The sequence below is a fragment of the Rhizobium sp. BK289 genome (genome assembly GCF_014193575.1).
Lineage (GTDB): Bacteria > Pseudomonadota > Alphaproteobacteria > Rhizobiales > Rhizobiaceae > Rhizobium > Rhizobium tropici_C.
Genome location: NZ_JACHZO010000013.1, coordinates 57,223 through 171,077, shown reverse-complemented (window position 1 = coordinate 171,077; position 113,855 = coordinate 57,223). Strand labels below are relative to the sequence as shown.

Genomic DNA, 113,855 nt, shown 5'->3' with positions numbered 1-113,855 from the left:
GGGGAGATACTTGATCGAGCGGAGGCCCATCCGCTGTGGGCTGATCGGGATAAGATAAAATCCGATTATGCTGCTCGCGGTTTGACCTACGGCACGGGCATAGCCTTGTCGATGCAGGCCTATGGAACTTCCGGTGACGGAATGGTTGCGGCGGTTTTGATTGATCCTGATGGCAGTTTGATGGTTCAATCCGACGCGGTCGACATGGGAAATGGTTCGGCGACGACATTGGGGGTGGTTATCGGGCCAATACTTGGCGCCAACGCGTCGGCCGTCGACATGGGTGGTTATCGTTTGTTCGGTCAAACCGGGCTGACTACTAAAGGCAATGGAAGCGATTGGAATAATCCGCACTGGACAGCCAAAGGTGTTGGTTCCTCTTCTGCCTGTCTGACTGGCCTCCATCAGGTCCACACCGTCCAGCAGACGGCACTTGCCCTGATGCAGGCAAGTGTCTTGCCTGCCGCCGCGTCGATCTGGGGAAGACAGGAACTTGGCCTTGACGATGTCAGATGGGCTGATGGACGGTTGACTTTGGTCAAAGGTGGTGCCGAACCCATTGCATGGGCGGATCTTGCAAAGCTCATTTACGCCAAAGGATTGCCAAAAGGGGCGCTCGGTCATGCGTTCATTCAGGGAAGCTGGGTCGAGGCAGATTTCGCAGGACCAAGCGGAACCATGCACCTGCAGCTCGACGGCCTGTCCTTCTACCTGCCGAATGTGAAGGATCCGACATTTGTTGGCCGAACGAATACGATGCCGCCACCCGCGATCGCCCAGCGTTATTCCCGTTATGTCTGGGCGCCCTGCGCAAACGTCATCGGGCTGACGGTCGACAAAAGCAGCGGTTCAGTAAAGATCGAGAACATCCTTTCCGTCCTTAATGCCGGCAGATTGTTCGTGCCACAGCTTGTTTCCGGACAAAGTCAGGGCGGGATTGCAATGGCAATCGGCTACGCGTTGATGGAAGACATGCCGAACGGCATGGCAGGGCCTGCCGACGGAACCTGGAACCTGAACCGCTATCATGTCCCCCGTTGGAGCGATGTGCCATTGAACACGGCTTACGAACCCGGCAAGCGCGCGCAGGAATTGGTGACGTTGCCGGAAAGCGCAGGGGACCGCGGAGCAGGCCGCGGTATTGCCGAGGCGGTGATGTGCTCTGTCGCGCCGGCGATTTCCAACGCCCTGCATGATGCATTGGGGCGGCGTTATACGTCGCTGCCTATAACGCCGGCGAAAATTTTGGAGGGACTGCAGGCATGACGATTTCCTTCAAAGTCAACGGCATCACCCATGAGGTGGAATCCGACCGCGCAGACGATCGATTGATCGACTTTCTGCACGATGATCTCGGTCTATCCGGCACCAAATTCTGTTGCGGGATTGGCGTCTGCCGGGCCTGTACGGTTGCTTCCGTTCGAGCTCCCAATGAAACGGCCACGCCGGTCATCAGCTGTTCAACGGCATTGGCGATGGTTGATGGTACGGAGATCACCACGATCGAAGGCGTTACGCCCAGCGATGGACTGCTGCCCATTCAGGAGGCATTTCTTCGAGAGTTCTCGTTTCAATGCGGCTACTGCGCTCCCGGCTTCGTCGTGGCATCACAGATATTTCTGGATGGCTTGCGGCAATTGGGAAGCCTGCCAAGCGACCTCGATGCGGCAATCGAACAGGCTGTCGGGTCCCATATCTGTCGCTGTACCGGCTATGTTCGCTACTACGATGCCATCCGCAAAACAGCCGAAGCGATGTTTGCGAAGGAAGGATCGCAGAATGGCTAGCTCTCTCTTCCTGCGCAAAGGTCTGTTCTTCTTGCTGCTGCTTTCAGGGGAACAATTATTTGCAGGCCAGTCACTGGCGGATCAAGTCGATATGGGTTCGACGAGAGAGCTATATGGCGCGGAATGCCGCAAGCAGGTGGGTGACATCCCCGAATTCGCCTGCAGTGACGGAGTTCCCGTGCCGATTACAGTCGATGGGAAGAGCGTGCCGGCGACGAAGAGTATGGTATGCGATCGGCCCGCCTTGCTTCCGAATGGCTCGGGTTCTGACGGGCAATGTGTGCCCAATTCCCGCATCCTGTCCTTATCGACGGAGACAATGCAGATCGCCGTCATGTGTCGGCAAAAGATCATTCGGCCGGCGGATAAAATGGAGTTCGATGAAATCGATATTGTCGCTCATAACCCCAAGACCGGTGCGACGTGCTGGTTTCAGGCGGAAGGAAAGCCCAGTCAACCCGTCAGCGGCGAGAAAGTACCGTCTCCGACATCCCAGCCTTCGAGCCCATTTTGGAATGCACCGGAGATCACATTCAAAGACGGCTGCGGAACCTGTCACGACAATGACCCCTTCATGTTCTCACCGTTTGTTGGGCAGGTCTGGAACCGCATGCCAGTCAACCCATTCGGGCCGTACTACCATGTGGATCTTCCTTCACCTCATCGAGTTGGCTTCAGCGGTTGGCCAACCCGGACCCTCAACCCGACCGATAATACGTGCCTCGGCTGTCACCGAATTGGCATTGCCGAAACGTGCCGGCAATTGACGGATGAGATGACTGGGCGATTTCCTGAAGGAGCCGACGATTGGGCACGTCGCTTTCCGGGCTCACATGCGATGCCACCTGATATTGGCATCACGCAGACCAGCTGGAATTCGATCTATAAATCCTCCGTGGATCAGATCAGATCGTGCTGCCAGAAACCTGACCAGCCGGCATGTCGCATAACTGCAATTCCGGCCTATCCGCCACCGAACTGATGATAGCGCTAGGCGGGCGTGATTGATAGCGCGCTCAAGAGCGCGCTATCGATATTCGTGATTCCACGTGACAAGAAGTGTAGGAAACCTTTTGTGGCAAAGTTATTCGACCGCTTTTCCCCGCGGCGCGAAGCGCACGTCCAGCGATCATTCTTTGTTCATTCAAAACTTTCGGATCATGATCGGTGGGCTGGTCGGATCCGGATCGCCATCGAAGAAAAGATAGATCGCCGCGATCTTACCGTCCTTGGCGATGATGAAATCCGTGCCTGCATATGCAGGTCGTTCGCCGGGCGCACCGGCCACCCATTTCACGCGGCCGGCCCGCTCATGCAGAACGTCCGCCGCGGCGATTGTGGTGTACGCAAATGTCGGATGCATGGCGCGAATGACTCCGGCGATGCGGACGATCTCGTCGCGACCACGATAGATCCCGTGCGGTTCCACGAATATGGCGTCTTCGTGAAGGATTTCCTCCGCCACGTTCCGGCGGAGGGCGTCGTCGCCCTCCCCAAAAATGCCCTGTAGATTCCGATCGAGCAGCGTTGCAATGTCTGCCATGATCATTCTCCCTGATATGACGGGTCAGATCTGGACGTGGCCACCGTCGACGAAGAGTTCGATACCATTGATGAAGCTGGCATCGTCGGAGGCAAGGAAGAGGACAGCCTTGGCAATCTCTTCCGGTTGCCCGATGCGGCCGGCAGGAATAAGGCTCGCAAGATAATTCTTCGTGTTCTCCGCATTCTCACCGCTGCCGAAGAGTTCGTTGAGGCCGGCGGTTTCAGTCACGCCAGGACTAATTGCATTGACGCGAATACGGCGATCCTTCAGATCGAGGATCCAGTTGCGGGCGAAGTTACGCACGGCAGCCTTGGTTGCCGAGTAGACGCTGAAGGCAGGCGTGCCTGAAGTGCTCGTCGTCGACGAGGTGAGGACGATCGAACCACCATCACGCAGGAGCGGGAGCGCCTTTTGAACGGTGAACAAGGTGCCCTTCACGTTGGTATCGAAGGTCTTCTGGTAGTGTTCTTCGGTAATCGCGCCGAGAGATAGCATCTCGCCGCCGCCGGCATTCGCGAAAACCACATCGATGTGCGAGTGCTTCTGTTGAACTGCGTCATATAGACGATCGATATCGACGAGCTTGCTCATGTCGGCCTGCACGCCCGTGATACGGCCTCCGATCTCCTGGATGGCGGCATCGAGCGCTTCCTTGCGGCGGCCTGTGATGAACACGGATGCACCTTCCATCGAGAAGGCCTTTGCCGTCGCAAGGCCAATACCGCTCGTGCCACCCGTTACGATGACGACTTTGTTTTCAAATTTCTTGCTCACTGTCATGCTCCTTTGTTGCGGCCCACACGCCGTTGAAAGGAACATGACAGCAGAACGATGCTGCAAACAGACGGCAAATTTGGTACTCATCGTTCCAAATGGAGAACGATGATGAGATCTGACTTGAATGATCTGGTCTATTTCGCCGAGGTTGTCGCTCATGGCGGGTTCGCAGCCGCGGGGCGTGCTTTGCGCGAGCCAAAATCGAAGCTTAGCCGGCGGGTGGCCGGACTTGAGGAACGTCTCGGCGTGCGCCTGATCGAACGGTCGAGCCGCCGCTTCCGGGTAACCGATGTAGGTCAATCCTTCTACGAACGTTGCAAGGCAATGCTGGCGGAAGCCGAGCGCGCCGAAGCGCTTGTCGCGGAAGCACAATCAGAGCCGCATGGTCTGATCCGGATGAGTTGTCCGACAGGGCTGGTCGAACCGATTTCCCCCCTCCTGACGCAATTCCTGACGCAGCACCCAAAGGTGCGGCTGCAGCTCGTCGCGATCGACCGCCCCGTCAATCTCATCGACGAGCGGATCGACGTCGCATTGCGCGTCCGAACGTCGTTGGATGGCGATGCCTCGCTAACGATGCGCTCGTTAGGCAACTCGATCCGCATCCTGGTCGCAAGTCCGCAAATTGCCGGACGCATCGGAGACATTGAAGCTTTGGCGAGCGAACCTACTCTCTCGACCACGGATGATCAGGGCGAGGTAAACTGGTTTCTCGAGAAGGATGATGGCCGAACCCATACGCTCAGGCACGAGCCGAGAATGGGCTGTGCAGACTTTACGGCCGTGAGGGCAGCCGCGCTAGCTGGTCTGGGCGTGGCTCTTCTCCCCGATCACACATGCAGACAGGCTCTGGAAGAGGGAAAGCTCGTACGGGTCCTTCCCGCCTGGCATGGCATGAAGGGTCTCGTTCACCTGGTATTCACCACCCGCCGCGGTCTTCCTCCAGCCGTTCGCAGGTTCATCGACTGCCTGGCCAATGGCTTTCCCAAGGATGCGCTTATCTGATGCTCTGAGCCAGTAACCATAGGGCTCTCGAAATTGTCGCCAGCGCCTCCAAAGATGAGGGCACGGCAACGTTTGCCATGCCAGGGGCGACGCGAAGGTCCATGCAACATTCCCTCGCATTCCAGCCAGATCTGGTGAGGGTGAAGCAATCCTCAAGACTCGGTGAGAGCATCGTTACAATGCCGACGCACCAAGTTGACGACCGTAAGCAACGGTGCTTCTGCCAATCACGATACGCTCCTTCTCATACTGCTTCAGAGCCTGCTGGAGATCCGAATGTCGTTGCAGCTGAAGGCGCAAGGCCCGGACATCCGCCGCGGCCTTTGCAACACCCATGGCCGTATGCGGACGAGCCACGAATGCCGCATCGCCTATCAGAGCCACGGCACTTCCGACCATGCGTTGGGATTCGTAGTCCCATATCGCTTGGATCCAGGGATTTGCCTCAGCCGCGACTGCGAGCGCGAACGGCTTCGGGAGCATATCATCGGCGTCAGCACGAAGGCGTGCCCTGTCCTCTCTTGATAATTCACCTTTCGGCAATGAGAAGAGATAGGATCGGCCCGACGTACCCGTAAACAGTTTAGGCAGTTCCCTTTGGTCGACGAAACGATACCAAACCCAATTGTAGCGGCGATTTCCTTCGGAAATCTCTCCTCCTGGACCGGGTACCAAATAGCCGAGCACATGGTTTCCTGGAACGACGTAGAAGGCGAAGTTTCCGATGAGCGTTCTGGCGGCCTGGGGCAGGTCGTCTTCCGGGATGAGACCGCGCCAGGCGACATATCCGGCGTACCTGCTTACGGCGTCCGTGTTGATGGTTGTGCGAACGGTCGAGCTGACGCCATCCGCACCAATGACGAGATCCGCGCTCTCGACAGACGCGTCATCAAACTCAAGGAGAGAGCCGCCGGCTTCTTCGCGGACAGCCGTGACCGGCTTTCCAAGAACGTAAATCCCGGGATCGAGCCGTTCGGCCAGCGTCTTGTAGAGCAGATCCCAGGAAATCTGGGTTTGCGGCATATGGGCTCGCCGCGCGATCGCCCCAGATCGTTCATACCAAATGCGGTCGCGAGAAACCACGCCGAACGTTGCCAGGTGTTCGACGCCGATCTCACGAAGAATATGAAATACCTCGCTCTGCGGCACCAACCCTGCTCCTCTGCCGGCAAACCCGGAAGAAGATCGTTCGTAGATTTTCACGTCGTGCCCATCGCGAGCAAGAAGGATTCCGGCAAAAAGGCCCGCCAGGGAGCCTCCCACGATACGAATGCGCATCGGTCTCATTTCGCCCGCCCTCCATTGACCGATTGGATCTTGGGCCGGCTGCGTCCCAAGCTGCGGATTGCGAGTGCGACCAGCCCAAGCGCCCCGCCCAGGATACTCACGCCAGCCCACCCTTGGTAGGACCAGGCAGCGGAAGCCAGCGCGGCACCGGCAGCGCCGCCGAGAAACATCGCAGTCATGAAGATGGTATTGATACGGCTGCGTGCGTCCGGATCGAGCGCGTAGACAATGTGCTGGTTCGAGACCAACGCGCTCTGGATGCCAAAATCCAAAACGACGACCCCGATTACCAATACAACGAGCGAGCTCCAGAAGCCGAACATCAACCAGGCTGCAATGGTGAGGAAGGTTCCGAGCCAGACGACGAAATGCGGCCCCTTGCGATCAGCAACTTTTCCCGCCAGCGGTGCAGCGAAAACTCCAACAGCTCCCACTATACCAAACAGGCCGGCAATATCCGCACCTAGGTTGAACTTTGGAGTTGCCAGGTAAAGTGCCAGCACCGTCCAGAAGGCAGTGAACGAACCAAAGAGCGCAGCTTGCACCAGTGCGGCCGTGCGAAGTTCGCCCTCACGCTTCCACAGATGCACAAGAGAGCGTAATGCATTGCGATATGCCATCCGAGAGGCGGGAGCATGAGCGGGAAGCGTAAGGTACATCAAGCCGGAGGCAAGGAAAGCCATCGGCACTCCAAGCCAGAACATCTCACGCCAGCCGAAATGCTGCCCCACAAAGCCCGACAATGTCCGGCTGAACAAGATACCAGACAGAACACCTGCCATCACCGTTCCGATGGTCGTTCCACGCTTCTCCGGCGTGGCAAGTGAGGCTGCAAACGGTACGATCTGTTGTGCCACGGTTGAACTTGCTCCGACAACCAGTGATGCAAGTACCAATGCAAACGCAGTCGGGGAAAGTGCCGCAAGCACCAATGCCACAGCCAGTACGAGAAACTGCCCGATAATGAGTTTCCGGCGGTGGACAATATCGCCCAGTGGCAAGAGAAACAGCAGACCGAGAGCATAGCCCAGCTGCGTTGCGGTGGGTATGAAACCAGTCATGGGATCATTGCCGAACTCGGTTTCGATGATCCCGATCATCGGCTGGTTGTAATAGATGTTCGCGACGGCAATACCGCTCGCGGCAGCCATAGCGAAAAGCGTAGCCTTTCCAAGCTCTGCTTTGGTTCTGGGAGTATGTTTGGCGTTGATATCCATGGCATTCACCTGCTTTAGGTTAGGTTTGCGAGATATCTAGCTTTCTTAAGTTGGATCGATTCAGCAGTCTTGGACGTTCTGCCTTCATACCGAAATTCGATAAGTGAACACCGATGATATCCTGGCCTTTACGATGGTGATTAGGTCAGGAAGACCGGCTATAGCCGGAAGACAATCAGGGTTTGGGTGATGGCGGCTGCCCAAAAAGCGAGCCGCTCTAGGAGCAAGAAGCGCATGGGATCAGACGTCTCCATCAGACAACCCGACCCATGCCCGTAGCCCTGAGAAGCGAAGGTTTTCCCGTTTGCTTCGATCTCTATTTCCGTTCGTTTTGATCAGAGTGTCACGATCGCCGCTCTTATCTTGTCCGGCGTTAGCGGCATGTGGGTGAACCGGACCCCCGTCGCATCGGCAAGCGCGTTGGCAAGAGCGGCGGACGTTGGGCCCTGCCCGCACTCGGCCACCCCAAGAAAGGGTTGCCCCGGCTGCTCGATCACTGTGACGTCGATTGTCCTGGGTACCTCAATGAAGCGGAGGATCGGATAGGCGCTCCAATCAAAACTGGTTCGAATGGTCCCATCGTTCATCGCTGCCTCGTGGATACACCAGCTAAGCGATTGAATGATCGCGCCTTCGACTTGGTTTTGAACTCCATTTGGCGAGACAACCTCACCACAATCCGTAGCGGCATGGACACGCTGCACTGTAATCAATCCGGTATCCCGCTCGACCGTTATCTCCATGCAGACGGCACAATATGCTCCGAGATTCTTGTAGCGCGCGAACGCCATTCCAAAACCCTGCAGCGGCCGAGCCTTTTGTCGCTTTCTCCAACCGAATCCGTCGGCGGCAGTCTGGATCACCTGTCTGGCGCGCCCGTCCTCCATATGATTCAGCCGAATATCAAGCGGATCGATGCTACCAGCCAAAGCCAGTTCATCGAGCATGCTCTCGATCGAGAATACATTCAAATGTGCGCCGAGCGACCGCAATGCCGATACCCGAATGGGCATGTCCTTGATGAAGTGATAGATGACATGCATGTTCGGAAAGGCGTAGAGCGGGTTCGAATTTCGACTTCCATCACCTTCCGGCATCGGAATCGGCTTTCCTTCGGGAGGCTGGAAGGAAGGTTGGATCTCGTTGCCGATCAAAACTCCGCCGGCGCCGACCGGTCTGTTATTGTGAGGATTGCTCCACACACCGTAATTCCAGCGAACGATCCTGTTGTTGGCGTCGATCGCAGCATCAACCTCGGTGACCATCCCGGGTCCGAGTGGCTCCCAGCCGAACTCCTGTTCGCGCATCCATTGGAGGCGAACTGGCCTTCCCGGCACCGCCATGGCAAGCATGGCGGCTTCGGCGGCCACGTCGTCGGCACCGTTTTGTCCGTAGCACCCCGCCCCCTCCGCATGGATTGCCCGAATCTTTTCGATTGGCCGTCCGAGCAGCTCTGCCGCAACCCGTCGCACATCGAATGTGCCCTGGCTGTGAGTCCATATCGTCAGCATGTCATCCTTCAGCCATGCGACCGCACACGAAGGCCCTATCGAGCCGTGGCTGATCCAATGCCTTGAATATCTCTGCCTAACTGACTTTTCAGGAACCGCTACGGCTCCGTCGGTATCGAGAATGACGATATCTCTCCAGGGAAGGGCTTTCAGCGTGTCGTCCACGCTGCCGTGCGGGAAAGGGGCGTGGGCCAGCTCATATGGCGCGGATTGAAGGGCGCGCATCAGTTTGATGGCATCCCATTCCCTCTCCGCAAGCACAGCCGCAAAATCACCGTTTCTGACGAATTTGAACAGGCCGGGCATGCGCTCGATTTCTTCGTCCGGGGGCAGCTTCAACCTGGTCCCTTCGCTCGGCCCCCGGACAACCCGCGCATGCAACATTCCCGGAAGTCGCATGTCGTGGATAAAGGCGGTCCCGCCCGTCGTCTTCGCTGGGATATCTACGCGCGGCAGATTGTGCCCCATCGTACGAAACTGTGACTTAACACGCAGCGGCGCATTGGCGACGGCTTCGACATGCAACGAAAGCGAACCAGCAATCCGGCCGTAGCCGATGGCTTTGCCATCCTGCGATCTTATCGTGCCGATGCCGGTCGTGCTGAGGTTGCCGACATCCGTTCCTAGCACTTCTGCCGCCTGTCGCAGCAGTAGCATGCGAACATTCGCGGCGGCATTCCTTAGCGCCGTGCCGCCATCCTGCATTGAATGGCTGCCAGCGGTGAGCCCCTCGTCAGGGGTGCGGACTGTATCAACCGTCACCAAAGTCACTCTATGCGGTGGGAGATCAAGTTCCTCCGCAGCGACCTGAATCAAAGCTGTTTTGATGCCCTGGCCGAGCTCGGCCTTTCCTGAAAAGACCGTTGCGTTACCCCACTCGTCGAGTTGTATCCATGCATCGAGATAGGGTGACGATTTGAGACTGCCGGGCAGGTCTGGTGCGATGATGGCAGGACCCGGTCCTCCCTCCCCGCCCCCGGCCAGTTGGGCCAGCGCCGGGCGCGTCAGTGAAAAGGCGACTGAGATGCCACTGGCCGCCAGGAAGGAGCGGCGTGTTAAATTCGCGCTCATGGTCATCGTCCTTCCGTGCCCATGTTTTCGCTCGCGCGTCTGACCGCGCGCAGAATGCGGGAATGTGTTCCACATCGACAGAGATTGGGCTGCAGATGCGTACGGATTTCGTCATCCGTAGGGGTCGGGTTCTGCTCGAGCAAGGCTTGCGCTCGCATAATCATTCCTGCGATGCAGTAACCGCATTGCGCGGCCTGCTCGTCTTGAAAGGCCTTTTGAATGATGCTCGGATTGTCGATGGTCCCCAATCCTTCCAGAGTTCGCACCCGCCGCTCGCCGATAGCGCCCACCGGGGTCAAGCACGAAAAGACCGCCCTGTTTTCAATGTGAACCGTGCAAGCGCCGCACTGGCCAAGTCCGCATCCGTACTTCGCGCCATTGAGTTCAAGCTCATCGCGCAAGACATACAGAAGCGGCGTATCCGGATCGGAGTCGATGTCGCATTTCTTGCCATTCACGACCATGGAAATCGTCATTTTTGGTTCTCCTTGCGGATATCGCGAACGGTTCGCTCGAGCCCCGGCCAGGGTTCTTTCGAGGTGAAGCGGGACCGCGCGTAGCCGAGTAGATCCGCAATCTGTCCGTCCGTGAGGTTGTCAGCGAAAGAAGGCATGTATGGTGCGTTGCTAGCCACCGGCGCTTCGATGCCTTGCAGAACGGCCTGGATTGCGTTGCGTGGATCCTCCGAGTTCAGATCGGAGGTCGCCGATAGAAGCGGCCGCCCCCGAACGGCCATCGGGCTGGCAGGCTCATGGCAGCCGGCACACGCCCCTTGAAACAGCGTGGCCGCCTCGCTGTTCGTGACAGCCGCGGTCGCGGCCGGCTGGGCTTCGTGACCGGCCGCCGAATTTCGCGGCTCATCGCCGCTCGGGTGCATCATCGAGTCGATATAGACCGCGATCGCGCGGACATCCGAACTGTTCAGGCGCGAAAGCCCTTCCGTGACGGGTCCCATCGGACCGGCCGCCGTGCTGTGCGCGCTGTTTGTCCCGGTGGTGAGATATCCGATCAATGTGTCGACAGTCCAACGGTCAGCCGAGGGGTTACTTGGATCCAGGGGAGGCGCGTTCCATCCCTCAGCAATTCCGCCTTGGAATTCCCTTCCCCATTCCTCGCCACCCAATAGGTTGCGCGGCGTATGACAGGCTCCGCAATGAGCAAGCCCGTCTACGAGGTACTTTCCGCGGTTCCATTCGGCCGTCTGCGAGGTATCCTCCGGTTCGACGGATCCGTGCAGGAAAAGCAGCTTCCAACCCGCTAACAATTGGCGAATGCCCAGTCCCGGCAACAACTCATTTGGCGGAGCTGCCTTGGAGATGGCCTCCCGGGTCATCAGGAATGCGTAGATCGCATCCAGATCATCGTCGCTGACCTTGATGAAATGCTCATAGGGCAATGCAGGATACAGATGGCTGCCATCGCGCCCCACACCGTGCTTCACAGCACGCCTGAAGGCCTCCGGCGACCAATTGCCTATGCCCGTCTCCTCATCCGGTGTGATGTTGTTGGAGTAAAGGACTCCGAAAGGTGTGGCGAGCGGACGCGACCCCGCGAAAGCCGGACCATTGTCGGCGGTGTGACAGACGATGCAGTCCCCCGCGGTCGCGAGCTGTTCTCCCTTTTTGATAATCTCCGGCGAGAATGATTTTCTATCCGGGCGCGCAATCTTTGGTATCTCGGGCTCGTATACAATCCAGGCCGCGATCGCCAGACCGACCGCGCCAAGCACGCCAAGACCTCCGATACCCGCCCAGAGATGTCGCTTCGTCAGCTGCATTTGTCCACCTTTCGCGTGCTCGCAAGCAGCTACTTGATGGGCCGATATCGTGCCGAATTCTTGTGTACGCTTACTGCCAATTGAACGAAATGCTCTTATTTTCTTCCCGTTTGCCTGCGAAATAGCAGACGATATGCAGCCTTTTCTTCTCAGCGAAGAACCTCGGGCTGAATATGAGCTTTGCAATTTGCGAGCAGTCGTCGAGGGGCGCGGCAACCTCCGGGCAAGCAAGCTCCAGAGGCAGGATGGAATGGAAAGCCGTTAGCGAAAACCATATACATTGGTATAGTTGAGCATCGAGACGAGTACCCTTAAAAAGCCTTGCTGCACAACCCGACGCGGGAGACGCGTATGTCTGAAAAACCCAATGTCGTCATCGTCGACGACGAACAGCTCGTTCGGAATGGCATAGCGAGCCTATTGCGATCGGTTGGATATGAGGTCCAGGCGTTTGAAAGCGTTCAAGAGCTTCAGGACGGCCGGACGCTGTCGGATGCCAATTGTTTGATTCTCGACGTTCGGCTTCCCTTCACGAGCGGCTTGGAATTTCAGCGTAAACTCGTGGACAATGAGATCAGAGTCCCCATCATTTTCATTACGGGCCATGGTGATATACCTATGACGGTCTCGGCAATGAAGGCTGGAGCCATAGACTTCCTCCCGAAACCGTTCAGAGAGCAGGATCTCCTCGATGCCGTGGCTTCCGCAGTGGAACGCAGCAGGCAGCAAACGGCGTCCGGGTTTCGCGAGCAGGACATCCGCGCAAGATATCAAGCGCTTTCCGCACGCGAGCGCGAAATAATGATCATGGCGACGGCGGGGCTCCTGAATAAGCAGATAGCTGGCAAACTTGGCTTGAGCGAGATCACCGTGAAGATTCACCGAGGGAAAGTGAATCGCAAAATGATGGCTCGAACGTTTGCCGACCTGGTCCGCATGGCTGAAGTCCTCGCTCTCCAGGCGAAAGCTGGATGAGTGGCATCTTGGCCTGCAGGCTTGCTGCGACGCAACATGTTGAATTTCCGGAATATACCAGCGTATAATTCTCTCTTGGCCGGAAAGGCGGTAGGAGAAGCGATCACCAGCCCGAGGCAATCGGAGATCGGCTCCCCCCAAAGTGTCAATTCGCCCCGAAATCTCCATCGTAGACGACGAAGCAACTGTACGGCAGGCTGTTGGTAACCTTCTGCGCTCCTTTGGTTTTAACGTGAAATCATATGCCTCAGCGGAAGAGTTCCTCTCGGCAACCGACGCGGCATCTTCGGCATGCATCCTTGCCGATGTGAGAATGGGTGGCATGAGCGGCATTGATCTATTTAACCTTCTCCGGAGTCGTGACATCCAGACTCCGGTCATATTCCTAACCGCTTCATCGTACGACCTGGTCCGAGCGCAAGTTGGCCCGGACGTGCCCTTGCTTCAAAAACCATTCGACGGCGAGAAGCTGGTTTCGATGATAAACGAAGCTGCTCCGGGTGTCGGCGACCTCTGAAGAAGCAAGCGATCAGCTGGACCCTTCGATATCGGTAAAATTGGATGGCCCACCCACGTGGCGATTCCCACGTTTTCGCGCGGCAGGTTATCGGCAGCCGCCCTTCCAGCGCATGGAAAGCGTCGTTGTGCGCGGCCTGTATTGACGGCCTGAGTTTCGCCAATCTCCCAGGATTCCAGCGCCATGCGGCAAACAAGAATTCGCCCTCGACCGGTTTGGAGCTCTGGGCTTCGAACGGGCCATACCGGTCTTCGTTTGAAGTCAGCAGGCAGGCTTTCCGCCTTTCCATGACGATTCCGGGACTGCGCACATGGGGATGTCGCGGCTGACATCACCGGCCATTCGCGTATCGGTACTCTCTGCATCCGCCTTGCCGGCATTAGGTGGAAGCAGTCATCAATTACACAGCAGCCGATGGCTGATCGAACACCGACGATCGGCGCCGACCGAGATTGACCTTGGAAGCAGCCTTGACGCGGCGCCAAGCGCTGGGTGTCGTTCCGGTCACCCGCTTGAAGACCCGCGAAAGATGGGCTTGGTCAGCCAGCCCGCAATTTAAAGCTATCTCGCAGAGTGAAAGGTCGGTATTCAGAATTTGATCTTTGGCTGTTTCGATCCGGCGCTCCATCACATACGCATGAGGGGAGCGGCCGAAACTGGTCTTGAAGGCCACGGAGAAGTAGCTCGTGCTAAGTTTTGCGACGGCTGCCAGGTCAGCCAGCGAGATTCCACTGTCGATACGATCCGAAATGAATGCCCGCAGTTTTACGACCTGCCACGCTGCAAGCCCGCCGCTGACATGCACTCTGCCATGTTCAGCGGGCTTTTGCGCAGGCTGGAGCAAGATCGATGCCCTTTTAACGAGGTCAATCGCAGAGACCTCGTCGTCATCAATGCAATCAAGTGCTTTCAGCAGCAATCGAGAAATCTCCGAGGATTTCTCAGCGGTCAGGCTAGAAGGATTAATTCCCAAAATCGGAACTTCAAGGGCGGCACTATCGGACTGCATAACCAATCTCCTGCGGCATCTTCTTCTCGATGACGCGATAATGGCCTGACCCGACTTCTGAACGGAATCGTACTTATATTTAGCTTGCTCGAAACTCCGGTTTGTGGGCGACATACCTCGGTATATGCCAGCCTCCGCAATCTCAACAATTCCGCTAGACCGTCGTTCGCACTGGTATCCCTCCAATATACGGCTCAATCTACGGTGACGAGTGGATGATCCAGTCGGGCGTATCTAAGGCGTATGCGAGTGGACACTGCTCGCTTTGGCGTTTTGCACGCCGGGTACCATCCCGTAGTGTGATTCTAAAAGATTAACATATGTCTATAGTTGTAGCGGCGAGCTCTGGCAGAGTGTCTCGTCAGGGCGCAAAGGAATACTGCGAAACTCATCGGCGAGCCGTAAAGGCTACTGATGAACTAGATTAATTTCCAGCTTTGAGCCAGTGGCTTCGGCATAGCGTCGCAAGGTATTCAATGAGGGTGAGACGCCGCCGCCTTCCAGTCGGGCGATGGCCGATTGCGTGGTGCCGATGCGGCGAGCAAGCTCCGCCTGGGAAAGGTTTGCCTTTGTTCGCGCTTTGATTAGAGCTTCGACAAGCTGAAATTCTGCATCCGCCTTCTCGTACTCCTGCCGGAATTCGGGATTGCTCATCAGCTTCTTTTTCAGTTCGGCAATCTTGGTCATGGTTTCACCTCGTTCATCCGCTCTCTGGCTATCGCTAGCGCGCCCGGTGGAGTCTTCTGCGACTTCTTCACGAAAACATGCAGTACGATGACTCGACGGCCTGTAACGGTCACGTAGATACCACGGGCGATCCCCTCGGCGGCTTTGGCGCGCAGTTCCCAAAGCTTGCCTTCCAGATGCTTCACATGCGGTTCACGCAATTGTTCAAGGCCGACATTCTCGACCGCTTCCATGAGGCGGATCAACCGCGCCTGAAAGCCGGGAGGCAATGCCTCGATCTCAGCATCAGCGGCATCGTGTGTTTCGACCGTCCATCTCATAGGTGCTATATAGCGGATATGCTATAGTCAATCAAGCCGTGCAGCAAACAACTGATGTTGTTAGCTTAGCATCAGCCGTCACGGGAATCTTGTGGCACTTGCTCCATAATGCCGCAATAATGCGCGCCGGCACCTATTCGGCTGACCAGCTTTCCGCGCCCGCATTTTGCGGGTTTGGTGCGCACCTGTGTGACGCAAGAGCGGCATGGCAGTTGATTATAAATTGAAATCAATTGCTTATGTGAATAGGAGTTGGAAAACATACTATAATGCTCACACTTGCGCCTCGAACACACGATCGGCCGATTCACACGGAGATATTTGATGTTGCAGTTAGACTCCGCATGGTTGAGCGGATGCGAACGCAAGACCTTGTGGAGATCCGACGTCTTCAAGCTTTATTCTCTCACGGATAGGCAGACCGGTGAAAAATGGGAAGCACTGACAACGTCCAATGGAGTATGGAGCAGTGCGTCTTTGCTCGAGGACGAGTTTGCCAGTTACAAGATTGAGCGCGCGGCCTGGATGGATATTCCTTTCGACCTGATCCGCACCGGAGATGAAACCGTACTTTTATACGAGGATGCCAGTGTCGCTCCGCTCGCTGAAAGCGGCTCTGCCATGACCGTCAAAGCATTCCTCGATTTTGCGGTTTCGGCTGCCAGGGCGCTGATCGCCGCTCACGGCGATGGCTATATCCACGCTCCCTTGCATCCACTCAATCTCGCAACGGACGAAACAGGGGCCGTTCGGCTCCGGGCCTTGGGAACACGCTTCCAAATCCGCGATCGTGCCTCGGTCACGACGGAGAACAAAGCCTTCATCGAAGACTTGCGCTATCATGCGCCCGAACAGCTTCGTTCGATGGATCCCGCCAGCGATCACAGGAGCGACCTCTACTCCCTAGGTGTCATATTTTATAGGCTTCTTGTCGGCCAATTCCCATTTAGAGGTGGCAGTACGGCGGAGTGGCGGCACGCTCACCTTGCCGTGGAACCCTATGACAGCGGCCAACTTCGCAGAGACATCCCACCCATCTTGGGCCGTATGTTGAGCCATCTTCTGGTCAAGGATCCCGCACAACGATATCAAACTGCGGCATCGGTCTATGCCGATCTATCCAGGTGTCGAGATGAGCTGGTCTCGCGCGGAGAGATCTCGGAATTTGAACTCGGCACCGCAGATGTTCCCTTGGGCCAGGCTTACGCTCACGCGCTCTTCGGCAGGAGTCGCGAGGAGGCCGATCTCCTCGGTGTGGTCGAGCAGTTCGAGGATAGCCGCGAGGGTACCGTAGTGTTTGTCTCGGGCACAGCGGGGATCGGGAAGAGCGCCCTTGTCAATTCGATACGAAAGCGCACCGCCGTTCCGATCATCTTCGCTTATGGGAAAAGCGATCAACAACAAAGGGACATCCCCTACTCTCCGATGGTGCAGATGCTTCGCTCCATCGTCGAGCAGGCAATGCAGAGCCCGGAACCGGCGCTGTCCGAGTTGCGACACGCGCTCTTGAATCGCCTTGACACACACGCAAGGCTGATTGTCGATCTGGTCCCCACGATGGAGCTTATCGTGGGAGCGCACCCGCCGATGTCCGACGTGCCACCACATCTGGCGCAAATTCGTCTTCAAAAGGCATTGGTTCAGACATTGGCGGTTCTTGCCTCCCGCATCGCTCCACTGGCACTTTTCATGGATGATCTTCAGTGGGCTGATCAGCCAACGATCGCAGTTTTGAAGCTTCTCGTCATCGAGAAGGTGGAGAACGTACTGCTCCTGGCAGCCTACCGGGAGGAAGAGAGTACCTCTTTGCTTTCTCCAGGAGGATTTGTAACACATGTCCGCAACTCCACTATTCCGTACAAAGAAATAGCAATCGTACCGATTTCGAAAGTCGCTGCGGGCCAACTGATCGCCAGCGGCCTGAACGCGTATCCCTCGGAAATTGCGTCGTTAACGGATCTGCTTTATGCCAAGACAGCTGGAAACCCGTTTTTTCTTCGCCAATTGCTTCAGGCTCTCATCGAAGAACGGGTGATCGATTTTTCCATTTCCAACCGGTCGCCGCGCTGGAACGCGGATGATGTAAAGCGTTACCCTGCCAGTGACAATGTAGTCGAGTTCATGCTCAGACGATTGGGGCAAATGGACCCCGAGAGCCGTGAAATCCTTCGCTTCATGGCCTGCATTGGGCCTCGGTCGCCCGAGCGCTTGCTGTGCGCCGTCGCCGCCGTGGACCTCGAAAGGCTGCATGATCTCTCGCAGCAACTTGTAGATTCCGGCCTTGTTGACAGAATTGACGGCTATTACCGCTTCTCCCACGACCGCGTTCAGGAAGCGGCTTACGCACTCTTCTCCAATGATGAGCGCGCCGCCGCCCATGCCGGCGTCGCCGAGCAAATGATAGACCTGAACGGGGTCGAGACAAGTGACGCCGCCTTCGCCGCGGCGAGCCAGATAGAACGGTGTGATCCGACCGAGCTGTCAAAGAGCCAGCGCAAGCGCTTCGTTGAGGTCCTTTTGGCAGCGATGGTCCATGCCAGACGATCAGCAGCCAATGGTCAGGCTGCGCATTATGGAGAGACTGCCTATAGGCTTACTGACGAAAGCTGGTGGACGGGCGCCTATCACTTGATCTACCGCTCTCGTTTGCTGTGGTGCGAATGTCTGCTGACGACCGCAGACTTGAAGAATGCAGCCATTCAGCTCGACGATCTTATAGGCCGTACCAACTCGGCACTGGACCGCTCGTCGGTTTACAGGCTTTATGCAAATCTGCGAACCCTGCGATCGGATTACGAGGGAGCTATAGACGCCGCTCTCCTTGGACTCGACCTTCTTGGAGTGAATCTGAAGCGGGGGGCAACCCGCGAAGAATTGGACAAGGCCTACCAAGACGTCAAACGGTCGCTCGGCGACAGAGAGATCTCATCACTCAGGCATCTTCCGGAGATGACGGATCCCCGCATCAAATGCGCAATGGGACTTCTGACAACCCTTATTTCCTCGATTTTCACGAGGGATGGGCTTCGGTTCCTGCATATGGCGAAAATGGTAGAGCTTACGCTCCAATACGGGACCACCTCCGAATCGGCCTACGGCCTGAGTTGGTTCGGGGTGATGATTGCCTCTCTATACGACGATTATCGCGATGGATTTGCCTACGGCCAAGCGGCTCTGGCGCTGGTCGAGCAGCACGGCTACGAAGAGCAGCACACCGCTACCCTGGTGGCAGTTGACCAGATCAGCCCATGGACGCAGCCCATGAGCTATTCACTGCAGCGAATACACGATGCAATCAGAATTGGGCACGCTGCCGGCGACGTGGGAATGACCTGCTATGCTCGCAATCACCTCGTCTCCGACCTCATCATCATGGGTCACCATCTGGCCGGAATCGCGAAGGAGGCCATCGGAGCCATCACACTTACTCGCCAGTTGAACTACAAAGATATCGAGTATCTGGTAACAAGTCAGCTCAACCTGGTTCGGACCCTATCGGGATGGGACGATGGCTCGCTGCCCGAGGTCGACTGGACCTTCGGAGGCGAGAAAATCGTTGCGACATCCACGGTCTTCTGGGTCCAGCTCTACAAGGGCGTGGCATATTTCTACGACGGGGCGTATCGCGAGGCGACCGGTGCGCTACGGGAAGCGGCGGAGCTTATACCTTTGCTGGCCGCGCACATTGATACGGCCTACTGCAGCCTTTTTCTCGCACTGTCCTTGGCTAAGGCCGAAGATGCATACAGCCCCGGATCCGAGGTGGATCAGACACTCCAGTATTTGCGCGGGCGCTTTGCTACATGGGCTGAGCTCAATCCGGAAACATTCCAGAACAAGCTTCTGCTGATCGAGGCCGAGCTTGCCAGGCTCAACGGTGATCACGATCTGGCGACCGCGCTATTCGAACGATCCGTGCTTGCAGCCGAGGCCTCCCGATTCGTTCATGAACAGGCATTGGCATATGAGCTTGCCGGCAATCATAATCGCCAGCTGGGGCGGGTCCTGAGCACCAGGTTTTACATTCAAGCCGCGCTGGAAGCATACCAGCGCTGGGGTGCCGACCGGAAAGCTGGCCGCCTGCGAGAGGAATTCGCCGATATACTAGACAGCAATGGCGAGCGGAGTGCCTCATATCAGATTCCCCTCGATCAGGAGGCTGTCGTGGCGGCGTCACAGGCGCTGTCCGAAGAGGTATTCCTGGACCGCTTGATCGAAACACTTATGAAGAGCATGCTGGTTCACGCAGGCGCCAACCGTGCACTCCTGGTGTCGATGAACGACGGTGAGCTCAGCGTGGAGGCGATCGCCTGGATCGAAGGGGAGGATGTTGTCGTCAATACAACCGGCCTCCCTCTCGAAGGCACCATTCCCTATTCGATTATCGACGCCGTAATGAGTACCCGCCAACCGCTCGTGCTGGCAGATGCCAGACTGGATGGCCAGGAATTCCATGGCCCATATTTCAACAGTCGCCCGACCCGGTCCGTACTCTGCGTTCCGCTTCTGAAGCGTGGTAGCCTCGTCGGTTTCATTTACCTGCAGAACGATCTTGTTGCGGGAGTGTTCACGGAAGGCAAGATCGCACTTCTCAAGCTTCTCGCAACCCAGGCAGCGATCTCCCTCGAGAACGCCCGGCTTTACGCCAACCTGGTCGAGGAGAACGAGTTGCGCGTGAGGAGCGAGACGCAACTTGGCGACGCCCGCGCAGAGTTGGAAAGGAAGGCGAAGCTTACCGCACTGGGGAGTATGGCAGCATCGATCACCCACGAGATCGGGCAGCCATTGGCCGCCATATCGGCCTCCGCATCTGCATCCCTTCGTTGGCTGAGGCGCCCCGAACCCGATATCGGTGAAGCCGTGATCGGTCTCGAAGGGATCAAGGAGGGCATGGAGCGAGTGGGCGAAATCATTCGCTCACTTCGAGCACTTTCGAAACAGGCACCGCAAGCAGCAGAGCCAATCGACGTGGACTCGCTGATCGAACAAGTTATCCTGATCGCCAGATCAGAGATCGAGACCAGTCAGACCCGTGTCGTCACACGACTGGGCATGAGCAACCAGACGGTCATTGCCGACGCGACCCAAATCAAACAGGTTATCCTCAACCTGCTGACCAACGCGATCGAAGCGATGGGAGCCACGCCGCCTCAGGACCGCCAGCTTGTCATCTCGACCGAACCCGTTGATGGCGGCGGCGTCAGAGTCACGGTTCGGGATTTCGGACCTGGTATCTCAGACGCCCTCCATGCAAAGGTTTTCGATCCGATGTTCACGACAAAAGAATCGGGAATGGGTATGGGTCTCGCAATATGCCGATCAATTGTTGAGGCTCACGGGGGTAACCTCACGGTCGAGCCAGCAAATCCGGGTACTGTTTTCAGCTTTTCGATCGGTCTGGCACCCAGGGGATGAGAGCGACAGAGTCCGAAATGGTGGCCAGAACGTCCTCGACAGCAGAGGCGATGTAGCAATCGCTGCACAGGTCAGTATCTCAGGTGGCGAGCTATCATAGCAACACCGAGCAGGAGAACGGGCGCGATCTCGACCGGTCAACGCTCGCCGACTGGGTCGGTCGGGCAGCTTTCAATGTGGACAAAGACGCAGTTCGAGATGGCACAATTTAATTCTGCTGCAACCAGCGGCAGTTTGTCGACCTTTAACATTGCTATGCTTTTGATTGCTTCATGACAATCTCTCTGATTTGGCCCCTGTTCATTGCATTCTTCGTGCTGGCGCTAATCAGCCCATTTCTTCCGCTGTTCCTTATGTGGAGGTCGGTCGCTCTTTCGGTTCTCGCCCTTGTATCATTCCGTTTGCTTCGTGGACCTGTTCATTGGACCGACCAGGACGTTGGCTATTCCATCGGAATTGCTCTCCTAACGTGGTTCCTCTCGATTGTATTCCTGGCTTTGGCCCTGCGGCTCTGTATCGCTGCTTATTATGATAGGTTGAGATCAGAAATCATGCTCGGCGAGAATACGCGCTGGATCGACAGGGTTTTGCTTGCGGTCACCGGTGCTGTTGTCGGCCTTGTGTTGACGATCAGCATGGCCTCACTCCTCGGCGGCAGCTCAGGCGGGCGCATGTTGGATTTGGGTATTGGCCTAACCGCCAGCGCAGTCATGATCTTTATGCTCATCCGCCGGGCCAGTGGCCTCGCGATCCCGGTCACGGTTCTGTCTATCGTCGTTGCGACAATTTCGTTCGTTGGTTCTGGGCAAACGCGCCGCATCATTGAGGGGGCGGAAACACTTGCAGATGGACGACCGTGGTGTCTCGTCGTGCCGAAATGGCGTTACCACGAACCCGCTGTCTCTGACCTTGGTTTTTTCTCCCTCCCAAAGGGAAGTCTATTACCGCATCTCGTATTGTTCGTCCGCGATGGAGCCGAGGAAACGAAAGCGCATTGGTCGATCCGACAGCAGCGCTTCGTAAACGGTGCAATAATCATCGATGCGACCTGCAATCCTACTGCAGACACCCGAAGATAGCCCCTTGAGACGGACGCGCTCGCTGCAGATCGGGCGGCTACGCAGTTTAGGCGTCAACCTCGCAGAGCAAGTGGCGGTTAGCGCATAGCAGCCAGCTTCATAAAGGCTGCCGGTCCTAAACATCGAACAAAGGACTGCTCTCCAAGCGCGAGTGGAACACCATCTTAACCGAAATGCTTAGTGCGAACGGCAGCCAATCCGAGTGCGAAAAGGGCAAGGGACCACCGTTTTCGACTGGCTTATTGAAATCATCCAAATTCATGGTGACAGCGGTGACGAGGCCGAAGATAATGTCGAACTCGTTCTGGAGTGACGTCCCCTTGCCGCTGATATTTGGATGGGGATCTCCACGGGCAGCGATTTTTGGGGCGTCGTAGTGCCCTGACGAACCGATAAACTTGGATGCCCCGGTTACCGCTCATCGATCTCGTCATGAATCTGCAACTATGCTCTCTTAACCGGAAGCATGCTTAAAAACAGCGTCGGAACAAGGGGGGAGCCAAATCCTATGCGTCAGCCTCGTATCGCTATCATTCTCGACGAGAACACCAGCACGGGCGGAACCCGTTATGAAGCGGCCAAGGGATATTTTCGGGGTGTGAGCAAAGCGGGAGGTCTTCCCTTCGGCGTGCCGTATATTCCTGAAGTCGTCGGCATCGTTTTGAACGAGTTCGATGGCCTGGTCTGCGTCGGCGGACGGTTTGCCTATCCTGACGATTGGTACATCACCGGGGAGGTCTCGAAAGCGCCGCCATCGGAACGTCTCGATATCGAAAGGGCAATCGTCGAGGGTTTCCTGGAGAAAGATAAACCCATTCTCGGCATTTGTGCCGGCATGCAGATGCTCGCATGCCTCAACGGCTGTCGCCTCACACCCGACCTACGCTCGTCCTTCCCGACTGCAAATGAACACGACCAACGAGACCACCTTCATGCGGTCGAAATTGTCCCAGAATCCCGCTTGGCGAAGATCGTTGGCGAGCGCCGTTTCGAGGTAAACACCTTCCATCGAGAGGCTATCGCGCAATTGTCACCAGCCGTTCTTGCGAGCGCCTACGCTGAGGACGGCATCGTCGAGGCCATTGAAGTCGTCTCCAGCTCGTTTGCGATCGGCTTGCAATGGCACCAGGAGTTATTTGCTGACGTGGACCACCCAGGTAATGCCGTGTTTCGCGGCCTTGTGGAAGCCGCGGCATAATCTGAAGCACCACTGATCTCGAATTGAGATACCGTCTGCAGGTCTCCGCAACCGCTGAGGGGTTTTTCAAGCCGTGCTTGGTTATGAGATTGGATCTCAGCACGCTGCGAGCATGATTCGATCGGCCGGAGATGATGCGCTTGTGGCATGTCCTGCAAGCGCACCGGTAAACCATCATTATCAAGGAATGTGAACTGGTCAGGCAACCGGATCTGCCTTAGCTTAGCGTCGCTCGACGCCGCGGCTCCGCCCTTCGGGAAATCTGCTCATTATACGCACGCACCAGTTAAACATTTCATTGGAGAATTGTCATGAACCTGGAACTCGACGGTAAATTAGCTCTCGTCACCGGCAGCACCGCCGGCATCGGCTATGCAATCGCAGCTACTCTCATTCGCGAAGGCGCCCATGTCATCGTCAACGGACGCACCCAGGATGCTGTCGATCGCGCGGTCGCGGAACTTTCCGCAATCGGAAGCGGCCGCGTTGAAGGATTTGCCGGCAATCTTGGAACCGAAGATGTCGCTGCTGCGGTCGCGAAACGCTTTCCTGATGTCGAAATCCTGGTCAACAACCTCGGAATCTTCGAACCGAAGCCTTTCGAAGAAATTCCCGATACCGACTGGCGGCACTTCTTCGATGTCAATGTGCTTTCAGGTGTTCGTCTCGCCCGCCTTTATCTGCCCTCGATGCGCCAGCGGAACTGGGGCCGCATCATCTTCATATCAAGCGAAAGCGGCGTGCATATTCCCGCCGAGATGGTGCATTACGGTGTGACCAAGGCGGCCCAGATTGCCGTAGCGCGCGGTATTGCCGAATCCGTTGCCGGCACCGCGATCACGGTCAATAGCGTGCTGCCCGGTCCAACGAAGTCGCGCGGCGTCGTGGATTTTGTCGCAGCCTTGTCCGGATCCGAAGGAAAGACCTTCGCGGAATTCGAGACCGAATTCTTCGAGAAAATCCGACCAACGTCCCTGATCAAACGCTTCACGCAGCCTGAGGAAGTCGCGACGATGGTCGCCTATGTGGCAAGCCCGCTGTCTTCGGCCACCAATGGCGCCGCGCTCCGGGTCGATGGCGGTGTGGTCAAGAGCGCGTTCTGACGGCGGTGCCTTCGCCGATCGACGGCAAGGCAGTGATCACCTGATGCTCTCCTTCGTCCAATGCCATGACCGCAGCCTGTATCGGGCTCCGTAATCGGGAACCGCTGCTATCTGGTGGTCGTTAGGAGGGCAAGTGAACTCGGCGGTCTGGCCGCGAATGCATTCGCGGCCAGACCGCCATGACAGGAGACTTGATATGCCCAGCAATGCCGACCGCGACCCACTCCACCATACCCAGAAGATGCAGAAGGCCTTCGCCGATCTGCGCAAGCACCTGCGCGAGGACATTGAAAAAGTCGACGAGCCGCAACTAAAAGCCATGTTCGAGACCTCGGCTGAGGTTTTGAGCGGCCTGGAGAAGGCCTTCCACGACTACGAAGAAAAGAATGAAAGCGCTTGGCGAGTCTAGACTGAAGTCACGCCACCTCGGAAATCGCCAAACCGGCGCTGTCGGACTCCCGTGGACGGGGGCGCATAGCCTCCGCATGGCCAAAAAAGGCCTTTCCCGCTAAGAAATCCCGCCAATGAGCGGTACGAACATCACAGCTTGGAGATCCAACTCTTCATAGCTGCTCGCGCTTCGCCGGATGATCTTGCGGAGTATCTGGCCCCGCTCGTCGCCCACGGGAATGACAAGCCGCCCGCCGATCGCAAGCTGCTCCTTGAGGGCTTCCGGCACGAGAGGGCCGCTGGCTGCCACCAGAATGGCGTCGAACGGTGCTTGCTCGGGCAACCCTCGGGCTCCGTCGCCGGCAAGTATCTCGACATTGCCATAACCGAGATCGGCCATGCGATGTCTTGCCGATACGGCCAAGGTTTCGTGGCGCTCGATGGCATAGACATGCTCCGCGATCTGGCCGATCACCGCGGCCGCGTAGCCGGAGCCGGCTCCCACCTCGAGCACGCGATCGCCGGGGTGCACCTCCGCCGCTTCGATCATCAAAGCCACGACATACGGCTGGGAAATGGTCTGCCCCTCCTCTATGGAGAGAGGGGTATCCTCATAGGCGAATTCAGCCATGCTCTCGGCAACGAAGCGCTCTCTCGGCACGGCGCGCATCGCCCTTAGGATGTGTTTATCGCGCACACCGCGGCGCTCAATATCCACCTCGACCATATGATCGCGCATGCGCCGGTAGTCGGCCATCCTGGCCTCCCGTTCTGCTCGCCTTTTGTTGTCGGTGGGCGGGTTGAATCGGGTGATGGCGCGCGACGGTCAAATCGCGGTAGGTGGCGATGCAACACGAAGATCATCTTCCATCATGCACGATCTTCTCCATTGCCCCTGCGGCCACCATCCTGCGCCGCCTCTCGTTGTTCGGCTTCACCCGGTATCAGCACACCTTGCGTCACCGCGGGAAAGCTTCAGCATCGATCGACGTAGCGGTTCCCGTCGCGGTCGCGGTAGTAGCAGCGGCCCGGTTGTCCCGCGACATTGCCGATCAACGCGCCGGATACGCCGCCGACGGCAGCACCAACCGCAGCGCCGCGAATATTGCCCGTTGCAGCGCCGCCGACGACCGCACCCGTGGCGGCGCCGATGCCGGCGCCTTGTTCCGTCGACGTGCAAGCCACCAACAACAATCCTGCACATCCGATGGCGATGAACCTGTTCATTTGAATTTCCTTCCCATTTCGCCTTAGAGGACTGGTCTACTCCTTATGCCGTCATGGCCGTGCAACAGGGCGGGTATTGGCTCCGGCCGGCCGGCCCGGCACAGTGGATTCATCAAACCACGTCACCGGCCGGAAGTTCCGACCGAGTTGAAGGGGGGCGCCATCGGACTTGATATTTCAATGGATATTCAGGCAGGTGCCATGCTTATCCAGGTTGCTTCAGATACCTCACCGAAGTACCCGCGTCGCATCTCGAACTGGCGGATGGGCTACATGTACATGCGTTGCATGCAGCGGATTCATTGCGGACCCGCATCAATCGGATCATTGACGCGTTAGGAATAGAGCGATGAAAGAGTGGTTCCGGAAGACGTGATTCTTTACTTCGAAATGTCGAATTTCCGGCGAAAGCTGTCATACATATTCTCAAACATCCACGACTTCAGTGACATGCCGTCAGGAAACCGATCGAGATTTGCGAAGGTCACGGCCATAAGCTCCTGTACGAGATCCTCCGCATCGGCCGGATTTTTACAGAGCGCCTGCGCTAACGATCGAAACGTAGGCCCTAGCTCCTCGATTTCAGCCTTCAATCGACGATGTCGGGAAATATTCGTCACGATATTCTCTCTCACTGACTCATGCGATTGTTCCATCGGTTTTCATCGGGACGCATTCGCGCCAGCCCCATATTTTTTTAACGGGTATGATCCTCGGCTTGTTCCTAGGTGGCGAAAAAATGGAAGGATCAGCACCACTTGCAAGGGTGCGCGGACCTAGGCAGGTCACGAGCCTGCAGGACTGTGGGAGGCAAGAACCCTAAACAGCATCTGCTATCGATAATGACTGTTTTCGTGCCACTTATGACATCGAAACGATCCATCGACGGCGAGGCTGCCCGGCAAGCTTCGACAGCTTCCGCGAGCCTTCCGTACAGATAAACCCAAGGTTTGCGAGCGCCACAACCTGCTGCACGCCGATGTCCTTTATGGCGACACGGCACGTTTCATTTGGGATGAGGGTGACCGCCAACGGTTCTGCCAAGATGGCTTTCCTTGCCCTGCGCCGCATCGGAAGACAATCCACCTTCCATGCTGCGCAGCAACTCCAATGCCCTTCGCTTCTCCTCGGAGTCGCCTCGACTGAAGTGGGCTAAGGCCGTCAACGTGGTGAGGTGATGAAGCTTGTCAAAATCCACCACGCCCCCTCGATAGAGCTTGATCAGCTCTGAAGCGAAAGCCTCGCGGCTAACTTCGTTCAGATCGAACCATGGCTGGGCTATTACGACATCGAAGATCTTTTGGAGGTCGTCGATCTCTTCAGGCTGGAGTACTCCCTCCACGAGGTGATGGTAGTTGCGCATTGCCGCCTCTGGGAAGATTCGCAGTCGCGTCCATTGCCAGGCGCAACCGGAATGAATGCGAAACGACCTTGCCTGTATATCAAACCGAGGCACTACGCGAAAGTCGCAAGGGGAAGCGAATAAGCGTGTGGAACAGAACCGAGCGCAGCAGTTTCGCGAGAGTATGGTGGTGCCTTTGCGACAAGGGCCGGCGGAGTTTTTCCCTCCCACTCCACCGGGATACATGACATAGTCAATGGCCAGATGCAGCTGGAGCATTTTTCGATGCCGCGAGAAGCCGTCTGGACGCTGATTTTGTTTGTTCTCCTCATAGTGAGCGCCGCGGTCGGCTCGATATTGCGCACCAGATTGCCGGCGCCGCACCGTGGTACCGAGACGATAGATTTCCTTCGCGTCGTGACGGCCTTGCTCGTGACGTTTGCCGCCCTTGTCATGAGCCTGCTTCTGGCATCGGAACTGACCGCATTCACGACGGCATCCCACGATCGCAACCGCTATGCCGCCGATCTGGCGGAAATGGACGTCTGCCTCAAAAACTACGGCGCCGCATTGGATGGTGAGAGGCAGCTCCTGCGCAGCTATACCGCCGCCGTCATCGCCAGCACATGGCCGGGAGAGCCGCTTCCGCCGGGAATGACGTATCCGGACGTATCAAAATTGCCTTTGATCGGTGAAGCACCCAGTCTGGGGGCACTTCTGAACACCATAGGGCTCGGCATTGCCCGCCAGCAGCCAAATGATCCCCTGCATCAGATCCTTGTGGCCCGTTGCAATCAGCTCTTCGGCAACCTCATGGTCGCGCGGTGGACCGTCATAGAAGATGCGCACGGCTCGCTTTCGGCGCCGTTTCTCGATGTCCTGATCTTCTGGCTTATGCTGGTATTTCTGAGTTTCGGTCTTCAGGCCCCCAGAAATCCGCTGGCGGGCTCCATTGTCGCCGTCGCCATCGTCTCGGTGGCGAGCGTCATGTTTGTCATCCTGGATCTCGATCTTCCCTATGGCGGCCTTTTTGGGATTCCGAGCACGTCCATGCGGCATGCGCTCGCCGATATGCTGGCGCCATAGCGATCTATTGACGGCTAATGCCATAATGATCGACGGCACAGCACAGCTCGCCGAAGGAAATCGCTGCTGCTTACGCGGTCTGCCTGGGCCGCCAGCGCAGCAGATGGGCCTCCAGCGCATAGGCAAGGCGATTGAGGGTGAAGCCCACGAGACCCAGCACGAGAACGCCGACCATGACGAGCGCCATGTCGAACCGCTCGCGGCCGGCAATGACGAGACCGCCGACGCCCGGGCCGACCGCCAGGAAATATTCTGCCTTCTCATAGTTGAAGAACAGCAGCAGCGGCGACCCAGAATAGGTGTATGTGGTGGCATCGACGACAAGATTGGCATTACCCTTCAGCCGCTCGATAACGGCATCGGGTTGAGCAGCAATAGTTGTTGGAACTGACGGCGATTGATCGACATAGGCTTCGCTCCGATGATTTAGGCGGCGGGGCACAGCGTCCCGTTGCAAAAATGATCGTTGTGAATGCCTGAAATCCAAAGGCAGTTTTTCTAGCAGTTGACGAAAGCAATGCTTCGCGCCATGCGGCAAATTGTAGAAAAGACGAAAATTCCGATTGCCGATGCCGAATGACCCCGCCTGAAACGGCCGGCGATGGCTTTTTGCTGGAAGCGTTTGGTTCGCTTGCCAAACGTCTTTCCTGGCCAACAAATGTACAGATTGTAAAAATTTCGAATTCCCCGATAACGACAGAAACTCCAGACATTAGTAATTTATTAATTATAGTCCTCGTCGGAACTATATTTAGAGACGAGGAAAAACACGGCACGTGTTCAGTACAGCCGTCGCGGCTATGTTTGTGTATCATCGTAAAAGTGGAGAGTTCTATGAATATGCCGCTCAGATATACGAATTTGTATTCGAAAAATTCCGAACGACGCACCGTTCTTGTTGCTGGCGGCGCCGGTTTTCTAGGATCTCATCTCTGTGAGTGGCTATTGCGGGATGGCTGTCAAGTCATCTGTGCCGACGACTTCTCGACCGGACGCACGGAGAATTTGCGGCATCTGCTCCGCTACGACGCCTTCAGCTTCGTTCGTCACGATGTCGTCAATCCCATCGATCTGCCGGTCGACGAGATCTATAATCTGGCCTGCCCCGCCTCACCTGTGCACTATCAGGCGGACCCGATCCATACGATGAAGACGTGCGTTTTCGGGTCGTTGAACCTGCTTGAACTGGCGGCCCGTCACCAGGCTCGCATATTCCAGGCTTCCACCTCGGAAATCTACGGAGACCCGCAGGTGCATCCCCAGCCGGAGCGCTATTGGGGCCATGTCAATTCGTTTGGCCCGCGCTCCTGCTATGACGAGGGAAAGCGCTCGGCCGAAACGCTTTTCTATGACTTTCATATGAGACATGGCGTGGACATCCGGATCGCACGCATCTTCAATACCTATGGGCCTCGCATGCGTCCGGACGATGGCCGCGTCGTTTCCAATTTCATCGTCCAGGCACTCAAGGGGCAGGATATTACCGTCTACGGCGACGGATCGCAGACGCGCTCGTTCTGCTATGTCGACGATCTTATCGAGGGCTTCGTTCGGCTGATGGGCAACCCGGCCGCGCTTCATTCGCCGATCAATCTGGGCAATCCGGCGGAATTCAGCGTCCGCGAGCTTGCCGAACAGGTCATCGCGCTGACGGGCTCGCCATCGAAACTTGTCTACAAGCCGCTGCCAATCGACGACCCTCGCCAGCGCCGCCCCGACATCACGATTGCAAAACGGGACTTGGGATGGGAGCCCACAGTCGCTCTCTCTGAAGGTCTGAAGTCGACGGTCGCCTATTTCGAACGGCAGCTTCATCGGCAAGGCAGCGAACTCGTAGAGGTCATCTGATGTCTACGCGCACCATCCTCGTCGCGGGCGGTGCCGGCTTCATCGGCAGCCACACGGCAAAGCTTCTGCACAGAGAGGGTTACGAACCGGTCGTCTACGACAATCTTTCCACGGGCCATCTTGAATCGGTCCGCTGGGGACCATTTGTAGAGGGTGATATTCTCGACACGCCTCGCCTGGTCGAGGCCATCAAGACATACCAGCCCGAAGCGATCATCCATTTCGCAGCGTCCGCCTATGTCGGTGAATCGGTCGAAGAGCCGGCGAAATACTACGCCAACAACGTCAACGGCACGCATTCGCTTCTGGAAGCCTGCCGCACCACCGGTACCGACAAGCTCATCTTTTCATCGAGCTGCGCCGTCTATGGCATACCGGAGCAACTGCCGATCCGCGAATGTGAGCCGCAGCGTCCCATAAATCCCTATGGCCGCACAAAGCTCATCGCCGAACACATGCTGGCCGATTATGCGGCGGCCTACGGGCTTCGCTATGTCGCGTTGCGCTATTTCAATGCGGCGGGAGCCGACCCCGAGCAGGAGCTCGGCGAATGGCACACTCCGGAGACGCACTTGATCCCCCGCGCGCTGCTCGCGGCGACAGGCTCCATCGACTGTCTCGAGGTCTATGGCGACGATTACGATACGCCGGACGGCACCTGTGTGCGCGATTACATCCACGTCATGGATCTGGCTCGCGGCCACGCTCTCGCCGTCAAATATCTGATGGCGGGCGGCGCCAATCTCGCCATCAATCTCGGAACCGGCCGCGGCACGTCGATCAGGGAGGTCCTGGACGCCATCGGGCTTGCCTCGAAACGCTCCGTGCCGGTTGCGATGCGCCCGCGCCGGTCGGGTGATCCGCCGGCGCTCTATGCGGCGTCGGATCTTGCCGCCGAAAAACTCGGCTTCCAACCCCTGTACTCCGATATCGGAACCATCATCCGAACGGCAGCTCCATTCTTCGGATTGGAGACGCAATCATGAGGATGCCCAAGATAAACAGATCCGCCGCACAGGACGAGCCACTGATGGTTCCCATCCTCTCTGGCTATCGGCGTACGGAATATATCGCCTGTGCCACGATATGGTTTGCGGCACTCGTTTATCTTTGGTGGTGGTGGCTCCTGCCGGCTCACCATGTCGATCCGCTCGGATCCATTCTGATCACCACCGTTCTGGCATGGACAACCCTTCTTCCGGTCTATTTCGTCGCCGTATTCTATCGTGCGCGGAAGCCAAACGGGCCGTTACGCCTGCCGGCAGGCAGCCGGGTGGCGATGGTTGTGACAAAGGCACCGTCGGAACCGTTCGATGTCGTTGCCCGCACCCTGGAAGCCATGCTGGCACAGGAGGTGCCGCACGATACCTGGCTGGCCGACGAGGATCCCTCACCTGCGACGATCGGCTGGTGCCGCAGGCATGGCGTTCAATTGTCCACCCGCGAGGGGCGGGAGGATTATCACCGCAAGACATGGCCGCGCCGCACACGCTGCAAGGAAGGAAATCTCGCCTTCTTCTATGACCATTACGGCTATGAACGTTATGACTTTGTCGTCCAGCTCGATGCCGATCACGTGCCGAGCCAGGACTATCTTTACCAGATGCTGCGCCCGTTCGCCGATCCTGCGATCGGTTACGTATCCGCGCCCAGCATCTGCGACAGCAATGCTCGCGAGAGCTGGTCCGCGCGTGGACGCCTTTATGCCGAAGCAAGCATGCATGGATCGCTGCAGGCCGGCTTCAACAACGGCCTGGCGCCGCTCTGCATCGGCTCACACTATGCCGTCCGCACTGCAGCTCTGAAAGATATCGGCGGCCTCGGGCCTGAACTCGCCGAGGATCATTCGACGACGCTCATGATGAATGCACATGGTTGGCGCGGCGTTCATGCCATCGATGCCATTGCCCATGGTGATGGTCCACGTACCTTTACCGATCTCATCACGCAGGAATTCCAGTGGTCGCGCAGCCTGATGATGATCTTGCTGCAGTATTCGCCCAAATTGCTTCCCTGCCTCCCCCCTCGGCTGAGGCTGCAATTCCTGTTCTCGCAGCTCTGGTACCCGCTGTTTTCGCTGTTCATGGCGCTGATGTTCGCGCTGCCGATATTAGCACTCGCGGGAGGACGGAACTTTGTCAATGTGTCCTATCCCGATTTCCTGCTGCATTTCCTGCCGCAATCGTTCCTGCTGATCGCGTTTGCCTATCGCTGGCGCCGTACCGGCACGTTCAGGCCGGTGGATGCCAAGATTCTCAGCTGGGAAGTCACGCTGTTTCTGTTTGCGCGCTGGCCATGGGCGCTTGCCGGCACAATTGCAGCAATACGGGATTGGACGACCGGATCTTTCGTCGATTTCCGCGTCACCCCGAAAGGCACGTCCAATGTCGATCCACTGCCCTTCCGCGTGCTTGCGCCTTATGCACTTCTGTCTCTCGTCTCCATCGTACCTGTCCTGATGGTTCGCGATGCGGGAGAAACGAGCGGCTTCTATATCTTCGCAACCATGAATGCGGCGATCTACACGCTGCTGCTATCGGTGATCATTCTGAAGCATGCGCAGGAGAATACCATCTCCATGAGCAGCCGCTTCTATCGTCCCGCCGTTGCAAGCGCAATGCTCGTTCTCGTCGCCCTGCCGGGGCTTGCAGCCAGGGAGCGCGGTGCCGAAGGAGTACTGTCGCTGACGTGGAGCACGAGCGGCTATGCCCTTTTCGTGGAGCGCTCGTCGGTGGCGGGGGCGGGCGTCAGCGGACGCAAGCTGCATCGGATCATGTTCGATCCGCATTGGCATGATGCCAACGCAATGACGGAAGTTCCCAGCAGGAGGGGCGCATAGGCGCAACAAACCATGAAGATAGCTGTTGTCGGAACGGGATATGTGGGTTTGGTCAGCGGCGCCTGCTTCGCCGAGTGGGGCCACACCGTCGTTTGCGTGGACAAGGATCCGCCCAAAATTGCCGGTCTCCGCCAGGGCAGAATGCCGATTTACGAGCCGCACCTCGACGAAATGGTCGAACGAAACTGTGCGTCGGGACGGCTTGATTTCACCTGCAACCTCGCTCGGGCGGTCAAGGAAGCGGCTATCGTCTTTATCGCCGTCGGCACTCCGCCTCGCACCGATCGGGGGGAACCCGATCTTTCCAGCCTCTACCGCACGGCGAGCGACCTTGCGCCGTTGATAGCCGACGACACGGTTGTCGTCGTCAAATCGACCGTGCCCGTCGGCACCGGCGACATGGTGCAGAAGATCATCGGGGCGACACGCAAGCCGGGCACGTTTTCCGTGGCCTCCAACCCGGAATTCCTGTGCGAAGGCGTTGCGGTACGCAATTCGCTCGCGCCGGACCGTGTCGTAATCGGGGTAGACGACGAGCGTGCCTATAAGCGCCTGCTGGAACTCTACGCCGACCCGATGGATCTCCAGGACATACCGCTTGTGGTGACGGCGCGGCGAACTGCGGAATTGATCAAATATGCGGCCAACGCATTTCTGGCGACGAAGATAACCTTCATCAACGAGCTTGCCGATCTTTGTGAACGTCTGGGCAGCGATGTCGAGGAACTGGCACTCGGGATAGGATTGGACAAGCGCATAGGCACGACCTTCCTGACGGCAGGTCCCGGCTTCGGCGGATCCTGTTTTCCAGGGGATACGCTCGCTCTTCTGCGAACCGCACAGGACCATGGGGTCGCGCTGCGCGTCATCGAAGAAACCGTTGCGGCGAATGACGCCCGCAAGCGGCGCATGGCGCTCAGGGTCGTCGAAGCGCTTGGCGGCAATATGGACGGCCTGACCGTCGCCGTTCTCGGCCTCACATGCAGGCCCGACACGGACGACATGCGCGAAGCCCCCTCGGTCCCGCTGATCGAAGCGCTCCAGCGCTTTGGCGGCCATATTCGAGCTTATGATCCAATGGGCATCGAGAATGCCGCGAAGATCCTCGATGACGTGGTGTTTTGCGACGATCCTTATGACTGCGCGCGCAATGCCGATGCAGCGGTCGTCATGACGGAATGGGCAATCATCAAGAACCTCGATCTGATCCAGCTCAAGGCGAATATGCGCCAGCCCATCCTGGTGGATCTCAGAAACGCCTTTCGCAGGGACGCCGCCGCACAGCTCGGATTCCGTATTTCGACCATCGGAAATTCGGCCAGCACAAAGGGCGATGTCCGAAGCATGGCGAGACAGAGGAACAAATCCCTAGGGACCGCCAAGGTCATACCAATTGCTATGGGGGAGAAAGACAATGGCATCATCATATAACAAGCCGAGCCCTCTGGTCCGCGCAAGCGCGGCGACGCTTGCCGCCGTCATCATCCTCGGATCTGTCGCGTCAAGCAGCGCGGCGGCCGCGGGCAAGGACCTCAAATTGCCGGTCGACGCTCGCCCCATGACGGCGTTCGAACTTTACCAACTCTATCGCGACAAGAGCTGGCAATGGCCGGATGGCGCCGGGCAGATGCAGGACGCAAATCGTCGTTTCGCTGCCTGGGTCGACGGCAAGGAAGGCAAATCCTGGGCCGAAGGCCGTTGGAGCGTAAGCGATGCCGGCCGCATGTGCTTTGAAGCGACCTGGTACGCGGCGAATGGCAAATTCCCGGCCAAGACCTGCTTTCTGCACCGCATTCTCAATGAAACCGTATACCAGAAGCGCGAGCCCGGTGGGACATGGTTCATATTTCGCCATGCCGCGGCCAAAGACGCCGACGAGGCGAAAAAGCTGATCGCCAGCGATCTGGTTACTGAACGACTGAGCATCGTGAAAGCCACCTTGAACACGAGCAAGGCCGAACTGAAGAAGGAGGCAGTCCAATGAAAACGGCATTCAAGTTTACCGCAGCCGTCGTTTGCTTCGCAGGTTTGTCCGGAGCGATCTACGCCGCCAACAATGGTCTCGAAACGGCAGGCGGCAGTCAGAACATGTTCCATGACAAGAGGCCGATCATCACACCGCAATCGCTGCCATCGGGCGCATACGATCCGAACGGCGATTTCTCGAATGACCCCAATCCCAAGATCGAGCATCTTTTCCTTCCCTGGGAAGATGTGGATCTGGCAACACTTGGGGTCGCCGACAGCTATGCGCGCCAGCGCGGCCGCTCGCTGCTGATCACAGTCGAGCCCTGGTCCTGGGCACGCAACTGGCGCGTCACGCCGGACGATCTTTTCCAGGGGATCGTGGATGGGCACTACGATGCGAACATGGCATCGATATGCTCGGCCGCCGCCAAGCTAAAGCAGCCCGTTACCATTCGCTGGGCCCAGGAAATGGATGAAAAGAACGGGCAGTTCACCTGGGCCTACTGGAACCCGGCGCAATATGTGAAGGCGTATAAGCACGCCATCGATGTCTGCCGCCGCCATCTTCCGTCCGCCAAATACATGTGGTCGCCGATGGGCAAGGAAGGGCTTGAAGCCTATTATCCGGGAGATCAATATGTCGATGTCGTAGGCCTCTCGGTCTTCGGCTACCAGCCTTTCGACCAGCGCATGCTTGGACGCGACTCGACCTTCGTCGAGGCGACCAAACCAGGCTATGACCGCGTCAAAGCTTTCGGAAAGCCGATCGTGATCGCGGAGCTGGGCTACCAGGGAAATGAAGCCTATGTCCATGCCTGGGCCGAGGAAGCCGCCAAACCGCATGACGAGTTCAAGAATATCGTTGGAGTGGTGTATTTCGACGATCGCGAGACCTACCCGTGGCCTCATGGTCTTGGACGGCCGGACTGGCGTGTTGTCAGCCCTCTGTTGAACTGAAACAACAACAAGAATGGAGGCGAAGATGTCTCTTGCAAGGTTCTTTATATCAGGTGTAGCCCTATCGATGTTGCTGTTGGGTGGATCGGCACATGCTGCGAGCCGGCAGCATGCCGATTGGATAATCGAGCGCTCTGCCATTCAGGCAACATCGATAAGCGCCTCGGACGTGCGGAGCCTTTACGGCGGCCGGTCGTGGATTTGGAAAGATGGTGCCGGCTATTTTTCAGCCAAGCAAGGCAGCTTCATGGCCTGGTCGCATACCGGCGCCGAGAAAACTTATGCCAAAGGCACCTGGTATGCGACCTTCAACGGCAAGCTATGCATGAAGGCGCGTTGGCAGAGCAAGAAATACGACGTGGAAAAGACGTCCTGCTTTCTGCATCGTGAGAAAGACGGCGTCATCTACCAGAAGCGTCTACCGGACGGAAAGTGGTATGTATTTCGTCACGATCCGCCGAGGCATGACGACGAGGCAATGAAACTGCGCAAAGGCAACTATGTCAGCCGGCACTTACCTAGCTAACCGGATGCGGAGAAGATGTCGAGCACGCGGGATCAATCGACTATGACGACACCATCGATTGAGACATTCGGGACCGTTCTGGCAATGGGATCAATTGCCAGAAGGTTTCAACCGTTCAACGATTGTAGCAATGAGAGGTGCGTCCAAAGCCGCTCGGCGTGCAGATATAGGGTGCGCCCTTGAAATACTCGTCGGCCGAAACCGTTGTCCGCTTGCGGATCTGACCGGTCCCATAAAAGTACATATTGCTTTCGCTTTTCTTCATGTACAGGTCGATGGTCTTGTATTTATATTTATCCAAGGTTGCGGAAACCGCATTTTCTACAGGATAGGCAAGAAAAAGGATGCACAAGCAAACAGAAGTCAAGCTTGAAACAAGGCGGGAAAGATAAAACTTCGGCTCAATTGGGTTTACTACCATTTGCTTACTTCCATGTCCTCTATGTTTCGTTTCTACATCCATTCAAATTATTTCGATCTCTCGATAAAACTCTTGAAACTATTAGAGAATAATGCTTAAGTAACTGTTACGAGTATTGAAGTAAGGTTTGCGGCAATGCGACCCTCTCGGGTATCAGTTTTGCGTTCCTTGCGATGGCCGCCGGAGATCATCACCCGGGCAGTTTGGCCTTCCGCCAAGCTGCTCGCCGCGCTGTCGAACAGAACTTTCCGTCTCATCAAAGATGAGGACGCAACCTGTCGTGCGTTTATCCCTCTCTCTTCCTGTTACAATACGGAAACAGATTCGTTCCGGCATGAAAAGTTGGAAATCAGGCTGGATCTCACGAGAAGGCGGCTAATCCACAAACAAATGTGGTTTTAATATGATCAACTGGTGTTGGGGCCAGCTGCAGAATTTTCAAGGGGCGCGCTGCAGCCGCGGCAAGTACAACACGCCATGTAGTGTCGAGGGATCGCTACAATGATGTGGGGCAAAGCAGATATTTCGTTTGAACAGCCCAAGGCCGTCGAGCGCCGGCGCTGGCCCCGCTCACCTCAGGCACCGCTTTACAGCGAGCTTCCCGAAACAACGGAGCTGGCGTCGCTGCCGTTTTCGACGGAGGAGTTGCGCCCCGATCGACAATTTGCAGCCTGGCAGGAGCGCATGGCTCCGCTGGTCGATATGCGGCTGCAGAACCAAGCAAAAGCGTGCGAGCCGTTCGCGGTTAAGCAGGTCGTATGGAACCTCGAAGGAGTCTTGCTCATTCAGCAGGACACTCCGGCATTCAGTTTCGAACGCTCCCCCGAAAAGGTGCGCTTCAGCTCGATAGATCATTGGCAGATCACCTTCCTGCGCACTGGAAAGACATGGACGAGCGTTAACGGCAAGGTTGTCGAAAACGAGCCCGGCATGATGGAAATCCGAATGCTGGGCTGCCCCTTTTACGGACGAACCTCGCCGGCGCAATCCACGACGCTGATCCTGCCATGCGATCTGTTTGCCGCCTATGGCGGACTGCCGAGCGCCAGCAGCAATATTGTCCTTGGAGGCCCGCGCGTCTCGTTACTTTCGAGCTACATGGATTTCCTCGAAGTCAATCTCCTTCGCTTGACCAGAGATGATCTTCCAGGCGTCAGGAACCAGCTTCGCGAGATGGTGTTCCATACAATCTCCCCCTTGGTCCACAGCGAAATCGACGGCGAAATATCGCAAAGCGGTTTGATGACCCGGGCAAGGCATTTCATTCAGAACAACCTGGGCTCCGCAGAATTGACGCCGGAAACCCTGAGCCGCGAATTGGCGATCTCGCGGACGCGCCTTTACGAGCTGTTTCAGACCTCGAGCGGAGTGCTCAACTATATAAGAAGAAGACGGCTTCTGGCCGCGCGCGCCGCACTCAACGATCCCGCCGATGGCCGGAAAATCGGCGAAATCGCCAGCCAGTTCTGTTTCGAGTCCGCCGCCAACTTCTGCCGGGCTTTCACCCATGAGTTCGGCTACAACCCAAGCGAAGTGCGCAGGCATTCGCGCGATTTCAAGACGGAAGCGCCGTCGCGCACGGCTATGGTCTCAAGCTTCGATAACTGGCTCGGTACGCTTGGTCTTTGACGATAAAGACCGACAGCGACGTCGCAATGTCCTGCCTTGCAAGGCCAGGAGCCTGTTTGATATCGTCGCCAAGCGTGATATGTTCCGTATTTGTTCGACCCGCTGCGATTTATGGCGGCGTTGAACGCCGGAGTATGATGTCGAAAACTGCGTGCGGTTTTCAGACGACATCATCCACACAACGTCATTTCAGCGCGGCCTGATCCCAGCGCGGATTACCGAGACGATAATGAACGATATGAGCTCGACGCCGGTCCGCAAAATCATCCATGTGGACATGGATGCGTTCTACGCGTCGGTCGAACAGCGTGACAATCCCGAACTGCGCGGCAAGCCGCTTGCGGTCGGCGGGTCCGCGGCGCGCGGCGTTGTGGCGGCGGCAAGCTATGAGGCCCGCGCCTTCGGCGTTCGTTCGGCCATGCCATCGGTGACGGCGAAGCGCAAATGCCCGGATCTGATTTTCGTGCCGCCGCGCTTCGACGTCTACAAGGCCGTGTCGCAGCAGATCCGCGAGATCTTCGCCGAATATACGCCGCTGATCGAGCCGCTCTCGCTCGACGAGGCGTATCTCGACGTCACCGAAAACCTCAAGGGCATGGAGATTGCCACCGAAGTCGCGCTGGAAATCCGGGCCAGGATCAAGCAGGTCACCGGGCTCAATGCTTCCGCCGGCATCTCCTACAACAAGTTTCTCGCCAAGATGGCAAGCGATCTGAACAAGCCCAACGGCCAGGCGGTGATCACGCCGAAGAACGGGCCAGCCTTTGTCGAGGCGCTGCCCGTCGGCAAATTCCACGGCGTGGGGCCGGCGACCGCCGAACGCATGCGCAAATACGGCATCGAAACCGGGCTCGATCTGAAAGCGAAGTCCCTCGCCTTCCTGCAGGAGCATTTCGGAAAGTCCGGATCGTATTTCTACGGGATCGCCCGGGGCATCGACGAACGCCAGGTGAGGCCCGACCGGATCCGCAAATCCGTCGGCGCAGAGGATACGTTTCCCGAGGATATCGACGATCTCGATCTGGCTACGGCGGAATTGCGGCCGCTTGCAGAGAAGGTCTGGCACTACTGCGAGGCAAGCGGCATCAGCGGCAAGACGGTAACCGTGAAGATCAAATACTCTGATTTCACGCAGGCCACGCGCAGCCGGACCATCCCTGTTCCGGTCGCGGGCTTGAGCGAGATCCTCGAAGCGGCATCTGCACTTCTGGCGACCGTCCATCCGTTCAGGCGGCCGGTTCGGCTGCTCGGCGTCACGCTTTCATCGCTGACGAACGAAGAAACCGACGATAGCCGCGCACAGCCCCAGCTCGATCTCGGCATTTAATTGCCGGTCACGGTGGAGACACGGTGAACCCAGGCCTTGCCTTGGTCCATGCGTGCCGAATCTGTAGAAATATGACTAAATTCCTCTTGTTTTTGACCGGCCGGCAAGGCTATACCGCCGCGGATGTTTTCAACCGTCCCTCTCTGGCCGCAAACGATCAGGATATTTTTCGTGACCATTTTGAAATCGCTTTTGGCCGTCTCGGCTCTTTGCATGGCGCTTGGCCTTGCCGTACCGGCGGCATCTGCCGCATCCACCAGCTATCCGTTGACACTCGATAATTGCGGAACCAAGGTCACTTTCCAGAAAGCGCCGGAACGGGCGATCGGGCTTGGCCAGAACAGTGCCGAAATTCTTCTTTTGCTTGGTCTGCAGGATAAAATGGCCGGCACCGCCTTCTGGCCCAACAAGGTTCTGCCGCAGCTTGCGGAAGCCAATTCCAAGGTCAAGCTGCTGACGGTCGAGTTTCCGACCTTTGAATCGATCCTCTCGGAAAATCCTGATTTCGTTGCAGCCGCACTACCGACCCTGATGGGACCGAGCAGCAAGGTGGCAAAGCGCGAGGACTTCGAGAAGCTCAATATTCCCACCTATGTTTCCCCCAGTGTCTGCCCAGCCCAGGGCGCCTCTCAGGACAAATACGGCAATGCCGCCCGTAGCCAGATCTGGAACATGAGCGCGCTTTACCAGGAAATCGATGAGCTCTCGCAGATTTTCGATGTCCGCGACAAGGGCCAGGCGCTGATCGAGGATTTCAAAAAGCGGGAAGCGGCACTGCGCGCGAATGCGCTGAAGGACGGTAAGAAGCTCTCCTATGTCTTCTGGTTCTCCAGCCCGTCGTCATCTGCAGATGCCTATGTCGGCGGAAAAAACAGCCCTTCAGCTTATATCGCCGACCTGCTTGGCGGCCGCAATGCCATTACTACCGAAGCGGAATGGCCGACACTGGGCTGGGAGAGCATCATAGCCGCCAATCCGGACGTCATTGTCGTCGCCAGCCTCGACCGCAATCGCTGGGAGCTCGACAAGCCGGAAGCCAAGATCAAGTTTCTCACCACCGACCCGGCCGTCAGCCAGCTTCCCGCGGTCAAGAACAAGGCCATCGTCGTCATGGACGGTCAAGCCATGAACCCGACCATCCGCACGATCTATGGCGCCGAGCAGGTGGCCCAGCAGCTCAAGGCCCTTGGTCTGCTGAAGTGATCGACGCGTACCGCAACCTGCGGCAAGTGGCTGCCCTCGGCCTGTTGCTGCTGGCCTCCCTTGCAGCGATCGGCCTAATCATCGGTATCAGCGTCGGTATCGGCGACCTGCCGATACCGCTGTCGACGACGTTTTACGCCATCACCAACAGGCTGGGCTGGACAGGCGTCGAGCTCAACCGCATCCACGAAACGGTCATCTGGGATTATCGCCTCAGCCGGGCATTGGTGGCGGCTTTCTGCGGAGCGGGCCTGGCGCTGTCGGGCGCAATCATGCAATCGCTGCTCCGAAATCCCCTTGCCGAACCCTATGTGCTCGGCATCTCGGCGGGTGCTTCGACGGGGGCCGTCGCAGTCGTCATCCTGGGCGTCGGCGCCGGTGCGGTTTCACTGTCGGCAGGCGCCTTTGCCGGCGCATTCGCCGCCTTTTTCTTCGTCGCTCTCCTTTCCAATGGCACACGAGGCGGCACGGACCGCACCATCCTTGCCGGCGTCGCCGCCTCCCAGCTGTTCAACGCCGCGACGTCCTATATCGTAACGACATCGGGGAACGCCCAACAGGCACGTGATGTCATGTTCTGGCTGCTCGGGAGTTTCGGCGGCGTCCGCTGGCCGGAATTCATGCTGGTATCGACGATCGTCGGCTTCGGGCTTGCCGCCTGCCTGCTCTACGCGCGGATCCTGGATGCCTTCACCTTTGGCGACGAGGCAGCCTCGTCGCTTGGCGTCAATGTCGGGCGGGCGCGGATGGGGCTCTTTGCGCTGACCGCGATGATGACGGCAACCATCGTCAGCATGGTCGGCTCGATCGGCTTTGTCGGTCTCGTCGTACCGCACACGGCGCGCTTCGTCGTCGGGCCGCTTCACATCCGCCTGCTGCCGGCTTGCGCCATCATCGGAGCGATGTTCATGGTACTGGCGGATATCGCCTCACGCGCCCTCATCCCACAGCAGGTCCTGCCGATCGGGGTGGTTACGGCGCTTGTCGGCGTCCCGTTCTTTGCAATCATCCTCTATCGGTTCCAACGCGCGTCATGAGCATCAAGGCTGACAACATCATCTGGAAAATCGGCGGAAAGACCGTGCTCGACGGCGTCTCCTTCGAAGCGCCTGCGGGAAAAATGCTCGGCCTGCTCGGGCCGAATGGCTCGGGGAAAACGTCGCTCTTGCGTCTGCTGGCCGGATTGAAGAAGCCGAATTCCGGCCGCATCACGCTTGAAGGGCGCGACCTTGACAAGATGCCTCGCCGGGCGATCGCACGGCGTGTCGCCTTTGTAGAGCAGCACAGCACGACCAATGCCAATCTCCAGGTCATCGACGTCGTAAAGCTCGGCCGATTTCCGCATCGGTCGATGTTCTCAGGCTGGACCTCGGCCGATGACGAAAGCGTGGAAAGCGCCCTTGAGCGCGCCGGGATGAAGGAAAAGCGCAACGACCGTTGGCAGAGCCTGTCGGGCGGAGAGAAACAGCGCACCCATATTGCCCGCGCCCTGGCGCAGGCACCGAAGGAGCTCATCCTCGACGAGCCGACCAACCATCTCGACATCCAGCATCAGATCAGCCTGATGCGGTTGGTTTCCGGCCTGCCGGTCACCAGCATCATCGCCCTTCACGATCTCAACCACGCCGCCATGTTCTGCGACCAGCTGATCATCATGCAGCAGGGCCGGATCGTCGCCTCCGGCACCCCGGAAACTGTGCTGACCGAAGACCTCCTGCGGGACGTCTTCGCCGTGGAAGCCCGGGTCGAGATCTCGCCTCATCACGAGCGGCCGCATATCCATTATCTGCGATAGGTCACTTGAGCCGGCCGCCTGTCTCTCGAATGCGGGCGGCAAAGCGATCGAAGCCGTCTTAGCCGGTAAGCGGGAATCCGGACCGTGACATCCTTTTTCGTTACCGGCAAAAGACGGCTTACTTTCACACCGGGCTTGCGAGACGTCGCGAATATGGAGAACTATATTCCGCACCAATGACCCATGCCAAAGTGAAGAACATCGGGAGGAACAAATGACGGATAGGCTCAAGGGCAAGATTGCCATCATTTCAGGCGGGGCCACCGGCATGGGCGGAGCGGCCTCGCGCTTGTTTGCGGCAGAAGGTGCGAAGGTCGCGATCATCGATCGAAATGCCGCAGCGGCGGCGGAGACGGTGCAGGCCATTCAAGAAGCCGGTGGCATTGCCGATTATTGGGTCGCTGACGTTTCGGACGAAGCAGCCGTCAATGCGGCCGTCGAAGGTATCGAAGAGCGTTTCGGCGCCGTGACCGTACTCTTCAATCATGCCGGCACCATCGTCATCAAGCCGTTCCTCGAGACAACATTGGAGGAATGGGAATGGTTGCATGGCGTCAATGTGCGCTCCATGTTTCTGACGACCAAGGCAGTGCTGCCGGGCATGATCGCAGCCGGCGGCGGCTCCATCGTCTGTACATCATCGATCTCGGCGGTTGCGGCAACACCGATGGAAGTGCTTTACGATACGACGAAAGGCGCCGTGCACATGTTCGCCCGCGCCATTGCCGTCGAGTTTCGCGATCGCAATATTCGTTGCAATGCCGTTTGCCCCGGCTTCATCCGCACGCCGCACGGCTTGCGCGAGGTGGCTGCGCTGCAAGCTCTTGGTGTTGATGTTTCGGACGCAGCAATCGCCGCGCAGCAAGGCCGGATCGGAGAGCCGGAAGATGTTGCGCGCGCCGCCCTCTACCTTGCCTCTGACGAGTCCAATTTCGTCAATGGCATCCATCTTTTCGTCGACAATGGATTTACCGCAATCTGAACCTCTGACAGCTCGGCAACTGCGTCTCATTGCCATCCGGCATGGTCTGCATGCTTTCTTGACATCGGCTCATTATACAATATATAATATTGTATATTAATATGAATAGAGAACAGCGCCATGGACGCCGTACAAATCAATGATCGACTGACAGTATCGGCCCAACCGGAAACGGCCGCCTTTGCTGGCTTTGCGGAGCGCGGCTTCGTGGCGGTCATCAATGCTCGTCCGGAGGGTGAAGAGCAGGGTCAACCCGGCAATGCCGCCGAGGCCGCCGCCGCTCGCGCTGCCGGTCTCGGTTATACCTTCCTGCCGGTTACCAACTCCACCATTACCGACGCGGATATCGATGCCTTTCAGAAAACGTTGAAAGATGCGAAAGGGCCGGTCCTTGCTCATTGCAAGAGCGGCACTCGCGCGCTGGCGCTCTATGCAATCGGCGAGGTGCTCGACGGGCGGATGAAGCGCGAAGACGTGGTGACCTTCGGCAAGGGTCATGGGTTTGACCTGACGGGCGCGGCCAATTGGCTCGCTCGAAAAGAGCGGAAAATACCCCATGTCAAGGGCTTCTACGACGCGCGCACCGGCAGCATCCAGTATGTCGTCAGCGACCCGGCAACTCGGGCTTGCGCCATCATCGATCCTGTCTTGGATTTCGACGAAAAATCCGGCGCCACTGCCACCCTCAATGCTGATGCGATCCTGGATTACGTGCACGCCGAAAATCTCGCCGTTGAATGGATTCTCGACACCCATCCCCATGCCGATCATTTCACGGCAGCCTCCTACCTGAAGGAGAAGACCGGCGCATCGACCGCGATAGGCTCACGTGTGGTTGACGTCCAGAAGCTCTGGAAAGATATCTACAATCAGCCGGACATGGCTGCCGACGGCTCGCAATGGGATCGGATATTTGCCGATGGTGACACGTTCAAGATCGGCAATCTCGAGGGTCGCGTCATATTCTCGCCCGGCCATACGCTTGCTTCAGTCACCTATGTCATCGGCGACGCAGCCTTCATTCACGACACGATATTCATGCCTGATTCGGGTACGGCGCGGACCGATTTCCCGGGCGGCAGTGCCAAGGCTTTGTGGAATTCCATTCAGAACATCCTGGCGCTTCCCAATGAAACGCGCCTGTTCACCGGCCACGATTATCAACCTGGCGGTCGAAACCCGAAATGGGAGAGCACGGTCGACGAGCAGAAGCGGTCCAATGCGCATCTCGCTGGCATGACGGAAGACCGATTTGTGGCGCTACGCGAAGCGCGCGACCGGACACTGCCCATGCCGAAGCTGATCCTCCACGCACTTCAGGTGAATGTGCAGGGTGGTCGTTTGCCGGAGCCTGAGGACAACGGCCGCCGTTATCTCAAATTCCCGCTCGACGCATTGCAGGGGGCTGCATGGTAACGGAAATCGAAAAATCGGTTCTCTCCGCCATGTCGCTCGAGGATATGGCGAGGCGGTCGGCCGAGGTCGCATCCCTCCTGCGGACATTGGCGCATCCCATGCGACTGATGCTTGCATGCAGCTTGGCCGAAGGCGAATATTCAGTCAGCGAATTGGAGGAAAAGCTCGACATCCATCAGCCTAATCTGTCGCAACAGCTTGGGGTGTTGCGCGAAGCGGGTGTCGTCGAAACCCGTCGAGAGGCCAAGCAGATCTTCTACCGATTGACGGAGGAAAAAGCCGCGCAGCTTATCGAAGCGCTCTATTCGATCTTCTGCCTGCCGGAGGAAAGGTCATGACCGGGCATTTATCGGCCGTCTTCGCCGCCATTTGCCAGCGGAACGAATAATCCGAGTTTCACGTCGCGCAGGACCACATTCGTATGCATGCGGCGGATCTGGGGATTCTCCGCCATGATCAAGGCGGCGATATCGTCATAATGCTCGACATCCCTGGCTGTGACGATCGCAATGAGGTCGACGGCGCCGGTGACATAATAGACCTGCTGGATGTGATCCTGTTTCTCCGCCCACATTCGGAACTTGGCAAGCGCATCATAGTTGTCCCGTTCGATCTCCATGCCGACGATGAAGACCATCGAAGTTCCGGTCGCCTTACGGTCCACGACCGCAATTTCGGCCTTGATGATACCATCCTCGCGCAACCTTTTCAGGCGTCGCTGCACGGCGGACGTCGAAAGACCGACCTCGTCGGCGATGGCTTCGGCGGTGAGCTGACAGTTGCGTTGGACGATATCGAGGATATCGCGATCGAAGCGATCCAGATTTTCCATCCCATTCCTCTGGTCGGGTGATGAAATTGCGTGGCGACATCCTCATTCTATCACAAAAGATGCATTTGAAATAGATTTTTGCTTTTTTTATGCAGAACGATCGGAAATTGCGCGCAAATTCCGCTTACCTTCGCGATATTCTCCGCAAATTGTCTTTTATCGGAATTATGCATGGCAGAGCCCTCCTCCCAGGCACTTTGTGTGGAAGATCTTCACAAGAGCTTTGGTTCACACGAAGTCCTCAAGGGCATTTCAACCTCGGCTAGGCAAGGGGATGTCATTGCCGTCATCGGCTCGTCCGGTTCCGGCAAGAGCACGTTTCTGCGGTGTATAAATCTGCTCGAAATGCCCGACCGTGGACGCATCGTCGTCAATGGCGAGGAAATCGCCTTGAAGCAGGCACGGCAAGGACGGACGCAGCCGAAAAGTTGGCGACAGATCGAGCGGATCCGCAGGGGCCTCGGCATGGTATTCCAGAGTTTCAATCTCTGGGCGCACATGACTGTTTTCGAAAACGTCATCGAAGCTCCGGTGCATGTTCTGGGCTTCCCTCGCCGCGAAGCGATCGAAAAGGCGGAGGCTCTTCTCGATAAAGTCGGGCTTTACGACAAGCGCGATGCCTATCCGGCCTTTCTTTCCGGAGGTCAGCAGCAAAGAGCGGCAATCGCCCGCGCACTCTGCATAGACCCGGCGGTGATGCTCTTCGACGAACCGACATCGGCGCTCGACCCGGAACTGGTGGGTGAAGTGCTCAAGGTCATCCGCGATCTCGCCGAAGAAGGCCGGACCATGCTGCTGGTCACGCATGAGATGCGGTTTGCCCGCGACGTCTCGAGCCACGTTCTTTTTCTTCATCAGGGACGGATCGAGGAAGAGGGGGCGCCTGAGCAGGTCTTCGATGCTCCGCTCAGCGCTCGCTGCCGCGAATTCACCGGCATGCTTTCGCCCTGATCTTCACGTCCCCGCAGAACCAACAACACCAGGAGAACCCCGCACATGAAACTGCTTCCCATGCTGCTTGCCGGCGTAACACTTGCCCTTTCCGCCTTCACGGCGCAGGCCGAAGTCCGCTTCGGCATCATGAACGAGTCCTATCCGCCCTTCTTCGCCAAGGATGCCTCCGGCAAATGGCAGGGCTGGGAGATCGACATGATGGACGCCGTCTGCGAGCAGATGAAAGAGAAGTGCTCGATCGTCGAGCTTTCCTGGGACGGTCTCATTCCGGCACTTCAGAGCAAGAAGTTCGACGTGATCTGGTCATCGATGTCGAATACGGCGGAGCGTTCGAAAGTCATCGATTTCACCGACAAATATTACAATACGCCCAGCACGCTGATCGGCCCGAAGGACCAGAAGCCCGGCGCGACGGCAGACGATGTCAAGGGCAAGACCATCGGCATCCAGGTGTCGACCATTCAGTCGGAATATTACAAGAGATACTTTGCCAAGGTCGCGGACGAAAAGACCTACCAGACGCTCGATGAAGCGTTTCAGGATCTTGCAGCCGGCCGCATCGACTATGTCTTCGGCGATTCGCTTGCGCTTGATGCCTTCCTGAAAAGCGATGGCGGCAAGGATTGCTGCGCCAAGATGGGCGACGTCGCCGACGACAAGGAAATCCTTGGAGCCGGCGTTTCCGGCGGCTTGCGCAAGGAAGACACCGCACTCAAGGCAAAGCTCAATGCGGCCATCGCCGCGGTGCGCGCCAACGGCAAATATGACGAAATCACCAGGAAGTATTTCAGCTCCGACATCTACGGCGCCAAGTAAACGATCGTAGCGATGGCGACCTCCCAACAAGGCATTCTCGACCTGCTCTCCCCCTATCCGCCCGGATGGGGTGGAGTGCTGCTGACGGGCGCCGCCTCCACGGTCGCCATCTCCGCCGGCGCGTTTCTGATAGGCCTTCTTCTTGGTATCGGCGGCGCACTGGGCAAGCTTTCCGGCATCAGGCCACTCAGCCTTTTGCTGGAACTTTACACCACCGCCATCCGCGCGGTCCCCGAGCTGATCCTGATCGTCGGGCTCTATTATGCCGGAATGGACGGTCTCAACCGGCTCCTTGCGGTGCTCAATTTCCCCGCCTTCGAATTGAATGGCTTTGCGGTCGCCATCGCCGTGCTCGGCTTCGTGCAGGGTGCCTACATGACGGAGGTGCTGCGCGGTGCGATCCTTGCCATTCCCGTCGGCCAGGTCGAGGCGGCAAAGGCTTTCGGCATGGGACCGCGTCTGCGTTTCCGCCGCATCATCCTGCCCGCCCTGCTGCCGAACGCGCTACCGGGACTTGCCAATCTTTGGATGTCGGTCACCAAGGACAGCGCTCTCGTCGCGGTCGTCGGCTACCAGGAGCTCGCTCTCGCCACGCGTCTCGCCGGCGCGAGTACCAAGCATTACTTCATCTTTTTCCTGGCCTCCGCCCTCATTTATCTCGCCCTCACGCTCGTCTCGAATGCGGTGTTCAAGCTGATTGAGCGTCGGGTGCGGCGTGGCCAGCCGAAGCTTGCGTGAGGAGCGTTGACATGACCTTCGCATGGATCAATGCCTACTGGCCGCTTCTGTTGACCGGAGCCTGGCAAACGCTGTCGCTGCTTGCTATTTCCGTTGTCTTCGGCTTCATCATCGCAATCGGCCTCGCCTTCGCGCAGATCAGCAGCAATCGCCTTCTCCGGTATGTCGCCAGCGCTTATTGCACCTTCTTCCGGGGTACGCCGCTGCTGATCCAGCTCTGGCTGCTCTATTATGGCGTCGGCTCTCTTTTGCCTGTCATCCCCGGCATTCGCCAGAGCCTGCTTTGGCCGGTCCTGCGCGAAGGCTTTTTCTTCGCCGCCGTCAGCTTTACGCTGAACTATGCGGCTTACGAAGCGGAGGTGCTGCGCGGCGCATTGCTTGCCGTCCCGAAAGGCGAGCTGGAGGCCGGCCGCGCATTCGGCATGCGGCCCTTCACGCTGACACGGCGCATCTGGCTGCCACGCGCCATTCGCATCGCATTGCCGACGATCGGCGGCGAAATCGTCATGCAGCTGAAAGCGACGCCGCTGGCCTTCACCGTCACGGTGATGGATCTCTACGCCGTTGCCACCAAGGTGCGTCAGGACACGCTGCTCGTCTACGAGCCGCTGATGGTCGTGACCATCTTCTATCTCATCATCACAGCCATGATCGCGCGAGCCTTCCGCTTCCTGGAGGCGCAGGTTCCCGTGCGGCGCTAACCGGGGGCACGAAGGAGGGGCCGCACCTCTCCGCATGCCCGACCTTTCTGGAGATCCATTCATGAGCAAATTCCTGATCCTCGACGGCGGCATGAGCCGCGAACTCCTTCGTCTCGGCGCCGAGTTGAAGCAGCCGGAATGGTCGGCACTGGCGCTGATCAATTCGCCCGAGATAGTCCGACAGGTCCACGACGAATTCATCGCCGCCGGCTCGGACGTCATAACCACCAACAGCTACGCGCTCGTGCCATTCCATATCGGTGAAGAGCGGTTCCGGGCCGACGGTGCCGCTCTGATTGCGCGTGCGGGACAATTGGCGCGCGACGCCGCCGACGCCTGCAAGGACCGTAAGATCCTGGTTGCCGGCTCCCTGCCGCCGATCTTCGGTTCCTACGAGCCTGAGAATTTCGATCCGTCTCGAGTCCAGGATTATCTCAAGGTTCTGGTGGAAAATCTCGATCCTTACGTCGATGTCTGGCTCGGCGAAACCCTCAGCCTGATCGCCGAAGGAGAAGCCGTTCGCACCGCCGTTGCCGAAACCGGCAAGCCTTTCTGGATCTCCTTCACCCTAGCGGATGACGCCGCTCAGCGGAACGGCGCCTCTCCCGCGCTCCGTTCCGGGGAAAGGGTGGAGGATGCGGCTCGATGGGCCGCTTCGTCCGGTGCGGAAGCGCTTCTGTTCAATTGCAGCAAGCCGGAAGTCATGCGCGCGGCGGTCGATACGGCGGGAGAGGTCTTCAGGAGCAGCGGTTCTACCCTGCAGATCGGCGTCTATGCCAATGCCTTCGAAGGAGAGCAGGGCGAATCCGCCGCCAATGAGGGCCTTCATGCCACGCGTGACGATCTGAACGACGACGCCTATTCGCGTTTCGCCTGTTCATGGGTCGATGCCGGCGCAACGATGGTCGGCGGCTGCTGCGGGATTGGCGCGGGACATATTCACCAGCTGAGGCGATCCCTCACGCATGCCGTTGAGGCGGCAGGCAATTCCTGACATATATGCACGCAGGCGACTTGCCGGCTGGATATCGCGTCATGAATGGATCAACACCGGAAAAACGCAGGATGCGCGCACCCGCGGGCTCCGTTACCGGGCTTTGCTCGGCATCCGCGACCATGTTTGCAGTCGGGATGGCGTTCCTCGGCTATTGGGGCGTGTATGAACAGGGACCCTGGCATATCTCCGATTATTTCGTGGTGGTTTTGGCCATCATCGGATTTGCAGCGCTTGGCTGCGTGCCCTTGATCGTGACGACTCCCGTGGCGGAAGAAGAAGCGGAAAAAGTGGTCGAGGCCAGGCGCGCCTTGGCGCTGGGAATAGCCTTTATCTGGCTATCCGTCTGCATAGCGGTATTCGCCTGAGCAATTGTGGCGCCATAACGACGCGACGGCGCAAGGAGCCTGTCTCCAGTGCCGTCGCAAAGCCGGGGCAATCTTACTTTTTCACACTCAAGGCGGCGATCCGATCGACCGCTGCCGAAAAGCCTTGCAGCGAGATTTGAAAACCGAGCGCATTGCCACCGTCGGCAACGACCTTGAGATTCAGGCGTGAGCCGTTGCGCAATTTGGCAAGCGTCGCGGCGTCGAGCGGAAGCAAGGCAATGCAGCCATTGGGCAGGCAGGTGCGAAAGCGCACCGGCTTCAACGGCGGCTGGTCATCGATATTCGGTGTCACGCCGGAGTCGAGAACGATGCCGAACGGCAGCAGAAGCGTCGCAAGCCCGCTGCCGTCGGGACGCATCTGTAATTCGACGGCAAGCAGCCGCTGACCATTCTGTTGAGTTTGATCCTGCGAAATCGTGCATACCGGCGCCTTGTCGCTTTGGCTGCATGCGACGCGCCAGTCCTGATAGGCCTCCTGCAGGCTTGAAGCACCGTTTGGCAGCGCCGATTGGGCAAAGGCCGTGGGCGCAAGCGTCAAAATCGCGCTCGCGCAGACAAGGGTGAGCATCGCCCGAAACATGCGACCGATCGTACGGAATGAAATGAACGTCGAAACTGGCAAAGGATAAGGTCTTTCTGCTTGGAGCAAAATATTTCCGCGGCCGGCACCGCAGGGCATCAGGGGTATGGGTCATGCCGATGAGCCATGATCGCGAAATCCATGCTTTCGCGATCATGACTGCGGATAGTTACGTGCACACCCACTCGCGGACTGCGCAGGAAGAGCCGGAGCGCTCGCATGCCTTCAGCGCGAGATCTTCGGCTTCCTTGCGCGTCGGTGCCGAATTCGCGCTCCATGGCGTCGCCCGTTCGCGTTTTTCCTTGCCGATGGCAAGCGCCCCGCAATGGTTGTACGGAAAGCCGGTCTTATCATCGTCATCCCAGTGCCGGTGATTGCGGAACACGCTGACGACGACGCAGCTCTTGCCCTTGTCGTGCTCGCAGTGCTTAAGCGCGATATCCATGGCTTCCTGCCGTTTGTCGGCGCCCCAGAAGAAGCCGTATTTCTCGTCAGGCGCGGAATAGGCGATGGCCGCCCAGATGCCGCGTTCGTCCGGCGGAGGGGCCGGCGGCTGCTCGGTCGTAAAGAGATCGGCGGCCCCCAGCTGGGCGGTGGAGACAAACAGCATGCCGATCGCAGCAATGGCGGATCTCAATTTCATTTGGTGCCCCCTTGTTTTCCTGCTGCCGAAGCGACCGAAATGACGATGCAGCCGTTTCCGGTCGGCAGAAGCATCGCATCGCCGCCATCGCTGCCGAGTTCGTAGACTCCGACCTGCCCGAGATTGTTGACGAGCTTGCTTCCGTTCGGGAACTTGGCCGAAACTTCCGGGCAAGAGCCTGTAAACGGTGCCACGCGGACCATGGCGCCTTCGCAGCCGGATGCGACCGGTGCCGCGAATACGATGCCGGCAGCCGGGCCGCTATAACCCTGCGTGGCGTAGTCCATGCCGACGAGGGCCTGCACCGCATGCTTGTCGGCCGCCTGGTTGTTCCAGATCGATTGGACATTGTATTGCGTGCCGTTGGTCAGCAACTGTCCGAGCACCGGAAAGATGGTCGAGCAGGACTGCAGGCCGGCCTTTTTGGCGTGCTGCAGGAACGGCGTGTCCGGCAGCGCCGGATTGGCGTCGTTCGCCGCGGCGACGGCCGGCTGCGATAGAAGGTTCCCGATCAGGTCATAGCGGGCGACCGCATAGCCGCCGGCGCCGGCAATGGCGATGGCAAGCAGCGAGAGAAGGGTCGCCTTCCGCCATCTCCGCCCCGGTTTCACCTGATCGTCCGCCACGGTCTGAATTGCGGCGTCGTTCTTGTTCCGGGACATGATGCGGTCGTGGATTGATTGCTGGGTCATTGAAAATCCGTCCGTCACTTTATCGCCTTCACGGCGGTAGAAAGGCCCTTGAGGTTTGCAGTCACGCTGATCGTCTGCCCATCCGCCGTCGGGTAGGAGATCGCCGGCGCGGTACTCTTCGAAATCTGCTCGCGCAGGACAGGCCCGATCGGGAGCATGCCGACGCACACTGTTTGGTTACAGCCGTCGAGCTTGACTTGGATAGGCTCCTTGCGTCCCTCGAACTTCACCAGGATGCGTCCGTCGCTCTTGGCAACCGGGGCGGTGCGCAGGATCATGTAGGGCTCGCCTCCCTTGGTGGCGGCGAGCGACCAGCTGAACGCGATCTGCCCCCGCTCGTTCTCGATGATCTGAGTGACGTTGCAAACCCGCTGGCGGACCTTCAGGTTTTCATCGCAGATCAGGGTCCAGTTTTCGAACGGGCGAATGGTTCTCTGATATTCGCCAGGCTTCAACTCCGGAGGAACGACGACCTCGGAAGGTTTTATGCGATAGGTTGGGAGGGCAGCCTCCTGCCCGGCCGCGAACGGGCCGAACAGGAGGCTGCAAGCCATGAAAGCCGGGACGCCGAGAAGCGCTCCTTTCAGCATGACGTGGCTCAGTTCAAAGTGAAGCTGAGACCAGCACCGACGCCCACCTGGCCGCCAGCCGCCGTACCCGACAGGTTGCCGCGGATGCGCCCGTCTTCGCTGGTATAGCCCGCACCGAAGGCGAGAGCGCCTTCACCCCGCCAGACGCCACCGCCGACAGCCACGCTCAGCTTGCCGGGACGGTCGTCATAGCGAAGCGATGCCGCGGCAAGCCCAATCGCGGCCGCCTGTCTTGCTTCCGACCGCACGTCTCCGAGCTCCCTGTTCAGTTGCCCGAACTTCTGGTCCGTATAGTTGTTGGCCGAGGCCAGCGTCGTGGCGACAGCGTTATCCGTATACGACTTGCCCTGGTTGAAGCTGTCGGTCAGCTGAGCGACATTGACGGCATCCGTCGAAGCGACCCCCTTGCCGACATTGGAGATGACCACCGGTGCATTGACGTCGCCGCCCTGCAGCGTGATGCTGTTCTTCTTGCTGCCATCGGCATTGAGGTCATAGGTGACGGCGTTCTTGGTAATCGTCCCGACACCGGTCTGCAGGCTGTTGATCGCCGAATTGGTCGCGGCGAGCTGCGAGCCGTTGATGGCGTCGGTGCTGTCGGACGAAATGCGGCCGGCCGCGACGTTCGTGATGGTTCTTTCAGACCCTGCAGCCCCAACACTCACCGTTCCCACAGGCGTGGTGCCGGCAAAGTTGTAGTGCTGGCCCTGAAGGTCCGTACCTGATGTGCCGACGGCTGCCTGCGTTGACGAACCGGAGCCCAAGGCCACATCATTGGCATTGTTGGCCTGCGCGCCCTGACCGAGGGCGACCGCACCCGTGCCCGCCGCTGCCGCGCCGTTGCCGGCCGCCAGGCTGCTTGCGCCGGTGGCGACACTCTGCGGACCGATCGCAACGCTGTCGGTGCCGCTGGCAGCGGAATCGGCGAGGGTCGAGTTGGCGTGGAAGTACTTGATGCCGCCGCCATTGTTGATGTTGGTCAGCGTGTTGTTCACCGCACCGAAGGCATCGTAGACCGTGGTGTAGTTGTTGCCCTGGATATTGTAGGTCGGGCCGGTGACCGTGCCGTCCGGATTGACGGTCGTGCCGCCGCCGATCAGGTTGGTGATGTTGGTGCCGAGACCCTTGAGCTGGCTGACATTCACGGCGTCGGTATCGGCCGAACCGGCTGCCAGATTGGTCAGCTTGCGCGTCGATCCGGCCGAGCCGATCGACACTTCGCCGACGGAGGTTTGCGGGCTCGTGAGGGCGAAGCCGGTGTAGCCGGATTGAGCGCCCACACTCGTTACGGATTGTGCGCCGAGAGCGACGCTGTTGATGTTGTTGGCCTGCGCGCCGGCGCCCAATGCGACCGATTGGATTCCTCCAGCCACCGAGTTCGTACCAAGGGCGACGCCGTCGGCCAGCATGACATGGGCATTCTGGCCGATGGCCGTGCCGCCGGGCGCGACCTGGTCGACGACCGCGCCATTGCCGATGCCGATGCCGTTGTCACCATTGACGACAGTCGTCGGGCCGACAGCCACCGACTCTGCGCCGACGGCAAGCGAGTCGCCGGCCGCCGAGTTCGCATGGAAGTACTTGCTCGGCGTCGCTGCGACCGAAGCAATGGCACCCTGCAACTGGCGAACCGTGACGGCATCCTGCGCGCTGCTACCGTCAGCCACATTGGTGATCTGGCGATAGGAGGTGCTCGAACCGACTGAGACAGCGCCCAGCAGGGTCTTGTCCGTCGTGTTGTACTGGATGAAGTTCGTCGGACCCGCGGGCAACTGGCCGGAGGCGGGAGCCAGAACGCGATCGGCAACCGATCCCGAACCAAGCGCCACGCCGCCGACGATGGTCGACTGGCTGTTCATGCCAAGCGCGAGCGCATTGTCGGCGGTCGAGGTGGCGTTATAGCCGACCGCCGTGGAGCCGATCCCTTGAGCGGAGGAGTCGCTGACGGCAAGGGTCCTGTCGTTGGTGCGCACATAGCGGATGCCATCGCCGTTTGCATCGGTGTAGGTCGTCGATGTGTCGCCGGCGATGTTGTTGATCGTATTGCCGAGATTGGTCAGGTTGCCGTTGATGGTGGTGATGTCGGTGGAGTTCTGCGTCACCTGCTGGTTGGTGGCAAAGAGCTGCGAGCCGTTGACCGCATCGGTCGAACCATTGTTCAGGCGGCCCGCCGCGACGTTGGTGATGGTGCGCTCGGCACCGACAGCGCCGACGCTGACCGTCGAAGCCGGTGTCGTGCCGGCAAAGTTGTAGGTGGTGGTGCCGATCACCGTGCTGGCGGTGCCGACCGCAACGTCGGTTACCGAGCCAGAGCCGAGCGCCACGGCGCCTGCGTTGCCGGCGGTAGCGTTGACGCCCAGCGCGAGTGCATCCGCGGCACTGGCATTCGCTTGTTTGCCGAGAGCGGTCGCTTGAGCGGCCGTGGCAAAGGCATTTTGGCCAACCGCGGTACTGGAGATGGCTGTCGCTTGGGCATTGGGGCCGATGGCCGTGCTGTAGTCACCCGTGGCCTGGGATATGTATCCAAACGCCGCCGCGTCGAGGCCGGAAGCGGTCGCACTGTTGCCGGCCGCGATGGCATTCGCTCCTGCCGCAGTCGAGAGAGGTCCGATCGCGACCGATTCCGCGCCCGTTGCCGACGAGTCCGCTGCCGTCGAGTTGGCATGGAAATATTTGATGCCGCCGCCGGTGGTGATGTTGTTGATCGCGGTCGTGTTGATGTCGACCTGCTGGTTGGTCGCAAAGAGCTGCGAGCCGTTGACGGCATCAGTCGAACCGTTATTGAGCCGGCCCGCCGCGACATTGGTGATGGTGCGTTCGGCACCTGGCGCGCCGACGCTGACCGTCGAGGTCGGTGTCGTGCCGGCGAAGTTATAGGTATTGCCGCCGATCACCGCGCTCGCGGTGCCGACTGCTACGTCGGTCACTGAGCCCGAACCGAGCGCTACGTCGCCGGAACTCGCCGTCGCCGTTGCGCCGTTACCCAAGGCGATATTGCCGACGAAGCCGGAAGCACCGGCGGTGGAACCGTTGCCGAGCGCGACCGAGCCCTGGCCGATCGCCTTGTTGTTGTTGCCGATCGCGACTGCGCCGGCCGCCTGGTTGGCGGCGCTGGCACTCGCCGTGCCATCGCTGTTGGCGATGTTGTTGGCGCCGCCGGTGAAGGCGCCGGCGCCGCTCGCATAGCTCGGATCGCCGATCGCGACCGCGCCGTCGCCGTAAGCGGAATTGCCGAAGCCGATCGCGACGGCCTGACCGCCATCGGCGATCGCGCCCGTGCCGATGGCGACGGAATCGTCGCTGAGCGAGCCAGCGGCGGTGCCGATGGCGATCCCGTTCACGCCTTGTGACACCGCGCTCGAACCGATCGCGGTCGAAGCTGCTGCTGTCGCGACGGCCGACGTGCCAATGGCAGTCGAGTCATCTCCTCCGGCATTGGCAATACGGCCAGCGGCGAACGCACGGTTGCCAGCGGCCTTGGCTTCAGAACCAATCGCGGACGAGTGCGCTCCCGTTGCGCTGGCCTGGAAGCCTACCGCTGCCGAATTGTCGGCGCTGGCGACCGTGCCGATGCCGAGCGCGGTACTGCCGACTCCGCCGGCATTGGCGCTGACGCCGGCAGCGAGAGAATTGTTTCCGGTCGCCTGCGTTCCAGAACCGTACGAGGAGGCGTTTGTGCCGCTGGCAACAGCCTGGCGTCCCGTGGCGGTGGAATTGTCGCCGCTGGCGCTGGCACCGGCGCCCGTGGCAACCGATAAGACACCTGCGGCATTTGCATTGTTGCCGAGCGCGACGCTGGACGTCCCGGTGGCGGCAACGGTTGCGCCCGAGCCTATCGCAACGGCACCGCCGCCAGCGAGCGTCTGCGCCTGGTTACCCAAGGCAACCCCAAAAGCTCCTGAGGCAACGGAGCTGGAGCCAGCGGCGACCGAATTGATTCCGGATGCTGCGGCTTGCTTGCCAAGCGCAAGGGCACTGTCAGCACTGGCGACGGAGCCCCAGCCTCCGGAAAATGCATAGCTGCCGGTGGCGCCGGCGCTGACGCCGACCGCGGTGGAGTTCCCTCCCGAAGCAGTGGAGAAGGTGCCTAGCGCGCTGGCCCCGGCTGCGGTGGCCTTAGCCTGTACGCCGAGCGCTACGGAATTGACGTTATTTGAGACCGTGCCTTGGCCGAGAGCCATCGCGCCGCCTGTACCCGTGGCCGACGCATTCAGGCCGAGAGCCACACCGTATTGGGTCGACGAAACGGACTGGCGTCCTATCGCAATGGCGTCGGCTTGGGATGCCGTAACATCCGTGCCGATGGCGACGGTGCTCTGCGCGAGAGCGCCCGATGTTGTGACGGTGCGCGAGCCGAGATAGACGGAGTTCAATGTGGTGGCCTTCGCCTGGAAGCCGAGAGCAATGGCATTCTGAGCGCTAGAGGCGGCGCCGCTGCCTTGGGCGAGAGAATCCAATCCCGACGCAACGGTGTTTGCGCCGAAAGCACTACTGCGCAGCCCGCTCGCGGTGGAACTGGCGCCTACGGCGGTCGACGCAACACCGCTCGCGCTAGTGGCAAGACCAAGAGCGGTCGAATTCCCGCCGGTCGCCGCGGCTGACGTTCCTACCGCAGTATCATTCCCGTTTTGGGTTTGTGCATCCACCCCGATGGCAACTGAATTACTCCCATTGGAAATCGCTCGGCAGCCGATGGCCATACCACCTGTCACCGCCCCGGTGGTGGCCGTGAATCCAGTGCAACCGATCGCGATGCCGTTAGTACCGGTCGCAGTGCCAGTGCCCGCCGTATAATTACCGCCAACTTGGGCAAATGCCTGAGGCGCAATAATCAGCCCCAAGGCGCCGAAAATAGCGCCAATCGCACCGATACTCCGATCTTTACGACGCATGCCGAGAACGCGCGACGACATCCGCAGCGCAGCCATCACGCGGCGACGCTGCGAACGATCTCTACCCCTCACCGGCGCTGCGTCTTTGATAAGTCCAGTACGAGATTCAGTCTGCAGATGTTCCCCAACATATTCCCTCATGCTGCCTTATCCTCGCTGTTGACTGGACGACTTGGCGCGCCCGAAACCGCATCTGCGGCCGCGTCGTCATTGAAATTCCGCATGTCCAGAAGTGTTTGCCCCATCCTGGCGCTTTGGCTTTCGAGCTGCTCGCGCAGGCTTTCGACCCACGGCTCCGTCGGCGCCGGGACGCTATGCAATGCAGCATCGGCCCGATCGGGAGGAAGCTTCATCGCCACCAGGGCGCGGCAGACATCGAAATGAAACGATGGTTCGCTTTCCCCATAGGCCGGGGAGGTCAAACCAAGGACCAGGCAGGCAAATAGATAATCAAGTTCCGCCTCGGTCAGGCGGTTGGCATATCGCTGTTGCAAGGCGGACCAGGCTGCCTCGACTTTCGGAGCAAAGATTTCAAATTCAGGGAATTGAATGTCCATACAGCACCGGTTCGTTACCGTCTGTGACCATGCCCTTATTTTCGCGGAAGCGTATTTTAGAAAATTCCGGATTTTTTTTAGGAAATTACGGTTTTTTGCCCGCTCGGTTGCAGGTGTATCCGCTTTGCCACACGTACCGCAGGCTGTTGCGCATGAGCGCCGGGGATCGCCGGGCATGCATGCCAGGCGGGAATATCTCAGCTGCAGGCAGCCTCTATCCCCCCGACATATCAGAGAGATAAAGCATTTGCTGAAATGGAAAATCGGCTTCGGTCAGGACCGGGCGAGGCTTCGAGCGCCCGTGGTCCGCCACGGCTATCGCCCGAAGCGGAACTCCATCGGCGTTTTTCCGCGATATCTCTTCATGGTTGTCGCCAGGTGGCTTTGATCCGAGAAGCCGGTGACGTAGGCGATTTCCGCAATGGAGATCTCACCCGCCGCGAGCAGCTCCTCCGCCCTGTCCAGGCGCAGATTGATGAGATAGCGGTGCGGCGGCATACCGAAGGTCTTGGCAAACCGCACGATGAAGTGATTGGGCGAAATGCCGGCGACAGCAGCAAGCTCCGCGACATGTACCTTTTCGGTAAAGTGCTCACGAAGATATTCCTGCACGCGCCGAGCGCTTTTGGCGGAAAGCCCGCCTTTTGGCGAAGGAAGCTGTGTCATGCGGCTTGTATAGGTGCGAAGCAGATGTGTGCTGAATAGCGTAACCAATGAATCCAGATAGAGTTCATTCGAAGGTGCTTTCCTCGTTAACTCGACAGAGATTCTCTGCGCTATGCCGAGGGCCAATGGATCGACGGTGCCGAAATCAGGCGGCTGGAGTTCCACATTGCCAAGATCGAACTCCTGGAGCGCCAGCTCGGACAGAACGTCAGGGGGAATGGCGACGACAAGATTTGTCCTGGTTTCGGTCCAGGCAAGGGTACTGTCCACCCCGGCGGGATTGACCACGAGACAGCCGGTCGGCGCATCGTATTGCGTGATCCGATCGCTGCCGAGAGAGGCTCGCAGGCCGCGCGAGGGCGCCAGCACGATTGCCACCGCGTGTTCCCTAGCAACCCAGGTCTGCGATCCGGGATTGCGAACCGAATTGATAACGCTCCCCCGCATGGAGGCTCTTCTCGGTCCCGCACTCTCAGGGATTATGTCGAATACATATCGATCGGCCCGCTCCCGGGCCTCACCCGCAAATCTCATTATGCATCGCCCGCCCCTGACGAAATTTCACTTGCACGCGAAGCAGGCAAGGCAACAATCATCGATTGCAACCGCAATCCCCCAAGCCTGCCCGCTCCACGCTGCTGCCTACCAGCTATAGCGCGAAATTAAATAGTATAAATTACTGAGTTTTGAAGGGGAAATATTCACATGGTAAAGAAAGACTAAGGCGCTAGAGCGCATCATTGATTAGCCCGATCGAATGGATCCGGCACAATTCAACAGAGGGCTGTTGTCAGGCTATATCTTATTTCGCGTCCGAGTGGAAAAGCGATCATCGCACTATTGCGGCGGCTGAAGATCGCCCCGGCGCTTTTCATAGAGATCCCACGCGATATCCGCCATCGCCAGAAGGACGTCTTTCTCGTCCCATCCAGCTGCGACCGCGGCACGGACAATTTCACTAACGATGGGCTGCAATTGGCGTTGGCACTCGTTCGAAATGTCCTCAGAGCCGTTTCCTCGAGGTGGCTCGCTAAAATTGAATTCGACCATTATCACTCTCACCGGATTACTATATGTCAGCTATCATATTCCTGATATAAAATAAATCCGTAAGAACGCTTAAAGATGTTCGCAAGGCTAGACCTTGATCACACTACGACTCTGTTGCGATCAATCCGACCTTGATCACTGTAACCGTCATCATACCACTAGGAAACTCACGGGTTACCGGGCGATGGTTACCAGAAAATTGGGAAACTATTCTATCTTTGGGACAGGATCGTGGCACGAGGCACAGCAGCATGTATCCAATTGGTGAATTACCGAAGCCGATCGGAAAACAAAAATTTCCGCCCATGAATTCCGGCACGGGTTTCGGTTTGAAATTCGGCAAGTCCGCAGGTGATCCATTGTCGGAACGGGCCCGCTAGTTCTCCGCCCGGGAGCGCCTTATGCCCGGAATGCGCGGCAACTCCTCCGCCAGAAACTCCACAAGCAGCCTGACGCGCGCAATACTGGCCCGTTCCGGCGCAATAAGCATGTTCAACGGCACGGCCGGCGGCGCATGGTCGGGCAGAATCGTTTCGAGGCGGCCGTCCGCGAGCAGATCGTCCACCAGCCAGATATGGGCCGGACCGAAGCCGCGAGCAGCCGCAAAAGCTTCGCGCGCGGCAAGTCCATGATCGAACTGGAGCCGCCCGCCGAACGGCACGACGTAGCGCTTGCCCCCTGCCCGTTCGAGCACGAGATCTTCGCTGCCGGCAATGTTCGACATGCGCACACCCTCATGACCCTTGAGTTCCTCGGGCGTCGTCGGCCGGCCGTGTCTTGCCAGATAGGCGGGAGAAGCAACGAGAACGCGCTGGCTCTGGCCGATCGCCCGCAGCTTCATGGAACTGTCGGCAAGCGGGCCGAGGCGCAGCGCGATATCCACACCCTCGCGGATAAGATCGATGCGCTCGTCGGTCAGGCTGAGATCGACCGCGATCTCCGGATAGCGGTCTTGGAAGGCGAAAATCAATCGGCTGACATGCCGGACGCCGAGCGCTGCCGTGCAGGAGATGCGAACCGTGCCGGCATGGGCGCCCTGTGCGCTTCGCGCCTCATCGGTCGCCTGTTCCACGAGGCGCAGGATTTGCACGACATTGGCATAGTAGCGGCTGCCTTCCTCCGTCAGCGTGACGCGGCGGGTCGTGCGGCTCAAGAGCGCCACGCCCAAGGCTTCCTCGAGCTCGCGCACATGCCGCGTGATGCTCGACTGGCCGACGTTCAGCTCGCGTGCCACGACCGAAAGGTTGCCGCGCTCGGCGACGCGGACAAAGGTGCGGATGCGCTCGAGCGTGATATCGGATCTATCCATTATTCGGCATTATCTTATCCATATCCGACATATAACGCATCAGTCGGGCAGGGTCTATCTTTGGATAAAACCAACGCCAACAGATAGGTGCTCATCATGAATGTACTCATCGTTTTCGCCCATCCCGAACCGAAATCCCTTTCGGCATCGTTGCGCGATGTCGCCGTGCGGGAATTGCAGGCAGCCGGACATACGGTTCAGGTTTCCGACCTCTATGCCATGGGGTGGAAATCCGAGATCGATCGCGCCGACTTTTCTGCCCTGGGGCCGGACGAACGGCTTCTGCCCGTGTTGGCCTCCAAACATGCGTTCGAAAGTGGCACGCTGACGGCCGATGTCAAGGCAGAGATCGAGAAGCTTCTCTGGGCCGATATGTTGATCCTGCAGTTTCCTCTCTGGTGGTTCACCATGCCAGCCATCCTGAAAGGCTGGGTCGATCGCGTGTTCGCATATGGCTTCGCCTATGGCGTCGGCGAACACAGCGACAAGCGGTGGGGCGATCGCTATGGCGAGGGAACCCTGGCCGGCAAGCGAGCCATGCTGATCGTCACCGCCGGCGGCTGGGAGGAACATTATTCCCCGCGCGGAATCAACGGCGCCATCGATGACCTGCTCTTCCCGATCAACCACGGCATTCTTTATTATCCAGGCTACGACGTGCTGTCGCCCTTCGTGGTCTACAGTACCGATCGCTTCAACGAACAACGCTTTGAAGCCGCCGCCGAAAGCCTGCGCGAGCGGATGCGGACCCTTGAGACAACGCGTCCCATTCCCTACCGGCGGCAAAATGGCGGGGATTACCATATTCCGACCATGCAGCTCCGTGCGGAGCTGGGCGCTTCGGCAACATCGGCTTTTGCGCTTCACCTCAAAGAGGCGGCAGACGCAGAACCGGATTTCCAGCATTCCATCCCGTCGCTTGCGCGCCGGTGATCCCCGGCCACACTAACCGAAGCTGACCCCTGGGCCGGTCCACCGGGCCTGTCGCGGGCCAGCTGGGCAAGGTGCGCCGGCAGAACAGCGGGCCAGGGGATTTGACTTGAAGGCCGGCAAGGTCGAAAAATGCTGTTATCGGCTACTTGAGCCTTTCAAAAATTCGCCGGACGGCTATCAAGTCTCACCAGTTTGAAACAAGGACATTGACAGATGCAGGCGCGGCAGGGTGAGGTTCGAGAACGCATGACGATCCTGGGCGACGTCGACTCGACCTCATTCGTCCCATGGATCCGCCGCCACGCCGATAAGCTCGGGCTTTCCCAGACATTCTTCCATTCCGGCGCGGACAGGATCGAGCTTGAGGTTGCCGGGCCCGTGGAATTGATCGACATGCTGGAAATGGGTTGCTCGCTCGGCCCGATCGACGTCTGGGTCCAGGAGATTCAGCGCAGGATCATGGATGATCGGGAAACACCGCATCTTAGGAATTCCTGATCTATTGCCTTTTATTTAATCATTGTTGCCAATGCGAATTGTTTATGCAAAACCTTTAAAAGCTACGGGGATGCAGGCATCAGTGCCTGCCTATGACCAGCGGCGCTAAGCCATTGGTGAAATTAAGAGAGTTAAGGCTATGCCATTTGATGGGGCCGGGTCCTGGGCGCCAGTCGCCCTCTCCTCTGATCTTCCGCCAGGAACCGTCATACCGGCCTGGACGCCGGAGGGCTCAATCGCTCTATGGCGCAGTCAGTCGGGCCGCGCGGCCGCATCTTCGGATCGCTGTCCTCATCGCGGAATGCGATTGTCGCATGGTTTCGTTCGTGGCGAGGCGCTGTCCTGCATCTATCACGGATGGAGCTATTCGCCATCGGGCGGATGCATTCGCATTCCGGCCCATCCGGATCTCGTCCCTCCGGAAACCATTCGCGTCGCCGTGCAGCGGGTCGAGGAATCGGACGGTATTCTGTGGGTCGCCGTCGGGCAGCCGGCGATGCAGCCCCCTCCGCTCGAGGAACTGATACCGCTACGCTCGTTGACGGTGGAAACAGACGTTGCGGCCATCGAGGACGTGGCAGGAGCGGAGATCGATGCGAACGGTCTGATCCGCCTGCCTGAATTCCCATGGATCGCGCTGCTGCTGGCACCTCAGGAAAAGCATACGCTCCTTCATCTCATGGTCGACAGGGATCGCAGCTCGGCAGACCGCGTTGCGGCATCGCGGACTGTCGAATCCATCCGCCGTGCCGCGGAAGAGCGCCAAAGGGAGAGCGCATGATGAATGGCGGCGCGATGATCGATGAATGGTATCCGGTCGGCCTTTTCAGCCAGCTCAACGAAAAAGGAACCAGGACTTATCTGATGGGCGAGGCGATCGAGGTCGCCCGCGATCACGACGGGAATGCGCGGGTGACGACCGTCGAGGGAAGAACACTTCCCGTCCGCGTTCAGTATGGCCACGTCTGGTCCTCGCTCGGAAAGCCGGACAAGGAGCTTTTTGCCATTCCCGAAGCCGATCAGCCAGGCCGCCGCTTCGTCGAAGTCGGCGTGGTCCGCGTGCGCTGCTCGCCGCTTCGTGCCGTCGAGAATTTTCTCGACATCGCGCATTTTCCGTTCGTTCACACCGACATCCTCGGCGCGGAGCCGCATACGGAGGTCGAAAATTACAAGGTCGAGATCCGCGAGAACGAGGATGAAGTCTGGGCGACGCAAGTAAAATTCTACCAGCCGCAGGCTGCAAAATCGGCATCCGGTGGCATTACGACCGAATATATGTACCGCGTGCCGGCCCCGACCTGTTCGGTGCTCTACAAGACCTGTCCGCCACGACCCAGCGAATGGGACGTCATTACCCTGTTCGTCCAGCCGCTCGCGGAAGATCTTTGCGATGTATGGCCGTGGATGGCTCTCTTCGACGACGAGACGCCGATGACCGATCTCATCCACTTCCAGCAGATGATCTTCCTGCAGGACCGCTCTATCCTCGAAAACCAGATACCCACGCTTCTTCCGCTTGATCCCGGCATGGAAATTCCGACCAGGGCCGACCTAACCTCGGTCGCCTACCGGCGATGGCTCAAGCGCCATAACTATACCTACGGCGCACAGTTGGTCGCACAATGAAGCTCTATGACTACATCTTATCGCCGAGCTGCTACAAGGTACGGCTGATGGCCGCCATCCTCGGCATCAAGCTCGAAATCCGGTCGGTCGATTTCCATCCCGGCGCGGAGCATCGCGGGCCGGAGCTTCTGGCGCTAAATCCGGCGGGTTCCATCCCCATCCTCGAGGATGGCGATCTTGTGCTGACCGAGTCCTCGGCGATGCTTGCTTATCTCGCTGCCAGCGGTGCACCGGAATGGCTGGGGCAGGGTTCACCGCAGGAGACCGCGCGCGTGCAGCAATGGCTCTCCTTTTCGCATCGCCTGACGGCCAATCTTGGCGGCGCGCGGCTCCACGAAATGCTTCTGCGGCCAGGAGATATCAAGGCATTGCAGGCTCAAGGGATCGCAGCGCTGCGCGAGCTGGAAGCAGGCCTCTTTGAACAGGGCGAGCGCGGCATGCGGTTCCTTGCGGCAAGCCGGCCGACGATCGCTGATATTGCCTGCTTCCCCTATGTGGCGCTTGCGCCCGACGGCGGCATCACGCTTGATCCCTATCCCTCGATCCGGCGCTGGATGCGTGCCATCCGCAGCCTGCCCGGTTTCATCGAAATGCCTGGCATTCACCGCCTGCACGAGCTGAAACCCGATCCGCATCCGGCAGGGGAGACGTGATGGGATGACCGGTTATCTCCTGAAAAACTGTGCGGCTGCGATCGTCGATGAGGGCAACGGGCCGAGCGTGCGCCGGAACGTCGACCTGCTCACCAAAGGCCCGGCGATCCAGGCGATCGGTGAGAACCTGTCGCAGAACGCGCTACCCGAGGGCACCATCGTCCAGGACGCTACCGGCTGGTTCGTCTATCCGGGGCTCGTGAACACCCATCACCACTTCTTTCAGTGCTTCGTGCGCAACCGGGCCGAGCTCGACTGGACGAAGCTTTCCGTCATCGAATGGCTCGACCGGATCTATCCGATCTTCTCGCGGCTGACGGAGGACTGCTTTTATCATTCTTCGGTCACCGCCATGGCCGAGATGATCAAGCACGGATGCACGACCGCCTTCGACCATCAATATTGCTTTCCCCGCCATGCCGGAAAGCGCTTGATCGACCGTCAGTTCGAGGCAGCCGACCTTCTCGGCATGCGCTTTCATGCAGGCCGTGGCGGCAACACCCTGCCGAAGTCCGAGGGGTCGACGATCCCGGACGCCATGCTCGAAACCACCGACGAATTCATCGCTGACTGCGCGCGGCTGATCGACAGCTATCACGATGCCGGCCCCTTCAGCATGCGTCAGGTGGTGGTCGCACCCTGCCAGCCGGTCAATTGCTATCGCGAAACCTTCGTCGAGTCGGTCGCGCTGGCGCGCGATCGCGGCGTGCAGATGCACACCCATGTCGGCGAAGGTGAAAGCCCCGTCATCGAGGCGCGGCATGGCATGCGCACGGTCGATTACTGCGCCGAATTGGGCTTTGCCGGCCCCAACACCTTCTACGCCCATTGCTGGGAACTGACGCATGGCGAGCTGCGCAAGATGGCGGCAAGCGGCACCGGCGTCTCCCATTGCCCCGAGCCGGTTTACTTGGTCGGGGCCGAAGTGACCGACATCCCGGCGATGCAGGCTTTCGGACTTCGTATCGGCCTCGGCTGCGATGGAGCCGCATCGAACGACAACTCGAACCTGATGCACTGCATCCATTCCGCCTACATGCTGCAGTGCCTGATGGCCTCGACGCGCGCGCATGCCGTTCCGGCCCCGCTCGACTTCCTGCAATATGCGACCAGCGGCGGCGCAAGCCTATTGGGACGCAGCGATATCGGGCGCCTCGCTCCGGGCATGGCCGCCGACCTCTTCGCGATCGATACGCGACGGATGGACTATGTCGGGACTCGGCATGACCCGCTGAGCCTGATCGCCAAGGTCGGGATCGGCATGCCCACCGATCTGACCATGATCAACGGGCGCATCGTCTGGAAAAACGGTGAATTCACCGGACTGGATGAGACCGCGCTGTTTGCGGCGGCCGAGGCGGCACTTGCAACAGTAGAATTCTGAAAGCCAAAAAGGGGAACTGGGATGCAGAAGAATCTGACCCGCAGAACATTGATGAAAAGCGCGGCCGTCGCAGGCCTCGCAACGGCCTTCACCGGCCGCTCCGCCTTTGCCGCGGCCGAACCGCTCGGCATTACGCTCGTCGTACCCTCGCCGATCGGCGACGTCGGCTGGGGCCATGCGCTGGCCGCCGGCCTTGATCCGATCAAGGCCACCTATGGCGACAAGGTCAAGGTGACGGTGATCGAAAACATCGCCGAAGGCCCGGATGCGGACCGCATCATGAACAAGACGGTTGCCGACGGGAATCATTTCCTCATCGCCGGCTCATTCGGCTATCAGAACGGCGCGCTGCAGATTGCCCGTCGTAATCCGAAGGTGAGCGTCCTGCATGCTTCCGGCTTCCAGGTCGCGCCGAATTTCTCGCCCTTTGCCGCCAAGTATTTTCAGGGGACCTATCTACTCGGCATGGCGGCGGCGGCCGTTTCCAAGACGGGCAAGCTCGGCTCTGTCTCCGCCTTCGCGATTCCCGAACTGATCACGTCAATCAACGCCTTCACGCTCGGCGCACAGGCGGTGAAGCCCGACATCGAGGTATCGGTCGTCTGGGTCAATTCCTGGTTCGATCCGGCCAAGGAGCAGGAAGCAGCCAAGGCCTTGATCTCGCAGGGCTGCGACGTGATCTTCTCGAACGCCCAGGATACGCCCTCGGTCATCTCGGCCTGCGAGGAAGCTGGCGTTTATGCCTTCAACCTGAATTCCTCGATGAAGAAATATGCGCCGAAAACCTATCTCGGCTGCGTGTCCACGGACTGGTCGCCCTTCTTCAAGGCATCGGTCGATGCCCATCTCGCCGGCACCTTCAAGGGCGCCAATGCTTTCCTCGGCGTTTCGGACAAGGTCGTCGAAGTGGTCGACTGGAGCCCCGCAATTCCGGCCGACACCATGGCGAAGATCAAGGAAATCGAAGCGAAGATCGCAAGCGGCGGCTTTTCGCCGTTCACCGGCCCGATCACCAAGGCCGACGGCAGCGAAGGCGCGGCTTCGGGCGCGACATTGACGGATGCGCAGATCGTCGCGATGGACTGGCATGTCAAAGGTGTGAAGACGCCTTTGCCGAAGTAAGTCGCTCATGACCATTCCGCTGCTGTCGCTGCGCGGCATCTCCAAAAGCTACGGCCAGGTCCATGCCAACAAGCATGTCGATCTGGACGTGGCCCCGGGCTCCATCCATGCCGTCCTTGGAGAAAACGGCGCCGGCAAATCGACACTGATGAAGCTGATCTACGGCGTCGAACAACCGGACGACGGGACTATCGCCTGGCATGGGCAGCCCTTGAGCCTTGCCTCCCCCGCGGAGGCGAGGCGTACCGGCATCGGGATGGTCTTTCAGCATTTCTCGCTGTTCGAGAGCCTGACAGTCGTCGAGAATATTCGCCTGATCGTCTCCGGCGGCAGGGCCGAGCTTGCGCAGCGCATCCGTGCTCTCGGGGATGAATTCGGTCTCGAAGTCGATCCGTTGGTGCATGTGCATGAACTGTCGGTCGGCGAGCGGCAGCGGGTGGAAATCATCCGGTGCCTGATGACCGATCCGAAGCTGCTGATCCTCGACGAGCCGACTTCGGTGCTGCCGCCGCAAGCCATCGGGAAGCTGTTCGATACGTTGCGCCGGCTGCGCGACGGCGGCGTATCGATCCTCTTCATCTCGCACAAGCTGGAAGAGATCCAGTCATTGTGCGACCGTGCGACCATCCTGCGCGGCGGACGCGTGACCGGACATGTGGATCCGCGCGAGCATGATGCCCATGATCTCGCCCGCATGATGATCGGTCGCGACATGCCAGAGCCAATACCAGCATTGCCCTTGGCCGAGGGCGAAAAGCGCCTGGAAATCATCGGCCTCGATCACCGGCCGGACGATCCTTTTGGCATGCCGCTTTCGACCATCAGCCTGAGCGTGCGCAGCGGCGAGATTCTGGGCATTGCCGGCATTTCCGGGAATGGACAAAAGGAACTTGCCGCGCTGATCTCGGGGGAAACGCCCCTGCCGCGGGACAAGCGCGATCAGATCTTCATGATGGGGCGGGATGTGGGCAGCCTCGACGCCGCCAGCCGTCGAAAATTAGGCTTTGCCTTCGTCCCGGAAGACCGGCTCGGGCATGGTGCCGTCCCCGAAATGTCGCTGACGCTCAACAGCCTGCTGACGGCTCATCCCTTGAAGCTTGTGCGACATGGTCTCCTTGACAGCACCAAGGCCACCGCCTTCGCAGCTGAGTGCATCCGGGACTATGATGTGCGCACGCGCGGCCCGGATGCGGAAGCCGGCTCGCTTTCCGGAGGAAACCTGCAGAAGTTCATCGTCGGACGCGAAATCATGCTCGCGCCGAAACTGCTCTTTCTTGCGCAACCAACCTGGGGCGTCGATGTCGGCGCCGCCTCCGCCATTCGCAAGCGGCTGATCGAGCTGCGCAATCAAGGCATGGCCATTCTCGTCATATCCGAGGAACTCGAGGAATTGTTCGAGCTCAGCGACTTTATCCAGGTGCTTTACCACGGCACGCTGAGCCCGCCGCTCGTCACGCGCGATACCCGACCGGAAGACATCGGTCGATACATGATCGGCGCACAGCCCCAACGGGAAAACCTATCCGCATGAGCAGTTCTTTCGTCGCCGCTTTGCCCACCTTTGTCCGCCGGGAACGGGCCTCGTTCACCGCGAAGCTGCTCGCACCGCCGATCACTCTCACCGTCACCATCATACTCAATCTCGGCCTCTATATCGCCATGGGCCGCGATCCGGCAGCGGTGATCTACGCCATGCTGGTCGAGCCGTTCTTCTCCTGGGCGTCATTCTCGGAAGTATTGTTGAAGACCGGTCCGCTGCTTCTGATCGCACAGGGTCTGGCGATCGGCTTTCGGGCGAAAGTCTTCAACATCGGCGCCGAGGGCCAATTCATTCTCGGCGCAATCTTCGCCTCCGCCATACCCATCTGGATGCCGCAGGCGACGGGCCAATGGATCTGGCCGGCAATGCTGCTCTTCGGCACCATCGGCGGCGCGCTGTGGGCCTCCTTGACGGCTTTCTGGCGCGTCAGGCTCAATGCCAACGAAATCCTCGTCTCGCTGATGCTGAGCTTCGTCGCCGCGCAATTGCTCAATTACCTGCTTCTCGGCCCGTGGAAGGATCCGAACGGCTTCAATTTCCCGCAATCGGTCATGTTCCCGTACGATGCCATGGTGCCGATCCTGTTCGAAGGAACGCGCGTCAACGTCTCGCTCATTCTCGCGGCCGGCCTATCGATCGCGGCATGGATCTTCATGCAGAAGAGCTTCGCCGGATATAAATTGCAGGTCGGCGGACTGGCTCCCCGGGCGGCAGGCTATGCCGGCTTCAAGGAGAGCTGGGCAATCTGGCTCTCGCTGATGATAGGCGGTGCTGCTGCCGGTCTTGCCGGCGCTGCCGAAGTTGCCGGCCCGCTTGGCCAGCTGCAACGTTCCATTTCGACCGGATATGGCTATGCGGCAATCATCGTTGCCTACCTCGGCGGTCTCAATCCGATCGGCATCGTTATTTCCTCGATCGTCATGGCCGCACTCTACATCGGCGGCGACAACGCCATGGTCTCCGCCAATCTACCGATTGCCGCCGTCCGCGTCTTCCAGGGCAGCCTGCTCCTCATCTATCTGATCGCTGTCGCCTTCGTGCGCTATCGCATCGTATGGCGTCCCATGTCCGTCCGGAGCACATCATGAGCGCCGTCGAATTCATCCTCGCGGGCATGCTGGCAGCCGCAACGCCGTTTCTGCTGGCAGCCTTGGGTGAGCTTGTCGTCGAGCGCGCCGGTGTCCTTAATCTCGGTGTCGAAGGATTGATGGCGCTTGGTGCCGTCATCGCCTTCATCGTCGTCTATCACGGGGGCGGCCATTTTCTGGCTTTCCTTGCGGCCGGTCTCGGAAGTGCTCTGCTTTCCATGGTCTTTGCCGGTATCGTTCTCGGCTTCAACGCGAACCAGGTCGCCGCCGGCCTTGCGCTCGGTATCCTAGGCCAGGGCCTCTCGGCGCTATTCGGCAAGAGCTATGAGAGCCTGACCGTCACCACGCTGCCGAAGATCGCGATCCCCGGGCTTGCTCAAATTCCCCTCATCGGTGGCCTTTTCAATCAGGATATCGTCGTCTGGATCTCGCTCGTCGTGACGATCGGCATATGGGCGATGTTTGCCTACGGCAAGATCGGCCTCATCCTGCGCGCCGTCGGCGAAAATCCCAAGGCCGCCCATGCCATCGGCTATCCCATCATGGCGATCCGTTTCGCCGCGGTTGCCTTCGGCGGCATGATGGCAGGCTTTGCCGGCGCCTATGCCGCAACGATCTACACGCCGCTCTGGGCCGACGGCATGATCGCCGGCCGCGGGTGGATTGCCATTGCCCTCGTCGTCTTCGGAACCTGGCTGACATCGAGGATCTTCTTAGGAGCCTGCCTGTTTGGCGCGGTATCGCTGATGGGGCTTGCCGCCCAGGCAAGCGGACTTGCCGTTTCCTCGCAGCTGCTGGCATGCCTGCCCTATCTCGTGACGATCGTCGTTCTTGGCATCATCTCGGCGGACCGTCGCCTGCTGAAGCTCAATGGCGTCGCCTCCCTCGGCGAGCCATTCGAACGGTAGCAGGACCACTCGACCAGCACTCCGTGCAGTCGGCAATACGTTGCGTCTGCAAGGCGAAATCAAACGGAAATTATGCCGGATATCGCAGCTTAGGGATGTCTCATGGCTCTGAAATCCTTCGATAATTGCATAGTGTGAGTACAGGGTTGACCGATGGGAGGCGCGCCCAACATTACCTTGCGGCGGCCCTTCATCCGCTCTTGCCGCAAGGGGACGAACCTGCCTTGTGAGGGGGATGGTTTGCGCCCACACGAGCGGCGATATTTCCGTAATTTTCGAAACATGGCCGTTTGTTTCAAACACGTGATCAACCACAGCCTTATCGGCCCCGAATTGCCCAAGTTTGGCCGGATTTCATTCGGACGCCTCTAAGGGTCGCCCGGCAAGTTCATCGGGTTCATGGGGTGGGTAAGAAGAAGAGCATCTGCAAGCCGCAGAGTATAGGGAGCTGGCGCCATCAATGAGGGGTCCGAAATAGGCTGAAAACCGGGGGTGTTTATGCTTAGTATGCGCGACCGCCAATTGGACGGCCTGAGAACCATCGCCGTTGCCATGGTGCTCTACGCACATTTTTTCGCGGCCGATGGGTCCATCTGGGGTCATCTCGGCGTTCGTCTCTTTTTCGTACTCAGCGGCTTCCTGATCACGCGCCTGTTGTTGGAAGCGCGAGCCGATGCGCGCTATCAGCCGGCCACCGCACTGAAGGCATTCTACATCCGCCGCGCGCTACGCATATTTCCTCCCTATTTCGCGGTTCTGTCGCTGGTGTGGTTCATCAATCTCGAAGGCGTTCGCGGCACCGGCACTCTGAAATGGCATGCGCTCTACATGGCAAACTACTGGTATGCCCTGCGCGGCGAATGGACGCCCTGGGTCCTATGCCATACCTGGAGCCTCAGCATCGAGGAGCAGTTCTATATCGTCTGGCCGCTGGCAATGCTGCTGGTGCCGCGCCGGATGATCGGGCGCCTCTGTATTGCCGTCATTGCCTGCTCGCTTGCCTCTCGCCTCTACTGGCCGCTGACAGGAACGCCCTCCTTGACGCGCGACTTGCTTCCTTCCGCTTCCATGGATGCGCTGGCGAGCGGCGCCCTGCTCGCAGTCTACCGCGAGAGGACACGAGCCTGGCCGCAGTGGATGCGGCTGGGCTGGATGCCATTGGTGGCCGCCGCCACCGTAGCGCTATGGCTCAGACCTGATCCGATGACGCCTGTTCTCGACTGGTGCATCTGGATCGGCTCGGAGGTTTTTCCGCTCGTGCCGCTCGTCATGCTGGTCGGCGGTGCCTCTTCGGGTTTTCGATCCGGTTTCGGCCCGCTGCTCGAATCCTCGCCGATGGCAGCCACCGGGCGGGTCAGTTACGGCATCTATCTCTTCCATCCGATTGTCCTTTCGCTGATCATCAAGGCTCAAGCCTGGATTCCGGTCAACGTCTCGGAACAGGGCTTCGGCCGCTTGATCGTCGGAAGTGTCGCCACCTTGGCTCTGGCTTCGATCTCCTGGCGCCTTTTCGAAAAGCCGTTGAACGGCCTCAAGCGCTATTTTCCCTATGTCGACCGCAGCCATCCGCCGGCGGCCGCGATCAGCGAACCGAGGGAAGCGCGGCGTGGTGCTAAAATATACGAAACGGCGCTCTATCGCCGTGGCGACCACGATCGCGACGACGCCGTCCAAACCTCTGATCTGCAATAGTGCGCGAGCTGAAGAATGACCGTTCCACTGGTTTCCGTCCTGCTGCCCGTCTATAATGGCGAACCTTATCTCGCCGCAGCCGTCGAGAGCATCCTGCGACAGGATCACAAGCGCCTCGAGGTCATTGCCATCGACGATGGTTCGACCGACCGCTCGCTGGACATCCTGCGACGCCATCAGGCGGCCGACGACCGCCTCCGGATCGTCTCGCGTGAAAACCGCGGGCTCATTGCGACGCTCAACGAAGGCATGACCATGGCGAAAGGCGATTTCATCGCCCGGATGGATGCCGATGATATCGCCTATCCCGAGCGCTTTTCACGCCAGATCGCCCTGTTTCGGGAGCGGCCCGCGCTTGCGATCAGCGGCACCGGCGTCGACCGGCTCATCGGCAATCGCGTCGTGCGCGGCACGCCCAACCCCATCCATCAGTCAGCCGACTGGGGTGTCTTGTCGATGTTTTACACGGTTTTCATGCATTCGACCGTCATGTACAACCGCAATGTCATTCCGGCTGGCATGCTGACCTATGATGCAAGCTATGTGCACGCGGAGGATTTCGATCTGTTCCGGCGGATCACCCGTGAATTCCCCGCCGCCATGATCGATGACAGCCTTGTTGCCTATCGCGTACACGACGAAAGCGTCACCAACAAACACAAGCGGCCGATGCGCCGCACGCATCTGGCGATCGCGGTAGAAAATCTCCAGCGGGAAGGTCTGATCGACGATCCCCTTGCCTTGCACGATATCGGTGCGGCGGTGACGCATGACACGGTTGCCCGTGCCGCCGACTGTCTCCTCTCCATCGAAGGAAGGATCGCCGCGCGCGGCCTACAAGCCTCCGCGAGCCATCAGGAAGGACTGATGTGCTTCTTCTATTTCCTCTACCAGCTCATCGCGGACGAGAAGCAGCCCGCGTTGACGCATCAGTTCCTCACACAAACAGGCAAATGGCATACGATCCGGCGACGCGAGCGGTATGGACTTCGCGCCGCCACCTATGCGCCCTGGTGCAGCCGCCTTTGGAGTGATGCGAGCCTGCACCTCGACGCCCTGGCGAGGTATCGGCAATCGGTACCTGCAAGCAGCGTGCTGCCGCTGCAGGGACTTGCCTGACATGGCCGGGGAGAATCCTGCCATCTCGAGAGGACATGCGCGGAAGGTCGCCATGCCCCCCGGTCCTTCCGTCGAGCGAGGTCCGGCGGCGAGTTTCATAGTCTGCACCCGCAACCGCGCCCAGGCGCTCGAGGCTTGCATCCGGTCGATCGAAGCAGCCAGTCTGGCCCATGGTTCGATGACAAGCGAGCTGGTGGTGGTCGATAACGGCTCGACCGACGATACCGCCGACCGGCTGGCCCGGATAGCGGCCACATCGAGCATCACGATCATACCGGTGGTGGAGCGCCGCCGCGGCTTGGCCGCCGCCCGCAATGCGGGGATGGAACGCTCTCGCGGGCGCATCCTGATCTTTATCGACGATGATTGCGAAGTGGACCTGCATTACCTGCGGGACCTGGAGCGGCATTACGCAGGCGGAGAGCGCCTCGTCATCCGGGGCGGCCGTGTCGAACTCGGCGATGCGCGGGATCTGCCGTTTACGATCAAGCGATCGCCGGAGCCCGCCCGCTTTACGCCCGATGTCCATCCAGGCGGCTTCATCCTCGGCTGCAACATGACGATGCACCGGGAAGTCGCCAAGCGCGTCGGCCGCTTCGACGAGCGCTTCGGCGCCGGCAGCGCCCTGCAATCGGCCGAGGACACCGACTATCTCGTCCGTGCCTTCAAGCTCGGTATTCCGGTCGAATATGTTCCCGACATGAACGTGCTGCATTATCACGGACGCAACACGCGCGAGGCGATCGAACGGCTTCACCGCAACTATAGCCTCGGAAATGGCGGCCTCTGTCTGAAGCATCTGCTCGGCGCACCGTGGCTCCTGCGCCATTTCTGCTGGACTTTCCGCTCGGCCTGGCGGGAATTATGGGGTGGGCCACGCTTCGATCCGGAAGTATCCTTGTCTCATTGGCCGATCGTGTCCATGAATTTGCTGGGCGCTTTCGAATTCGCGCGATGTGCGATGACGAGTCGCCCCCGACAGCCGGAGCTGAACCGGATCAAGCAGACAACCCGTTCGTTGAGGTGATATCCGTCATGCTGAAACTCCTCCTGCCGGGCCTGCAACTCCTACGACAGGCGCTTGGCCGGCAAATCCGGCTGCTGCCTGTGGTCGTCGTCCTTGGCCTGATCGGCGCCGTGCTCGAGGGCACCGGCATCGGCCTCATCATTCCGATGCTCGGCATTATCGGCGGTGAAAAGGCCCCGACGGGATTGAGCGGATTTTCCGCCCTCTTCCAGCAGGCCGGATCTGGCCTGGACGACCGGCAGCGGATGATAGCCATTGCCGCCTGCATTCTCGCACTGATCACCTTGAAGAATATTCTTGCCTTCGCCAATACGGCCCTCACCAACTTCATCCATGGCAAGGCCGGTCATGCGATCCGCAGCGCGCTCGCCGATCAGCTCCTGAAGATCGGATACCCATTCTTCCTGCAGGAAAGCCCGGGCCGGCTGCTCAACATCATCTCCAATGAATCCTGGCGGGCATCCGATGCGATACAGACGGTGCTTGCGGCGATCGTGAACGCGTCGGCGGCAATCATTCTGCTTGCCTTTCTGCTGCTGCTGTCGTGGCAAATGACGCTCTGCGTCGCGCTCGGCCTCATTCTCGTCCAGGCCGCGCATGCCGGCTTGTCAGCGGGCCTGAGGATGCCGAGCCGCAAGGTCGCTTCTTCCAACAATGAACTTGCCAGCCGAATGCTGCATCTCGTCCACGCCGGGCGGCTGATCCGGATTTTCGGTCAGGAGGCGCGCGAAAAGGCCGTGTTCGACGGCGCATCCAATGCCGTGAGGAAGGCGGGCTTCGTTCTCCAGACCCGCCAGGGCGCGCTGCCGCCGCTGACGGAGGTTTTGCATTCCGCGCTTTTCCTCGCGGTGGTTGTCAGCGCCTGGGCCTGGGCGGTCAGCTTTCCCATCATCGTGGCCTTCGTGGTCCTGCTATACCGGCTGCAGCCGCACGTGCGCGCTCTGCAGCAGGCATGGAGCCAGATGCAGGGCTGGAGCGGTTCGCTGGAGGAAGTCCGCTGGCTGCTGGATCCCTCCGACAAGCCGCAGCCGCCGGCTGGAGACCTGCCGGCTCCCCGGCTAAGCCGGGAGATCAAATTCGACGGCGTGACCTTTCAATATCCGGGCTCTGCCGCGCGGCCGGTGGTGCTGCGCTCCGCCAGTTTCGAGATCGGTTACGGTCGCTCCACCGCCCTCATCGGCCGATCCGGTGCGGGAAAGACGACGATCGTGAACCTGCTGTGCCGCTTTGTCGAACCCGACGAAGGCGAGATCCTGATCGATGGATCGCCGCTGAGCCGCATCGATCCCACGCAATGGCGAAACAGGCTTGCGCTTGCCAGCCAGGACCTGGAACTGGTTGACGGCACCATTTTCGAAAACATCGTCTACGGACAGCACGCCTCGCCGGCCGAGGCCGAACGGGCCGCCAGGCTTGCCGAAGCGCATGAATTCATCGAAAAGCTCCCCGAAGGATACAAGACGCTCGTCGGCTACAGGGGCGCCAGCCTTTCGGCCGGGCAGCGGCAGCGAATAGCGCTCGCAAGAGCGCTCGTTCGCGATCCCGATATCCTCATTCTGGATGAAGCCACCAACGCCATGGATGGACTGTCGGAGGCCGCCATCGTCGAGACGCTGAAATTGCGCGCCGGCCGCCGCACCACGATCGTCATCAGCCATCATCGCAGCACGATCTCGTTTTGTGACGACGTCGTCATCCTCAGCGGCGGGCGCGTCCGCAACCAGACGGCATTTGCGGAGGTCGCATCGCTGAGCATGGATCAGCTCTATGAGCAAGAACTGCCATAGTTTCGAGTGGATAGATTTGCTCTTGATGGGAAGCAAACCTAAGGCCAATTTGTTATCGAAACCGTCGAAGTTTCAAGAATGCTCGAGTCTGGAGCTGAAGCGAAATTCTCACGCGCTAACGCCACAATGCCGATATTGGAACAGCGGACAGACGTTCCCCGAAAGGGATCACCCTGTCATGGTCGTACAAGACGATACCCGAAACAAACTTTTCTCCAGATGCTTCGGCCAAAATTCGCAACCCCGAAAAATCGGAATTCGAGACGGTTGCTGCCGCTTTTATCTCAATACCGACGATCCGCCCTCTTCTATCTTCGATGACGATATCGACTTCGTTCTGCTGCTTGTCCCGAAAGTGCGAAAACTCGAAGCGGGTTTGCCCACCGCTGGCGAGTTTGAGGATCTCCCCAAAAACGAAAGTCTCCAGCAACGCCCCGAATTGGCCCCTGTCGTCACGGAGGCGCTCAAGAGAGAGGTCACGAAGGGATGCGAGAAGACCAGAATCGAGGAAATGTACTTTCGGTGTCTTGGTCAGGCGTTTCAGTTTGTTGGAAAACCAAGGTTGCACGGTTCGAGCGAGGAACAGGCTCTCGAAGATGCCGACGTATTTTTGCGTTGTGATGTGGTTCATCCCGATGGCAGCCCCGATCCCGGAATAGTTCACGAGCTGGCCCGAATGCTCTGCCAGAATGCGTAGCAGTCGCGGCATTTGAGCAATCTGCTCGATTTGCGCAATATCGCGAACGTCGCGTTGAACGATCGCCTGGATGTAATCCGCATACCAGTCCTGTCTGCGGCTCAAGGTTTTGCGGCCCAATGCCTCGGGATATCCACCGGCCAGAACCGCAGCCATCAGGTCGTCTCCGACGATTGGTTCTCCGGCCTTTGCTTCGTTTTGAAAGGCGTCACGCAGGAAGCTGCTGCCGGCCCTTCTGATCTCGCTTTGCGCAAGCGGCAGCAATCGAACGATCTCCATGCGCCCTGCGAGCGAGTCTGCCACGCGTGGCAGCGTCATAAGATTGGCTGAACCGGTCAGGAGGAAACGCCCTGGGCGCTGGTCGGAGTCCACACTCTCCTTGATCGCCAACAACAGCTCGGGAGCGCGCTGAATTTCATCGATAATGACGCGGTCCATACCCCTTACAAAGCCAACTGGATCCTGTCGCGCTGCCTCCAGGGTCGTTCCATTGTCCAGCGTGTAATACTCCATCCCCTCGTTAGCCATCTTCCTGGCCAACGTCGTTTTACCTGATTGTCGGGGACCTACGATCAGAACGACTCGCGTGTCCGACATGGCGTCGGCAACGCGTTGCTCAACGAGCCTTGGATACAGCGCCATAGCTTCATTCCATTGGTGACCGTTTGAAACTACGGCGACGACCAATTGAAAGTCAAGTCTTGACCGATTGAAAGTCACGTCGCGGCCGATTGAAACAGCAAACCAAAAGTCGGTGGCATGCTAGATAGCGATATGAGGTAGGCGAGAGGCCATCGCATCCCCAAGCCCACCAGCTTTAGCAACGGAAATAATGCAGCTCTTGATAGGATTCGAACCTGCGGCCCCGCGTTTCAAACTCATAAACCCGCACACCTTTGAGAATCTTAGGGTTGTCAAAGCAACCTAAAATCAATTCTTTCGGCTCTTTGGAAAGAGGCACCGCCGAACCTGCTGTCGCCACCCCTCTTTAACGTCCTCAAATCGGAGTCGAAGCGTGCGAGATATTTCGCCAGACGACCTGCGTCATTGCTGCTTTTCCAACTGTAAAGTCGCAAACAAGGCTCTGCCGGCAGAACTTATCATTACATGCTCACGACAGGTGCGGCTAAGTTCTTGCAGCTCTGCCTACTCGACCACCAGTACCAGAGTAAGGAAAGTCCTTTGCCCCCACTCGCACTCTCCTTTCGCCCGAGGAGTGGGACAAATCGCCTATAGGCGTTCCTGGAGGATCTCGGTCGTGATGTCCCGTCCAGCATAGAAGATTCCCAACACCAGCACCTCGGTCTCCTCGACAACAACCGCGATACTCACGCTCCTACGATAACCAATGATCCGAAGACCGGGGATGAGGTTGTCTCTCACCGTGCCGCGTTTGGGAAACGTCGCAAGCTCCTCGATAAACTGCCGGATGCCCCTGACATAGCCCCACGCCACCGTAGGTCCAGCCCTCTCAACGCTGGCGAGATCCCGGTACAAGTCACGTAGCTCAGCCTGCGCCTGCTTATGCAGGACAATTTTATACTTCATACCTACTTGGTTTTCGCCAGTTGAGCCCGATGCTCAGCTTCCAACCGGTCAAAAGCCTCATCCAGAGTCACGCCAGCGGACGGGTCACGCTTCAGATCTGCATAGCGGCTCGGGATTTCCTGAGTCAGCCAGCGTTCGCGGGCGTCTTCCTGATCTTCAAGCAATCTGAGGCCCGCGCGAACAACTTCACTTGCGTTGTTATAGCGACCGGATTCAAGCTGCTTTTTGATAAAGCGCTCGTAATGTTCATTGAGTGCGAAACTTGCCATGGCAATTCCCTCCTGCTCTAAATATGGGCCAGGTGCACGAAATTATCAACTATTGTTATCTATTGATATTCATCAAACGCATAGGCTCAGAAATGAAAATCGATGCGGAACTATGGCGCATCGTTCAAGCGGATCAATGGGTTCTGGAAGGGGGCTTCAACTTGCTACTTGATGCGATCCAACACGCAGACGGCGTCATATAGCGTGACCCTCCTATATGGCCGACAAGCCTGATATTCGGCGCAGAGGCCGGGCCGAAGCATGGAACCAATCCTGCTGCTCCTCCAGCACTAGGCGATGCGAATATTAGTCTCTACAGCAAATTCCGAGCCGAAGCGCTGCACGGCGAAACCGCTATCGCCTAGGCGTTTGCCCCTTCTGCAGGACAATACGGTTCCAGCTCATCCATGTGCTGCTGGTTCGCGCGAAACTGATTTCCCCAATCGCGCAGTCTGCCCAGGATCGGTGCGACCGACCGCGCGAGATCGGTGGCTTCGTATTCCACCCTCGGCGGCACCTCAGGAAAGACCTGCCGTGTGATCATTCCGTCGGCTTCGAGTTCGCGCAGTTGCTGCGTCAGCACCCGCTGTGTCGCATCCGGAATTAGTCGGCTCAATTCCATGAACCGCTTCTTGCCCATGAGCAGATTGACGAGGATCGTCGGCTTCCAGAGGCCGCCGATGACAGACATCGTCAGCTCCGCCGCACATCCGCTCTTCGGCTCCAGACGTTTTGGCCTCACTACGGGAACTCCTTCAAACCTTACTTACATTTACGGAAGTATAGGCGTTAAATGTGCATTCTTTCAATGATTTCCGCGTGAGCTAAATAGGGATGACGAGCTTCACGAACAAGGAATCATCGATGACTTTCCAGGCAATCATCGCAAGGCAGGACAATGATCGCGTGACTGCCGCTGTCGAGACAGTGGAGGACGGGCTCCTGACATCAGGCGATGTGACGGTTTCCGTCGAGTGGTCGACGGTGAACTACAAGGATGCAATCGCAATCGCTGGTCAGAGGATCATTCAGACGTTTCCCCTGATCCCAGGCATTGATTTCGCGGGAACTGTCGAGACCTCAACTGACCCCCGCTTCCAGGAAGGCGACAAAGTTGTCGCCACGGGCTGGGGGCTCAGTCAGACGCATAATGGCGGCTTCGCGCAAAAGGCCCGCGTGCCTGCCGACTGGCTTGTGAAGCTTGCTCCGTCGATCTCGACCCGGGATGCGATGGCGATTGGCACGGCCGGGTTCACAGCCATGTTGAGTGTCCTTGCTCTCGAACATGGCAACGTTTCTCCAGCCCGTGGCGAGATCCTCGTAACAGGAGCCTCCGGCGGTGTGGGCTCGATTGCAATCGCCATCCTTTCGAAGCTCGGCTACAGCGTCGTCGCCTCCACGGGCAAGTCAGGCGAGGAGCAGTACCTGAGAGATCTCGGCGCAAGCGCCGTTGTCGACAGGGCTGCGTTGTTAGCCGAGGGGCCGTCCATTGCCGCCGAGCGCTGGGCTGGAGCTGTCGATGCCGTCGGCGGACGCTCGCTCGCAAACATTCTCGCGCAGACGTCATACGGCGGCGTTGTCACCACATGCGGTTTTGTCGGAGGCCGCGATATTCCGGCATCCATCCTCCCGTTCATCCTGCGTGGCGTGACGCTCGCAGGCATCGACTCTGTCAACGCCCCTCGTTCTGTCCGCGAAAAAGCGTGGGACCGGCTAGCGACGGATATGGACCTCCAAAAGCTCGCCTCCACGATATCGGTCGTCGGCCTCGGCGATGTTTTCCAGGTCGCCAGCCAAATGCTGGCAGGCCGCATCAAGGGCCGCACATTAGTCGACGTCGATCGCTGATCAACCCGGCAATCAATCCTCAACAAAGCACGCGAGATATCGTTCGGCTCCCCTCCCGCGCCGGGTGGCACGATCGCTTGCCCTTCAACAAAGAGATGGAGCATTCGAATGAGTACGACAAAAGGCACGGCCCTCATTACCGGAGCATCCGCTGGCATAGGAGCGGTTTACGCTGACAGGCTGGCGACACGCGGTTTCGATCTCGTGCTCGTCGCCCGAGACCGAGCGAAAATGGAAGCGCTATCCTCGCGGCTGAAGAACCTCGGATTGAAGATCGAGATCCTGGTCGCGGATCTGACCAAGTCGGAAGACTTGGACGCCGTAGAAGCGAGGTTGTCAGCAGGCGACATCTCCCTGCTGGTGAACAATGCGGGAATGTCGCTGAACGGGAGCCTGCTGGAGAACGGGGGCGCCGCGATTTCCCGGATCATAGCCCTCAATATCACGGCGCCTGCCAGACTTGCCGCGGCCGCGGTCAAGGCGTTCGTCGCCAAGGGACATGGAGCGGTCATCAACATCGCCTCGGTCCTCGCTCTCGCCCCGGAACGCTACGACGGCATCTACAGTGGCTCGAAGTCGTTCTTGCTGAATCTTAGCCAGTCGATGACGGCGCATTACGCTGACAAGGGCGTCTATACCCAGGCCGTCCTCCCCGGCGCGACGCGGACCGAACTCTGGGAGCGGTCGGGCAAGGACGTCAACTCGTTCCCGATAGAGATGCTGATGGAAGTCGACGACCTCGTGGACGCTGCCCTTGTCGGCTTCGACCGTCGCGAACCGATCATCATTCCACCTTTGCCCGACGACGGGCCATGGAAGGCCATGCAGCAGGCGCGCCTGTCGATGGCTCCGAACCTCTCGCGCCGCTCCGTCGCCGAGCGATACCTCACCCAACAGACTGAAAGTGCCTAAGATGACCTCATCGCTAGAAACCACACCCACCCAATTCCTCGAAGCGGGCGGCATCCGATTCGCCTACCGCCGCCTCGGACCTGATCAGGGCGTCCCCGTTGTCTTGCTTCAGCACTTCACCGGGACGATGGACGCCTGGGATCCTGCTGTCGTCAATGCCCTATCGGCGGATCGCCCGGTCATCCTGTTCGACAATGCAGGCGTCGGATCCTCGTCAGGCACAGTGCCAGACAACGTCGAGAAGCAGACGCAGGATGCGGAAGCGTTCATCGCCGCGCTGGGCTTTCCGGAGGTCGACCTTCTCGGCTTCTCGCTCGGCGGCTTCCTCGCGCAGGTGATGGCGGCCCGCACGAAGGTTAACGTCCGACGGCTGATCATTGCCGGATCCGCTCCGAAAGGTGGGGAAGAACATCTTCTTCAGGTTGTCGACGAAGCATTTTCCAAGAACGCCCGTGACATCAGGATGCCACTGTTCTTCACGCCGTCGCAGCAAAGCCAGCAGGCGGGCGAGGCATTCATCGACCGCGCTCTCGCAAGAACCCGGGACCGCGACCCCGACAGCGGCGAGAATGTCAGCAACCCGCAGGCGGCATCGATCATCGGCTGGTGCGCGGAACCCGATCCTGACCACGCATCCCTCAAGGCTATCAAGCAACCCACGCTCATCGTCCATGGCAGCGACGACACGATGTTCCCGTCGATAAACGCCTACGAGATGTTCAAGGCAATGACCTCGGCGACGCTGATCATTTACCCGGATTCCGGTCACGGGGCGCTCTTCCAGTACCCCCAAACCTTTGTCGCCCACGTGAAGACCTTCCTCGACGCCTGATCATCCCATCCATCAAGGAAACTAGAATATGAATTCGCTTGCACAGAAGATCATCGACGCCCACGGCGGTCTCGAAACATGGCGTCGTTACTCCTCGCTGACGGCGCACCTGAAGCAGGGTGGCGCTCTATGGCGTCTCAAAGGACACGGCGGCAAACTCGACGAGACAAACGTAACTGTCGGTCTCGGTGAGGAGTGGGCTTCCCACTTTCCCTTCGGTCCGGAAGGCAAGGTCACCCGCTTCGAGCCTGGCGTCGTCAGCATCAGGGATTCGCAGGACAATGTTCTTGAGACGCTCACTGATCCGCGCTCCTCTTTTGCCGGGCACACTCTCGAGACGCCGTGGACGGAGCCGCAGCTTGCCTACTTCGCTGGCATCGCCATGTGGACCTACCTCAACATGCCGTTCCTGCTCGCCGCACCGGGTGTTGTTACCGAGCAGCTTGAAGACTGGCAGGAGAATAGGGAGACCTGGCAACGCCTCAAGGTGACATTCCCCTCGGAGATCGCAACGCACAGCACCGTTCAGACCTTGTACGTGGATAAGAACGGTCTCCTGAAGCGTCATGACTACGACGTCGAGATCGCCGGAAACACGCCCGGCGCACACTACATCGGAGGTTATGTCGAGGTGCAGGGACTGAAGTTCCCGACCGAGCGCAGGATCTTCCCGCGCCAGCCGGACGGAAACAGCATGTCTGAGCCTCTGGTCGTCTCGATCGATCTCTCCGACATCAAACTGAGCTGACCATGTTGGGGAGCATGCATCTGTCCGCAGCGCGCAAAATGATCGCGGCTGCGGAGTCTCACGCGGTCGGAATAGCTGTGCGGGCGAGCATTGTCGTTCTCGATCAGAGCGGCGATCTAATCGCCATGGCTCGAATGGATGGAGCATGGGCCGGTGCATTCGACCTTGCACTTGGAAAGGCGCGCACTTCGCGTGCCTTTCAGGCACCCTCCTCCGCCTTTTTCCCTCTTATCCAGCCAGGACAGCCCTTGTTCTCCGTCAACAATGTCGGCGGCGGCCAGTACGTCATGCTGCCCGGCGGACTGCCTCTTTTGGTAGACGGCAATCTTGTCGGCGCGGTGGGCGTCAGCGGAGGCTCGACCAATCAGGATGAAGCGATTGCTAATGCCGCTGTCGCCTCCTTTCTCGCATGGAATGCAAAGGAACTACACAATGACTGATCTTCTCGACGTTGCGGTCGCAGCTCATGGCGGCCTTGATCACTTCAATCAATTCTCGTCGGTTACGGCGAGGCTTCATCAGGGAGGCATCCTCTGGGCGCTGAAAGGCAAGCCCACGGTGCTTGAGGACTGCCAGGTCAGGGTAGACCTCGGACGGGAGCAAGTCTCCCACTGGCCGTTCGCTCCGACGCAGAACAAGTCCGTCTTCACGCCGGACAGAGTGACCATCGAGGATCCCGGTGGCAACGTCGTCGAGGAACTCCTGCAACCAAGGACGTCGTTCGAAGGCTATGAGATGGAGACCCACTGGAGTAATCCGCAGGTGGCCTACTTCGCGGGCTATACCATGTGGACCTATCTCACCTCGCCCTTCATCCTGAAGCGGCCGGGCGTCATCACCGAGGAAATTGCGCCGTGGAAAGAGAACGATCATGAGTGGCGGCGGCTGCGCGTGCGCTTCCCGGACGAGATCGCGACCCATAGCACGGAGCAGACGTTCTATTTCGACGATCGCGGGCTGCTTGTCCGGCACGACTACGAAGTCGATATCCAGGGAAGGAACGCCGCGGCTCGCTACATGAGCGACTACGTCACCACGGACGGTACCGTCATGCCCGGCAAGATGCGGATCTATCCCCGCGGCGCCGACAACAAGCCGCTTCCCGAACCGCTGATCGTATCGGTCGATCTTTCGGACTTCCAGTTTTCATAAACCTTCAGGGCTTGCGATAGCCCTCTTCGCGTTATCCCTCCCTCCAATTGAAAGAGACCAAATGAGCTACATCACCACGAAAGACGGCGTCGAAATCTTCTACAAGGACTGGGGTTCGAAGGACGCGCAGCCGATCGTCTTCCACCACGGCTGGCGACTGTCGTCCGACGACTGGGACGCGCAGATGCTGTTCTTCCTGTCGAAGGGCTATCGCGTTGTCGCCCACGACCGCCGCGGCCACGGTCGTTCAACTCAGGTATCCGACGGCCACGACATGGATCATTACGCGGCGGACGCATTCGCCGTTGCCGAGACGCTCGATCTCAGGAACGCCGTCCATATCGGACATTCCACAGGCGGCGGGGAAGTTGCTCGCTACGTGGCCAAGCACGGCCAGCCAGCAGGCCGCGTTGCCAAGGCTGTTCTCGTATCGGCCGTTCCTCCGCTAATGCTTAAGACCGAGAGCAATCCTGAAGGTCTGCCGATCGAGGTATTCGACGGCTTGCGTTCGGCACTTGCCACAAACCGCGCCCAGTTTTTCCGCGACCTGCCTGCTGGCCCATTCTACGGCTTCAATCGGGACGGAGCGACTGTCCATGAAGGCGTGATCCAAAATTGGTGGCGCCAGGGCATGATCGGCAGCGCAAAGGCGCACTACGAAGGCATCAAGGCCTTCTCGGAAACCGACCAGACGGAAGACCTAAAGGCAATCACGGTTCCGACGTTGGTTCTGCACGGTGAAGACGACCAGATCGTGCCAATCGCGGACGCTGCTCACAAGTCGATCAAGCTTCTGCAGAAAGGATCGATGAAGGCGTACCCGGGCTTCTCGCACGGCATGCTTACGGTCAATGCCGATACGCTGAACGGAGATTTGCTGGATTTCGTAGCGGCGTAAGTCCCACTGCGGACAGCTACAACGAAACTACGGGAGGAGCGGTCTCGGAAGCGGCTCCCCCGAACCATGGTGCGCGCCTGCCTATTCGTCGATCAACACGACCGCGATGAGAATCATGGCGTCATCGAAAGCCGCCGCCCATCTTCCGTTTCCGTGAAAGCACAACAAAGCAAATGCATCCACTGCTGGCAGTGTCCACCGAAACGGCTCGAGCCCATAATTTTTTGAGAGAACACCGGTCGTATGCTCTTGATGGAATTCGAACCAATGGTCATCCCGTTTGGATGGGCTGACGCCTTGAACATGGCGCACGGCTCGATAAATTAAAGCCGCAAGGCGCTACTTCGCGAACCCACGATACGGCTCGACCGCCGATGTCTATGTATCAACATCGCGCTTGCCCGATGCTGGACACAGGCGCTGGCGGCCCATGCGGGCAAGAACGATCTGACAGATGTCGCGACCCTTGAATAACTATCACCTTGGACTAGATCAATTGTTGTCGGCGCCCATCGCAGGACCGACAGCCGCGAAGGCGTCGAGGACGCCTTCGCGGAAGGATCCACCGTTATGGTTCTGTTCATTTCGCAATAGCGCAAACGGTCGCGCCTTGGCGTGAGAGCGATTGTGAACAAAAGTAGAATCGCCAGAAGCGCATAACCCTCAAGCCGCCGTGGCCATGCGCTTCATGTGGGACGAGGTTAACCATCGCGTTGCCTTGGAGCAAATCGGCTCCTCGAATTGGAGCTGATATGACAATAAGACAAGAAATTATCCGCAACAGGCTTCTCAAAGCCTTGCCGCCGGATGTCTTCGCGACGTTTTTGCCCCATATGCGATTCGTGGATTTGCCGGCACGACACGTGTTGGTTCAAGCTGATGAACCAACAACGGAGGTCTGTTTCATCGAGAGTGGCCTTGCCTCGGTGGTCGCCGCGACGATCGAAGACGAGAGCATAGAAGTTGGTCATGTGGGTCATGAAGGCATGGCGGGAACACATATTCTGCTGATGGTTGACCAAACGCCCAACAAGACTTTTATGCAGGTGGAAGGACGGGGCGTTCAAATTCCGGTTCAGCCTTTCATCGAGCTTCTATCTTCCGAACCCAATGTGAGAAACTTTCTCCTCCGTTATCTGCATACGACCGATCTGCAACTTGCCCATTCCGCGCTGGCAAACGCCAGATACAACATGCATGAGCGCCTTGCACGCTGGCTGCTTATGTGCCACGACCGGCTCAATGGACCCGATCTCCCGCTGACGCATGAATTCCTCTCATTGATGCTTGGTGTGCGACGTTCCGGCGTAACCAACGAACTCCATGTCCTCGAAGGAATCCATGCCATCAAGGCCACTCGCGGAAATGTCCGCATTGTAAATCGAGAGAAGCTTCTGGAGATCGCCGGCGGCTGCTACGGCACACCCGAACGCGAGTATGAACGGGTGATGGATCTCGCCTTCGTCGGTTTCCTTTAATTTTTCAAGGCTATCGCATCAGCAAGCCGTAAAACCAGGAGGAGATATTCTTGCTGGCTGCGAATTTCGGCGTGCGGCGAGCAATACCGCGCCCGATACCAATGGCCGCCAAGATCCTCCAGAACATGGTCAAGAACGGCATTTGCGCCTGGGTGCCATGCTGTTCTGTACGTTTCCGCACATGCCGTATCATCCCAGGATGAATGTGCTAGTTTTTGCCTTCCCGGGAAGGAGCGCGCGATGAATCTCTCAAATGTCTCCATTCTTTTACTTGAGGATCAGCCGCTTGTGGCGCTCGATATCGAAGATTACTTGCGAGATGCTGGGGTGACGGAGATCCATGTCATCTCATCCTGTTCCGATGGACAGGCGTGGCTCAATGAACATAATCCTGATCTCACAATACTGGATATCCATTTGAGAGACGGTGACTGCAGCCGCATCGTCGGAACACTCAAAACGCGCAGCTTGCCATACATCATCTACTCGGCATCCGACAGATCGCAATACGGCGGCTTGTCCGGATTCGCGGACGCGCCTTGGATGTCGAAACCGGCGGATCCCCGGTTGTTGGTCGCCGAGGTCAAGGCATGTCTTGGTTCTTCGAAGTATCGAAGTGAACGGAGGCCAGGGTCTGTTTCGTTATCGAAACACTGACGGAGGCTTGGATGACAGAGGCGGCTCCAAGGTACTTCTCCTCCGTTCCGGCATGGCAGGCATGCTCCAATGAATGCCGAACCCAGAATTCAGATCGTGCAGCGATAAAGTGTCGAACAACATCTTATCGTTGGTGCGATCATTTGCTAACATTATACCCACGAGCGAATTAAGGATATCTTCGTCCGGACATGACGTCTCACTACCCGACTGACAGCGATAAGAGCGGAAACACGTATTCAGACGACAAGGATAACGGTTCGTCGAGTTTTCTCGCTAGCCCACCCCACGGCCCGTGGAGCGGAGGATCCAGCATCGACAGCGTTGAAAATCCGCGGGCCTGGCTTGCGGCGATTGTCGAGAATTCCAACGACGCCATTCTGAGCAAGATGCTCAATGGTACGATTACCAGTTGGAATGCGAGCGCGGAACGCATCTTCGGCTTTTCGGCGGAGGAAGTGATCGGTCAATCGATTCTGATCCTGGTACCCGAGGACCGGGTGCAGGAGGAAAATACAATTCTCGAAAAGATCCGCCGTGGTGAGCGAGTCGAACATTTCGAGACCGTCCGAAAGCGCAAGGATGGGAGCCTTATCGAAGTTTCCCTCACGGTTTCGCCCGTTCGCGGCAAGAAAGGAAGGATCATCGGCGCTTCCAAGATTGCGAGAGACATTTCAGAACGACGCCGCCTGGAGTATCGCCAAAAGCTGCTGCTGCGGGAGATGAATCACCGGATCAAGAATCTCTTTTCCGTGGCTTCGGCCCTGATTTCCCAAACCAGGCGGTCGGCACGGAGCGTGGACGAACTGGCGGATAGCCTGCATGCACGTCTGGCTGCCCTGACGCGTGCTCATGATCTCATCCTGCCCGATCTTATCGACAGCGAGATGAAAGGCGATCGCAAAACCACGTTGTTTGCGTTGCTTGAAGCGATTCTTGCGCCTTATGGTGATGGGTCGCGAACCAGGACGAAGATCGAAGGAACGGATGTCGCCGTCGGAGGCAGCGCTCTAACCTCCCTGGCGCTTGTTCTCAACGAATTCGCCACCAACGCCGCCAAATATGGATGCCTTGCAGTAGCCGAAGGCCACTTGTCCGTGCAGTGTTTGATTGATGAACGGAACCTCCACCTTACGTGGGTTGAGGCAGGAGGACCGGCAATAGATGCTTCGCATCGCAGGGAAGGGTTCGGGGGTCAGCTTGAAAGAGCGATCATCACGTCAGCACTGCATGGAAGAATTTCGCGCGAATGGGCTTCCACCGGATTGGTCATCTCGATGCAGGTGCCTTTATCCAAGCTCGAGAATTAGCGCTCTCAGTCGATCCCGCTGTGGCGGGTCGACACTCTCGCGCTTATGATGATCGAGAAAGCCCGGAGAGATAAACGAGAAGGTAAGTCGCCGCTTGGAACAATGGGGAGGTGCCGCAGTTAGTGGAGCGGTACATGTTCCGAATGGAGCTCCTCATTGCGGAGAGACCAAGATGGCCGTCCATTTCAACCATACGATCCTGTCAGCACACGACAGCAAGGCATCAGCCGATTTCCTGGCGGAAATGCTGGGACTGCCCGCGCCACGGCAATGGGGACCGTTCCACATGGTCACCACCGACAACGACGCCAATCTCGACTACATGAACACCGAAGGCGAAATCATCCCGCAGCACTACGCCTTCCTGGTCGGCGACACCGAATTCACGGCGATATTCCGGAGGATTGGCGAGCGGAATCTGACTTATTGGGCGGATCCAGGCCAGCAAAGGCGGAACGAGACGAATGATCATGACGGCGGACGCGGTCTCTATTTCAAAGATCCGAACGGACATCTGCTCGAAATTATAACGCGGCCATATGGCAGCGGCGGCTGGAATCCCTGAGTGGAACGGGCGACGAACGGAAGTCATCGCAAGAGGAAGGGTTCCGGGGCTTCAACAGCTATTTCGGCTATTCACCATTTTCTCGATCGATACCGGCCGGAATGCCGTTATTCGTCATGTGGTTGCGGACGAATTCCCCAATCTCCATGGCGTGGACCAGCTGCGCCGCTTCGAGTCACAGCTATGCGCGCTGACGGCACCGCCAAGCGCACCTCCGAGTTTGGGAACCCAATCCGGAATGATGGGTGAAGAAACTGTCAGCAGCCCCTTCACCCAATTCCAGTTACTTCCGAAATCGACCGCTTTCGCTTCTTCTCGCCATATAGACAAAAACACGATGAAGCATGCCGTACCGAGCGCCAGCGAAAGCCGTACGTCCTTGAGGAGGCTTAATCAGAACTCCGACCACTCCTGCTGGAGACGTTTAAGCGCAACATTGCCCTGCGTGACGGGAGCGGGGCGAGCAGCAGGCCGACCGGCTGTCGGGGCCGAGGCAAGCCGGGCCACGGACTTCGCCTGTGGCTCCATACGCTCGGCTTCGCCTGTGCGGAACGCGCTCAGGAGCTCTCCGAGACGCTTGCTTTCCTCGGCCAAACCTGCGCCGGCCGCATTCATCTCTTCAACCATGGCGGCATTCTGCTGTGTCGCCTGATCCATGTGATTGACAGCGCTGTTGATCTCCGAAAGCCCCATGGACTGCTCCTGAGCGGCGGTGGCAATCGCATCCATGTGCTGATTGATCTGCAGGACCAGGTCGGCAATAGCTGCGAGACCCTCGCCGGTGTCGTTGACGAGTTTCACGCCTTCGCCGACGGCGACTTCAGAATTGCCGATCAGAACCTTGATCTCTTTGGCGGCATTGGCCGAACGCTGGGCCAGTTCGCGCACTTCCTGGGCGACGACGGCAAAGCCCTTGCCGGCTTCACCCGCACGTGCTGCCTCGACGCCTGCGTTGAGCGCAAGCAGGTTTGTCTGGAAGGCGATCTCGTCGATCACGCTGATGATCTGGCTGATCTGCTTGGACGAATGCTCGATCCTGCCCATGGCATTGACGGCATTGTTGACGACCTGGCTGGAGTTTTCTGCCCGCGATCGGGCGCCGCGTACCAAGTCACGGGCGTCGCCAGCCCGCTTGGAGGTCGACTGAACATTGGCCGTAACCTCTTCGAGCGCCGCTGCCGTCTCTTCCAGCGAGGCGGCCTGCTGCTCCGTGCGCTTGGAAAGATTATCGGAAGCCTGCGAAATCTCGTAACTGCCGCTGTTTACGAGTGACGCGGCGTGGCCGACCTGAGACATCGCAGCGCGCAACTGGCTGACCGACGAATTGAAATCGTGACGCAGAGCTTCGAACTGCGCAGCCAACGGCGTTTCGATCTCGCACCGCAGGTCGCCGGATGCCAAATGACGAAGTCCTGTCGCAAGCGAACCCGTAGCCTGCAGCAGCCGCTCTTCGGCCTCTGCTTCGGCGCGGCGCTGGACTTCGAGGCGTTCGTTCTCCGATGTAATGCGTGCCTCGGCGGCTTCGGCTTCGAGCGCCTTGTTGCGCAGGGCTGCCTGCTGGAAAATCTGGACAGAACGCGCCATGGCGCCGATCTCATCACGCCGTTCGACGCCACCGATCAAGACCGAGAGGTTGCCTTCGGCGAGTGCGGTCATGGAATGAGTTAGCGCCCCGACGGGCCTGGTGACGCGAAAGATGATGACGCAGATGCCCGTAATGCTCAGAACCACGGAAACAAGGAAAGTGAGCCCGTAGGCGATCAAGCTGACGAACGCATCATTCTGGCTGGCGGATGCGTTCGCGACCATGCCGTCTGCGGCTGCCGCGGCGGTGTTCGTGATGGTCAGAAGGGCGGCGTTGCCAAGCGGGCGCCAGTCGTCAAGGGGCATGGCCTTCTTCTCACCAGCTGCGAACTTCGCAAGCAATGCACTGTGTTTTGCTGCAAAATCACCGTTGAAGAAGGTCGCGCTGCTGACTTTATAGGCGTCTCTGACGACCTGTGGCGTCGACGGATGATTGACCAGAGTGCCGATCTGTTCCCAGGTGAAATTCGCAGTGTAATCGAATTGTTGGATCTTGCTGACGTCCTCGGGCTTCATCGCCTCTCCGGAGGCGAGCGTGTTGACGAACAACAGGTTTGCAGCCCCAGCCGTTGCGCGCGTGTACCATGTCAGTGCACGGATCTGAATGAGTGCCGTCATTGAGGGATCACTGGTGCGGATCCGGCTTTCGATGGCGGTCGAACCTGCCTCCAACGCGGTCAAGAGCTGCTGACCGAGGTCCAGCGTCGTAGCCTGCAGTGTCGGATCGCGATCAGCTAGCTTCTTGGCGACTTCGCTGTCGAGCTTTGAGCGGAATGCAACTACCCGATCATAGGCGTTCATGACGTCGGCAATCGGGGCTTTGAGCGCCTGGTCATCGATATCTGCAAAGACCGATTTTGCGTCACCCATATATTTGTCGACGATGCCTCTGTCCTTTTTCAACAAGGCGAGCGTTGCATCTTGCGAGCCAAGCTCAAGTTTGGCGAGCGACGAGCCGTCACCTCGCTCGTTGCGAAAGTTGGCGAGTGTCTGGAAGAGCGCGCGGTCGAGCAAGGTGAACTTCGAGACGTCGGCATACTTGCCTGCATCGCGATAGGCATCAAGCGTCGACGATCCCGTCAGCACACATAGAGCGATGCTGAGAAAAAGGAAAATTCCAACAAGTATATTGCGCAGAGAAAAAATCATAATTGCTCACCTACGTTCGGGGTGCCATGACGCTAACCCGCTTCGCCAAAACCCGTATTTCTGGAGCTCTTGTGGTGAAACTTCTAAAAGAAAAGCAGTCCGTGAGCCGTCGAGGCGCCGCCCGACCACAGGCGCATCATGCCCTGCCCAATCAGGAGAAAAGTTACCTCAGCTTTATTGAAACAGGATTAATGATTTCCCCTAAAAACACAGGGGGTGTTTAGACAGATCCTTCGTAAGATGGGCAGGAGCGCGAAAGTAATCCCCGGCCTGCCGCACTCCGTCGTCAAGGCGCTTTCGAGCCAGCAGGGATTGGATAATGCAATGGATAATACGTTGACCTGCACCTCATGCGGACTGGACAAGACTGAGTCGATCGTCCACGGAGGTTCATACATCCTTCGATGCGCCGCTTGCGGCGAAGCAATCGTCGCGACATCATTCATGGCGATGCTCGACTCGGAATACGACTGGGCCGCCTTTACCGATGCGGGTCCTGGAAAAGTCCCACGGCCGGAGGCTCTCGTCGCGCGTGGGCGGCTTCAGCAGATATCGGCGGCAATCAAGGCCGCGGCACGTGATGGAAATCCGATCCGTCTGATCCTCGAAACAAAGGACTGAAGCGCCGCCTTCGCGCCACTTCCCAGCGTCGCACAGGCGACTTCAGCCGTCGTTTGGTGATCGCTCCGACGAAAGTGGATCACCATCTGCTTACGGCATCACATAAGCCGCTCTCTTTCGAGTTCCCATCCGCGGCGTATGCGGTAGAAGGAGATGTGATCACACGCACCATTCGCCATAGCGACTGATTTCGGCTTTGCCGTATCCAAAGAGGTTCGCCGGAGCAACAGCGAGGCTTGGCTCAAGCCGCTTGACGCGATGTCAGAGCAACATCGACGCACCACGGTCGAGATAGGTATCGAGGAATTGCTCGAGACGAGGATTTCTCGGCTTCTTGAACACCTCCTGCGGCGGCCCGCTGAACAGCACCTTGCCGTGATCGAGAAAGATGATCTGCTGGCCGACGGTCGCGGCGAAACCGATTTCGTGTGAAACGACCACCATCGTCATGCCCTCGCCCGCCAGGTCGCGCATGACGTTCAGGACTTCGCCGGTCAGTTCCGGATCGAGCGATGAGGTGGGCTCATCGAACAGCATGATCTTCGGCTTCAATGCCAGGGCGCGGGCAATCGCCACGCGCTGCTGTTGTCCGCCCGAAAGCTGCGACGGATAATGCCCTGCCCTTGCCTCGAGCCCGACCTTGACGAGTTGCACCATGGCCGCATCTTCGGCCTGCTTACGGCTCATCTTGTGAACCGTCTTCAGAGCCTCGCTGACATTGCCGAGCGCCGTCATATGCGGCCAGAGATTGAACTGCTGGAAGACCATGCCGATCTGGGCGCGGATCGAACGATTGGTCGCTGCCGAGATACGTTCACGACGTCCTTGAGCATCCTCGGTAAAGCCAAGGACCTCGCCGTTGATGGAGATCGTTCCGCGCGTCGCCTCTTCCAGGAAAGCCATGCATCGCAAAAGCGTGCTCTTGCCGGAGCCGGACGGGCCGATGAGGCAGGAGACCTGCCCCGGCTCGATGGCAAGATCGATGCCATGAAGGACCGTGGTCTCTCCGAATGTCTTGACGAGATTCCTGACTTCGATAGCGGGGACGCTCATGCGTTGAAAAACCTGAATCTGGAAAGTTTCGTTTCGGCAAGGTTGCCAAGCCAGCCGGTGACTTCGACGAGCACCCAGTAAAAGAGCGCCAGGGCAGACAGCGCCTCGACGAAGGCATATTGCTGCGATCCGATCGCGCTCAGCGTCGCCGTCAATTCCGGCACGGTGATGATGGAGAGGACTGCCGTCTCCTTCATCAGAATAACGGTCATGTTCACGCAGGGCGGCAGCACCAGCATCGTCATCTCCGGCAGGAGAATGCGCCTTATGATCTGCCCGCGCGTCAAGCCGACGCACTCGCCGGCCTCGATATGGCCTTTCGGCACGGCCCGAAATCCGGAACGGAAGATTTCGCTGAAATAGGCAGCACCATAGATCGAAATACCGATCAGTCCTGCCGGCACGGGATCGAGCTCGAGGCCGACGAAAGGGCCGCCGTAATAGACGAGGAAAATCTGGATAAGAAATGGCGTGCCACGCAGCACCGCCACGATGGCACCCAGCACCTTGTCGACGACTACGCCGCCATATTGCCGGGCCACCGCCATCAGGAAGCCGATAATGGCCGCGGCGATGGTGCCCACAATCCAGATCATGATCGTGACGCCGGCGCCGCTGAGGATGGCAGGCCACTGGCCGATGAGGACGTTGATGTCGAAGGTCATCGTGCTACCCCCGGCAATCTGCTTTCGATCAGGCTGCCGGCAAGCGCGACCACCCAGTTGATCACGAGATAGATGAGGCCAGCGGCTGCGAAGATCTGCAGCGGCAGAAACGTGCTGCCGGCGAGATCCTGCGCCATGCGGGTCAGTTCGACGATACCGACGACGGAAACCAGCGACGATGCTTTCAAAATAAGGATCGCCTCGTTGACGAGAGCTGGGAATGTGAGACGCAGCGCGATCGGAACTTTGATGCGGCGGAAAATCTGACGTGGAGTGAGGCCCACCATCTCCGCCGACTCCACCAGCCCGCGCGGCACGCTGGCAAAGCCGCCACGCAGGTTCTCTGCCTGATAGGCAGCCGTACAGAGCGACAGGCCGATGATTGCCGCAACGACACTCGGCACGTTGAGGCCGACAGCTGGAAGCAGATTGTAGATCAGCAGCAATTGCACCAGCAGCGGCACGCCGCGAAAAAAGCTGATGAAAAACTGGGCAGGCCGCACGAAAAGACTACGCCCCGTCAGCAACATTCCCGAAATCAGGATCGCAATTGCAAAACCGATAAAGATCGACACAAAGCTGATCGTCACCGTGTAGATGGATGCCTGCAGAAGCAACCCAAAGAGCTCGATGGACATTGTTGAGTGTTCGCCGCGTGGTGACAGAAAGCTTGGATCTCGGTCGTCAGCCGTGCCCGGCAGCAAAGCGGGCACGGCCGGTTTCCGAGGGCTGATCAGAATGCCGGATCCTTGACGGCGTCAGGCGTGTCAAAGCTTGCGCCGAACCACTTCTTCTGCAGCGTCGCCATGCGGCCGTCAGCCTTGATCTTCAACATGGCTGCATCGATGGCGTCCATCAACGGTGCATGATCGGCGTCCTTCAAGCCGATAAAGCCGAAATAGGACTTCTTGCCGAAGGGCGGCAGCACGACTTCGAACGTGCCTTCACGCTGCTTGGCGACGAATGCGATATTCGGCAGCGAGTTGGCGACGCCGGCGATGCGGCCAGCGGCGAGATCGGCGTAGGATTCCGTAAAGGCCGGGTATTCGCGGATATCGACCTTGGTCGGCAGGGTTTCGGAAAACTCCTTCAGCTGGTCGAGCTGCGCGGTCGCCTTGCCAACGCCGATCTTCTTGCCGGCGATATCTTCCGGCTTGCTGATCGTCTTGTCACCGGCCTTTTTCAAGATCGCAATGGTTGCTTCGGCCAGAGGCGGTGTGAAACGATAACGCTCCATGCGCTTCTTGGTGATCGTCGCCGGGCCGGCAACGACGTCGAACTTTCCAGCTTCAAGCGCCGGGAAAACGCCGTCCCATGGCAGCGTGACCCATTCGATCTTCACGCCCAGTTCCTTGCCGATCTCATCGAAGATGTCGACGTTCAAGCCCACATGCTTGCCTGCATCGATGAAATCGAATGGGGCGAAGGCCGTCTCGGTGCCGACCTTCAGGGTGCCGGCGGCCTTGACGGCGGCAAGCGTGTCAGCCGCATGGGCCGACATCGTTGCGCCAAACAAAAGTGCGGCGCCCACCAAACCCTTCAGAAGCGAATTCTTCCTCATATCTTTCTCTCCAGTTTTGTACCCTTCGTTTGGAAGGTTCAGATTCCCCAAGCATTGTCCCGCCAGGCCGATTTTTATGACCTTTTGTCTATACAAATAGATACAGCCTCGCCTACACTGTCAAATACAAAACATAACGAACGCAAGAATTATGCCGCATGATGCCCGATGGATCTGGCAGGCGCGGTTTCCACGGACACTGAATTCATTGCCGGAGCAAGGCGAGCGTTGGTCCCAATTCATCAGAGAATTCTGAAGGATATCGAAAGCAGGATCGTGAGCGGCATCTGGCCGCCGGGGCACCGAATACCCGTCGAACATGAGCTGCTGAAGGAGTATCGATGCTCCCGGATGACGGTGAACAAGGCGCTTTCGACCCTGGCCGAGCGCGGCATGATCATACGTCGTCGCAGGCTCGGTTCCTTCGTCGCTTCGCGGCAAATCGACCGCACGGTCATGGATATCCAGGATATTTCCACGGAAGCGGAGTTGGCGGGACACGAACATAGCCACACGATGCTGATGCGGAAAATCGAGAGGCTCGATCCCGCCACCGCGATGCGGCTAGGCGAAACCACGGGCGCGGAGATCCTGCGGCTCCACTGCCTGCATGCGGTCGACGGCAAGGCGAATGCGCTGGAGCGGCGCATCATCATGCTGGACCTGGTGCCATCGGCAAGAACCGAGAGTTTCGCTTCGGTCCCACCCGGCAAATGGTTGCTGGACATGGTGCCCTGGTCGAAGGCCCGGCATGTCATTCGTGCCGTCTCGGCCGATGCGGCGACGGCACGCCTGCTCGAAACCGAGCGCGGCGAAGCCTGTCTGACGCTCATACGCCAGACATGGCAGAGCAGTCGCACGGTTACCTATGTCGAGTTCATCCATCCCGGCGATCGCTTCCAGTTTGCCGGCGACTTTTATCCAAATGAGAGAGCTGTCACCGATCAACCATCGCAGGGAGGCGACTCTTGAACGAGAAGCGGATCAGCAGGGCAGTTCCGCTCAAAGGCTTGCAGGCTTTCGAAGCCGTCGGCCGTTGCGGCAGCGTGAACGCCGCAGCATTGGAACTGAAGGTTTCGCCCGGAGCGATCAGTCAGCAGATCCGTAAGATCGAGAGCTTTCTCGGTGTCACCTTGCTTGAGCGCAATGGTCGCACGGTGGAACTCACCCAATGGGGGCGGCTCTATCATCAGGAAATATCGAAGGGATTCGAGCAATTCGCACTTGCTGAACAGGTCCTGGAACGGGCGCGCAACGAGAATGCCCTTGTCCTCAGCGCGCTATCTTCCGTCGTCAACAAATGGATCGGGCGCCGGATCTTCGATTGGCAGGCCCTTCATCCAAACGCGCATGTCCGGATCGTCGGGCGCGACAAGGAACCGCGCATGGGCTTCGACGACATCGATTTCCGCATCAGCTATGGTTCGGACGTACTGCAGCATGAACACTATAGCGAGCTGTTCCGCGATTGGGTGGTCCCTGCCTGCTCGCCGGCCCTGATCAAGGGCAAGGCGCCTTCTGCGGCGCAACTTCTTCAATATCCGCTCCTGCATGTCGAATGGGAGCGGCATTTCACGCCCTATCCCAGCTGGCTTGAATTCGCCGCGAAGACGGGAGCGGCGCTCGAAGAAACCGCCGCCGGCCTTTCCTTCACCCTATCAAGCAGCGCAATTGACGCCGCCGTCAACAAGCGCGGCGTCGTTCTCGCACAAATGTCGATGATTGCGGATGAGCTCGAGGCGCAGACGCTCGTCATTCCCGTCGACATACGCATTCCCTTGCGCGAAAGCTATTTTCTCGCCTGGGACAGGGCGGCCCTGGAAAAACCCTACGGGCGCCAATTTCGCGATTGGCTTCTCACCATTTCCCGCCAGCAGGGCCTGGTGTCGGCATCAGGATCGACATTTTAGAAAAACTAAAACGGACCTCAGCTCCGCGATATTGATGAAATTTTGCGCCTGGCGATAATTTGCGCATTCGCCGTCAACCGGAACGGCGTGACCGGCAAAATGGGAGAGTTCGATGGCGCGGACCGACAAGATGAAACTCGGAACTTTCGTCTATACGTTCGGCTTTCATCCGGCCTCCTGGCTACATCCGGCAAGCGACGTCAACGGCGCCAACGACTTCGCGCATCTGCTCGATGTCGCCAAACGATCCGAGGCGGCCAAATTCGATTTCATGTTCATGGCCGATTCTCCGGCAGCGGCCGTCGGCGATCCCAATGCGCTTGCCCGCATCCCCACAAAGATGAACCGTTTCGAACCCCTCTCGCTGCTCTCGGCACTGGCGGTCACGACCAATGATCTCGGCCTCGTGGCGACGGTCTCGACAAGCTATTATGAGCCGTACAATGTAGCCCGTCTGTTTTCCTCGATCGACCATCTGAGCAAGGGCCGCGCCTGCTGGAACGTCGTCACGTCAGACCATGACGAAACCGGCTACAACTTCAATCGCGAAGGGCTGGATCCACACGCGCTGCGCTATGAACGCGGCAACGAGTTCGTCGACGTCGTCTTCGGTCTTTGGGACAGCTTCGAGGAGGGCGCGCTCCTTCTCGACCGCGAAAACGGCGTCTACTATGACAAGGACAAGCACCACACGCTCAACCACAAGGGCAAGCACTTCCAGGTTCGCGGACCTCTGAACATTGCGCGAACGCCCCAGGGCCGTCCTGTCATCGCCCAGGCGGGCGGTTCTGAGCCCGGAATGGATATGGCCGCACGCACGGCCGAGATCGTCTTCAGCCTCGCATCGAACATCGAGCGGAACCGGTCCTTCTACGACAATGTCAAGAGCCGGATGGCGGCCTATGGCCGCGATAGAGACGATCTGAAAATCATGCCGGGCATCGTCATCAACGTCGGCGAAACCGAGGCCGAGGCAAAGGCGAAGGTGGACTATCTGATCGACAAGATGCATCCCGATGTCGGGCGGCTGATGCTTTCCGAGTTCCTGGAGGCGGACCTGCGCGGCGTGGCGCTCGATGAGCCCTTCCCGATGGACCGTCTACCGGCCGCTCCGAAAGGATCGCGCGCGCTGTTCGACGAACTGGTCGATTTCGTCAAGAGCGGCCACACGGTCGGCGAACTGATCCGGCACTATGCCGAAAAGCATACGGGAAACGGCATAACAGGCACGCCGGCCCAGATCGCCGACTACATGGAGGAGTGGTTCGAAACGCGTGCGGCCGACGGCTTTATCCTGATGTTCCCGACCCTACCATCCAGCCTCGACGATTTCGTGCGGTTCGTGCTGCCGGAACTTCGCCGCCGCGGGCTGTTCCGCGAGGAATATGAGGGCAGAACCCTGCGCGAAAACCTCGGCATTTCCACGCCGGCAAACCGTTTTGCCAAGAGCTGAGGGCCGGTCCAGTGAGCGACGAGGCTCTGATCAGCGACGCGGAATTCAAGCTATCGATGCGTCACCTGGCCGGTGCGGTCAGCGTGATCACGGTCGGTGACGGACAGAACCGCACCGGCTTCACCGCGACCTCGGTTTCCTCATTTTCGGCGGATCGGCCTTCCGTCATCGTCAGCGTCAACAGGGCTTCTTCCTCCTGGCCGGCGCTGCAGCGGTACGGCTGCTTTTGCGTCAACGTGTTGGCGGCCGACCAGCAGCATGTGGCGCAATCCTTTGCCGGTGTTGACGGGCGCAAGGGTGCCGATCGCTACGATGGTGCCGGGTGGTATCGCCTCAGGACGGGTGCAGCCGCACTTGAAAATGCCCTCACGGTCCTAGACTGCAAGCTCGAAACCGTGTTTGAGCATCATTCCCATGCCATTCTGATCGGGCACATCCGTGCAATGGAAATCCGGCAGGACATCGGACCGCTGCTCTACTGGCGAGGCGGCTATCATGGCCTTCCTGCTGCTGATCGCCTAGCGGAGCCGATCCGGCAATAACCTGATCGAAGCAACATCGACATTGGCAAAGGCAAATCTAAGGTACCGCTCCTGCCCCTCCCCGAAATATGCCCCGGGAATGCAGATCACGCCGCGCTCCCTCGCAAGTTCTTCAGCAACCTCGGATGACGATCGGCCCTCGAAAGGATGACGAACGAAGGCGAAATAGGCGCCGATCGCTGCAATCTCCCAACCCATCAGCTCGGAAGTGGCCTGTCTCAAAGCATCGGCGCGGCGGGCGATTTCCAGCCGGTTGCCGGCCCGCCAGTCGGCAAGGACAGGCAGAGCCGATGCAACGGCGATCTGAGCCGAACGCGGGGCGCAGATCTGCATATTATCCATGACCTTCGCGATCTCAGCGATGAGCCCGGGGCCTGCCGTGACGGCGCCGAGGCGATGGCCGGGAATGCAGAAGGATTTCGAGAAGCTATAGAGAAGAACGAGCGTATCCTCCCAGCCCGGCTCCGACAGCAGGGCGTGCGGCCTGCCGTAATCTTCGGCCAGGAAGTCGCGATAGGTTTCGTCTACAACCAGCCAGGCGCCATATTTTCGGCACAGTAAGAAAAGCTCGTGAAGCAGACCGGGCGGATAGACAGCCCCGGTAGGATTGTTGGGCGTAACGACGGCAAGCATCTTCGTGCCGGCTGCAAGCGCGGCTTCGGCTGAGCCGAGATCGGGAAGAAAGTCGGTTGTGGGGTCGCAGTCGACCAGCAACCGCCCGATCCCCAGCATCGATAGCGTCGTGTCGTGATTGAAATAGAAAGGATTGGTGAGTGCTACCGTATCGCCCGCGCCGGCAAGCGCAATCGCAGTGCACATGAACGCCTGATTGCAGCCGGCCGTGATATGGATATTGTCGGCAGATATATCCGCGCCATAAAGCTCTGCGACATGAGCAGCATAAATCTGGCGCAACAAAGGCTCGCCCTCGATCGGCCCGTAGCCGGTCATCGCCTGTTGCGCAGCCGTTTCGCCGAGAAGGCGCAGCATTTCAGGATGCGCGGGATAACCGGGCACGGCCTGTGACAGATCGATGAGTGGCCCCTTCAATCCCTTGTATTCGCGGCCCCAGGCGACGACGGAAGGAATGGGCGGAGGGGAGAGGCGGGAAACGAACGAATTGAATTTTGCAGCGGTCATATCGATTTCTCTTTGATACCGATTGCTACAACGATACCAATTGCTTTCTCAACCTCTTTGTTGAGTGAGACGGGCCTCAAGTGGAGACGCATGCGCATGGTGTGGGACAAGATGCGGCTCGAACAGCTGCGCGCGGAATTTGCAGACAGCAATGGCGGCGAGATATTCGATGAGACGTTTCGCAAAGTGGCGGAGAAGATCATCTCCAAGAGCGGCACGAGACTGGCGCCATATGCCGGTGTGCCGACCTTCCTCAGCGCGCCCTACATGCAGGTCGCAGCCGACGAGCCCGATTTCGGCAATCTCCAGGTCGCGATAACAGGAATTCCGATGGATCTCGGCGTCACCAACCGCCCCGGCTCCCGCTTCGGACCACGCGCCCTTCGCGCCATCGAAAGGATCGGTCCTTACAACCATGTTCTGGGAACAGCGCCGGTCTTCGATCTTCGCGTCGCCGACATTGGCGACGTACCGTTCCAGAGCCGCTACCGGCTGGAACTCAGCCACGACGACATCGAAAAACGTATCGGCCAGATTGTCGATGCCGGCGTCGCACCGCTCTCAGTCGGGGGTGACCACTCCGTCACGCATCCCATCTTGAAGGCTGTCGGCCGGAATCAGCCGGTGGGCCTCATTCATATCGATGCTCATTGCGACACCAGCGGAGCCTTCGATCAGACGAAGTTTCATCACGGCGGACCGTTTCGCAACGCCGTGCTGGATGGCGTGCTCGATCCGACAAGGACGATCCAGATCGGTATCCGTGGTTCGGCGGAATATCTGTGGGAATTCTCCTATAAGTCGGGAATGACCGTGATCCACGCAGAAGACATCAGCGCAATGGGGATCCCTGCCGTTATCGCCAAAGCCGAATCCATCATCGGCGACGGCCCGACCTATCTCTCCTTCGATATCGACAGCCTCGATCCCAGCTTTGCGCCCGGTACGGGCACGCCCGAGGTCGGCGGATTGACGACGCGTGAGGTTCTTGAGCTGATACGAGGACTAAAGGGCATAAACCTGGTGGGCGGCGACGTCGTCGAGGTTGCTCCCCAATATGATGCGACGACCAACACCGCACATGCTGGAGCTCAAGTGCTCTTCGAAATCCTGAGCCTCATGGTGTTCAGCCCATCAGTCGGCAAACGCTAGACACAAACCTCCCCAACCTCAGCAATTCGGATGATCGGACGCGGCGAGGCGGAGCGGTTTCCACGCTTGCTCCCCTACCGTTCGTATCTGCGAACGTAATCGTTGGTGGCATCGCCATGGGACCAATCTACCGTATCGTCAACGACAGGATTATTCCCGTGGCTGCGCCTCGATAACCTCAATCGCAGAGTCGAACTGACTGACCGGGAATCTGACCCGTAACTGAATTTTTGCTCTTGAGCGGATTCGAAGTGACGACCTCGCGATTTAAAAAGCATGCAGTTGAACGGATACGAACCAGCGACCTATAAATGTTCGGTCCGTTCACGCGGCCGGGGGCAAGGGATCGGTGCCCTCACTCAGAATTGCAAGATATCGGCTATAGCTGAAAACTCTGCCGCGCTTGCGACCCGTTATTTCCTTGATGATGCCGAAGCGCTCCAAGTCTGCGAGCGCCGCGTTAACTGTGGGCGCAGATAGGGCTGTCTTCTGTACGAGCTGATTTGCTGTAAAGAACGGATTTTGCTGAAAGAGATCGTGAATGCGAAGCGCTGAACCCGCGCGATCGCTTTCGGTTGTGATCTGGTCACGGTCTTCCTTGAACACATCCACAATCCGCGTGGCAGCGTCGCACGCCTGATTGGCGGTGTCGGCAACACCCGTGAGAAAAAAGTCGAGCCAACCCTCCCAGTTGCCTTGTTCGCGGACTTCCTGAAGCAGCCGATAGTACTCTGCCCTATGTGTCTTCAAATAAAGACTGAGATAGAGCAGCGGCTTGCGCAGAACGCCGTTCATGCAGAGATAAAGCGTGACCAGGAGGCGGCCGATACGCCCGTTACCATCAAGGAACGGATGAATCGTTTCGAATTGGACATGCAAAAGACCGGCCTTAATGAGGGCGGGCAGTCGCGACCGATCTTCGTGCATAAATTGCTCAAGCGCCTTTAAGCAAGCGTCCATCTCCGTCACCGGCGGTGGCACGAAGAGTGCATTGCCAGGCCGTGTTCCCCCAATCCAGTTTTGCGAACGGCGGAATTCTCCAGGATTCTTGGTGCCGCCGCGCCCGCTTTGCAGCAATCGCGCATGCATTTCGCGGATTACGCGTAGCGACATAGGAAAGGCTTCGAGCCGTTCCAGACCGTACATCATGGCATCGACGTAGTTGGAAACTTCACGTATGTCGTCGATCGACTGTCCTGCCTGCGCTTCTGTCTCAAAACGCAGCAAGTCAGAGAGTGTCGATTGCGTCCCCTCGATCTGCGAGGATAGAACAGCTTCTTTCCTGACATACATATAAAGAAACAGCTCCTGACGCGGGAGCAACACTGTGATGCCACCCAGGCGTCCGAGTGCTCGCTCCGCCAGGCTGAGGCGCTCCAACAGCGAAAGCACGTCAATGGCCGGCCATGGCGGCAATGGCGGCGGTACAAACGCTCGCACCTTTTCGCCGGCTGCGGATGTTTCTACAAAGCGTCCTAGCCGCCGAGAGCGTTCAGAATCAGACATGGCGATAGTATGATTTTTGATCGCTATTTAAGCAAGGGCCATCTCACTTAAATAAGTGGCAGACTAAGGTAAGCGGCGTTAAATAAACGAGTTTCGGATCGTCCTTATGCTCTTGAGTGGAATCGAACCGAAAGCACCCAAGAAAATGGGTAAATCATTGATTGAACTGGAATTTGTCTTTGAGTTTATTTTATCGCATGCGCGCCAATACATAGAGTTTGACAGGCGCGCGGCATGTAGTGGTCGTCGGCCATGTCCTTCCAGAAGGTGAGGTGATCTCTGGATTTTTATTGTTTAGTGAGGAAGATTTTGGAATAGTGTACTATATAGCTTCATGCTGTCAGCCCTTTAGGCCATTACTACGACGTCTATTGCCTCCTGGACCAACCGGACGTTCGGGCATTTTTCGGTGCAGATGCATATCGCACTCACAAAGACCGGCGTTTCCCGAAGCTCAACAATCCCGATTAGCAGCAATCCGGCATTCAGCCTTGCTGACCCTGATACCTTCAGGCTTTACGAACGCGCGTATTAGCGGGCCGCGGCGCTTTATTACCACGATAGGCCCAATCCAAAAGAGATTCTCGCGCGTATCGCATCCAAATCGGAGCGCCTCCAGCGGTCCGCGTTTGCCGCAACTGCGGCTGAGCATCCTGCTATGTGTGACAGGCAGGGCTACCAGCCCGGCGAAGGACAAGCGGCTCGGATGGCGCAGGCGGCAGTTGTGCGATAGCGTCGGCAGGAGGACTATCTGCAACGGATTTCCCTTCCCCTTCAAATTTTCCCGAGAGGCGTTGAACGCCGCCATTATTGACGCTATATAGCGTCTACACTATTGGCACTCTGAAGATGGAGGTGGATCATGGGCATCGCTCAATATGCAGATGATGGGCTGTTCGCACCGCGCAAGATCGCGGATGCATTTCGCACGACCAGCGAAGAGATCGCCCGCACCGCCGGACTCGGAAAAGACGCAATTCAACGCAAGGATCGTATTCGTTCCGACAGAACGCAGCGCCGCTTACGCGAGATGATTGAGATCGTCAATAAGGTCGAACCGCGCTTCGGCTCGGCGCTGATGGCTTATGCCTGGTATCGCTCCGAGCCGCTGTCTGGCTTCTCTGGTCAGACGGCGATGCAACTGGTCCGCAACGGTCGCGCCGACGAGGTGCTCGATTATATTGACGCGGTCGACGCCGGCGTTCACGCATAGCCTCCGGCCGATGCAGTATCGAGGAAAGCTCTACCGGGCGCTCAACCCGATCTACGCCGGCGAGCCTCTGTCGGGACGCGGCGCGGAACTCTATGGCGGTCGCTTCAACCCGAAAGGCGTGCCCGCCCTCTATACGTCGCTGACAATCATGACGGCGCTGAAGGAAGCTAATCAGGTCGGAAATCTGCAACCGACGACGCTGGTTTCCTATGATGCCGATGTCGAACATGTGTTCGACTGCCGGGACGACGCAGCCCTTCGGGCGCAGGGCATGGATGCGGCGGCACTCGCCGATCCGACCTGGCGTGACCAGATGAAGGATTCGGGTGAGGCGAAAACACAAGCCTTCGCACGCCAGCTTGCTGCCGATGGCTGTTGCGGGCTGCTCGTGAAGAGCTTCGCACCCGCTGCAACGAATGACGATCTTAATCTCGTCCTCTGGACATGGGGCAGCACACCGCCTGGCCGCCTGATCCTGATCGACGACGAACACAGACTGTCCCGATAGTCTCACGCAGCATGCCATCTGTCTCGACGCGGAAAGGCGCACCGCAGATGACCACGCGACCGGCCTATCATTGCAGTGGTTTTGATGACCTATGCGGGGACTTTGCCATGGAAAGCAATGCAACAGAGCAAGCTCAATGAGTTGAGTCTTCCTTGTCTCGGCAACTCACCGTCGAGGACCTGTTACTGATGACGTTTCGGCTCCCTGCGACTCAATCGAAATAGCGTTCGCCTCCGGGCCGGAGATGATCTGCTGACCGCCAGGGCGCTTGTGGCGATGGGAATGGGAATTAGTTTTCTTCCCGGCTATCTTGCCCATTAGTTCAATCTCGCGCGGGTATGTCAGTACCGGAGCAATACTCCTCATGAGTGCTTCTGGGGAAAATTCACGCGGCATTGACACACGATAGGCAGGAAAGCGGGCGGTCTTGAGCTATAGGCGGTCGATCGCACCTCCCGTTCGGCTGTTTCCGCTTTCAAGAGCTGCGACAGGATCGGAACGGCAGCCTCGAACGCCGGCGATCCTTGCTCAGTCAGCTCGCCGACGGCTTGTGCCATGCCGTGCATCTTCAGTTGCCGCAGCATGATGACGATTGCACCGCTCGCTGGATTATGACGCATGGCCGGCCTCCGTCTTTCTCAGGGCATCGTATCGTTCGACATTGGCCTTTGGCTCGTTGACGAGCGTCAGGGCTTGCGGCGCATCGATCGTTGGCGGAATGAAGGATTTGCCGTCGACGAGACGGTGCAGCAGGTTCAGCACATGCGTCTTGGTTGGAACGCCGGACTTCAGCGCCATGTCACAGCTGAGAGCACTGCTTGTTCGTCGTGCTGGAGAACAAGCGCCAGGATATCGACCGTCTCCCTGTCTCCGCCTGGCTTCTTGAGCAGATATTGCTGCAAGGACTGTGTTTCGGCATGCAAATTTGCACGCCGATTGACAGTGGCGCTGGAGAAGAGCCAACGATCCTAGGAAGGCTTTGCAGCAGAACGTTGCTTTCTGTATTCTTCGACCGGTAGGCCGCCCCAGCCCCAGTTTTCAAGATCGACTTCCTCGATGACAACGAACGTTGAGGCCAGCGGCTTGTTCAGGACCTCGAGGAGGACGTTGCTGACGCCTGCAATGATCCGGGCCTTTTCCTCAACCGTCACCGAGTTCGCGCCGGGCGTATTGCCTTCTCGGGTGACCTGAATATTTACAATAGGCATCGGGAATTCCTTTCAGTTGGCCGGCTGGTTTAAAAGCCCAACTCCGACAGGTGATGTTCCAGGATGTCGACGTGTGCGTAGCCGGCCCCGACACGGGCTAGTCCTGCATCCTTTCTAACGAAGAGTGTCGGAAAACTGGTTACGACCATTGATCGTCCGCCTTTCGCAGGTGGACCCGGCGATTGGTTGCCGGATCCACTCCCAAAGCTCGTTCACCACCGACCGGCGTTCTGACCGCCGTCGACGTGGAGGATTTCACCGGTTACGAACCCGGCGTCTTCGAGGAACAGGACGGCGTTAACGATATCGCTGACTTCGCCCATGTGAGCCACGGGATGAAGACCGGAGAGGAACTCGTGCGTCTCGGGCGCATGCATCGGCGTCTTGATGATGCCCGGAGAGACCGCGTTCACGCGAACACCCGACTTCGCATACTCGAGGGCGAGGCCTTTGGTCACGGAGTTGAGACCACCCTTCGTGAGCGACGCCAACGCAGCAGGCACACCGTGTATCGGCTGATCGACCAGGCTGGTGGTGATCGAGACGATGTGCCCTGCACCCTGCTTCAGCATCTGACGCGCGGCGCGCTGTGTAATATGGAAGAACCCGGCGATGTTGACGCCGAAGTTGAGGTCGTAGTCCTCTTTAGTGAAGTCGACGAACGGCTTTGCCGTGAACACGCCGGCGTTATTGACCAGCGTATCAATCCGGCCGAAACGTTCCAGCGCTTCGCGCACCACACGCTCTGCGGTTTCTGGCTTCGCGATATCACCAGCGATGGCATGGACCCCGGAATCAGCGCCAGCTTTTACCGACCGGGACGTCGCAACGACGTTATAACCTTTTTCGCGGTAGCCCCGCACCAAACCCTCGCCGATGCCCTGTGACGCGCCGGTGATGATTGCAACTTTCTGAGTGCTCATGATGTGCATCCTTCTCATATCCACGGCCGTTTCTTTCGGTCGTGCAACGCCCTCGGCGTCGATGAATATGATTTAGATGTTCCCGCAGACCGGGAGAATTGCCACCATCAGGGTGACACTGTGCCGGTATGCGGCATAATCATGCCATTCCTTCAGCTTCCGAGGCAATGCGTCCTAATTCTGCCCTCAGCCGCGGAGCCGCGAAATCAACGAAAGCGCGCACCTTCGGGACCGTCATCCGGCCGGGAGGGGACAACAGATGGACGGGGAGAGGAGGAAGTTCATCGTCCGGCAAAACGATCTTGAGGCTTCCATCTTTGACCAGATGGGAGACGTGATACGAGTAAAGTCTCGTAAGACCTAGGCCGGCCGCAGCCGACGCCGCAGCCGCTCTCACGCTGTTTACAACGTATCTCGGCGTGAAATGAACCGACCTCGGAATAGAGGATCCTTTCGGGGGCGAAAAGCTCCACGATTCCAGTCCGAAATTGCTGAACGCGATGATGCTTTGCGCCGCTAGATCGGAAGGATCTTCGATGGCAGGCCCCCCAGCTAGATAATCTGGCGAGCCGACGACTACCCGCCGCACGTCGCCACCAATCCTGGTCGATATGTTCGACGAGTCCGGCAGATTGCCGATGCGCAGTGCGATATCGACGCCCTCATCCACAAGATTCACGAAGCGATCTAGCATTAGCAGCCTGACGGAAACTTTTTCGTGTAGGCGTAGAAAGTCGTCGAGGATCGGACGTAGAACCTCCTCCCCCAATATTGGTGGGGCGGAAATTGTCAGCGTACCCCGAGGAGAAGCTTGCTCGCCGACTGCGACAAGGTCAGCTTCTTCAAGATCGGAAAGAATTCGTCTGCAAACGACAATGTACCGCTGGCCCGCTTCACTCAAATGCAGACTGCGGGTCGTTCGATGCAGCAGCTCGGTTCCGACGTGCTGTTCGAGCATGCCAAGTGCACGGCTGATCGCTGTCGGTGAGCGCTTCAGCTTGCGGGCTGCTCCGGCGAGGCTGCCTTCATCTACGGCTGCAACGAAAACCTTCATTGCATCGATACGATCCATTCCTTACTCCGTGTTCTTCAGTTGCCATCCCCGGCCTGGGCATGATCGTGGGGTGAGCACCATTGTACGAATGGTATTGCCCACACGGTGCTGCAATGGAAGGCGTTTCTGTTGAACGCCACGGTGATGTCATTTCCGGTCAACGTTAAAGGAGAGCGACATAACCGCGAAGAAAAGTGATGTGACGAGAAGAGGCATACCGTGCGAGGCTGGCGCCTCAATCGAAATGTCGCATCAGGTTCGCAAAACCTCTCAGCTCTGCCTCACGCCAACGAGGCATAGCTTTCGCCATCTCCGTAAGTGTCAGTAGACGATCACGCAGTTCGAGCGAAGCTCTTAGCCCTCTATTCGCGATATCCGTGGGTATCGCTCGCCGGCTCGATCGAAAGCTTCTCATCAACTCGAACGTCGTCCGATCACGGCAATTCCAAAGTCTGGCTATCCGCTTCGGGGCCTGGAAATAGGGGGATTTGCGGCCTTTCCGACGCTTCAGCCAGGTGACAGAAAGCAATTGGAGTGGAAGCTATCCCCCGTGTTCAACAAGGGGACCATCATGACCACCACCAACGAAATTGCAGACAAAATCGCATCAGAGCACAGCCTCACCACGGCGCAGAGCAAGTCGATCGTCGAGGCTGTAATCGCATCCATCACCGCGGCCGCGGTAGCCGGCGCCGAGACGTCCATCCCGGGATTTGGCAAGTTTAAGATCAAGGATACGCCGGAACGCGAGGCCCGGAACCCAGGAACCGGAGCAACCATCAAAGTGGCCGCGGCAAGAAAGCTAACCTTTCAGCCCGCCAAAGCTCTGAAAGATGCGCTGAACAAGTGACGGGGATAACCTGCTAGAAAGCCTACTTGTGTTCGGCCTGCCAGCGAAGGTTTTGATGGCGGTCTGGTTTACGATCTTTCGCTCGGATCGGCGAGAAGGCTGGCGGGTGATGTCACGTTGTTGGTGGCTTAACTGTCGCTGACTAATCGGGCGCGATGAACGCATCGGCCATAAGCTACAAGAACCACCGTTTTCCACCGCAGATCATCGCCCATGCGGTGTGGCTTTATTTCCAGTTACCTCTAAGCCTGCGGCTGGTCGAGGAAATGCTGTTGGAGCGCGGGATCGTCGTGTCCTATGAAACGATCCGGCGCTGGGGCCGCAAATTTGGTGCAGCCTACATAAAGCAGCTACGCAGAAAACGTCCGTCGCGAAAGGATATCTGGCATCTGGATGAGGTGGTGATCGCCATCGGCGGACGGAAGCACTGGCTTTGGCGAGCGGTCGACCAGGACGGATACGTTCTCGACGAAATGGTTCAGGCGCGCCGCGATACAAAGGCTGCCAAGCGATTACTGGTCAGGCTGCTGAAGAAGCAAGGCCTCGCGCCGAAGCGGATCATCATCGACAAACGCGCTCATATGGAGCGGCAAAGCGGTGCGTGATGCCTGCCGTTGAACATCGATCGCACAAAAGGCTGAACAACCGCGCGGAAAATTCACATCTGCCTCTGCGAAAACGAGAACGGGTGATGCAAGGCTTTCGATCCGCCGGCGGATTGCAACATTTCATCTCGGTCTTCTCAGCAATCAGAAACCACTTCATCCCGCCGCACCAGAAGCACTCCGCGCTTGCAAATCACCTCCATCGTATCCGTGCAATGGCGCAGTGGAAGACTGCGACCGGCGCGGCAGCTTGATTTCAACCGTAAGCCCTTCGCCTGGCTTCAGCCAAACAACGTGACATCACCCGTCCGACAGATGAGGCAGTTCTGCGAGTTGGGTGCGATTAGAAGTGGAGGCCCACATCATGACACAAACGAAGTCATCTATGAAAGTGAAGATGGTCGGTATGACAAGCAAGCTCAAGAACGTCGAGGTGAGCAAACCGCCAATTACGACGATTGCCATTGGTTGTCGAAAACTGGAATCTCCGCCGGTCAGGCTCAAAGCGACCGGCAACATGCCAGCACCCATCGCGATTGTTGTCATGACGATTGGCCGGGCACGCTTATGGCAGGCATCGACCAGCGCATCAAAGCGCGCCATGCCCTGTCGTCGGGACATGATCGCATATTCGACAAGGAGAATGGAGTTTTTGGACACCACCCCCATCAGCAATATCAGCCCGATAATCGCAGGCATCGAAAAGCTCGTACCCGTGATGGCTAAGGGAGCCAATGCTCCCCCGAGTGCAAGCGGAAGCGCCATCAGGATCGTGACAGGCTGGAAGAAATCATGGAAGAGGAGCACGAGGACGGCATAGATGCAGAAGACGCCGATTCCCATGGCGGTGCAAAAGCTTTCGAACAGCTCCGAACTGCGCTGAAGTTCCCCCTGCTCCACCTGGTAAACGCCTTGCGGCAAATGCTGAAGTGCGGGGAGAGCCTGCGCTTCCTTGTTCACATCACCGAGAATGCGTCCATTAAGTTCTATGGATAGTGTAATGTTTCGAGCGCGATCGATCCGGTCGATTTCGGATGGGCTGCCTCCGATCGCGATCGCCGCGATGCTTCCCAAAGCCACCTTGCCGTTTGTGCCGGCAACCTGGATCTGCGATATGGCGTCGACATTCCTGCGAAATTGCGGATCGAAGCGGACTCGGATGGCAATCTGTCGCTGCGGCAGATTGAGCTTGGCCAAGTCGTTCGAGTAGTCGCCATTGGTCGAAATGCGCACCGCCTCCGCGATCGATTCAGATGTCACACCCAGTACGGCAGCCTTGGCGAAATCGGGCCTTATCTGGATTTCAGGCGCTTGAAGGGAGGCGCTCGATGTCACGGCTCCAATACCCTTCAGCCCTCGAAGCTGTTCTTCAAGCGCACTTGCCGCCTGTTCCAGGGCATTGGAATCGTCACTTGCGAGCGTCAGCTCTAACTTCGTGCCATTGCCTCCGGTGCCAACTTCCACGCGCACGCCAGGCAGCACGGAAAGCGCGTGCCGAATATCATCTTCTATTGCGGATTGCTTCCGCTCCCGCTGGCCAATGTCCTTGAGGTTCACGACCAGAGTAGCCTTTGTCACATCCGTTGTCGTTGTCGAATCCAGTCCGCTGCCGCTTGTAGAGCTCCCCACGGCGCTGAAGACCCGCGTGATATTGGGCAGTTTCGAAATAATCTCGCTCGCCCGTTTAGATACGGCATCAGTTTCATCCAGCGTGCTGCCAGGCTGAAGCGTCAGACTGACTTGCGTCTGCGCGTCGTCGGAAGCGGGAAAGAAGCCTGTTCGCATGAACGGAATGGTCGACAGGGACAGGATCAGCAGTATCCCGGTAACGAGCAGCGTCAATCCGCGATGATTGAGGCAGATTTTCACCGTCGCGATGTAACCCCGCATGATCGGGCCGTCACCTTTCGCAACGTGGTGGGGTTTCATCAAATAAGCCGCCATCATCGGCGTCAGGAAACGGGCGACGAGCAACGACGCCAATACCGCCACGGAAGCGGTCACCCCGAATTGCCGAAAGATCAGACCCGGAATTCCGCCCATGAACGCCGTCGGTAGGAATACGGCGACCAGGGTAAAGGTCGTTGCGATGACTGCCAGTCCGATTTCGTCGGCCGCTTCAAGGGCCGCATTCATGGGCGACTTGCCCATCTGAAGATGACGGGCGATGTTTTCCACCTCGACAATCGCGTCATCCACAAGAATGCCAACAACGAGTGACAGTGCGAGAAGCGTTACCGTATTGAGGCTATAATCGGCCAGATGCATGACCAGGAATGTCGGTATGATGGAGAGCGGGAGAGCAATTGCCGAAAGGCACGTCGCACGAAAGTCACGCAAAAATATCCAGACGACGATAACCGCAAGAATGGCGCCTTCATAAAGCATATGCATCGAGCCGTCGTAGTTCTCGATGACGGGATTTACCGTTGTATAGGCCTGGACAATCTCAACTTCCGGCTGCTTCGACGCAAACTCCTTCATCTTTGCCTGGATGTCATCGGCAACAGCCGTATCGGAAAAGCCGTTTGAACGCTTGATCTCGACAGCGACCACACGATCCCCATCGAGATAGGCAAGGGAGGATCGGTCTTCGAAGCTGTCGGTGACCTTGCCTATTTCGTCCAGGCGTACGCTTTGGCCATTTGATAACGGAATCGCCAATTTCGATAGATCTTCGACCGAAGGAACCGCGCCGAGGGTCCGCACGGTTTGACGCGCGGAACCGATATCGCCACGACCGCCGGACTTGTCCGATTGAACGGATTTCACGCGCGACGAAATATCCGAGGCGGTAATGCCGAGGGATCTCATGAGATTGGGATTGAGGTCGATCTGAACCTCGCGGTCCACGCCGCCTAGCCGGTCAACTTCTCCCACGCCGCCGACGGAGAGCAATGCCTTCGTCATGTCGTTGTCGACAAACCAGGAAAGCTCTGTCTCATTCAATTGCTTGGAGCGAACCGCATAGGTGAGGAGAACGGAAGATTGCACCGTCATCTTGGAGACGGTTGGCGAGTCCATTTCAGACGGAAGATCGCTCTTGGCGCTATCGACGGCATTCCGCACCTCGTTCAACGCTTCTTCGCTGTTCTTCTCGAGCTTGAAGGAGACGCTGATCGATACAGATCCGTCGGTAATCGTCGTCGTGATGTGATCGAGAAGGCTGAGGGAGGCGAGCTTGTCCTCGATTTTACGCGCGACTTCAGTCTCGAGCTGGGTTGGCG

Annotated in this window: 106 protein-coding genes and 4 pseudogenes (2 of these 110 only partly in view); 67 read left to right on the top strand and 43 right to left on the bottom strand. The window is 58.5% G+C overall.

The genetic code is table 11. The features are described 5' to 3' along the window. The 3 genes in view from FHT84_RS23490 to FHT84_RS23480 are tightly spaced (each overlapping or abutting the next) and all read left to right on the top strand, a layout consistent with a single transcriptional unit that may run on beyond the window. Positions 1-1,266, top strand: partial view of a molybdopterin cofactor-binding domain-containing protein gene (locus FHT84_RS23490; protein WP_162737068.1) — the 3' end only. Its footprint begins 1,590 nt before the window's first position; the window shows 1,266 of its 2,856 coding nt (coding positions 1,591-2,856); its start codon lies beyond the left edge, outside the window; its stop codon occupies positions 1,264-1,266. After that, positions 1,263-1,787: a 2Fe-2S iron-sulfur cluster-binding protein gene (locus FHT84_RS23485; protein WP_112343438.1), complete on the top strand. Its 525-nt coding sequence runs from the start codon at positions 1,263-1,265 to the stop codon at positions 1,785-1,787. Before FHT84_RS23490 ends, FHT84_RS23485 begins: the two co-directional genes overlap by 4 nt. Continuing rightward, positions 1,780-2,769, top strand: coding sequence for a hypothetical protein (locus FHT84_RS23480; protein WP_112343439.1), 990 nt, complete (start codon positions 1,780-1,782; stop codon positions 2,767-2,769). The genes FHT84_RS23485 and FHT84_RS23480 overlap by 8 nt, the downstream gene beginning before the upstream one ends. Positions 2,770-2,931: 162 nt before the next feature. Here FHT84_RS23480 and FHT84_RS23475 read toward each other — a convergent pair whose 3' ends face one another. Both FHT84_RS23475 and FHT84_RS23470 read right to left on the bottom strand, forming a co-directional pair. After that, the gene (locus FHT84_RS23475) at positions 2,932-3,330 is read right to left on the bottom strand and encodes a nuclear transport factor 2 family protein (RefSeq protein ID WP_181592390.1); all 399 of its coding nucleotides are present in this window, start codon (positions 3,328-3,330) and stop codon (positions 2,932-2,934) included. A 24-nt stretch (positions 3,331-3,354) separates the two neighbouring features. Next, positions 3,355-4,107, bottom strand: a complete 753-nt coding sequence (locus tag FHT84_RS23470; protein ID WP_112343440.1) for a glucose 1-dehydrogenase — start codon at positions 4,105-4,107, stop codon at positions 3,355-3,357. Between the two features lie 108 nt (positions 4,108-4,215). Here FHT84_RS23470 and FHT84_RS23465 point away from each other — a divergent pair, with 108 nt between their 5' ends. After that, positions 4,216-5,115, top strand: a complete 900-nt coding sequence (locus FHT84_RS23465) for a LysR substrate-binding domain-containing protein (protein ID WP_210278927.1) — start codon at positions 4,216-4,218, stop codon at positions 5,113-5,115. A gap of 174 nt (positions 5,116-5,289) precedes the next feature. On the opposite strand, the gene FHT84_RS23460 is transcribed toward FHT84_RS23465, so the two are convergent. The 5 genes from FHT84_RS23460 to FHT84_RS23440 all read right to left on the bottom strand — a co-directional run bounded on the left by FHT84_RS23460 (position 5,290) and on the right by FHT84_RS23440 (position 11,978). Continuing rightward, complete coding sequence (locus tag FHT84_RS23460) at positions 5,290-6,402, bottom strand: FAD-dependent monooxygenase (RefSeq protein WP_112343442.1); 1,113 nt, start codon at positions 6,400-6,402, stop codon at positions 5,290-5,292. Continuing rightward, positions 6,399-7,619, bottom strand: coding sequence for an MFS transporter (locus tag FHT84_RS23455; RefSeq protein ID WP_113251557.1), 1,221 nt, complete (start codon positions 7,617-7,619; stop codon positions 6,399-6,401). Before FHT84_RS23455 ends, FHT84_RS23460 begins: the two co-directional genes overlap by 4 nt. Positions 7,620-7,954: 335 nt before the next feature. Beyond that, positions 7,955-10,207 carry a molybdopterin cofactor-binding domain-containing protein gene (locus FHT84_RS23450; RefSeq protein WP_245430406.1) on the bottom strand — a complete coding sequence of 751 codons (2,253 nt, stop codon included), beginning with the start codon at positions 10,205-10,207 and terminating at the stop codon, positions 7,955-7,957. Next, a complete protein-coding gene (locus FHT84_RS23445; protein WP_112343444.1) occupies positions 10,204-10,677 on the bottom strand; it encodes a (2Fe-2S)-binding protein in 474 nt (157 codons plus the stop codon). The genes FHT84_RS23450 and FHT84_RS23445 overlap by 4 nt, the downstream gene beginning before the upstream one ends. After that, a complete protein-coding gene (locus FHT84_RS23440) occupies positions 10,674-11,978 on the bottom strand; it encodes a cytochrome c (protein ID WP_112343445.1) in 1,305 nt (434 codons plus the stop codon). Before FHT84_RS23440 ends, FHT84_RS23445 begins: the two co-directional genes overlap by 4 nt. A gap of 351 nt (positions 11,979-12,329) precedes the next feature. On the opposite strand from FHT84_RS23440, the gene FHT84_RS23435 reads away from it, so the two are divergent. Beyond that, the gene (locus tag FHT84_RS23435; protein ID WP_112343446.1) at positions 12,330-12,953 is read left to right on the top strand and encodes a response regulator; all 624 of its coding nucleotides are present in this window, start codon (positions 12,330-12,332) and stop codon (positions 12,951-12,953) included. A 917-nt stretch (positions 12,954-13,870) separates the two neighbouring features. Here FHT84_RS23435 and FHT84_RS23425 read toward each other — a convergent pair. The 3 genes from FHT84_RS23425 to FHT84_RS23415 all read right to left on the bottom strand — a co-directional run bounded on the left by FHT84_RS23425 (position 13,871) and on the right by FHT84_RS23415 (position 15,486). Beyond that, positions 13,871-14,479, bottom strand: a complete 609-nt coding sequence (locus FHT84_RS23425; protein WP_112343448.1) for an AraC family transcriptional regulator — start codon at positions 14,477-14,479, stop codon at positions 13,871-13,873. 408 nt (positions 14,480-14,887) lie between these two features. Then, positions 14,888-15,166 carry a helix-turn-helix transcriptional regulator gene (locus FHT84_RS23420; RefSeq protein ID WP_112343449.1) on the bottom strand — a complete coding sequence of 93 codons (279 nt, stop codon included), beginning with the start codon at positions 15,164-15,166 and terminating at the stop codon, positions 14,888-14,890. Beyond that, positions 15,163-15,486: a type II toxin-antitoxin system RelE/ParE family toxin gene (locus FHT84_RS23415; RefSeq protein ID WP_112343450.1), complete on the bottom strand. Its 324-nt coding sequence runs from the start codon at positions 15,484-15,486 to the stop codon at positions 15,163-15,165. Before FHT84_RS23415 ends, FHT84_RS23420 begins: the two co-directional genes overlap by 4 nt. A 324-nt stretch (positions 15,487-15,810) precedes the next feature. Here FHT84_RS23415 and FHT84_RS23410 point away from each other — a divergent pair, with 324 nt between their 5' ends. The 5 genes from FHT84_RS23410 (at position 15,811) to FHT84_RS23390 (ending at position 24,690) form a co-directional block, all read left to right on the top strand. Continuing rightward, positions 15,811-20,901, top strand: coding sequence for an ATP-binding sensor histidine kinase (locus FHT84_RS23410; RefSeq protein ID WP_112343451.1), 5,091 nt, complete (start codon positions 15,811-15,813; stop codon positions 20,899-20,901). Between the two features lie 272 nt (positions 20,902-21,173). After that, positions 21,174-21,980: a hypothetical protein gene (locus tag FHT84_RS23405; protein WP_113251550.1), complete on the top strand. Its 807-nt coding sequence runs from the start codon at positions 21,174-21,176 to the stop codon at positions 21,978-21,980. A gap of 508 nt (positions 21,981-22,488) precedes the next feature. Further along, positions 22,489-23,178 carry a gamma-glutamyl-gamma-aminobutyrate hydrolase family protein gene (locus tag FHT84_RS23400; RefSeq protein WP_112343453.1) on the top strand — a complete coding sequence of 230 codons (690 nt, stop codon included), beginning with the start codon at positions 22,489-22,491 and terminating at the stop codon, positions 23,176-23,178. 311 nt (positions 23,179-23,489) lie between these two features. Next, positions 23,490-24,281, top strand: coding sequence for an SDR family oxidoreductase (locus FHT84_RS23395; RefSeq protein ID WP_183764193.1), 792 nt, complete (start codon positions 23,490-23,492; stop codon positions 24,279-24,281). Positions 24,282-24,477: 196 nt separating this feature from the next. Beyond that, positions 24,478-24,690: a hypothetical protein gene (locus FHT84_RS23390; protein WP_112343455.1), complete on the top strand. Its 213-nt coding sequence runs from the start codon at positions 24,478-24,480 to the stop codon at positions 24,688-24,690. Positions 24,691-24,789: 99 nt separating this feature from the next. Here the strand turns inward: FHT84_RS23390 and FHT84_RS23385 are convergent, their stop codons facing one another. The 3 genes from FHT84_RS23385 to FHT84_RS23370 all read right to left on the bottom strand — a co-directional run bounded on the left by FHT84_RS23385 (position 24,790) and on the right by FHT84_RS23370 (position 27,261). Further along, positions 24,790-25,428 carry a protein-L-isoaspartate(D-aspartate) O-methyltransferase gene (locus tag FHT84_RS23385; RefSeq protein WP_246698609.1) on the bottom strand — a complete coding sequence of 213 codons (639 nt, stop codon included), beginning with the start codon at positions 25,426-25,428 and terminating at the stop codon, positions 24,790-24,792. A 218-nt stretch (positions 25,429-25,646) separates the two neighbouring features. After that, positions 25,647-25,898: a glycine zipper domain-containing protein gene (locus FHT84_RS23380; RefSeq protein ID WP_112343456.1), complete on the bottom strand. Its 252-nt coding sequence runs from the start codon at positions 25,896-25,898 to the stop codon at positions 25,647-25,649. Positions 25,899-26,904: 1,006 nt separating this feature from the next. Next, complete coding sequence (locus tag FHT84_RS23370) at positions 26,905-27,261, bottom strand: hypothetical protein (protein WP_181592392.1); 357 nt, start codon at positions 27,259-27,261, stop codon at positions 26,905-26,907. A 264-nt stretch (positions 27,262-27,525) separates the two neighbouring features. Between FHT84_RS23370 and FHT84_RS23365 the strand changes: the two genes are divergently transcribed. Then, complete coding sequence (locus tag FHT84_RS23365; RefSeq protein WP_113251571.1) at positions 27,526-28,326, top strand: hypothetical protein; 801 nt, start codon at positions 27,526-27,528, stop codon at positions 28,324-28,326. Positions 28,327-28,396: 70 nt separating this feature from the next. Here FHT84_RS23365 and FHT84_RS23360 read toward each other — a convergent pair. Then, positions 28,397-28,582: pseudogene (locus tag FHT84_RS23360) on the bottom strand (ABC transporter permease); the annotation flags it as partial. Between the two features lie 578 nt (positions 28,583-29,160). Between FHT84_RS23360 and FHT84_RS23355 the strand changes: the two are divergent. From FHT84_RS23355 to FHT84_RS23325, 7 genes are read left to right on the top strand one after another with little or no spacing between them, the layout of a single operon-like run. Further along, positions 29,161-30,174, top strand: a complete 1,014-nt coding sequence (locus tag FHT84_RS23355; RefSeq protein ID WP_112343458.1) for a UDP-glucuronic acid decarboxylase family protein — start codon at positions 29,161-29,163, stop codon at positions 30,172-30,174. Continuing rightward, positions 30,174-31,160, top strand: coding sequence for a UDP-glucose 4-epimerase GalE (gene galE / locus FHT84_RS23350; protein ID WP_113251549.1), 987 nt, complete (start codon positions 30,174-30,176; stop codon positions 31,158-31,160). Before FHT84_RS23355 ends, galE begins: the two co-directional genes overlap by 1 nt. Beyond that, a complete protein-coding gene (locus FHT84_RS23345) occupies positions 31,157-33,013 on the top strand; it encodes a glycosyltransferase family 2 protein (RefSeq protein WP_112343460.1) in 1,857 nt (618 codons plus the stop codon). Before galE ends, FHT84_RS23345 begins: the two co-directional genes overlap by 4 nt. Before the next feature lie 12 nt (positions 33,014-33,025). Continuing rightward, positions 33,026-34,444 carry a UDP-glucose/GDP-mannose dehydrogenase family protein gene (locus FHT84_RS23340; protein ID WP_112343461.1) on the top strand — a complete coding sequence of 473 codons (1,419 nt, stop codon included), beginning with the start codon at positions 33,026-33,028 and terminating at the stop codon, positions 34,442-34,444. After that, positions 34,428-34,997 carry a DUF995 domain-containing protein gene (locus FHT84_RS23335; RefSeq protein WP_112343462.1) on the top strand — a complete coding sequence of 190 codons (570 nt, stop codon included), beginning with the start codon at positions 34,428-34,430 and terminating at the stop codon, positions 34,995-34,997. The genes FHT84_RS23340 and FHT84_RS23335 overlap by 17 nt, the downstream gene beginning before the upstream one ends. Further along, positions 34,994-35,938, top strand: a complete 945-nt coding sequence (locus FHT84_RS23330; RefSeq protein ID WP_112343463.1) for a glycosyl hydrolase — start codon at positions 34,994-34,996, stop codon at positions 35,936-35,938. The genes FHT84_RS23335 and FHT84_RS23330 overlap by 4 nt, the downstream gene beginning before the upstream one ends. Before the next feature lie 13 nt (positions 35,939-35,951). Next, on the top strand, positions 35,952-36,464 hold the full coding sequence (locus tag FHT84_RS23325) for a DUF995 domain-containing protein (protein WP_246698608.1): 513 nt from the start codon (positions 35,952-35,954) through the stop codon (positions 36,462-36,464). A 115-nt stretch (positions 36,465-36,579) separates the two neighbouring features. On the opposite strand, the gene FHT84_RS23320 is transcribed toward FHT84_RS23325, so the two are convergent. Next, the gene (locus tag FHT84_RS23320; RefSeq protein ID WP_113251546.1) at positions 36,580-36,885 is read right to left on the bottom strand and encodes a hypothetical protein; all 306 of its coding nucleotides are present in this window, start codon (positions 36,883-36,885) and stop codon (positions 36,580-36,582) included. A 501-nt stretch (positions 36,886-37,386) separates the two neighbouring features. Here FHT84_RS23320 and FHT84_RS23315 point away from each other — a divergent pair. Both FHT84_RS23315 and dinB read left to right on the top strand, forming a co-directional pair. Further along, a complete protein-coding gene (locus FHT84_RS23315; RefSeq protein WP_113251545.1) occupies positions 37,387-38,514 on the top strand; it encodes an AraC family transcriptional regulator in 1,128 nt (375 codons plus the stop codon). A 229-nt stretch (positions 38,515-38,743) separates the two neighbouring features. Next, positions 38,744-39,841, top strand: a complete 1,098-nt coding sequence (gene dinB / locus FHT84_RS23310) for a DNA polymerase IV (RefSeq protein WP_113251544.1) — start codon at positions 38,744-38,746, stop codon at positions 39,839-39,841. Here the strand turns inward: dinB and FHT84_RS23305 are convergent. After that, positions 39,838-40,020, bottom strand: coding sequence for a hypothetical protein (locus FHT84_RS23305; protein WP_183764196.1), 183 nt, complete (start codon positions 40,018-40,020; stop codon positions 39,838-39,840). The genes dinB and FHT84_RS23305 overlap by 4 nt on opposite strands. Between FHT84_RS23305 and FHT84_RS23300 the strand changes: the two genes are divergently transcribed. From FHT84_RS23300 to bigR, 6 genes are all read left to right on the top strand, one after another. Then, a complete protein-coding gene (locus FHT84_RS23300) occupies positions 40,013-41,044 on the top strand; it encodes an ABC transporter substrate-binding protein (RefSeq protein WP_183764199.1) in 1,032 nt (343 codons plus the stop codon). The genes FHT84_RS23305 and FHT84_RS23300 overlap by 8 nt on opposite strands. Then, positions 41,041-42,081 carry an iron ABC transporter permease gene (locus FHT84_RS23295; protein WP_183764202.1) on the top strand — a complete coding sequence of 347 codons (1,041 nt, stop codon included), beginning with the start codon at positions 41,041-41,043 and terminating at the stop codon, positions 42,079-42,081. The genes FHT84_RS23300 and FHT84_RS23295 overlap by 4 nt, the downstream gene beginning before the upstream one ends. Continuing rightward, positions 42,078-42,839, top strand: a complete 762-nt coding sequence (locus FHT84_RS23290) for an ABC transporter ATP-binding protein (RefSeq protein WP_183764205.1) — start codon at positions 42,078-42,080, stop codon at positions 42,837-42,839. Before FHT84_RS23295 ends, FHT84_RS23290 begins: the two co-directional genes overlap by 4 nt. 214 nt (positions 42,840-43,053) lie before the next feature. Continuing rightward, positions 43,054-43,821 carry an SDR family oxidoreductase gene (locus FHT84_RS23285; RefSeq protein ID WP_183764207.1) on the top strand — a complete coding sequence of 256 codons (768 nt, stop codon included), beginning with the start codon at positions 43,054-43,056 and terminating at the stop codon, positions 43,819-43,821. A gap of 120 nt (positions 43,822-43,941) precedes the next feature. Further along, positions 43,942-45,237 carry a bifunctional sulfur transferase/dioxygenase Blh gene (blh, locus tag FHT84_RS23280; RefSeq protein ID WP_183764210.1) on the top strand — a complete coding sequence of 432 codons (1,296 nt, stop codon included), beginning with the start codon at positions 43,942-43,944 and terminating at the stop codon, positions 45,235-45,237. Beyond that, entirely contained in the window at positions 45,231-45,575 is a 345-nt protein-coding gene (bigR, locus tag FHT84_RS23275; protein ID WP_112343470.1) for a sulfite-sensing transcriptional repressor BigR, read from the top strand. Before blh ends, bigR begins: the two co-directional genes overlap by 7 nt. Before the next feature lie 8 nt (positions 45,576-45,583). Here bigR and FHT84_RS23270 read toward each other — a convergent pair whose 3' ends face one another. Beyond that, the gene (locus tag FHT84_RS23270; protein WP_183764213.1) at positions 45,584-46,069 is read right to left on the bottom strand and encodes an Lrp/AsnC family transcriptional regulator; all 486 of its coding nucleotides are present in this window, start codon (positions 46,067-46,069) and stop codon (positions 45,584-45,586) included. A 171-nt stretch (positions 46,070-46,240) separates the two neighbouring features. Between FHT84_RS23270 and FHT84_RS23265 the strand changes: the two genes are divergently transcribed. The 6 genes from FHT84_RS23265 to FHT84_RS23240 all read left to right on the top strand — a co-directional run bounded on the left by FHT84_RS23265 (position 46,241) and on the right by FHT84_RS23240 (position 50,640). Further along, the gene (locus FHT84_RS23265) at positions 46,241-47,020 is read left to right on the top strand and encodes an ABC transporter ATP-binding protein (RefSeq protein ID WP_183764216.1); all 780 of its coding nucleotides are present in this window, start codon (positions 46,241-46,243) and stop codon (positions 47,018-47,020) included. Between the two features lie 45 nt (positions 47,021-47,065). Next, the gene (locus FHT84_RS23260; RefSeq protein WP_183764219.1) at positions 47,066-47,839 is read left to right on the top strand and encodes a transporter substrate-binding domain-containing protein; all 774 of its coding nucleotides are present in this window, start codon (positions 47,066-47,068) and stop codon (positions 47,837-47,839) included. Positions 47,840-47,851: 12 nt separating this feature from the next. After that, positions 47,852-48,577, top strand: a complete 726-nt coding sequence (locus tag FHT84_RS23255; RefSeq protein WP_183764222.1) for an ABC transporter permease subunit — start codon at positions 47,852-47,854, stop codon at positions 48,575-48,577. An 11-nt stretch (positions 48,578-48,588) separates the two neighbouring features. Beyond that, positions 48,589-49,278, top strand: coding sequence for an ABC transporter permease (locus FHT84_RS23250; protein WP_183764225.1), 690 nt, complete (start codon positions 48,589-48,591; stop codon positions 49,276-49,278). 61 nt (positions 49,279-49,339) lie between these two features. Continuing rightward, positions 49,340-50,272, top strand: a complete 933-nt coding sequence (locus FHT84_RS23245) for a homocysteine S-methyltransferase family protein (protein ID WP_183764228.1) — start codon at positions 49,340-49,342, stop codon at positions 50,270-50,272. A gap of 41 nt (positions 50,273-50,313) precedes the next feature. Next, positions 50,314-50,640 carry a hypothetical protein gene (locus FHT84_RS23240; protein ID WP_183764231.1) on the top strand — a complete coding sequence of 109 codons (327 nt, stop codon included), beginning with the start codon at positions 50,314-50,316 and terminating at the stop codon, positions 50,638-50,640. Positions 50,641-50,713: 73 nt separating this feature from the next. Here FHT84_RS23240 and FHT84_RS23235 read toward each other — a convergent pair whose 3' ends face one another. The 9 genes from FHT84_RS23235 to FHT84_RS23195 all read right to left on the bottom strand — a co-directional run bounded on the left by FHT84_RS23235 (position 50,714) and on the right by FHT84_RS23195 (position 61,640). Beyond that, positions 50,714-51,241, bottom strand: coding sequence for an invasion associated locus B family protein (locus FHT84_RS23235; protein WP_183764234.1), 528 nt, complete (start codon positions 51,239-51,241; stop codon positions 50,714-50,716). A gap of 169 nt (positions 51,242-51,410) precedes the next feature. Beyond that, complete coding sequence (locus FHT84_RS23230) at positions 51,411-51,884, bottom strand: DUF4189 domain-containing protein (protein ID WP_183764237.1); 474 nt, start codon at positions 51,882-51,884, stop codon at positions 51,411-51,413. Beyond that, the gene (locus FHT84_RS23225; protein WP_112343479.1) at positions 51,881-52,576 is read right to left on the bottom strand and encodes a hypothetical protein; all 696 of its coding nucleotides are present in this window, start codon (positions 52,574-52,576) and stop codon (positions 51,881-51,883) included. The genes FHT84_RS23230 and FHT84_RS23225 overlap by 4 nt, the downstream gene beginning before the upstream one ends. A 14-nt stretch (positions 52,577-52,590) precedes the next feature. After that, positions 52,591-53,166 (bottom strand): invasion associated locus B family protein, encoded by a 576-nt coding sequence (locus tag FHT84_RS23220; RefSeq protein WP_113251786.1) that lies wholly within the window; start codon positions 53,164-53,166, stop codon positions 52,591-52,593. Positions 53,167-53,174: 8 nt separating this feature from the next. Further along, complete coding sequence (locus FHT84_RS23215; RefSeq protein WP_183764240.1) at positions 53,175-58,199, bottom strand: YadA-like family protein; 5,025 nt, start codon at positions 58,197-58,199, stop codon at positions 53,175-53,177. Continuing rightward, the gene (locus FHT84_RS23210; RefSeq protein WP_246698607.1) at positions 58,196-58,792 is read right to left on the bottom strand and encodes a hypothetical protein; all 597 of its coding nucleotides are present in this window, start codon (positions 58,790-58,792) and stop codon (positions 58,196-58,198) included. Before FHT84_RS23210 ends, FHT84_RS23215 begins: the two co-directional genes overlap by 4 nt. 138 nt (positions 58,793-58,930) lie before the next feature. Continuing rightward, positions 58,931-59,728 carry an AraC family transcriptional regulator gene (locus tag FHT84_RS23205; protein ID WP_246698606.1) on the bottom strand — a complete coding sequence of 266 codons (798 nt, stop codon included), beginning with the start codon at positions 59,726-59,728 and terminating at the stop codon, positions 58,931-58,933. A gap of 390 nt (positions 59,729-60,118) precedes the next feature. Next, on the bottom strand, positions 60,119-60,331 hold the full coding sequence (locus FHT84_RS23200; protein ID WP_112343484.1) for a hypothetical protein: 213 nt from the start codon (positions 60,329-60,331) through the stop codon (positions 60,119-60,121). Between the two features lie 376 nt (positions 60,332-60,707). Next, complete coding sequence (locus FHT84_RS23195) at positions 60,708-61,640, bottom strand: LysR family transcriptional regulator (RefSeq protein ID WP_183764246.1); 933 nt, start codon at positions 61,638-61,640, stop codon at positions 60,708-60,710. Positions 61,641-61,736: 96 nt separating this feature from the next. Here FHT84_RS23195 and FHT84_RS23190 point away from each other — a divergent pair, with 96 nt between their 5' ends. From FHT84_RS23190 to FHT84_RS23125, 14 genes are all read left to right on the top strand, one after another. Then, positions 61,737-62,573, top strand: a complete 837-nt coding sequence (locus tag FHT84_RS23190) for an NAD(P)H-dependent oxidoreductase (RefSeq protein WP_183764249.1) — start codon at positions 61,737-61,739, stop codon at positions 62,571-62,573. Between the two features lie 213 nt (positions 62,574-62,786). Then, positions 62,787-63,071 carry an acylphosphatase gene (locus tag FHT84_RS23185; protein WP_112343487.1) on the top strand — a complete coding sequence of 95 codons (285 nt, stop codon included), beginning with the start codon at positions 62,787-62,789 and terminating at the stop codon, positions 63,069-63,071. A gap of 139 nt (positions 63,072-63,210) precedes the next feature. Next, positions 63,211-63,852 carry a Rieske (2Fe-2S) protein gene (locus tag FHT84_RS23180; RefSeq protein WP_112343488.1) on the top strand — a complete coding sequence of 214 codons (642 nt, stop codon included), beginning with the start codon at positions 63,211-63,213 and terminating at the stop codon, positions 63,850-63,852. After that, on the top strand, positions 63,852-64,697 hold the full coding sequence (locus FHT84_RS23175) for an aromatic ring-hydroxylating dioxygenase subunit alpha (protein WP_112343502.1): 846 nt from the start codon (positions 63,852-63,854) through the stop codon (positions 64,695-64,697). The genes FHT84_RS23180 and FHT84_RS23175 overlap by 1 nt, the downstream gene beginning before the upstream one ends. Then, positions 64,694-65,350, top strand: a complete 657-nt coding sequence (locus tag FHT84_RS23170) for a glutathione S-transferase family protein (protein WP_145646152.1) — start codon at positions 64,694-64,696, stop codon at positions 65,348-65,350. Before FHT84_RS23175 ends, FHT84_RS23170 begins: the two co-directional genes overlap by 4 nt. A 4-nt stretch (positions 65,351-65,354) precedes the next feature. Further along, positions 65,355-66,734 (top strand): amidohydrolase, encoded by a 1,380-nt coding sequence (locus FHT84_RS23165; RefSeq protein ID WP_145646153.1) that lies wholly within the window; start codon positions 65,355-65,357, stop codon positions 66,732-66,734. Between the two features lie 21 nt (positions 66,735-66,755). Next, complete coding sequence (locus FHT84_RS23160) at positions 66,756-67,856, top strand: BMP family ABC transporter substrate-binding protein (RefSeq protein ID WP_112343491.1); 1,101 nt, start codon at positions 66,756-66,758, stop codon at positions 67,854-67,856. 7 nt (positions 67,857-67,863) lie between these two features. Then, entirely contained in the window at positions 67,864-69,387 is a 1,524-nt protein-coding gene (locus FHT84_RS23155) for an ABC transporter ATP-binding protein (protein ID WP_183764252.1), read from the top strand. Beyond that, entirely contained in the window at positions 69,384-70,484 is a 1,101-nt protein-coding gene (locus FHT84_RS23150; RefSeq protein WP_183764255.1) for an ABC transporter permease, read from the top strand. Before FHT84_RS23155 ends, FHT84_RS23150 begins: the two co-directional genes overlap by 4 nt. Further along, positions 70,481-71,392 (top strand): ABC transporter permease, encoded by a 912-nt coding sequence (locus FHT84_RS23145; protein ID WP_183764258.1) that lies wholly within the window; start codon positions 70,481-70,483, stop codon positions 71,390-71,392. The genes FHT84_RS23150 and FHT84_RS23145 overlap by 4 nt, the downstream gene beginning before the upstream one ends. A gap of 498 nt (positions 71,393-71,890) precedes the next feature. Next, positions 71,891-73,084 carry an acyltransferase gene (locus FHT84_RS23140; RefSeq protein ID WP_183764261.1) on the top strand — a complete coding sequence of 398 codons (1,194 nt, stop codon included), beginning with the start codon at positions 71,891-71,893 and terminating at the stop codon, positions 73,082-73,084. Positions 73,085-73,099: 15 nt separating this feature from the next. Continuing rightward, positions 73,100-74,203 (top strand): glycosyltransferase family 2 protein, encoded by a 1,104-nt coding sequence (locus FHT84_RS23135; protein ID WP_183764264.1) that lies wholly within the window; start codon positions 73,100-73,102, stop codon positions 74,201-74,203. A gap of 52 nt (positions 74,204-74,255) precedes the next feature. Then, the gene (locus FHT84_RS23130; RefSeq protein ID WP_246698605.1) at positions 74,256-75,230 is read left to right on the top strand and encodes a glycosyltransferase family 2 protein; all 975 of its coding nucleotides are present in this window, start codon (positions 74,256-74,258) and stop codon (positions 75,228-75,230) included. 8 nt (positions 75,231-75,238) lie between these two features. Continuing rightward, positions 75,239-77,017: an ABC transporter ATP-binding protein gene (locus FHT84_RS23125; RefSeq protein ID WP_183764270.1), complete on the top strand. Its 1,779-nt coding sequence runs from the start codon at positions 75,239-75,241 to the stop codon at positions 77,015-77,017. A 115-nt stretch (positions 77,018-77,132) separates the two neighbouring features. On the opposite strand, the gene FHT84_RS23120 is transcribed toward FHT84_RS23125, so the two are convergent. The 4 genes from FHT84_RS23120 to FHT84_RS23105 form a co-directional block, all read right to left on the bottom strand. Beyond that, positions 77,133-78,356 carry an ATP-binding protein gene (locus tag FHT84_RS23120; protein WP_112342217.1) on the bottom strand — a complete coding sequence of 408 codons (1,224 nt, stop codon included), beginning with the start codon at positions 78,354-78,356 and terminating at the stop codon, positions 77,133-77,135. 588 nt (positions 78,357-78,944) lie between these two features. Further along, positions 78,945-79,262, bottom strand: coding sequence for a type II toxin-antitoxin system RelE/ParE family toxin (locus tag FHT84_RS23115; protein WP_183764273.1), 318 nt, complete (start codon positions 79,260-79,262; stop codon positions 78,945-78,947). Positions 79,263-79,264: 2 nt separating this feature from the next. Continuing rightward, the gene (locus FHT84_RS23110; RefSeq protein WP_112342215.1) at positions 79,265-79,531 is read right to left on the bottom strand and encodes a type II toxin-antitoxin system ParD family antitoxin; all 267 of its coding nucleotides are present in this window, start codon (positions 79,529-79,531) and stop codon (positions 79,265-79,267) included. 361 nt (positions 79,532-79,892) lie between these two features. Beyond that, positions 79,893-80,273, bottom strand: coding sequence for a helix-turn-helix domain-containing protein (locus FHT84_RS23105; RefSeq protein WP_183764276.1), 381 nt, complete (start codon positions 80,271-80,273; stop codon positions 79,893-79,895). Positions 80,274-80,395: 122 nt separating this feature from the next. On the opposite strand from FHT84_RS23105, the gene FHT84_RS23100 reads away from it, so the two are divergent. From FHT84_RS23100 to FHT84_RS23050, 11 genes are all read left to right on the top strand, one after another. Then, on the top strand, positions 80,396-81,379 hold the full coding sequence (locus tag FHT84_RS23100; protein ID WP_112342224.1) for an MDR family oxidoreductase: 984 nt from the start codon (positions 80,396-80,398) through the stop codon (positions 81,377-81,379). A gap of 108 nt (positions 81,380-81,487) precedes the next feature. Further along, positions 81,488-82,291, top strand: coding sequence for an SDR family NAD(P)-dependent oxidoreductase (locus tag FHT84_RS23095; protein ID WP_183764279.1), 804 nt, complete (start codon positions 81,488-81,490; stop codon positions 82,289-82,291). A gap of 1 nt (position 82,292) precedes the next feature. Further along, the gene (locus FHT84_RS23090; RefSeq protein WP_183764384.1) at positions 82,293-83,123 is read left to right on the top strand and encodes an alpha/beta hydrolase; all 831 of its coding nucleotides are present in this window, start codon (positions 82,293-82,295) and stop codon (positions 83,121-83,123) included. Between the two features lie 28 nt (positions 83,124-83,151). Beyond that, positions 83,152-83,871 (top strand): hypothetical protein, encoded by a 720-nt coding sequence (locus FHT84_RS23085; RefSeq protein ID WP_183764282.1) that lies wholly within the window; start codon positions 83,152-83,154, stop codon positions 83,869-83,871. Between the two features lie 2 nt (positions 83,872-83,873). Beyond that, positions 83,874-84,311 carry a heme-binding protein gene (locus tag FHT84_RS23080; protein WP_183764285.1) on the top strand — a complete coding sequence of 146 codons (438 nt, stop codon included), beginning with the start codon at positions 83,874-83,876 and terminating at the stop codon, positions 84,309-84,311. After that, positions 84,304-85,023, top strand: coding sequence for a hypothetical protein (locus FHT84_RS23075; RefSeq protein ID WP_183764288.1), 720 nt, complete (start codon positions 84,304-84,306; stop codon positions 85,021-85,023). Before FHT84_RS23080 ends, FHT84_RS23075 begins: the two co-directional genes overlap by 8 nt. 61 nt (positions 85,024-85,084) lie before the next feature. Next, entirely contained in the window at positions 85,085-85,921 is an 837-nt protein-coding gene (locus tag FHT84_RS23070; protein ID WP_183764291.1) for an alpha/beta hydrolase, read from the top strand. Positions 85,922-86,673: 752 nt separating this feature from the next. Beyond that, positions 86,674-87,399: a Crp/Fnr family transcriptional regulator gene (locus tag FHT84_RS23065; protein WP_112342207.1), complete on the top strand. Its 726-nt coding sequence runs from the start codon at positions 86,674-86,676 to the stop codon at positions 87,397-87,399. 240 nt (positions 87,400-87,639) lie between these two features. Further along, a complete protein-coding gene (locus tag FHT84_RS23060) occupies positions 87,640-88,056 on the top strand; it encodes a response regulator (RefSeq protein ID WP_183764294.1) in 417 nt (138 codons plus the stop codon). A gap of 191 nt (positions 88,057-88,247) precedes the next feature. Then, the gene (locus tag FHT84_RS23055; RefSeq protein WP_112342205.1) at positions 88,248-89,366 is read left to right on the top strand and encodes a PAS domain S-box protein; all 1,119 of its coding nucleotides are present in this window, start codon (positions 88,248-88,250) and stop codon (positions 89,364-89,366) included. 172 nt (positions 89,367-89,538) lie between these two features. Continuing rightward, positions 89,539-89,931, top strand: a complete 393-nt coding sequence (locus FHT84_RS23050; protein WP_112342204.1) for a VOC family protein — start codon at positions 89,539-89,541, stop codon at positions 89,929-89,931. Between the two features lie 393 nt (positions 89,932-90,324). Here the strand turns inward: FHT84_RS23050 and FHT84_RS23045 are convergent, their stop codons facing one another. Beyond that, positions 90,325-92,664 (bottom strand): methyl-accepting chemotaxis protein, encoded by a 2,340-nt coding sequence (locus FHT84_RS23045; protein ID WP_183764297.1) that lies wholly within the window; start codon positions 92,662-92,664, stop codon positions 90,325-90,327. Positions 92,665-92,988: 324 nt separating this feature from the next. Between FHT84_RS23045 and FHT84_RS23040 the strand changes: the two genes are divergently transcribed. Next, positions 92,989-93,285 carry a hypothetical protein gene (locus tag FHT84_RS23040; RefSeq protein ID WP_183764299.1) on the top strand — a complete coding sequence of 99 codons (297 nt, stop codon included), beginning with the start codon at positions 92,989-92,991 and terminating at the stop codon, positions 93,283-93,285. Between the two features lie 261 nt (positions 93,286-93,546). On the opposite strand, the gene FHT84_RS23035 is transcribed toward FHT84_RS23040, so the two are convergent. The 4 genes from FHT84_RS23035 to FHT84_RS23020 form a co-directional block, all read right to left on the bottom strand. Continuing rightward, a complete protein-coding gene (locus FHT84_RS23035) occupies positions 93,547-94,338 on the bottom strand; it encodes an amino acid ABC transporter ATP-binding protein (RefSeq protein WP_169646164.1) in 792 nt (263 codons plus the stop codon). Further along, entirely contained in the window at positions 94,335-95,003 is a 669-nt protein-coding gene (locus FHT84_RS23030; protein WP_112342129.1) for an amino acid ABC transporter permease, read from the bottom strand. The genes FHT84_RS23035 and FHT84_RS23030 overlap by 4 nt, the downstream gene beginning before the upstream one ends. Then, entirely contained in the window at positions 95,000-95,641 is a 642-nt protein-coding gene (locus tag FHT84_RS23025; RefSeq protein ID WP_183764302.1) for an amino acid ABC transporter permease, read from the bottom strand. Before FHT84_RS23025 ends, FHT84_RS23030 begins: the two co-directional genes overlap by 4 nt. A 95-nt stretch (positions 95,642-95,736) precedes the next feature. Continuing rightward, positions 95,737-96,564, bottom strand: a complete 828-nt coding sequence (locus FHT84_RS23020; protein WP_183764305.1) for a transporter substrate-binding domain-containing protein — start codon at positions 96,562-96,564, stop codon at positions 95,737-95,739. A gap of 228 nt (positions 96,565-96,792) precedes the next feature. On the opposite strand from FHT84_RS23020, the gene FHT84_RS23015 reads away from it, so the two are divergent. The 4 genes from FHT84_RS23015 (at position 96,793) to FHT84_RS23000 (ending at position 100,469) form a co-directional block, all read left to right on the top strand. Further along, on the top strand, positions 96,793-97,536 hold the full coding sequence (locus tag FHT84_RS23015) for a UTRA domain-containing protein (RefSeq protein ID WP_112342137.1): 744 nt from the start codon (positions 96,793-96,795) through the stop codon (positions 97,534-97,536). Continuing rightward, a complete protein-coding gene (locus FHT84_RS23010) occupies positions 97,533-98,474 on the top strand; it encodes a LysR family transcriptional regulator (RefSeq protein ID WP_112342132.1) in 942 nt (313 codons plus the stop codon). Before FHT84_RS23015 ends, FHT84_RS23010 begins: the two co-directional genes overlap by 4 nt. A 112-nt stretch (positions 98,475-98,586) precedes the next feature. Beyond that, positions 98,587-99,927, top strand: coding sequence for an LLM class flavin-dependent oxidoreductase (locus FHT84_RS23005; RefSeq protein ID WP_183764309.1), 1,341 nt, complete (start codon positions 98,587-98,589; stop codon positions 99,925-99,927). 11 nt (positions 99,928-99,938) lie between these two features. Next, on the top strand, positions 99,939-100,469 hold the full coding sequence (locus FHT84_RS23000; protein ID WP_112342134.1) for a flavin reductase family protein: 531 nt from the start codon (positions 99,939-99,941) through the stop codon (positions 100,467-100,469). On the opposite strand, the gene FHT84_RS22995 is transcribed toward FHT84_RS23000, so the two are convergent. Further along, positions 100,446-101,609 carry an aminotransferase gene (locus tag FHT84_RS22995; protein WP_183764312.1) on the bottom strand — a complete coding sequence of 388 codons (1,164 nt, stop codon included), beginning with the start codon at positions 101,607-101,609 and terminating at the stop codon, positions 100,446-100,448. The genes FHT84_RS23000 and FHT84_RS22995 overlap by 24 nt on opposite strands. Before the next feature lie 96 nt (positions 101,610-101,705). Between FHT84_RS22995 and speB the strand changes: the two genes are divergently transcribed. Further along, complete coding sequence (gene speB / locus FHT84_RS22990; RefSeq protein WP_112342138.1) at positions 101,706-102,761, top strand: agmatinase; 1,056 nt, start codon at positions 101,706-101,708, stop codon at positions 102,759-102,761. A gap of 324 nt (positions 102,762-103,085) precedes the next feature. Here the strand turns inward: speB and FHT84_RS22985 are convergent, their stop codons facing one another. Beyond that, positions 103,086-104,267, bottom strand: a complete 1,182-nt coding sequence (locus FHT84_RS22985; protein ID WP_183764315.1) for a Fic family protein — start codon at positions 104,265-104,267, stop codon at positions 103,086-103,088. Positions 104,268-105,129: 862 nt separating this feature from the next. On the opposite strand from FHT84_RS22985, the gene FHT84_RS22980 reads away from it, so the two are divergent. Together FHT84_RS22980 and FHT84_RS22975 are read left to right on the top strand one after the other, a co-directional pair. Next, complete coding sequence (locus FHT84_RS22980; RefSeq protein ID WP_112345404.1) at positions 105,130-105,480, top strand: antitoxin Xre/MbcA/ParS toxin-binding domain-containing protein; 351 nt, start codon at positions 105,130-105,132, stop codon at positions 105,478-105,480. Between the two features lie 10 nt (positions 105,481-105,490). Beyond that, the gene (locus FHT84_RS22975; RefSeq protein ID WP_112345409.1) at positions 105,491-105,988 is read left to right on the top strand and encodes an RES family NAD+ phosphorylase; all 498 of its coding nucleotides are present in this window, start codon (positions 105,491-105,493) and stop codon (positions 105,986-105,988) included. A 402-nt stretch (positions 105,989-106,390) separates the two neighbouring features. On the opposite strand, the pseudogene FHT84_RS22970 reads toward FHT84_RS22975, so the two are convergent. From FHT84_RS22970 to FHT84_RS22950, 5 genes and pseudogenes are all read right to left on the bottom strand, one after another. After that, a pseudogene (locus FHT84_RS22970) lies at positions 106,391-106,608 on the bottom strand (ATP-binding protein); the annotation flags it as partial. Continuing rightward, positions 106,598-106,890 (bottom strand): annotated as a pseudogene (locus tag FHT84_RS22965) (IS21 family transposase); the annotation flags it as partial. The pseudogenes FHT84_RS22965 and FHT84_RS22970, both read right to left, overlap by 11 nt. 66 nt (positions 106,891-106,956) lie before the next feature. Next, positions 106,957-107,196, bottom strand: a complete 240-nt coding sequence (locus tag FHT84_RS22960; RefSeq protein WP_112345403.1) for a 4-oxalocrotonate tautomerase family protein — start codon at positions 107,194-107,196, stop codon at positions 106,957-106,959. A gap of 212 nt (positions 107,197-107,408) precedes the next feature. Beyond that, positions 107,409-108,122: an SDR family oxidoreductase gene (locus FHT84_RS22955; protein WP_183764387.1), complete on the bottom strand. Its 714-nt coding sequence runs from the start codon at positions 108,120-108,122 to the stop codon at positions 107,409-107,411. Positions 108,123-108,258: 136 nt separating this feature from the next. After that, positions 108,259-109,191, bottom strand: coding sequence for a LysR family transcriptional regulator (locus tag FHT84_RS22950; RefSeq protein ID WP_183764318.1), 933 nt, complete (start codon positions 109,189-109,191; stop codon positions 108,259-108,261). A 553-nt stretch (positions 109,192-109,744) separates the two neighbouring features. Between FHT84_RS22950 and FHT84_RS22945 the strand changes: the two genes are divergently transcribed. Beyond that, positions 109,745-110,023 carry an HU family DNA-binding protein gene (locus FHT84_RS22945; RefSeq protein ID WP_183764321.1) on the top strand — a complete coding sequence of 93 codons (279 nt, stop codon included), beginning with the start codon at positions 109,745-109,747 and terminating at the stop codon, positions 110,021-110,023. Between the two features lie 145 nt (positions 110,024-110,168). After that, positions 110,169-110,882, top strand: a pseudogene (locus FHT84_RS22940) (IS6 family transposase). Positions 110,883-110,928: 46 nt separating this feature from the next. Here the strand turns inward: FHT84_RS22940 and FHT84_RS22935 are convergent. Next, positions 110,929-113,855 carry the 3' portion of an efflux RND transporter permease subunit gene (locus tag FHT84_RS22935; RefSeq protein WP_183764324.1) on the bottom strand. 163 nt of this gene lie beyond the right edge of the window, so only the last 2,927 of its 3,090 coding nucleotides appear in the window; the start codon falls outside the window, past its right edge; the stop codon is at positions 110,929-110,931.

Excerpts from the sequence above, each read along its gene's own strand:
- speB (WP_112342138.1), top strand. The coding sequence starts at position 101,706 with ATGGTGTGGGACAAGATGCGGCTCGAACAGCTGCGCGCGGAATTTGCA.
- FHT84_RS23380 (WP_112343456.1), bottom strand. The coding sequence starts at position 25,898 with ATGAACAGGTTCATCGCCATCGGATGTGCAGGATTGTTGTTGGTGGCT.
- FHT84_RS23050 (WP_112342204.1), top strand. The coding sequence starts at position 89,539 with ATGGCCGTCCATTTCAACCATACGATCCTGTCAGCACACGACAGCAAG.
- dinB (WP_113251544.1), top strand. The coding sequence starts at position 38,744 with ATGAACGATATGAGCTCGACGCCGGTCCGCAAAATCATCCATGTGGAC.
- FHT84_RS23355 (WP_112343458.1), top strand. The coding sequence starts at position 29,161 with ATGAATATGCCGCTCAGATATACGAATTTGTATTCGAAAAATTCCGAA.
- FHT84_RS23340 (WP_112343461.1), top strand. The coding sequence starts at position 33,026 with ATGAAGATAGCTGTTGTCGGAACGGGATATGTGGGTTTGGTCAGCGGC.
- FHT84_RS23410 (WP_112343451.1), top strand. The coding sequence starts at position 15,811 with ATGTTGCAGTTAGACTCCGCATGGTTGAGCGGATGCGAACGCAAGACC.
- FHT84_RS23245 (WP_183764228.1), top strand. The coding sequence starts at position 49,340 with ATGAGCAAATTCCTGATCCTCGACGGCGGCATGAGCCGCGAACTCCTT.
- FHT84_RS23195 (WP_183764246.1), bottom strand. The coding sequence starts at position 61,640 with ATGGATAGATCCGATATCACGCTCGAGCGCATCCGCACCTTTGTCCGC.
- FHT84_RS23305 (WP_183764196.1), bottom strand. The coding sequence starts at position 40,020 with ATGGTCACGAAAAATATCCTGATCGTTTGCGGCCAGAGAGGGACGGTT.
- FHT84_RS23070 (WP_183764291.1), top strand. The coding sequence starts at position 85,085 with ATGAGCTACATCACCACGAAAGACGGCGTCGAAATCTTCTACAAGGAC.
- FHT84_RS23185 (WP_112343487.1), top strand. The coding sequence starts at position 62,787 with ATGCAGGCGCGGCAGGGTGAGGTTCGAGAACGCATGACGATCCTGGGC.
- FHT84_RS23210 (WP_246698607.1), bottom strand. The coding sequence starts at position 58,792 with ATGCCCGGCGATCCCCGGCGCTCATGCGCAACAGCCTGCGGTACGTGT.
- FHT84_RS23145 (WP_183764258.1), top strand. The coding sequence starts at position 70,481 with ATGAGCGCCGTCGAATTCATCCTCGCGGGCATGCTGGCAGCCGCAACG.
- FHT84_RS23395 (WP_183764193.1), top strand. The coding sequence starts at position 23,490 with ATGAACCTGGAACTCGACGGTAAATTAGCTCTCGTCACCGGCAGCACC.
- FHT84_RS23235 (WP_183764234.1), bottom strand. The coding sequence starts at position 51,241 with ATGTTTCGGGCGATGCTCACCCTTGTCTGCGCGAGCGCGATTTTGACG.
- FHT84_RS23215 (WP_183764240.1), bottom strand. The coding sequence starts at position 58,199 with ATGAGGGAATATGTTGGGGAACATCTGCAGACTGAATCTCGTACTGGA.
- FHT84_RS23180 (WP_112343488.1), top strand. The coding sequence starts at position 63,211 with ATGCCATTTGATGGGGCCGGGTCCTGGGCGCCAGTCGCCCTCTCCTCT.
- FHT84_RS22950 (WP_183764318.1), bottom strand. The coding sequence starts at position 109,191 with ATGGATCGTATCGATGCAATGAAGGTTTTCGTTGCAGCCGTAGATGAA.
- FHT84_RS23025 (WP_183764302.1), bottom strand. The coding sequence starts at position 95,641 with ATGTCCATCGAGCTCTTTGGGTTGCTTCTGCAGGCATCCATCTACACG.
- FHT84_RS23045 (WP_183764297.1), bottom strand. The coding sequence starts at position 92,664 with ATGATTTTTTCTCTGCGCAATATACTTGTTGGAATTTTCCTTTTTCTC.
- galE (WP_113251549.1), top strand. The coding sequence starts at position 30,174 with ATGTCTACGCGCACCATCCTCGTCGCGGGCGGTGCCGGCTTCATCGGC.
- FHT84_RS23110 (WP_112342215.1), bottom strand. The coding sequence starts at position 79,531 with ATGGCAAGTTTCGCACTCAATGAACATTACGAGCGCTTTATCAAAAAG.
- FHT84_RS23175 (WP_112343502.1), top strand. The coding sequence starts at position 63,852 with ATGAATGGCGGCGCGATGATCGATGAATGGTATCCGGTCGGCCTTTTC.
- FHT84_RS23165 (WP_145646153.1), top strand. The coding sequence starts at position 65,355 with ATGACCGGTTATCTCCTGAAAAACTGTGCGGCTGCGATCGTCGATGAG.
- FHT84_RS23100 (WP_112342224.1), top strand. The coding sequence starts at position 80,396 with ATGACTTTCCAGGCAATCATCGCAAGGCAGGACAATGATCGCGTGACT.
- FHT84_RS23440 (WP_112343445.1), bottom strand. The coding sequence starts at position 11,978 with ATGCAGCTGACGAAGCGACATCTCTGGGCGGGTATCGGAGGTCTTGGC.
- FHT84_RS23130 (WP_246698605.1), top strand. The coding sequence starts at position 74,256 with ATGCCCCCCGGTCCTTCCGTCGAGCGAGGTCCGGCGGCGAGTTTCATA.
- FHT84_RS23485 (WP_112343438.1), top strand. The coding sequence starts at position 1,263 with ATGACGATTTCCTTCAAAGTCAACGGCATCACCCATGAGGTGGAATCC.
- FHT84_RS23200 (WP_112343484.1), bottom strand. The coding sequence starts at position 60,331 with ATGGTCGAATTCAATTTTAGCGAGCCACCTCGAGGAAACGGCTCTGAG.
- FHT84_RS22985 (WP_183764315.1), bottom strand. The coding sequence starts at position 104,267 with ATGTCTGATTCTGAACGCTCTCGGCGGCTAGGACGCTTTGTAGAAACA.
- FHT84_RS23335 (WP_112343462.1), top strand. The coding sequence starts at position 34,428 with ATGGCATCATCATATAACAAGCCGAGCCCTCTGGTCCGCGCAAGCGCG.
- FHT84_RS23450 (WP_245430406.1), bottom strand. The coding sequence starts at position 10,207 with ATGACCATGAGCGCGAATTTAACACGCCGCTCCTTCCTGGCGGCCAGT.
- FHT84_RS23080 (WP_183764285.1), top strand. The coding sequence starts at position 83,874 with ATGTTGGGGAGCATGCATCTGTCCGCAGCGCGCAAAATGATCGCGGCT.
- FHT84_RS23285 (WP_183764207.1), top strand. The coding sequence starts at position 43,054 with ATGACGGATAGGCTCAAGGGCAAGATTGCCATCATTTCAGGCGGGGCC.
- FHT84_RS23475 (WP_181592390.1), bottom strand. The coding sequence starts at position 3,330 with ATGGCAGACATTGCAACGCTGCTCGATCGGAATCTACAGGGCATTTTT.
- FHT84_RS23030 (WP_112342129.1), bottom strand. The coding sequence starts at position 95,003 with ATGACCTTCGACATCAACGTCCTCATCGGCCAGTGGCCTGCCATCCTC.
- FHT84_RS23055 (WP_112342205.1), top strand. The coding sequence starts at position 88,248 with ATGACGTCTCACTACCCGACTGACAGCGATAAGAGCGGAAACACGTAT.
- FHT84_RS23315 (WP_113251545.1), top strand. The coding sequence starts at position 37,387 with ATGATGTGGGGCAAAGCAGATATTTCGTTTGAACAGCCCAAGGCCGTC.
- FHT84_RS23220 (WP_113251786.1), bottom strand. The coding sequence starts at position 53,166 with ATGCTGAAAGGAGCGCTTCTCGGCGTCCCGGCTTTCATGGCTTGCAGC.
- FHT84_RS23420 (WP_112343449.1), bottom strand. The coding sequence starts at position 15,166 with ATGACCAAGATTGCCGAACTGAAAAAGAAGCTGATGAGCAATCCCGAA.
- FHT84_RS23125 (WP_183764270.1), top strand. The coding sequence starts at position 75,239 with ATGCTGAAACTCCTCCTGCCGGGCCTGCAACTCCTACGACAGGCGCTT.
- FHT84_RS23060 (WP_183764294.1), top strand. The coding sequence starts at position 87,640 with ATGAATCTCTCAAATGTCTCCATTCTTTTACTTGAGGATCAGCCGCTT.
- FHT84_RS23225 (WP_112343479.1), bottom strand. The coding sequence starts at position 52,576 with ATGACCCAGCAATCAATCCACGACCGCATCATGTCCCGGAACAAGAAC.
- FHT84_RS23260 (WP_183764219.1), top strand. The coding sequence starts at position 47,066 with ATGAAACTGCTTCCCATGCTGCTTGCCGGCGTAACACTTGCCCTTTCC.
- FHT84_RS23040 (WP_183764299.1), top strand. The coding sequence starts at position 92,989 with ATGGATAATACGTTGACCTGCACCTCATGCGGACTGGACAAGACTGAG.
- FHT84_RS23465 (WP_210278927.1), top strand. The coding sequence starts at position 4,216 with ATGATGAGATCTGACTTGAATGATCTGGTCTATTTCGCCGAGGTTGTC.
- bigR (WP_112343470.1), top strand. The coding sequence starts at position 45,231 with ATGGTAACGGAAATCGAAAAATCGGTTCTCTCCGCCATGTCGCTCGAG.
- FHT84_RS23075 (WP_183764288.1), top strand. The coding sequence starts at position 84,304 with ATGACTGATCTTCTCGACGTTGCGGTCGCAGCTCATGGCGGCCTTGAT.
- FHT84_RS23435 (WP_112343446.1), top strand. The coding sequence starts at position 12,330 with ATGTCTGAAAAACCCAATGTCGTCATCGTCGACGACGAACAGCTCGTT.
- FHT84_RS23140 (WP_183764261.1), top strand. The coding sequence starts at position 71,891 with ATGCTTAGTATGCGCGACCGCCAATTGGACGGCCTGAGAACCATCGCC.
- FHT84_RS23415 (WP_112343450.1), bottom strand. The coding sequence starts at position 15,486 with ATGAGATGGACGGTCGAAACACACGATGCCGCTGATGCTGAGATCGAG.
- FHT84_RS23455 (WP_113251557.1), bottom strand. The coding sequence starts at position 7,619 with ATGGATATCAACGCCAAACATACTCCCAGAACCAAAGCAGAGCTTGGA.
- FHT84_RS23160 (WP_112343491.1), top strand. The coding sequence starts at position 66,756 with ATGCAGAAGAATCTGACCCGCAGAACATTGATGAAAAGCGCGGCCGTC.
- FHT84_RS23240 (WP_183764231.1), top strand. The coding sequence starts at position 50,314 with ATGAATGGATCAACACCGGAAAAACGCAGGATGCGCGCACCCGCGGGC.
- FHT84_RS23400 (WP_112343453.1), top strand. The coding sequence starts at position 22,489 with ATGCGTCAGCCTCGTATCGCTATCATTCTCGACGAGAACACCAGCACG.
- FHT84_RS23250 (WP_183764225.1), top strand. The coding sequence starts at position 48,589 with ATGACCTTCGCATGGATCAATGCCTACTGGCCGCTTCTGTTGACCGGA.
- FHT84_RS22945 (WP_183764321.1), top strand. The coding sequence starts at position 109,745 with ATGACCACCACCAACGAAATTGCAGACAAAATCGCATCAGAGCACAGC.
- FHT84_RS22960 (WP_112345403.1), bottom strand. The coding sequence starts at position 107,196 with ATGCCTATTGTAAATATTCAGGTCACCCGAGAAGGCAATACGCCCGGC.
- FHT84_RS22975 (WP_112345409.1), top strand. The coding sequence starts at position 105,491 with ATGCAGTATCGAGGAAAGCTCTACCGGGCGCTCAACCCGATCTACGCC.
- FHT84_RS23385 (WP_246698609.1), bottom strand. The coding sequence starts at position 25,428 with ATGGCCGACTACCGGCGCATGCGCGATCATATGGTCGAGGTGGATATT.
- FHT84_RS23115 (WP_183764273.1), bottom strand. The coding sequence starts at position 79,262 with ATGAAGTATAAAATTGTCCTGCATAAGCAGGCGCAGGCTGAGCTACGT.
- FHT84_RS23320 (WP_113251546.1), bottom strand. The coding sequence starts at position 36,885 with ATGGTAGTAAACCCAATTGAGCCGAAGTTTTATCTTTCCCGCCTTGTT.
- FHT84_RS23445 (WP_112343444.1), bottom strand. The coding sequence starts at position 10,677 with ATGACGATTTCCATGGTCGTGAATGGCAAGAAATGCGACATCGACTCC.
- FHT84_RS23230 (WP_183764237.1), bottom strand. The coding sequence starts at position 51,884 with ATGAAATTGAGATCCGCCATTGCTGCGATCGGCATGCTGTTTGTCTCC.
- FHT84_RS23265 (WP_183764216.1), top strand. The coding sequence starts at position 46,241 with ATGGCAGAGCCCTCCTCCCAGGCACTTTGTGTGGAAGATCTTCACAAG.
- FHT84_RS23135 (WP_183764264.1), top strand. The coding sequence starts at position 73,100 with ATGACCGTTCCACTGGTTTCCGTCCTGCTGCCCGTCTATAATGGCGAA.
- FHT84_RS22995 (WP_183764312.1), bottom strand. The coding sequence starts at position 101,609 with ATGACCGCTGCAAAATTCAATTCGTTCGTTTCCCGCCTCTCCCCTCCG.
- FHT84_RS23290 (WP_183764205.1), top strand. The coding sequence starts at position 42,078 with ATGAGCATCAAGGCTGACAACATCATCTGGAAAATCGGCGGAAAGACC.
- FHT84_RS22980 (WP_112345404.1), top strand. The coding sequence starts at position 105,130 with ATGGGCATCGCTCAATATGCAGATGATGGGCTGTTCGCACCGCGCAAG.
- FHT84_RS23425 (WP_112343448.1), bottom strand. The coding sequence starts at position 14,479 with ATGCAGTCCGATAGTGCCGCCCTTGAAGTTCCGATTTTGGGAATTAAT.
- FHT84_RS23370 (WP_181592392.1), bottom strand. The coding sequence starts at position 27,261 with ATGCGCAACTACCATCACCTCGTGGAGGGAGTACTCCAGCCTGAAGAG.
- FHT84_RS23405 (WP_113251550.1), top strand. The coding sequence starts at position 21,174 with ATGACAATCTCTCTGATTTGGCCCCTGTTCATTGCATTCTTCGTGCTG.
- FHT84_RS23150 (WP_183764255.1), top strand. The coding sequence starts at position 69,384 with ATGAGCAGTTCTTTCGTCGCCGCTTTGCCCACCTTTGTCCGCCGGGAA.
- blh (WP_183764210.1), top strand. The coding sequence starts at position 43,942 with ATGGACGCCGTACAAATCAATGATCGACTGACAGTATCGGCCCAACCG.
- FHT84_RS23345 (WP_112343460.1), top strand. The coding sequence starts at position 31,157 with ATGAGGATGCCCAAGATAAACAGATCCGCCGCACAGGACGAGCCACTG.
- FHT84_RS23090 (WP_183764384.1), top strand. The coding sequence starts at position 82,293 with ATGACCTCATCGCTAGAAACCACACCCACCCAATTCCTCGAAGCGGGC.
- FHT84_RS23270 (WP_183764213.1), bottom strand. The coding sequence starts at position 46,069 with ATGGAAAATCTGGATCGCTTCGATCGCGATATCCTCGATATCGTCCAA.
- FHT84_RS23095 (WP_183764279.1), top strand. The coding sequence starts at position 81,488 with ATGAGTACGACAAAAGGCACGGCCCTCATTACCGGAGCATCCGCTGGC.
- FHT84_RS23085 (WP_183764282.1), top strand. The coding sequence starts at position 83,152 with ATGAATTCGCTTGCACAGAAGATCATCGACGCCCACGGCGGTCTCGAA.
- FHT84_RS23460 (WP_112343442.1), bottom strand. The coding sequence starts at position 6,402 with ATGAGACCGATGCGCATTCGTATCGTGGGAGGCTCCCTGGCGGGCCTT.
- FHT84_RS23170 (WP_145646152.1), top strand. The coding sequence starts at position 64,694 with ATGAAGCTCTATGACTACATCTTATCGCCGAGCTGCTACAAGGTACGG.
- FHT84_RS23120 (WP_112342217.1), bottom strand. The coding sequence starts at position 78,356 with ATGGCGCTGTATCCAAGGCTCGTTGAGCAACGCGTTGCCGACGCCATG.
- FHT84_RS23325 (WP_246698608.1), top strand. The coding sequence starts at position 35,952 with ATGGAGGCGAAGATGTCTCTTGCAAGGTTCTTTATATCAGGTGTAGCC.
- FHT84_RS23390 (WP_112343455.1), top strand. The coding sequence starts at position 24,478 with ATGCCCAGCAATGCCGACCGCGACCCACTCCACCATACCCAGAAGATG.
- FHT84_RS23190 (WP_183764249.1), top strand. The coding sequence starts at position 61,737 with ATGAATGTACTCATCGTTTTCGCCCATCCCGAACCGAAATCCCTTTCG.
- FHT84_RS23255 (WP_183764222.1), top strand. The coding sequence starts at position 47,852 with ATGGCGACCTCCCAACAAGGCATTCTCGACCTGCTCTCCCCCTATCCG.
- FHT84_RS23480 (WP_112343439.1), top strand. The coding sequence starts at position 1,780 with ATGGCTAGCTCTCTCTTCCTGCGCAAAGGTCTGTTCTTCTTGCTGCTG.
- FHT84_RS23330 (WP_112343463.1), top strand. The coding sequence starts at position 34,994 with ATGAAAACGGCATTCAAGTTTACCGCAGCCGTCGTTTGCTTCGCAGGT.
- FHT84_RS23065 (WP_112342207.1), top strand. The coding sequence starts at position 86,674 with ATGACAATAAGACAAGAAATTATCCGCAACAGGCTTCTCAAAGCCTTG.
- FHT84_RS23020 (WP_183764305.1), bottom strand. The coding sequence starts at position 96,564 with ATGAGGAAGAATTCGCTTCTGAAGGGTTTGGTGGGCGCCGCACTTTTG.
- FHT84_RS23005 (WP_183764309.1), top strand. The coding sequence starts at position 98,587 with ATGGCGCGGACCGACAAGATGAAACTCGGAACTTTCGTCTATACGTTC.
- FHT84_RS23155 (WP_183764252.1), top strand. The coding sequence starts at position 67,864 with ATGACCATTCCGCTGCTGTCGCTGCGCGGCATCTCCAAAAGCTACGGC.
- FHT84_RS23035 (WP_169646164.1), bottom strand. The coding sequence starts at position 94,338 with ATGAGCGTCCCCGCTATCGAAGTCAGGAATCTCGTCAAGACATTCGGA.
- FHT84_RS23205 (WP_246698606.1), bottom strand. The coding sequence starts at position 59,728 with ATGCGGGGGAGCGTTATCAATTCGGTTCGCAATCCCGGATCGCAGACC.
- FHT84_RS23365 (WP_113251571.1), top strand. The coding sequence starts at position 27,526 with ATGCCGCGAGAAGCCGTCTGGACGCTGATTTTGTTTGTTCTCCTCATA.